Below are 115,343 nucleotides of genomic sequence, written 5' to 3' on the forward strand. Positions count from 1 at the left end.
GCAGGCCTCGAGCACCGCCACCGGCGTGCGTATCTCGTGGGCGAGGTCGCCGAACAGTTGACGGCGGGTGGTGTCGATGTCCTGGAGCTGGGCGGCCATTCGATTGAAGGCCCCCGACAGCGCGTCGAAGTCCTCGCCGAGGTTCTGCGGGGCCACTCGCACGTCGTATCGGCCCTCCGACACGGCGCTGGCCGCGGCGGCCACTTCGGTGACCGACCGCTGCAGCCGCCGGCTGACGTAGAGCGTCACCGCGAACGCGGTGAGCGCCGACACCGCCACCGCGCCGCCGACGGAGAACACCGTCGCGTACAGGTAGGCCTCTTCGGCGTGCAGCTGCTCGGCCGAACCCCCGGGCACGCCGGCGCGGTGCAGGTGCTCGCGGAACAGAGGCGGTCCGACGACGGCGGCGACCACCCAGGTGGTGATCGCCCCGGCCAACAGCACCGTCGTCTGGGCGATGAGCAGCCGCATGCCCAGGCCAGCGCGGCGGCGCCACCGAGCGGCGATCAACGGGGGTCGCCCATCCGGTACCCGACACCGCGCACGGTGATGATGAAGCGCGGGGCGGCGGGGTCGTCGCCGAGTTTGCGCCGGACGTGTCCGACGTGGACGTCGACGAGGTGCTCGTTTCCCACCCAGGGGCCGTCGCGCACGGTCTCGAGGAGTTGGCGGCGGCTCAGCACAGTGCCGGGTCGCGCCGACAGGGCGGCCAGCAGGTCGAATTCGGTGCGCGTCAACGGAATCGGTGCACCGTCGAGGAACACCTCGCGCGCGGCCAGGTCGATGCGCAGCGGTCCGAACGTCAGCGGCGCCGGCCTGTCGGAGGCCGCGGTGGCCGCGGCGGGCGCCGCGCGCGGTCGGCGCAGCATCGCCCGGATCCGGGCGACCAGCTCGCCGGAGCTGAACGGTTTGGTCACGTAGTCGTCGGCGCCGACGCTGAGTCCGACGATGGTGTCCAACTCGGTGTCGCGGGCGGTGAGCATCACGACGTAGGCGTCGGAGAAGGTGCGGAGTTGACGGCACACCTCCAGCCCGTCCATGCCGGGCAGACCCAGATCCAGGATCACGACGTCGGGGTCGTGGTTACGGGCCAGGGCGACGGCGGTGGCTCCGTCGTGGGCGACCCGCGTGTCGAAGTGTTCCCGGACGAGGTAGCTGGCCACGATCTCGGCCAGGGCGACTTCGTCGTCGACGACCAACGCGCGGAACCCCGGTGAGCGGTCGTCGGTGCGCGCTGAGGTGTCGGTCATGGGTTTCATGGTGCCGGGGTCCGCTCCCGCATGTGGCGTGCGGGGCGATCTTCAACGAATCTTCACACGACCAACACCGGATCGCTCCGGTGCGAGACGCACCGTGGTCTCCATGAGCGCGATGACGCCGGCGGCCGGGCAACTGGTGCACGCGATGATGGGTGTGGACTGGCACGGCTGGCTGTTCCTGTTGGGCGTGATCGCCGCGTGTTGGGTGCTGACCGTGGCGATCACCGGGGCACTGTTCGCGGGCGGCTCGGCGCGATCGTCGCAGCGCAGCCCGGCCCCGGTGGCGGCCGACAACGCCGGGGCGGCGAACCCGCCGGCGTCGCACACGCGGAACCGACGTCATGTCTGAAGGGCGCGCCTTGTCGCGGCGGGCGTTCCTGGTGGCGACGGCGGCGGCCGGGGCGACGCTGGCCGGATGCAGCTCCGGAGCGGGCGGCGGTGGCGTCGTCGACGAGATCGGAGAGGTCGAGGCGCGCCGCCCGCACAGCGGCCGGACGGTCTCGGCGACGGTGACCGCCGACCGGACGCGGGTGGACCTCGGCGGCAGCGTCGCCGAATCGCTGGCCTACAACGGCACGGTGCCCGGTCCGGTGCTGCGGGCGTCGGTCGGCGACGAGGTCGCGGTGACCGTGCGCAACCGGCTGCCGCGCACGACGTCGGTGCACTGGCACGGGATCGCGATGCGCAACGACATGGACGGCGCAGCGCCGGCGACACCGGACATCGCCGCCGGCGGCGACTTCACCTACCGGTTCTCGGTCCCGCATCCCGGCACCTACTGGGCCCACCCGCACACCGGCCTGGACGCCGACACCGGGTTGTACTTCCCCGTCATCGTCGACGACCCGCGGGATCCGGGAGACTACGACGCCGAGTGGATCGTCATGCTCGACGACTGGACCGACGGCGTCGGATCCAGTCCCGAGCAGATCTTCGACGGGTTGCGCGCCATGTCGGCACCGGGTCACGACATGGTCGGCGGCGACGGCATGCCGGGCATGCCGGGCATGGGCACCGTGGCCGGTGTCGGCGGAACCGGTAAGAGCACGCTCTTGGGCGGTGACGCCGGCGACGTCTCCTACCCCTACTACCTCGTCAACGGACGAATCCCCGCCGCTCCCAGCACCTTTCGCGCGCAGCCCGGCCAGCGGGTCAGGATCCGCATCATCAACGCGGCGTCGGACACCGCGTTCCGGGTCGCGGTGACCGGGCATCGACTCACGGTGACCCACACCGACGGATTCCCCGTGGTCCCGACCGAGGTGGACGCGGTGCTGATCGGGATGGGCGAACGGTACGACGTGCGCGTCACCGCCGGGGACGGGGCGTTCGCACTGGTCGCCCTCGCCGAGGGCAAGAACGCCACGGCACGCGCCCTGCTGATCACCGGAGCGGGCGACCCGCCGCCGGCCGACTTCACGCCGCCCCAACTCGGCGGCCGCGTCGGCACCGTCGCCGACTTCAACGCCACCACCGCCGCGGCGCTCGTCCCCGCGGTGCCCGACGCGAAGCTGCCGGTTACCCTGGCCGGCTCCATGGCACCCTACGAGTGGACGATCAACGGGGCGCCGTTCTCCCGAACCACACCGCTGCAGGTGCGGTCGGGCCAGCGAATCGAGATGACCTTCGACAACACCTCGACGATGTGGCATCCGATGCACCTGCACGGCCACACCTTCGAGATCCTCACCGCCGACGGGCGGCCCGGCGCGCGCAAGGACACCGCGATCGTGCTGCCCGCACAGCGCCTTCGAGTGGCGTTCATCGCCGACAACCCCGGCCAGTGGATGCTGCATTGCCACAACACCTATCACCAGGACGCCGGCATGATGACCCGGCTCGACTACACCGGCTGAACGCAGTGGCGACTGTCCCCGGCACGCGACGCCGCAGCTGGAACCTCAGGGGCGGCGGTGCACACCTCCGCGCGGGAACCACACCCCCGGGTGATAATCTACTAACCTACTTAGTAGATAAGTGGAGTCGCACCGTAACGGTCGCCACTCGAGACGCAAAGGGGTTTCATGTCACCGCACCGCCGAACGATCGCGGTGCTGGCCCTGGCCGGCACACTGCTGATGATCGGCGTCCTGGGGGGCGTGGTCGGCCTCGGGCTCGTGCGCTGCGCCGACTGCGGCCCTGCGGTGGACGCCGACGGGCCGGCGCAGAAGGCGCCGCCCTCGCCGGCGGTGCTCAGCATCTCGCCGGGACCCGGCAGCGCCGAGGTCGACCCGTTGGCGCCGATCAGCGTGTCGGCCACCGACGGAGAACTCGTGGACGTGGAGATGCGCAACGAACAGGGCACCCGCATCGAGGGCATCACCACACCCGACCGCACCGCGTGGAAACCGGGCGTCCCCCTCGGATACGGCCGCAACTACACGCTCAGCGCCACCGCTGTGGGCGCCGACGGGATCGCGCGCCGCGCCGATTCGCGATTCTCCACACTGACGCCGGGCAACCAGACCGCCGTCACGCTGACCACGACCGGCGGCGCACCGATCCGAGACGGCGGCACCTACGGCGTGGGCACCGTGGTGGTCGCCCGCTTCGACGAGCCCATCGCCGACAGGGCCGCCGCCGAACGCCGGATGACCGTCACCACCACACCGCCGGTGCCGGGATCGTGGTACTGGCTCGACGACCAGACTGCGCACTGGCGGCCCCCGCAGTACTTCACGCCGGGCACGACGGTCACCGTGGCCGCCGACGTCTACGGCGTCCCGCTCGGCGACGGACTCTACGGTCAGCAGGACACTCGGGTCGGCTTCACCATCGGCGACGCCCACGTCTCGATCGCCGACGACCTGACCAAGCAGGTCAGCGTGTACGACAACGGTGCACTGGTGCGCACCATGCCCACCTCGATGGGCATGGGCGGCAGCGAGACGGTCAACGGCCAGACCATCTCCTTCTGGACCCAACGCGGCACCTACACCGTGATGGACAAGGCCAACCCCGTGGTGATGGACTCCTCGACGTTCGGGCTGCCGGTCAACTCACGACTGGGGTACAAGGAGTCGATCAGCTTCGCGACGCGGATCAGCACCGACGGGGTGTACCTGCACCAGCTCGACAGCACCGTGTGGGCACAGGGCAACACCAACGTCTCGCACGGCTGCCTGAACCTCAACGCCGACAACGCCCAGTGGTTCTACGACTTCTCGCAGCCCGGCGACGTCGTGGAGGTCCGCAACACCGGCGGAGAGCCGCTGCAGGTGTGGCAGAACGGCGACTGGAGCCTGCCGTGGGATCAGTGGGTGCAGGGCAGTGCACTGCCCTGACCCTCCACGGGCACGTTTCCCGACAACTACCCGAGCCGACAGCGACGAGGAGCCGACATGACCGACAGTGCGCCGATGATCCCTCCTCCGGCCCGACGGTGGGCGTGGATCCGCCTGGCCGTCGGGTTCGCCGCGGCGGTGGGTGTCGCCGTGGCCATCGGCGTGCCGAGCGCGCTGCTGGACAACCCGTTCTTCGTGCGCATGACCCCGGTGCCGTGGTGGAGTTACGCGGCGTGGGCGGTGGCGTCGGTGCTCAGCGGCGTCCTGGCCGCCACCTACGTGCACGCACCCTCGTCGGCGCCGCGGGCACCGGGGCGGGCGGGAGTCGTGGCCAACATCGGCTCGGTGCTGGCGGTGGGGTGCCCGGTGTGCAACAAGCTCATCGTCGCGGCACTCGGCGTCAGCGGCGCGTTGGGAGTGTGGGCGCCGATGCAGCCGGTGCTGGCCGCGGCCTCGTTGGCCGTGCTCGGCTGGGCGCTGTGGCGTCGGCTGTCGACGCTGCGGTCCTGCCCCACCGGGATGTCGCGCGCCCCGATGACCGGGGCGCGTCCCGAACCGTTCGCCGGTCAGCGCTGATGGTGCCGGTGCGGTCGCTGGCCGTCCTCGCCGTTGCCGTTGCCGCAATCACGGCGTTGATCGTCGGTCTGTTCTGGGCGGCGGAGCCGGCGTCATCGCCGACATCGGGCGCGGCCGGTGTCGCCGCGCGAGCACACCCGACCCGCGACGAGGGCGGTGCGCCGCCGTGCCCGGCGGCCGCGATCACCGACCCGGTGCCCGCCCTGTCCGGCGTGAGCGCCCGGTGCCTGGGCGCGCCCGGTCCGGTCGACGTGGGTGCGGTCGTCGCCGGGCCGCCGACGCTGCTCAACCTCTGGGCGTCGTGGTGTGCGCCGTGTCGCGAGGAGATGCCGGTGCTCGACGCGTACGCCGCGACCCCCGACGCGGTGCGGGTGATCGGTGTGAACGTGACCGATCGGCCCGACGCGGCGGCGGCGTTGATGCGCGATCTCAAGATTCGTTACCCGTCGCTGACCGACGCCGACGACGTGCAACGCGCCCTGGGCACGCCACCGCTGCTGCCGTTGAGCTATCTGGTGACCGGTGACGGCGCGGTGCGACGACTGCAGGACGTTCTCGTCTTCGGTGACCCCGCGCAGGTCCGCACGTCGGTTGCTGCGGCGTTGCGCGACGGGGGTATTCGATGACCGCCGGTGCGGCGCACCCCGTCGGCTCGGCACCGTCGAGGCCGCGTCGGCCGCGGCAGGGGCTGGGGGAGTTGGAGTCCCGCATCATGGACCTGGTGTGGAGTAGCGAGGAGGGGGTGCGGGTCCGCGACGTCCTGGGCGGGTTGTCGTCGGCGCGGCAGCCCGCCTACACCACCGTCATGACGGTCATGGACAACCTGCACCGGAAGGGCTGGCTGATCAGAGAACGCGACGGACGGGCCTATCGGTATCGCGCCAAACGCAGCCGCCTGCAGGTGGCCACGGACGCGCTGCGAGAGCTGTTGGCCGACAGCGGCGATCCGGCGGCGGCCCTGTTGCACTTTGCGCGTGAGGCCACCGACGCGGAGACCCGCGCGTTGACGCGAGGCTTGAACGAACGGCGGGCCACCCGATGACCGGCATCGTGTGGTGGTCGGTGGTGGGCCTGGCGATGGCGGCGTTGTCGCCGTCGGCGCTGCGCTGGCTGACCCGCCGCGGCGCCGACGCCGGGATGCTGCTGATGGCGTGGGCGGTATTGGTGTGTCTCACGGTGTTCGCCGTCGCGCTGCCGGGGCTGGCCGAACTGATTCACCGGTGCTGGCTGGCGTTGCACACCGGCCCGCCAGGCGGCCTCGACACGGCCGTCGGGGTGATCAGCGGCGGGCTCATCGGCTTCGCCGCGGTGAGCGGCGGATGGCGACTGGCCAGCACGGGCCGCTACCGCCGACGCCTGCACGCCCGGCACGCCGAACTGGCGTGGGTACTGCACGGCGGCGCGCCCCGCGGCGACGGGGTGCTGTGGCTGCCCACCTCCGAGCAGCACGCCTACAGCCTGGCCGGTGACCCGCCGCTGGTGGTGCTGAGTACCGGTGTGCGCGAGTGCCTCGACGACGCCGCGGTGCGCGCGGTGGTGGCCCACGAACGGGCCCACCTGCAGCGGCGCCACCATCTACTGATCGCGGTGGCCCACGCCGTCTCCGCGGGACTGTGGTGGCTGCCGCTGACCCGGCAGTCCCCGTCGTTGGTGCGCACTCTGGTCGAACTGGACGCCGACGCCCACGCCGCACGGGTCCACGGGAACCGTCCGCTGCGCCGTGCCCTGCTGAGGTTGCAGGATGCGCAGGCGCCCGCGGCCGCGCTGGGCGTCTCCGGCGACTGCGTGCACCTGAGGTTGCAACGCCTGTCGGGCCGGCATCGCCCGCGCGCCACACGGTTCAGCGGGCCGGCCGCCGGGGGCACCGCGATGCTGCTGGCCACGACGGCGGTGATCGTGGTGGCGGTGCTGACCACCGCCCTGGCGTCGTGCACCGCGGTTTGATCGATGCCGATCCCGCTGCGCCGCAGGGTTACGTCTCACCGAGAACCGCGTCCGCAATCGCACGCGCCGCTGCGCCGTCGGTGAACCCGATCGGCTGATGGAGCACGGGATCGGTTGCATTGCAACCGGTGTCGGGATGCGGCACGGTTCCGGTTGCGGTGCCGCGTGGCGGCGTGAGGGGCGCAACGACCCGGTCTCGGTGTTCCCGACAGGTCGCCTCGGGCGTGTCGACGGAGCACCTGCGTACTGATCAGGTGCCGATGCCCACCGTGGCGAGGGTGGCGACGGGTGGCGCGCGCCCATCCCTGCGCGTCACCACCGGTCCCGGTCGCGGTGGCGGGGTAGGCTGCCCGGCAACGACGGTGAAGGGTGCGCGGTGAGGGTTCGAGGGTTCGGCGAGCTGGAGGCCGCGGTGATGGATCGGGTGTGGGATCACGATCCCTACACCGTCACCGTGCGCGAGATCTTCGAGGAGATGGCCGGGGAGCGGCGCATCGCCTACACCACGGTGATGTCGACGATGGACAACCTGCACACCAAGGGTTGGCTGGAGCGTGAGCGCGACGGCCGCGCCTACCGCTACTGGGCGGTGCTGACCCGCGAGGAGCACACCGCCCGATTGATGCGCGAGGCCCTCGACGGCGGCGGCCGCTCGGAACTGGTGCTCAACCACTTCATCGAACAGATCGGGCCCGAGGAGTCCGAGGGGTTGCGATCAGCCCTGCGCCGACTGTCGAGACGCTCCGCCAGGGCCAAACGCCAGTGAGTCTGGCCGCCTGCCTGCTGCTCTACAGCGCAGCGGTAGTCCTCTTGGGTCCGCCCGCGCTGCGGGCACTGACCAGAACGGGACGCGCACCCCGCCTGGGAGTGGCGACGTGGCTGACCGCGATGGTCAGCGTGCTCGCGACCTGGCTGGTCTCGGCGGTGCTGATCGTGGTTGACGAAGTCGCGCATTGGAGCCGGCAGCACTCCTTCATCGACTCGTGCATCGAACTGCTGTGCCGGGTCCTGGCGGGCCGGTCGGGAAGCGCACCGCGCGGGGTCCTGCTGCTCGGCGCGGGGGTCGTCGTCGCCGCCGTCGCGGTCCTCGCCGTACGGCTGACGCGCACCGTGGCGCGGCTGCGGGCGCAGGCTCACGGCCACGCCCACGGGATCCGCCTGGTGGGTCGACCGATCCTGGAACAGGGCACGTTCGTCGTCGACGCCGACATCCGCGCCGCCTACTGCGTGGCCGGCAAGCCGTCGACGATCGTGGTGACCAGTGCCGCGGTGTCGGCCCTCGACGACCACGAGATGCGGGCGGTGCTCGCCCACGAGTGGGCGCACGTCCGCGGACACCATCTCGAGGTGACCATTCTGGTGCGCGCGGTGGCCGCGGTGCTGCCGCGACTGGCGTTGATGCGCGACGGCGCACTGGAGGTCACCCGGCTGCTGGAGATGTGCGCCGATGACGCCGCGGCCCGACGTTTCGGACGGCACGCCGTTCTGGGCGGCTTGCTCACGCTGGCCGGGGCGGCGCCCGCCGGCGGGCTGGGCGCCGCCGACGTCGCCGTGGTCAGTCGCGCCGAGCGGTTGACGTCACCACCGGGTGCCGGCGCGTGCAGCCTCGACGCCGCACTCGCCGGTACCGCGGCGTTCATCGCTCTGGCACCGCTGGGCGTCCTGACCATGGCCGCGTCGGGGATGTTCGTCTGCAGCTGAGCACGCCGTCGCCCGTCAGGTGACGCCGGCATAGGAGTGCAGGCCCGCCGTGACGAGGTTGATGAAGAACAGATTGAACACCATCGCGACGAAACCCACCACGTTGACCCACGCCGCTCGGCGGTCGCGCCACCCGGCGGTCGACCGGGCGTGCAGATAGGCCGCATAGGCGATCCACGCGATGAAGGACACCGTCTCCTTGGGATCCCAGCCCCAGAAGCGGCCCCACGCCTCCTCCGCCCAGATCGCACCGAAGATGACGCCGAACCCGAACACCGGAAACGCGAAGATCGTGGTGCGGTAGGCGATCTCGTCGAGTGCCCGTGCCTCCGGTAGTCGAGCGAGTATGCGCGACAACACGTCGTCGTCCCCGTCGTGGAGACCGTCGCCGACCCGCGAGGTCTTGAGCAGGAACAGGATGCTCGCGACGCCGGCGACGAGGAACACCCCCGATCCGAGGCTGACCACAGAGACGTGGATCGGCAGCCAGTAGGACTGCAGCGCGGGCATCACCGGAGCGGCGTCGGCGTACAGCCAGCGCCCCGAGATCGTCAGCAGGATCAACACCGGCAGCAACACGAAGACCCACAAACCGCGGTTGTGCGGTTTGCGCAGCGCGACCGCCGCGGCCGTCAGACCCGCCAGACAGGTCACATTGATGAACTCGTACATGTTGCCCCAGGGCACCCGCGCGGTAGCCAGGCCACGCAGCACGAGGCACGTCAGCAGCAGTGCCGCGCCGAGGTAGACCAGCGCCAAACCCGCCCCGCCGAGGCGTTCGTCCCACGACCGCACGGGGCCTCGACGACCAGACCGGGGCGGCCGTCGCCGGCGACGACGGTGGCCGCCGGCGTACGGGGGTGCACGCGTCGGACGCGGACACGGGCGAGTTCGACCGCGAGGACCAGAAGCGCCACCACCAGCACCACCACCGCGGAGGTGAACGCCATATCGGAGTAGCGGGACAAGCCGAGGTCGATGCGCACCGAGTTCATGTCATCCCCTCGCGTTCAACTGGATACACCTACTGAGCAAGATAGTACTTCGATGCGGCGCGCCCCACCCTGGGTTGGCGTCGTGCGCCGCGACGTGTGCGCCGGGTCGCTTACATCCACCGTGCATGGCGTCGATGTTGCATCTACTGTTCAAGTCAGTACTATCCGATTAAGTAGAAATGTCATCAGCACTCGGAGGGACGGTCCGGTGAGTCCGATTCGTCGTGTCAGGCCCGGCGGTTTCCCGCCGCGTTCGCCGCAGCCGTCGCTGTACACCGCGGCGTACCGGCGCGTGCGTCGACGTCGGTTGGCGGGCTGGCTGCTGGTCGGCGTCGGCGCGATCATGGCGGTCGTGCACATGGTCACCCATCTGGGCCGGCTGCACCTTCTGGGATATCAGGACCTGCTCGTCGGTTACCCGATGGCCGGCGTCCTCGTCCTGGGCGGGTTCCTGCTCGTCGGCTCCACGGCGAAGGCGTGAAAACCGTTCCGAGGTGCGCGTGGATCCCGTCCGGGTGTGACGCGATGAGCATCGTGTGCGCACACGCGATCGCGACCGCGGTCGGTGCGCAGCGCGCCTCAACTCGATCGGACTGCGGGCGCGCGATCCACGATGAGAGGCGCACCGATGACCGACGGTCGTCGAAACACCGACACGATAACAACTGGTGGGTGAATACTCAGCAGGTCAAGCCCACCGGAAGCGCGGCAGTCGGCCTGCCGATGGCAGGTTCGGCCGCGCTCATCCTCGCGATTCAACATCCCGCGCAGTTCGGCTACGCAGCCGCGCTGTCGGGGTTCCTCAACCCGTCCGAGGGCTGGTGGCCCACTCTGGTCGGTCTGGCGATGGGCGACGCCGGCGGATGCAAGACCGTCGACATGGGGGCCGGCCAGCGACCCGGCGTGGAAGCGCAACGACCCCATGGTCAACATCGCGACCTTGATTGCCAACGACACCCGCGTCGTGAACTACAGCAGCGACGGCGACCCCGCCGACGTCGACGGTCAGCCGCCGGCGACAACGTGCCCGCCAAAGCCCTTGAGGGGCTGACCGTGCTCACCAACCGAACTTTCCAAGACATCTACCTGACACTGGGTGGCAGGAACGGCGTGTTCAATCTACTGCCGACCGGAACGCACAGTTGGAAGTACTGGGGCCGGCAGCTGCAGGCGATGAAACCCGACCTGCAACGCGCCCTCGGCGCCCAACCCCCCGCATGAATGACCGCCCGGTCGCCGTCACCGCCGTGCGACCGCCGGGCGAATCCACGCCCGCGCCAACGCCGTCGCCGAACCGGAAGGCTTTCGCCCGGTGACCGTGTCCGCCTACCTGCCGAGCCCGCCGCAGGGCGTGTGGCATCTGGGACCCTTTCCCGTGCGCGCCTACGCGTTGTGCATCATCGCCGGCATCGTCGTCGCCGTGTGGATCGGCCAGAGACGCTGGACCGCTCGAGGCGGCGTGCCCGGCACCGTCGCCGAGGTCGCCGTGTGGGCAGTGCCTTTCGGCGTCGTCGGCGGCAGGGCCTACCACGTCCTCACCGACTGGAGCACCTACTTCGGCGACGGCGGCAAGGGAGGACTGGCCGCGCTGCGCATCTGGGGCGGCGGCCTGGGCACATGGGGGGCGGTCGCGCTCGGCGGCGTGGGCGCCTGGCTGGGCTGTCGCCGGCGCGGCATCGCGCTACCGGCGTTTGCCGATGCGGTCGCGCCGGGTGTCGTCCTGGCTCAGGCGATCGGACGGGTCGGCAACTACTTTAATCAGGAACTCTACGGCGGACCCACGGACCTGCCCTGGGGCCTGGAAATCCTCTACCGGCGCGACCCCTCCGGCAGGGTCGGCATCAGCCTGCTCGACGGCACCTCCACCGGCCAGATCGCTCTGGTGGTGCACCCGACGTTCCTCTACGAGGCACTGTGGAGCCTGGTGGTCTTCGCTGCACTGCTCTACCTGGATCGTCGGTACGACCTCGGTCACGGACGGCTCTTCGCCGTCTACGTCGCCGCCTACTGTCTCGGGCGTTTCTGGGTGGAGTTGCTACGCAGTGACCCGGCGACGCATCTGGGCCCGCTGCGCATCAACACCATCACCGCGACCGTGGTGATGGTGGCGGCGCTGATCAATATCGCGAAGGCGCCACGGGGCCGCGAGCATCCCGCGGCGCTCGGATTGGCGTCGAAGTCGGCGCCGTGACCGACACGCTGACACACTTCCCGCCCGCCGGCCGGCCCCCGCCAAGGGTCCAGCCGCCGGCTATTGCCGATTACGGCCCCTCAGCCCGTGAAGCGCAGATGTCGCACGGGCGGCGCATCGACGCGCCACCGTCGCGACCGGTCGCTCACACCGCTCACCGCGCCGGCCTCGGCGCGATGAGCGAGAACGCGCCCTGCGACGGCGTCGATGCGCGGATCGTCCCCGCCGCCGTTTCGGGACGTGTGTTCGACCACGACTTCCGTGTCCTGCACTGCCGCGAGCTGGACGACGACGGCGACGACGACGACGACCAGCGTCCGCTCGTTCTTACACCACCGGCCGACGAGCTGTCTCCGGGCCACGGCTTACCGAACCGAAGCGCACGTCACCGGCGTCGGGGACGCCCCCGGTCGCCGGCGCGTCATCGCCGCTCAACGACGCGCCCGATCCCGGCCCGATCCTTGATGGCAGCTCTCGCCGCCGGTGCCGTTTCCGCCGCGGCGCACGCCGCGGTCACTGCGGGCAGCGCTACGGGCAACCCGATGGGCGCACCGGGAGCCGTCGCCGCCAGCGCTGATGAGGGCATGCAGATCGTCACCCTGGACGCCGCCCCGGCCGCGTCGGTGCTGGCCGAGGAGTTCGTCCACGCCGTCGCCTTCGCGCAGGAGCGTGCTGAGCGCGAGAGCCGCTTACAGCGACCGCTCTACGCGAGCCCGACGCGCGGCGTCTTGACCTCGGGTTTTGGGACACGGTGGGGAGTGATGCATGGCGGAATCGACATCGCCAACGCCATCGGCACGCCGATCAATGCCCCCGCCGACGGAGTGGTGATCGCTGCGGGCCCAGTCGCCGGCTTCGGCTTGTGGGTCAAGCTGCGCCACAACGATGGAACGGTCACCTTGTTCGGGCACATCGACCGTGCGACCGTGCAAACCGGCCAGCGCGTGATGGCCGGTGACCAGGTCGCGCTGATGGGCAACACCGGGAACTCCACCGGCCCCCACCTGCACTTCGAGGTCCACCTCGCCGGGGACCGACAAACGGACCCGTTGCCGTGGCTGGCCGAGCGCGGGGTCGCGCTCAGTGCGCTGACCGGTTAGCCCGCGTGTGTCACACGGCTCCGTCGTCTCGCCGTTGACCCGAGTTACCTTCGAAGCGCGACGTGTTCGTTGTTCGTTGGCCCGACGCGGGCGGCGTGCGGCTCACGGTCCGGCAGCGGCGGCGCGAACAGCGTAGGACCGGCCAGCGAGCCTAAGGTAGCGTCATGAACGCTGCTGGCCAGGGGGAAACGGGCGGACGGCTGCGGTCAGCGCATTGCTTGCCGCTTCATCGTTTCGACGAAGAAACCGAGAGGGTCGACCAAGCTAGTGGAATCGCTCGCTGAGGCAGGCCGTATAAACCTGCGTTTGACCAGCTATTCGGACAGCCTGCCTTGCGTGCCGTAGGGGCAGATCTCATGGAAGCGCTTCCGCTCCATTATTGCGGTTCGAGTTCGGGGTGGGCGCGTCGTTCGTTGAGCCGATTGCAGCAACGGGCATCTACCGTATTGTCACGATCCCACCGCAGCTGCGCGGCGGTGCGCACAAGTAGGCCGCTGAAGATAGCAGCAGAAGTAAAAGTCAGGATGGTGGTATGTCGTCTACTCATGCGCTTCGTAGTCCTCTGCTGGTCGGAGTTGGCCCTCCTGGCGAAGCCCATTATAGAACTGCTACTGAGCAAGTAAGTAGACCGTCTGATCGGCCGAAGGCGAAGTCAATGTTGAGATGACTGAGCGTCGATCAGCGACTGTGTGACCGGTGGGTTTATAGTGCCTTCCGGCGGCGAGGTGTTAGATGCGCTGTGACGGCTATGCTCTGCGGCAATGCGAGCTGTCGACTCGGTGGGCAGGCTAAACTTTGTAGCGATGAGGTTTGCGCTACCGGCGTGCCAACGAAGGCGTCGAGGCCGCCCGTTGACGGTGCGCCGTTTTTCGAAGCCTTCTGAAGATGCTGGGCTACGCGGCGGTGCGCATTGCGTCAACGCTGCCGGGAGTGACGGCCCATTCTTTGGTCGCGTCGCCCCGGTTCGAACCGCACGTAAGGGGACGAAGAGGCGCCGACTCCTAGGACGGGCAGCCCGGCCGGTTGGCGGTCGATGCGCTGTTGAGGCTCAGTCCGTTCTTTCCGGGACGGTGCGACGCCACGGGCTCTTTTAGGCGCTGGAGAGTTGAGTTCACCGAAGGCGGAAGTAACGGACCCGTTGCAGCGGTCGGCTGATCGGGGTCTGCAGCTTCGCCCGGCTAGCGGAGCGTTAACGATCTGCACACGGATGCGGCTCGGGTCCCGTCGTAAACCACCAGGCCGCCACCGTGTGGCAGTGACACGGTCTCCGCGGACGCCGGGGTCAAAGCAGTCGATGCCGCGCAGTCGGCGATGAGGCGCGGTTGGGGTAGTTGAGCCGACCAACCTCAGGCGGGGTAGGTGGCCCGCTCGTCTGGCCCTCGCACAGGGACCGTGGGGTTTCGGTGCGTCCAACAATCAGCAAGTGCGGCACGAAATCAGCGAGTGGGCCGAGCATCTGCTCGGCCAAGGCGTCGAATATGGGTGTTGCGGACGGCATCGGTCTCCTTACTCGGGGTACGTGTGGTCTCGTTATTCGGGGTACGTGTGGTCTCGGTTTCACGCTACGGCCGAGGCCCTCTCGTTGCGCAGCCGACGGACGCGGTGACACTGCGTTGCCGACTCATTGGGCGCGTCCCTCGGTCCAGTGCAGTTCGCTGACGTCGGTGAACGCCACCAGCGCAACGGACTCGTCGCGGCGCAGCAACACCGACCGGGTCATTTTGGCGTGAACCCTGTGCCCGTCGGCGTGTTCGAGCAGGACCACCTGCTCGGCTCGGTCGCCGACGAAACCCACCATCGACTGTCCGGGGACGGCGTCGCGGAACATCCGATCGCAGGTCATCTCGGCCAGCCGGGCCGCCGGGTTCCCGATGAGCGCGGCGAACGCGTCGTTGGCCGCGACGATGTGTCCGCTGTCGCTCACCGCGATGAGGGGAATCGACAGGCGCTCCATCAAGCTGCGCGCCGGCACGCTCTCCAGCACGGCGTGGGGATCGAGATCCTGCGCTCGTCGACGGTCGGGTGAATGACCGCATCCACTCGTCGCCGCAACGGCCCGTTCCGCATTCATACTTACTAAGCTAGTCAGTACGTCGTAAGAGCGCGGGCCGAACAACTCAATCCGGTGGCGCATCACGCAGCGGGGCCGACCGTGCGTGTCGTCGCGTCGCACGCATCGTCCGCAGAGGCCGCGATGGACGCCGGCGAGATCGGCGCCCGACGAGTGAGACCGCCGCGACGGTGACGGCGAGCACCGACAGCGCCCGCTGGATCCGTGGAGTCCATCGGGTGGCCGGTGCCGGTCCGCTGCGCAGGGCAATCCGCTCGACGAGATAGCCCGACGTGTTGAATGCGGTGGTAGACACGGCGCGCCCGTCGGGTGCGATGACCGCGCTGACACCGGTGGTGCTGGCCACCACGACGCTGCGGTCGTGCTCGATGGCGCGCAATCTTCCGAATGCCAGTTGCTGGCGGCTCATCTGCTCGGTGAAGGTGGCGCTGTTGGACGGCACCACCAGCATCTGGGCGCCGGCCAGGACGGCGTCGCGGGCGGCGCGGTCGAAGACGACCTCCCAGCAGGTGGCGACCCCGACGGGTACACCCGCGGCGTGCACGATTCCGTTTCCCGAGCCGGGGACGAAGAAGCCGGCCCGGTCGGCGTAGGACGAGAGGTGGCGGAACACGTTGCGCCACGGCAAATATTCGCCGAACGGCTGAATGATCTTCTTGTCGTGGCGTTCGGCGGGGCCGGTGCCCGGATTCCACACGATCATCGTGTTGGACGTGGCGGGGGTCTGCGGTGTCCACTCGGGGCGTCGCAGCACCGTCCCGATGAGGATCGGCGCGTCGATCGCCGCGGCCGCAGCGGTGATGCGGCGGCGCGCGTCGTCGTCGACGAGGGGGTTGACGTCGGAGGAGTTCTCGGGCCAGAACACGATCTGCGGGGCTGCGACGCGGCCCGCGGACACGTCCTCGGCGAGGCGCAGCGTCTCGGTGACGTGGTTGTCGAGAACGGCGCGGCGCTGGGCGTTGAAGTCCAGGCCGAGGCGGGGCACGTTGCCCTGGACGAGGGCGACGGTGATCGACGGCGCTGACGGTGCCGCGGATTGGCGTACCAGCGGCCAGATGGACAAAGCGCCGAGGCCGATGGCGATCAGACTCACCGCAGCGATGACCGCCTCACGTCGCGACTCGCGGCCCACGGTGCGCGCCCGCCCGATCATCGCCGCCGCGCTGAACCCGGCCCACGCGGTGGCGAACGACACCAGCGGCGCGCCGCCCAACCGTGCGAACGCGGCCAGCGGCCCGTCGGTCTGGCCGTAGGCGAGCACACCCCACGGGAAGCCGCCGAAGGGGACCAGGGTCTTGAGCCACTCGACGACGACCCAGCACGCCGCCCACCACAGCGGCCACCCCACCGACCCGCGAAGCGGACGCGTGACGGCCGCGAACGCCACCGGGAACACCGCGCACACCGTGGAGAGGGCCAGGTAGGGCGCCGGGCCTACGAACGCGCCCGTCCACGGCAGCAGCGGCAGGTAGAACGCCATGCCGAACACCAGTGCGCATCCGAGCGCGCCCGACGTGGTCGTGACCCGCCGGGTGAGCAGCCACCCCAGTACGCCCATCCCGATGATCGCGCTCCACCACCAGTCCAGCGGGGCGAAGCTCGCCGACACCAGCAGCCCCGCGGTCACAGCGACGGCCGCCGTCGTCGATCGCGACCACACTGTCGCCGCGATACCCGTCCTCCATGGGCGTGCGCGCGTCCAGGCGGCGGCGCTCACTGTAACGGCCTACCGCAACGTAGTACTGACACAGTTAGTACTATATCGAGTAGTAGCTTCTGCGGTCAGCGAGATGCGGTGAAGGGTCGCGGAGGATCATCCGCCGCCGGGGGCGATGGTCGTCGTGAGGGTCTGACAGAGCCGGCGAAGATCCCACAGCCCGAAGGCGTTGGCGGGCAACACCTCACACCCGACGAGGCGGGGTGCCCGAGGCGCTCCGGTGTGATCGACGCCGCGCGGTCCGCACACGGGCCAGGCGCCCAGGCCCTGGGTGCGCAATACGCGTTCGGCGATCCGGATCTGCTCGGAGCGCGAGGCGCGCGCCGGGTCACCGCGGCCGCCGTGCTCGGCCCAGGTCGCGGGACTGAACTGCAGGCCGCCGGAGTATCCGTTGCCCGTGCTGATCGTCCAGTCACCGCCGGACTCGCACTGCGCGACCGCATCCCAGTCGATCGCGTTCGCACGAGCCGGGGAGGTCCCCCACGTCAGCGCCGCCACGACGAGCGTGGCCCCCACGCCGACGATCATCGGCAACCTGCGTCGAGACTGCATCGGGGCACCTCTTCCCGTCGAGGTCGAGCCGCGGCGCACATCCGCTCCCGAGTCCTGTTGTCCGTGTGACGATCGTGCACTCCCGTGGCCGGTGTGAACAGCGTGCGGAAAGTGAGAAAATCCTGGCAACCTTCTTACGGAGTAACTACGTAGCCAATTCCGGTCGTTACCCGCCCCCGAATAACAACGCGCTCATACGATCCGATGTGTCGACACTGTGACGGGTGAACCAGCGCGGGACGCCCGCACGACGTGCGGGCGCCCCGACACCTGCTTCCTCGAGGTCAGGTGTTCAGCACGTGGCGTCCACGTGGACCGTCGCGTACTTGACCCGCTCGACCGTGCGGTTGCGACCCTGGGTGGTGGGAACCAATTCGTTCACCTGCCTTCCGGGCCGAACGGCGGTGACACCACAGTCGGTCAACGGCGCGGCGCCGATCTTGTTGAGGATGACTTCGAAACCTCGGTCTTCCAACGCCGCGATGACGTCCGCCGCGTTTCTCGGGCCGGTGGGCGCCGCTCCCGCCGGGGCCGGGGTGGTGAGCGTGAGCGCGCCGACCGCGGCCATTCCCGCTAGGATTGTGCTGGCAATTCTGTTCATGAGATGTCTCCGTTTCCTGATGGGATTGTTGGTGGGGCCCGGGTGCGATCCGGGTCCCACCGTCTTGTTCGGTCATCGTCGGCAACGACTTTCGGTGCGTGTGCTGTACGTCAGTCCATTCCTGCCCTCCCGGTGTCCGAGTCGACGGCGCGGCGGCTTCGTCGCTTGGGCGTGCTAGGAGTCGGTGGAGTGCGCAACTGCGGGTTGCGGCGCGTCGAGTAGACCGCGGCGGCCGAGTCGGTGCAGCGCCCAGGCCGAGAGAATGCCGATGAGGCTCAGTGCAACCCAGACGAGTTCAGGCGCGCCGGCGTTGCGTGCAGCTTGCATCAGCGTGCCGGTGAGCAGATTGCCGGCCAGGATGCCCACACCGACGATCGTGTTGTAGAAGCCGTAGTGGGTTCCGACGAGCTCGTCCCTGGCCAGCGACACGACGGTGTCCATCTCGAAGGGGAACACCGCGGCGGACCCGACCGCCAGGATCGCCGCCGCGACGAGCAGTGCGGCCACGGCGGCGCCCTGGCCGAGGCGGCTTTCGCCGGGGAGCACGGCAAGGGGCACGAACGACGTCGCGAGGATCGCCATGCCGACCACGAGCGAGCGGCCGCGACCCCAGCGCCGGGCGAACCACCGCGTGATGCGCATCTGGCCGGCCACGGCGACCAGCCCCGACACCGCGAACACCGCTGCGACGACTATGGTTTCGTGTGCGGGAGCGAGCTGTCTGGCGTGTAGCGGCAGCGCGAGGTACACCTGGAATGACAGGACGTACGAGCCGATCATCGCCGCGGCGAACAGCAGGAACGAACGGTTGCCGACTACGGTGCGCCAGTCGTCGAGGACCGAGGTGTGTTCTCGATCCGGCGGGGTGACGCGTTGCGGCAGGGCACACAGTTGAGCCACGGTCAACACACCGAACACCGCCGCTGCCGCGGCGGCCGTGACGCGAAAGTCGAGGAACATCAGGGTCAGGCCGACCAACGGGCCGGCCAGGATGCCGCCTTGGTAGAAGACGTTGAACAACGCGAACGCCTCGACGCGGCGATCTCCTGCGTCCGCGGCGAGGTAGGCACGCACCGCCGGGTTGAACAGCGCCCCGGCGAATCCCGTTGCCGCCGAGGCGATCACCATCGCCGTCAGCGAATCGGCGAATACGAGCAGACCGAAGCCGCCGGTACGGAGAAGACAACCCGCCACGATCAACGGTTTGTAACCGAGGCGGTCGGCGAGGGTGCCCCCGACGATGAACATGCCCTGCTGAGAGAAGTTCCGCACGCCCAGCACCAGTCCGATGGCCCAGGCGGCCAACCCCAGAGGCCCGGCTAGATACCCGGCCAGATAGGGCATCAACATGTAGAACCCCAGATTGATGCCGAACTGGTTGACCATCAGCAGTCGGCTCGGCCATCCGAAGCTGCGGAACTGTGTCACCATGCCCATCACAGCGCTGCCCTCGTCGGATCGACCACGGATGTGCACCGTGTCCACGACTCCACGACGCGTGCACCGGGGTGGTTGATCACCGCCGGCTCCCGAGGTGGTGTGACATCGAGCAGGCCGTGTTCACGGCAGTACTCGTCGTTGTAGACGGTGTCGAAGTAGCGTTGCGGCCCGTCGGGGAAGACCGCTGCGATGGTCGTGCCCGAAGTGTTGTTGCGGGCCGCCCAGCTCGCGGCCAGTGCGACCGCCCCGACACTCCATCCGCCGCTGGAGTAGTGGGTGGCCGCGAGGGTGCGGCACGCCCAGACGGCCTCGGCGGGACCCACCCAGTGCACCTCGTCGAAGGCGGCGTAGTCGACGTTGGCGGGGTAGATGCTCGAGCCGAGGCCGCGCATGAGGCGGTTGCCGGCGGGTTGACCGAAGATCGTCGATCCCACCGTGTCGACACCGATCACCTGCAGGTCGGGGTTGACCGAACGCAGCACCCGTGCCACCCCGGCGGAATGACCTCCGGTGCCCACCGAGCACACCAGAACGTCGACCGCCCCGAGTTGGTCGAGGAGTTCTTCGGCCAGACCGCGATACGCCTCGACGTTGTCGGGGTTGTTGTACTGGTTGGGGCACCAGGCGCCGGGGTCGGCGGCCGTCAACTGCGCGACGCGGTCCCTTCGCGCTTGTTGCCATCCACCGACCGGGTGCGGCTCGGTGACCAGATCGACATCGGCGCCGTAGGAGCGCAGCATGTTCTGCACGATGGGTTCCATGCCGGGGTCGGTGACCACGGTGACCGGGTGGCCGTACACCATTCCGGCGAGGGCCAACCCCAGGCCCAGTGATCCGCTCGTGGATTCGACGATACGGGCGCCCGGTCGAAGGGCGCCCCGCGCCCGTCCGCGTTCGACCATGTGCACCGCGGGTCGGTCCTTCATGCTGCCGCCCGGATTCGCTGCCTCCAGTTTCGCCCAGAAGCCGCGGTCATCGGTGGTGAACGGTGCGGCGATGTGCAGCACCGGGGTGTGGCCGACCATGGTGCCGGGCCGATCGAAGCGGGCGAGGCGGCGCTGCCTCGCGGTGGGGGACATGGAAAGGACGTGGTTCATGGAGAAGGGTCGTTTCTGCTACGAGCCACGACGGCGGTGCGGCGCGGCTGCTGATGAGGGCAGCGATCACCGACCGGGCGCGCGAGGGCGCACGGTCTGACGCTCGCCCGTCAGCGACGCGCGATGCAGAAGTGGGTCAGTACCGCCTGACCCGCCATGACGTTAGCCACGGCACGGGGAGGGCCACGTACGGCCGCCGCCGCGGTGGGCCGCCACAGGGCGGCCGCAAAGCCGATCGACGCCGCGAGTCCGAGCGCCGTCAACACGAGAGCAGTCGTCAGGCGCGGCAGCACGGCGTGGGGAATCACCTTTCCCACCAGGCAACCCTCGAACACATGGGGGTGCTCGGTGTCTGCGGCGGATCCGCCGTAGGGACTCGCCGCGGCCGAATGTGCACCGTGAGGAGGGGGCGCGCCGTCCTTGACGTGCGCCCACGACCCGCCCATGAAGGCGACGCAGATCACGATGGACAGCGCCAGTGCTGCGGTCCATCGTGATCTGCGAACGTCTCTGAGCCTCATTGTGTTACCGACTGTAGCAGGTGATTCCACGACGCCCGGCTGGGCGCGCGACGATTCGATGTCGTTACAACCCTGTGGCACAACGGTGTTGGATCCTCGTGTCACTGTGCCGGTACTGAGGTGCGGTGACGGCGTTCAACGGACTAGCTACGTAGTATGATGCCGGATCGACGTCGTGACTGTTGAATGCGCGCGTGGTTACCGTCCGATGTGAAGTCGCTGTGACGGGTGGACACGCTACCGGTGGCGATTTACGTTCGTGCTCAGTACGTGCGCGTGCGCCGCTGAACAGAGGGAGAGGACTCGACGATGCCGATGCGGCGCTCAGCAACGTCGTTGGTGTGGCAGTTGGGCGCGCTGGTTGCCGTCGTGGTGATCGTGGGGGGCTTGCTGGTGTGGGCTCAGCGTCGTGGCGCCGCCGCGGGTCCCGACGAGGTGGATTGCAGCCGCTACAAGTGCGTCGCGTTGACGTTCGACGACGGTCCGAGCCCGTTCACCGACCGACTGCTGCGCGTGCTCGCCGAGGGTGATGCCAAGGCGACGTTCTTCCTGATCGGCAACAAGGTGCAGGCCGACCCCGACGCGGCCCGGCGCATCGCCGAGGCCGGCATGGAGATCGGCACCCACACCTGGGAGCACCCCAACATGACCACCATCCCCGTCGCCGCCATCGCCGGTCAGCTCGCCAGGGGGAAGGAGGCGATCGCCGCGGCCACCGGACGGACGCCCACGCTGTTCCGCCCCGCGGGGGGCCTGTCCAACGACGCGGTGCGCGCCGAAGCCGGACGGCAGGGGCTGGCCGAGATCCTGTGGGACGTCATCCCCTTCGACTGGATCAACGACGCGAATCTGGCCGCCACGACGTACATGCTCAGGACTCAGATCAAGCCGGGTTCGGTGGTCCTGCTGCACGACACGTACTCCAGCACCGTCGATCTGGTGTATCAGTTCCTTCCGGTGCTGGCCGCCAACGGCTACCACGTGGTCACCGTCGGTCACCTGCTCGGCTCACGCGCGCCGGGGACCAGCTACGGCGGCCGGGAGAACGGCCCCCCGGCCAACGCGATCGCCGACGTCGACCCCGCGCTTGTTCCGCCCCTGCCCGCCACGCCGTCGCCGAAGCCGGCGCCGAACATCCCGATCACCGACATCCCCAACCAGGGGGCCGGCGGCCCCCCGGCCTGACCGACGACGGGGAACACGCCCCGTCGTCGAGCGCCCGGTGGGCGGGGTCATTCGATGATGCGCGTGACGTAGGGCGTCATCCCCGACATCCGCACCGGCGAGATCTTGATCGGAACCCCCGTCTGCTGGGCCTCCAGCATCTGGCCGTTGCCCAGGTAGAGCGCCTCGTGCTGGCTGCCTCCGGGACCCCAGAACAACAGGTCGCCCCGGCGGGCCTGCGACGGCGGAACCTTGCGCCCGGCGTTGTACTGGTCACCGGACCACCGCGGCAGCAGGATCCCGACGCCCGCGAAGGCGTAGCGGGTCAGCCCGGAGCAGTCGAATCCGACCGTGCCGGCGCCCTGGTCGATGCCGCGGCTGGGTCCGGTCAGGCTGCCGCCGCCCCACGAGTAGGGCACGCCCAGTTGGGTGCCCGCACGGCGGATCACGTACTCGATGGCCCGACTCCCCGACACCCGACCCGACGCCAGCGGAGCGGTCGTGGGTTCGGCGCCGCCAAACCCCAGAGTGCGCAGGAAGTTGCGGCCCAGATCCATCGTGGTCTGGGTGGCCATGGCGGTGGCGCGCAGCGAGGCGTTGGCGATGGCGAGCGGGTCACCCGGTGCGCCGGCGCTGACGACCTTGGGCAGGCTCGGATCCCAGGTTCCATCGCCGGGTTCGGCGGCCGCCGGCGCGCCGAGGGCCACGGCGAGCAGCGCCGCGGCCGAGCAGCTCAGCACCGCGCGACGGGGGAGTTTCGTGGACACGGTCCTCGCCTTCTCGGTCGTCGCCCGGCGTCGGGCACGGGCGGGATCCCGCGATGGTCGGCGATGCCGACGGATTCACCGCCGCGATACGTAGTAGGGCAGTACGTACGTAACTCGTTTCGTCCAAAACGGTAACACCGATCACGGGAGGTGACTCACGCCTCTCGTCTCGCTTCCGTAACAATCAGCGCACTCCGGGCGCGCCGCGCCCCGGCGACGCGGCCGTCGCGGAACGCCTGTGGCGGGATGCCGACGCGCAGCGTCCGACACGCCAACCCTTGAGCGTGTGCGTAGCTACGTAGTAGGGCAGTATCAAGGGATGCGCGACGGTTCGACGACGATGACACCGACTCCGGCGACCATGTTGATCGTCGGTGATCACCTCAGATGGATCGAGGCGGTCGCCGACCACTTCCGCACCGATGAGGTCTCCCTGGTGGTGGCCGAGGACGGCGGTGAGGCGGTCGGGGTCGCCGACCGCCTGCGGCCCGGATTCGTCGCCCTCGACGCGGATCGGCTGGGCCAATCGGTCATTCAGGTGTGCCGGGGGATCCGCGACGTGTGCGACGCCCACGTCACGGTGCACTCGAGTTCGGCCGACGAGAACGTCGTGGTCGCGGGCCTGCGGGCGGGCGCCGACGACGTCCTCACCGGAGAACGCAGCAGCCGTGAACTCGCGGCGCGGGTGCGGGCCGCGCTGCGGCGATGGACGGCCAACGAAGCACGCGCGGAGACCGGGGACATCGCGCCACAGCGCTACACGCAGGGTCGGTTGTCCATCGACGTCCGGCGGCGCGAAGTGCGGATCGACGAGGAGCCCATCGCGTTGACCCGCACCCAGTTCGACATCCTGGTCGAACTCGCCAAGCGGCGCGGGGCGGTGGTGAGCCGTCGCGATCTGCTGCAGGCCGTCTGGGGATCGACCCCCACCGGCAACGCCGAGCAGGTCAGCGTGCACATCGGTGCGCTGCGCCGCCGGCTCGGAGACGATCCCGACGACCCGGCGCTGGTGCTCAACGTGCGCGGCGTCGGTTACCGCCTCGCCGCCGCGCACCAGCCGGTGCGCACACCGCCGTGCGCGGCCGCGGCTGCAGCGGTGCCGGTGCCGGCCGTGGCGGCCGTGCAGGGACGGGGCTGAGCATGGCCTTACGCGGAGAACGGTTCATCGCGGCCGCCGTACGAGCGCTACGGCCACGCCGGCACGACGCCCGCATCGGCGAGCAGGCGGCGCGCTACTGGTCGGCCTCGGATGGTGACGGGTCGTGGGAGTCCAACTCGCACTGGCGGGACGGCATCGGCGACGAGGCCTTCGAGGAGGTCGGCCGCGAACACTGGGAGATGTACCAGCGGTTCGCCCGCGCGCTGGGGGTGCAGACGCCGGGAACGGTCATCGAGTGGGGCGCGGGAGGGGGAGCCAACGCCGCGGCCTTCGCACCGCGGGCGCAGCGGTTCATCGCCGCCGACATCTCGCCGGACAACCTCGCCGAATGTTCCCGGCAGGTGAAGGCGGTGTGCGACACCCCGCTGGACATCCGGCGCATCGACCTGGCCGACCCCGACGCGGCCGCCGACGGCCTGCGCCACGCGTGCGACACGTTCCTGTGTCTCTACGTCATCGAGGTGACCACCGGCGTCCACGCCGTGCGGACCATCCTCGGCATCGCCCAACGCGTACTGCGACCGGGCGGAATGGCCTTCGTCCAGATGAAGTACCACACCGGCGACGGTCGCACCCGCGGCAGGCCCGGCCTGGCCTACACCCGCAACCTGGCGTTGACCACGACCTTCACCATCGAGGAGTTCTGGCAGCTGGCCGACGAGTGCGGGCTGGCCCCGCAGCTGATCACCCTGGTCCCGCGCAACCGCCTCGACAGTCGGTACGCCTACTACGCCCTGATCAAGCCGGACACCACCAACGACCCGCGGTGACCGTCACGCCGGGACCGGTCGCGGGACCCGGTCGCCATCCGGAACCGGGGCACCGGTCAGCGCGCCGCGACGACGCCGCCGGTCGGCCCGGCGCCCGGTCCCCGGCGCACGACGCGTGCCCCGGCGACCAGCAGGGCCAGGCCGAGCAGATAGAGCATCGCTCCCGCGGCGATCTGCACGGGCCGATCGGCGCTGCCGGCGCGAGCCGGAACATACAGTTCGCGCACCTCGGCGACGTGGGCGCTGTGCCCGGCGGGCACCGCCACCCACGCCTCGAGGGTCTGCCCGTCGCGGAGCATCTCGACGTAGACGAACCAGCGACCCTCGGTGGGCACCGCGATCCGCCCCGAGAAGACGCATCCCGGCTCGGCGCGTAGCGCCGCGCTGACGGTGCCCCCCGCGCGCCGCGCCACCAGACGCGACGCCGCGAGCCCCCCGCACCCGTCGGCCACCGTCGCGCGCAGCGAGATCGTGCGCGCATCATCGGAGTCCGCCACCAGCTCGATGCGCCCGCGCGGCGCACCCTGGCCGGGGTCGTGAGCGTGCGCCGGCACCGGGGTGGACGTGACCGCCACGACGATCGCCGCCGCGACCGCACCGGCCACCGCGACGCCACGGCGGCCGAACCCGCCGGCGACGACGCCCACCATCACGGACACGATGATCGTGGGCAGCGCCACAATGGTGACGGCATCGGGGGATTGGCTGCTCAGACCCGCCGCTGCGGCCGCCCACGCCAGCGCCGATGCGCCGGCCGCTCCCGCCGCGTAGCGCTGCACCGCGCGGGGCAGCGGCAGATCCACCAAGGCGAAGCCGAGCACCGCCACCGGCAGATCCGGACCGCTGCGCCCCAGCACCGCCAGCGCCGCGGCGATCCCGAGGCGCACCACGGCGTAGCCGAGCACCATCGTCGTGACCGGTGCCCGCACCGGCACCGCGGCGCGCGCGACCCAGGCGACCGCCAGCCCCGTCGCCAGGAAGATCGGCAGGTACAGCGTCTCGGAGAACTGCGGCACGTCGGTCTCGTACTCGAAGACCACGGCGATCGCGTTGCCGAACAACAGGATCGACGCCGCGCAGCGCATCGCCCGCCGGTGGTGAGGCATCCCGGCGATCAGCCCGGCGATGAGGGCGCTGGAGGCGAACACCACCAGCATGTGCGGTGGGCTCCACAGCACGGCGTCACGTCCGAAACGCGCGTGCCACAGCTGATCGATCGGCGCCGCAACCAGGGTCGCCGCGCCACCCAGACCGGCCACCAGCACGGGCTGGTAGCGCAGTGCGGTGCGCAGCGACCGCGTCGTCCACCACGTGCGCACCCCCCACGCCGCGATCGCCGACCCGGCCACGGCCATCGCGCCGTACAGCAGCAGGTGAGGGGCGATCCACGCCGAATCCCGGCCGATGTCGGTGTGCCACGCCTCATCCCAGTACGTCGCGAACAACGCGACGGCACCGCCGGTGAGCACGGCCCAACCCAGCACCGGAGGAACGGCGAGACACTCATCGGTCATTAATGAGACTGTCATGTCTCAAGTATGCTGAGCGCATGTCGCAGGGTCAAGGGCGGGGTGCGGACCAGGCGTTGATCGACGCCACGGCCGCCGCGGTCGCACGTTGGGGCCTGGAGAACGTCACCCTGGACCGCATCGGCGCCGAAGCCGGGTTGTCGCGGGCCACCGTCTACCGGCGCGGAGTCACCCGCGAGGAGCTGGTCGCCGCGCTGACCGCGCAGGCCGCCGACACCTACCGCCGCGCGATCCTGCCGGCGCTGTCGGAACCCGGCACCGCCGCACAGCGCCTGCGGGCCGCACTCGATGCGCTGTGCGCCACCGCCGACGAACACCTTCACCTGCTGGCCGGCATGTTCCTCGCCCGCGGGGAGGTGTTCCACCAGCCCGGACCCGATGCCCTGGTCGTCGACGCCTTCGCCGAACCGTTCGAGCGTCTCCTGCGCGACGGCGCGATCGACGGATCGCTGCGCCCGATGCCGCCGACGGTCACCGCCACCGTGCTGTTCAACATGATCGGATGGGGTTACATCCACCTGCGCGCCGCCCACGACTGGGACGCTCCGCACGCCCGGCGCGCAACGATCGACCTGGTCCTGCACGGTCTGCTCAACGGCTCGGCGCCACACGACGGCGAGTCGTCCTGAGCCGCCACACCTCCGGTGAATGCCCTCCTGCGTACACCTGCGACGGTCCACGGGTCACACCGGCGGCGGGCACGGTGGCCGCCGACGGGCCGGCGCAGCCCCGTCGGGGGTGTGGGTCGGTTGTTCGTCGAGGAGGCGGCCGAACCCCGTGGTCCGCATGTCCGCCCGTAGGGCGGGGCCGGGACGGTTGTGCGCGAGCCAGCGACGCATCACCTCGGCCTGCGCCGCGGGGGTGGCATCGCCGGACAGACCGGCCCCGGCGAGCACGAAACGGCACAGGGTGTACTCGCTGTATCCCCCGATAGGCGTCAGGCGGTCGCTCGACGGCCGGACCTGCGAGGCCAACACGTGCACCTCCAACCACGCGGACAGCCACCGATCCGTCGGTCGCAACGGCGGCACGGCGGCCAGCCACGACCGGAACTCCTCGAACACGTTCGCCGGCAACCGGATCCGGGTGCGTGCCACCGCGCGCAGCGCCGCGCACATCGCCAGAATCGGTTCGCAGGTGTGAAACGCCGCGCACAGCGTGTCCCGGTCCTCGAGGGACAAACCCGGCTCGGCGACGTCCCAGATCACCTCCGCGAGTTCGAAATCGGCGAGCATCGTCCTCCTGCAGTCGGTGGGAGTTCGACGACTTAGGTGCGGACGTCGACGTCGTCGATCCGCGTCACGTCGCCGTCAGCGGGTCCATGGGCGCGTCCGACGTGTGCTTCGGCGCGCATCCGTTCGACCATGTGCGGGTAGTGCAGCTCGAAAGCGGGCCGCTCGGAACGGATTCGGGGCAGGTCGGTGAAGTTGTGCCGAGGCGGCGGGCAACTGGTCGCCCATTCCAGCGAGTTGCCGTAGCCCCACGGGTCGTCGACCACCACGGGTTCGCCGTAGCGCCAGCTCTTGAACACGTTCCACACGAACGGCAGCGTGGAGATGCCCAGGATGAAGGCGCCGATCGTCGAGATGATGTTCAGCGTCGTGAAACCGTCCGACGGCAGGTAGTCCGCGTAGCGGCGCGGCATGCCCTCGTCACCGACCCAGTGCTGGACCAGGAACGTGGTGTGGAAGCCGATGAACGTCAGCCAGAAGTGCAGCTTGCCGAGGCGCTCGTCGAGCAGGCGGCCGGTCATCTTCGGGAACCAGAAGTAGATGCCCGCGTAGGTGGCGAACACGATGGTGCCGAAGAGCACGTAGTGGAAGTGCGCGACCACGAAGTACGAGTCGGTGACGTGGAAGTCCAGCGGCGGGCTGGCCAACAGCACGCCGGACAGGCCACCGAGGAGGAACGTCACGAGGAAGCCGACCGAGAACAGCATCGGTGTCTCGAACGTCAACTGCCCCTTCCACATCGTGCCTATCCAGTTGAAGAACTTGATGCCCGTCGGCACCGCGATGAGGAACGTCATGAAGCTGAAGAACGGCAGCAACACGGCACCCGTGGCGTACATGTGGTGCGCCCACACGGCCACCGACAGCGCCGCGATGCCCAGCGTCGCGTAGATCAGTGTGGTGTAACCGAAGATCGGTTTGCGGCTGAACACCGGGAAGATCTCGGAGACGATGCCGAAGAACGGCAGCGCGATGATGTAGACCTCGGGGTGCCCGAAGAACCAGAACAGGTGCTGCCACAGCAACACCCCGCCATTCGCGGGGTCGTAGACGTGCGCGCCCAGGTGACGGTCGGCGGCCAGCCCGAACAGCGCCGCGGTCAGCAGCGGGAAGGCCAACAGCACCAGGATCGACGTCACCAGGATGTTCCAGGTGAAGATCGGCATCCGGAACATCGTCATGCCGGGGGCGCGCATGCACACCACCGTGGTGACCATGTTGACCGCGCCCAGGATGGTGCCCAGACCACCCACGATGAGTCCCATGATCCACAGATCCGCCCCCGCGCCCGGCGAGTGAATGGCGTCGGTGAGCGGCGAGTACGCCGTCCAGCCGAAGTCGGCGGCGCCGCCGGGGGTGATGAAGCCGGCGATGGCGATCGTCGCGCCGAAGAGGAAGAGCCAGAAGGAGAACGCGTTCAGACGCGGGAACGCCACGTCGGGCGCGCCGATCTGCAGCGGGAGCACCAGGTTGGCGAAGCCGAACACGATGGGCGTCGCGTAGAACAGCAGCATCACCGTGCCGTGCATCGTGAACAGCTGGTTGTACTGCTCGTTGGACAGGAACTGCAGTCCCGGCAGCGCCAGCTCGGCGCGCATGAGCAGCGCCATCAGACCGCCGATGAAGAAGAACGCGAAACACGCGACGACGTACATGATGCCGATCACCTTGTGATCGGTCGTCGTCACCAGCTTGTAGATCAGATTGCCCTTGGGGCCCAGCCGCGCCGGGAACGGGCGACGTACCTCCAGTTCTCCGAGTGCAGGCGCTTCGGCTACCAACGGGGACCTCCGAGTCGTGAACGAGACAGCGTCGCATAAGTGCCGACCGTCGCAGCGCCGGACTCGCATGCCGTCACGCGCGATGAACACCACCGGAATTTCTACTATATCGCTAAGTACTGATATGGATAGTAGTAAGTCGGCTGAGCGTGTGTGGAAGCCCGCAACGTCGCGCGGGTTGGTCGCCGAGTGCGTCCCCGCAACCGACGACGTTCGGCGGTTCGTGCCACCCGCGGCCGCGTCGTCGCATGCCGTGGGCCGCGGGGCTGAATCGATTCGCCCGGCACGCTGCGGGTGGATCCAGGTGTCGGCTGCATTGGGGTGATCCGTGAGGGAAGAGGCCGGACCGGCAGGGGGCAGACGGTCCGGCCTCTCGTCGCCGTCTGCAGGGCCTGGGTTGACCCGCAGCCTGCGGCACGCCGGCGACTGCTCCCAATCTACTGAGAAACCCAGTAGGTGTCTCGCAGGTGGGTGAACGAGTTCGATTCGTCGGAGTCGCCGTGACGTTCGATTCCACCACGATCGGAATGCCGGCTGCGCGGTCGATCGACACGTCCGTCCCGCAGGGCGCTCGACCTCTCTACCGTCTGCTGCGGGACACTCGGCGCAGGGCGCGGCGGATGGTCTCCGATTCGTCGTTACCCATCTGTTCCACGAAGTACTTGAGCACGAGGTCGGGCCGCCCGCCGCCGGCCAGTGCAGCCCTCATGAGGTGGGCGCTGTGTTGTTCCCGCGTCATCGTGGCGTGATAGCGGTAGGCCCTGCCGTGACGCTCCCGACCCAGCCAGCCCTTGGTGTGCAGGTTGTCCATCGTCGACATGACCGTCGTGTAGGCGATGTCCCGCTCGGCGCTGAGTTCGACGAGGACGTCGCGAACGGTCACCGCGGCCGACGGGTCCCGGCTCCACATCCGGTTCATGATGGTGGCCTCGAGTTGGCCGAAACCGTCGATGCGCAAGAGACGCTCCTCATCAGGACGCCGGCCGATCCGGCGTCTACCCGGTGTCGACGTCAATACTAACAAGCTACGTAGTGCGCGACGGTGTATCGACGACGCCTCGGGCCGGTGCTCGCCGTCGCGCTTCGGGTGGGCGTGAACGCCGCGGGGTGGTGGCGCGGTCAGACGGGGAGCACCGCGTTGGAGACGAACGCGTCACGCACCCATGCCACGAAATCGCCCCAGAGCCCGGTCAGGAGCGCCGCGCCCACGATGATCATCAGCGTCCCGCCGATCAGCTGAACGGTGCGGGCGTGTCGACGCAGCAGGCCCAGTCCCCGCATGGCGCGAGCGGAACCGAAGGCCAGAACGACGAAGGGCAAACCCAGGCCGAGGCAGTAAGCGGCCACCAGGAGCATTCCGCGGGTGACGCTGGAGCCGTCGGTCGCCGAAGCGACGGCGATGACACCGGTCAGGGTGGGGCCCAGGCACGGCGTCCAACCCAGTCCGAACACCGCCCCGAGCAGCGGTGCCCCGGCCAGGGTGGTGACCCGTCGTGGTGCGAAGCGGATGTCGCGCTGCAGTAACGGGAGGACTCCGACGAACACCAGTCCCATCACGATGGTCACCGCTCCGCCCAGGCGTTGCAGCAGCACCTGGTTGCCGAGCAGGGTGGTCGTCATTCCGAAGACCGCCAGAGTGCCCAGCATGAACACCGCACTGAATCCGGCGACGAACAAGGCCGCCGCCCCGGCGACTCGGAACCGGGGCGACGGTGTACCGCTCGCAGAACCCGAACCAGGACCGGACGAGCGCTGCTCGACACCGACCAGCGCCGCCAGGTAAGACAGGTAGCCCGGTACCAGCGGCACGACGCACGGCGAGGCGAACGAGACCGATCCCGCGACCATGCTCAACGCCATGGCCAGGATCAGCGGGCCCGTGACGGCGAACTGCCCGAGGCCGTTCACGATCCGGCCGGCGGCTCGTCGGCGAGGCGCTCGACGAGCGGTTGCAGGTCGTCGGCTAGCCTCGATTTTGCATCGAATTGATGCCGGGCCGTTCTGCCGCTGAATTGTGTTGCTGGATGGGGCTTTCTGCGTAGCGATGTGGAGGGGTATCCCGTGTCGCCGGGTGGGACGGGCTTTCCTGGGGCCTGGTCTTTCTGATTGGTGGGTCGGGTGGGCCTGGTGCTATCCGAAGGCGGTGCGGATGGCCTGCCAGGCGGTCGCGATCTGGGCGGCCCACCGCCAGGTGGCGTCGATGCGCAGCCGTTGTTGGCGGGCGCCGCGGGTGATGCGGGCCGCGACGTGCAGGACTCGGTAGCGGAAGGTGGTGATCTCGGCGCGGGCCAGCGGGGGTTGGTCACCGAAACCGATGAGGCGGGTCCAGGTGACCAGGTCGGCGGCGGCGAGCACGATTTCCAGCCATGCGGCGTTGGCCCAGAAGCTGTGGCATGGCAGGTTGCGTAGGCCGGTGGCTTTGAGTTCACGGATGCGGTCCTCGACGCGGGCGTGCTGGCGGTGGCGCAGTTCCAGACCGGCGACTTGGCCGGGTATGACACCGGGTGGTGTGTCGGTGATGAACGCGGTGACCCGCATGCCGTCGGCGTCGGTGAACCGCAGCTGCGCGCCGGGATGCGGTCTCTCTTTGCGCAGGATCAGCCGGGTGCCGGGCGGCCATGTCGAGAGGTTGACCAGGTCGGTGGCTTCGGCGACCCAGGCGCCGTCGCGGATGCCGCCGTCGGTGTCGATCGCCGGATACCAGCACTGGCCGATGTTGAGGGTGTCCACGGCGTCCTGCACCCGGGCATCGACGGGGTAGCCGAAGGAGAACCCCACCCCCTGCTCGCGGCAGGCATCGGCGAACCGGTGGGTGGCCCCGGCGGTGTCGCAGCGCACCAACACCTGTGGTCGGTCTGGATCATCGCCACGAGTGGGGTCGGGCCGCCACCGGGCGGGCAGGGATGCCAGTGCCTGCTCCAAGACGATGACGTGGTCACTGGCGGTGTTGGAGCCGGCGTTGCCGGTGCGCAGCATCCCGGCCAGGGCTTCCCCGCCGGCGATCTCCGGTCGGTCCAGGAACGCCAGCAGCGGATGGTGCCCGAACGTTTTCTTCCAGGTCGGTGTGGCGCCGGTCTTGTTGTCGGAGTGGTCGATCACCAGGGTGGCATCGATGTCGATATGCAGCCATCGTCTGACCGCGGGGGCAGCGCCTGCAGCCCACGCCGCCGTTCTGGCATGGGCGCGAGCCGCCCGCACCGCGGGTAGGTGCGCGGCGTCGATCCGCTCATCGATCAACCGCCACATCGTGGTCGTCGAGGCTTTCGCGCCGAACACGTGCTCACGGTCGCCGCACAACTGCCCGACACCGTCGATGCAATCGGCGCCGTCAGCAATCGCGGCCGCCAGATCAGCGAAAACCTCCCCGGGCGCGTACACCCACGGGCCGCGGTAGGTGTCGGCCAACGCGGCGGTGACCTGCGCCGATAACCCGGTCAGATCGGCAAGTTCACGTAGCAAGCCCATCCCGGCATGCGACACGACACCACGGCCGTCAGCCGACACTTTCACCCGCGATGCGGCCGCGATATTCTTCACCTGCGAAGTGCCTTCCCGTAGGAATACTTGAACCTTAGAGAAGTCCAATTATCCCTTGCAGGACAGGCACTTTCGCTTATCTACACACCACCACAAGCGAGAATCCGCGAAAAATCTGGGCTAGTAGTGCACGCAGGAATACCGCCGCGACGCGGTGGCGGCGATCCAGCACGATCGTCGACGGGACCACACTGGTCGGATATCTGCCGCCGAACGCGATGAGGGTGCGCATGGCGGGGTCGTAGATGGACGGGTAGGTGATGCGGCGATCGGTGACGAAGTCGACGGCGGTCTGTATGTCGTTGTCGCGCACGTCGATACCGACCACGGTGACACCCCGCGCGCGATTATCCTGGTAGATCTGCTGCAGCTCGGGAGCCTCGGTGCGGCACGGCGCGCACCACTGCCCCCACACGTTGATGATCACCACCTGCCCGGCGAAGTCGGTGTCGACGGTGAGGGTGCGGGCCGGAGCGGACAGGTCCGGCCCCGCGATCGCCCCCGGTCGGCCACGCTGGTCCGGCTGGTCGTAAAGGATGTCGGTTCGTCCGCCGGGGGAGACGAAGTCGAAGGAGCCGCCTTGAGTGACGGCACCGCTGCCGGTGGAGCACCCCGCCGCGGCCGCGATCGCCGCGACCAGCACGCTGCACACGACGACGCGACCACGTGCTCTCATTCCGGCTCCCAACGTCGCCCGACCATTGACTGCGCATCTAAACAGTACTACTTGGGATAGTAGGTGGCGGGAGTCGCAGGTCGGATCGGCACCGGGGAGCGGTCCTGTTCTCGACCAGTCGCCGCAGCGGTGCGTGTCGCCGTCATTCTCCGCCGATTGGTCGGGCCGTCTGGAACCGTCCACCCGACACCTAGGCACCAAGGCACCTAGGCACCAAAAGCCGAGAATGCCTATTGGTGAACCACATTGCAAATTCGCCGGATCTCGCAGCGAGTCCACCTCGCGTCGGCCACTTCGCATACGCATCTACTACGCAGAAACGTAATACACTGACGCCGGAACTAACCGCATCGGGCTCCGATCGCGAAAGGATGGCACCGGTGTTCGTCACGTCGAGCCACCATCGCAGCCGCGGCGGCGGCGGTGTCGCTTCCGATGCGGCCCTCCGGATGCGTCACCCCGATGCCCACGCTGGGGCGACGCCGCCAACTGCACAGATACCGGTGGGGGGTATAAGGGAGGGTATGAGCGACGCGATGACCGAGGACCGTTTCCATTACGCCGACGGCGCGGCCATCGCGTATCAGGTCAGCGGCACGGGCAGCCCACCCGTCGCCTACGCGCACGGGGTCCTGCTCAGTCGCGCCGCCGTGCGGGGGCTGGGGATCCTCGACGTGGAGGCGATCGCCGACGGCCGCCGGCTGCTGCTCTACGACCAGCGCGGTCACGGTCGCTCGACGGGACGGCCTCAACCCGAGTACTACACCTTCGAGCAGGCCGGCGTCGACCTGCTCGATCTGCTGACCGCAGCGGGCTTCGAGGAGCCGGTCGACTTCGCCGGATCGTCACTGGGCGCCGCCGCCGCGCTGTACGCGGCCCTGGTCGCGCCGCAGCGCTTCCGGCGACTGGTGTTGCTGATCCCGCCCGCGGCGTGGGAGGGCGGGAATCGCCCTGTCCGGCAGTGGTATCTCGACACCGCCGACGAGATCGACGACATCGGAGCGTCGGCGTGGCGCCAGCGATGGGCACAGGCGCCGCCGCTGCCCATCTTCGCCGACTATCCACCCGGACGTTTCTCACCGGACGTCGGCGACGAGGTCGCCGCGGCGGCACTGCGCGGGGTGGCGGGGTCGGATCTGCCCGCCCCGGCCGCGCTGGCGACGATCGATGCGCCCACGCTGATCCTCGCCTGGGCCGACGATCCGCAGCACCCGCTGGCCACGGCCCGAGAACTGGCGCGGCTGATGCCGCGTGCGACGTTGCGCGTCGCCCACACCGTCGACGAGGTCAAGACGTGGACCGACGTCGCCAAAGCCTTCCTCGCCCCGTGAGCGGAACGCAACCGGAGGAGTTCCCCCCGCACCCGTCACGGGTGCCTCCTACAAACTGAATGAGGTCTCGATGAACATGACGGTGAAGACCACGCTGCGTCGGATGATCGACAGCCCGACCGCCCGGTCGATCGCGAAATGCGTCGTCGTGTGCGCCCTCGGCGGAGCGCCGAGAGGGCACGCCGCGAAAGGGCGCACCCGGCAAACGCGCTGCTGCGGCTGACGTACGCCGCGACATCCGAAGCCGAACACCGCCGGGGCTATACACACGGCCAGGCGCCCACCGGGTGTGACGCGGGGCGCCGATCACGGACCTTGCCATATGCCCCAGGGGGGTATATGCTGGCGATTGAAATACCCCATGGGGGTATCGAGGGAAAGGATCGACGATGGACGTCAACACACGTGAGTACACCGTTTCGGGGATGACGTGCGGGCACTGCGAGCAGTCGGTGCGCGAGGAGGTCGGTGCCGTCGCCGGGGTCCAGGACGTCGAGGTCAGCGTCGCGACGGGGACGCTCACCGTGACCCTCGGCGCACCCGTCGAGGACGCCGCGATCCTCGCCGCCGTCGACGACGCCGGTTACTCGGCGGTGCGGGTCGCGTGAACGCCGGAGGCCGACTGGCCGCCTTCGCGACGGGGCAGGTGGTGGCGTTCACCGCGTCTTACACCACCGCCGAGGCCATCGCCCCCGACCGCGAGGCCACGCAACAACGCGGTCACCGACCCGAAGCGAACTCGGCGCTACCCGCCGCGGAACAGACCGGAACGGTGCCGGCGGGGTTGTCGCTCGCCCAGAACGGATACGCGCTCAGCGCGGTGCGCGCGCCCCGCACGCCGCGGGAACGCGGCGCCCTGAGCTTCACCATCGCCGACCCGGCGGGTGAGCCGCTGCTCGACTACGCCAGCGTGCACGACAAGCAGCTGCATCTCATCGTCGTCCGTTCGACGGAACGCGTTTCGCACACGTGCACCCGACCCTGGACCGGGACGGCGGCACGTGGTCGACACCGTGGACCTGGAACGCCGCCGGCACCTACCGCGTGTTCGCCGACTTCCAGCCGGCAGCGGCGGACAGTGCGAAGGTCACCCTCAGCCGCACCGTCGAGGTGGCCGGCGAGGTCATCCCGGCACCGCCGGTGACCACCCGCACCGTCGACGAGGTCGCGGGGTACACCGTGCGACTCGACGGCGCGCTCACCGCGGGCGTCTCGCGGACACTGACGGCCACGATCACGCGAAACGGTCAGCCGGTGACGACGTTGCAGCCCTACCTCGGGGCGTTCGGACACCTCGTCGCGCTGCGCGACGGAGACCTGGCGTACCTGCACGTGCACCCCGAAGACGCCGAACCCGCACCGGGTCGCACCGGCGGGCCCGCGGTGACGTTCGCCGCGACCGCGCCGACTGCCGGGCGCTACCTGCTCTACCTCGACTTCCAGATCGACGACACGGTGCACACCGCCGCGTTCGTCGTCGACGCCGCGCGCGGCGACACCACCCCGCCACCACCCGAACCCTCGCACGACGGTGGGCACTGACACCCTTCCGCCCCATCCGGAACTCTGAAAAGGATTGGCACCCATGACGACATCAACACCGGTGTCCGGCCCGACCGTCGAGCTGCGAATCAGCGGCATGACATGCGCCTCCTGCGCCAACCGCATCGAGCGCAGCCTCAACAAGCTCGACGGTGTGGCGGCCACCGTCAACTACGCGACCGAGAAGGCCTCCGTCACGGTGCCCGGCGGCTACGACCCGGCGCAGCTGATCGCCGAAGTCGAGAAGGCCGGGTACACCGCCGCGCTACCGACGCCCGAGCAGCCTGCGCCCGCCGAGGACACAGACGAGACCGATGACCCCGACATGCTCGCGCTGCGCCAGCGTCTCACCGGGTCGGTGCTGCTGTCGGTGCCGGTCGTCGCGCTGGCGATGATCCCGGCGCTGCAATTCACCTACTGGCAGTGGGCCTCATTGGCACTGGCCGCACCCGTCATCGTGTGGGCGGCCTGGCCGTTCCATCGCGCCGCCTTCGCCAACCTGCGGCACGGCACGGCGACGATGGACACGCTGATCTCCCTGGGCACCCTGTCGGCCTTCCTCTGGTCGCTCTACGCGCTGTTCCTGGGCACCGCCGGCGTCGCAGGGATGAAGCACCCCTTCGAACTCACCCTCGCGCCATCCGACGGCGCCGCGAACATCTACCTCGAAGTCGCCGCCGGCGTCACGACGTTCATCCTCGCCGGTCGTTACTTCGAGAAGCGGTCCAAACGACAGGCCGGTGCGGCGCTGCGGGCGTTACTGGACATGGGCGCCAAGGAGGTGTCCGTCTTGCGCGACGGGGTCGAATCGAAGATCGCCGTGGAGGAGCTGGCGGTGGGCGATGAGTTCGTCGTGCGTCCGGGGGAGAAGATCGCCACCGACGGCGCGGTGATCTCGGGGACCTCGGCGGTCGACGCGTCGATGCTGACCGGTGAATCCGTGCCCGTGGAGGTCGGTCCCGGTGACACCGTCGTCGGTGCGACGGTCAACGCCGGTGGGCGACTGGTCGTGCGCGCGGCGCGTGTCGGGGCGGACACCCAGCTGGCACAGATGGCCCTGCTGGTCGAGAACGCCCAAACCGGCAAGGCCCACGTCCAGCGCCTGGCCGATCGCATCTCCGGTGTCTTCGTGCCGATCGTGCTCGCCGTCGCGGTGATCACCCTCGGTGCGTGGCTGGGAGCGGGATACCCCGTGGCCGCCGCCTTCACCGCAGCGGTCGCGGTCCTGGTCATCGCCTGCCCGTGCGCCCTCGGGTTGGCGACCCCGACCGCGCTGCTGGTGGGCACCGGCCGAGGCGCGCAGATGGGCGTCCTGATCAAAGGACCCGAAATCCTGGAGTCGACCCGCAAAGTCGACACCGTCGTGCTGGACAAGACCGGAACCGTCACCACCGGCACGATGGCCCTGGTCGACGTCCTCGCCGCGGAGGGAACCGACCGGACCCAACTGCTGGTGCTCGCCGGAGCGCTGGAGAACGCCTCCGAGCACCCCATCGCCCAGGCCGTCGCCGCCGCGGCGACACGGGAACTCGGAACACTGCCCACACCGGAGGACTTCGCCAACGTCGAAGGCAAGGGCGTGCAGGGCATCGTCGACGGGCACGCCGTCGTCGTGGGACGACCGTCACTGCTCGCCGACTGGGCCCAACACCTCAGCCCGACTCTGACGCAGCGCAAAGCCGACGCCGAAGCCGACGGGAAGACCGTGGTCGCCGTCGGCTGGGACGGCGAGGCCCGCGGCATACTCGTCGTCGCCGACACCGTCAAACCGACCAGCGCGCAGGCGATCTCACAAATGCGCGCGATCGGCCTCACACCGGTACTGCTCACCGGCGACAACGAAACCGTCGCCCGACGCATCGCCGACGAAGTCGGCATCGACACCGTGATCGCCGAGGTCATGCCCCAAGACAAACTCGACGTCATCGCCCGCCTGCAAGCTGAAGGCAAGACCGTGGCGATGATCGGTGACGGCGTCAACGACGCCCCCGCGCTGGCACAGGCCGACCTCGGGCTGGCCATGGGCACCGGAACCGACGTCGCCATCGAGGCCTCCGATATCACCCTGGTGCGCGGCGACCTGCGCAGCGCGGTCGACGCGATCCGGTTGTCCCGCGCGACACTGTCGACGATCAAGACGAACCTCTTCTGGGCTTTCGCCTACAACGTCGCCGCGATACCGATCGCCGCCCTCGGCATGCTCAACCCCATGCTCGCCGGAGCGGCGATGGCGTTCTCCAGCGTCTTCGTCGTCGGCAACAGCCTGCGCCTGCGTGGCTTCACTTCCACGTCCACGAGCCCCACCCGCTAGATCCCCCACACCGAGGAGAACCCGTGTCCGACAACGAGACCGCCGCGTCCAGCTGCTGCGGCGGTAGATCCTCACGAATTCCACGGGCCGGGCATCAGCTCGTGGGGAGGAACCTTCTCGCCCCCGCGGGCGACGCGACGACGTGTCCGGTGATGCCCGGCACGCCGGTCGACACGACGGCGGCGGAAGCCGCCGGCCTGTTCCGGGACTACCGCGGTCGACGGTACTGGTTCTGCTGTCGGGGATGCGGGCCGCGATTCGACCGCGACCCCGACAAGTACGCCGGCGCGGCATGACACCATCACTGCGCCGCTGCGCCGAAGCGCCCGGAAACACAACGACCGCAGAGGATTCGACATGACTTCAGCCCAGGACGGCGAGAACGCCTCGACACCGGATCCGGTGCACCACCACGGCTACATCACCGAGAAGGACAAGTATCTCAAGCGGCTCAAACGGATTGAAGGCCAGGCTCGCGGCATCAGCCGGATGATCGAGGAGGAGCGGTACTGCATCGACATCCTCACCCAAACCGATGCGTTGACCAAAGCCCTGCAAGGAGTGGCGCTGGCGCTGCTCGACGACCATCTGCGGCACTGCGTGCGCGACGCCGCGGTCGTCGGGGGCTCAGCCGCCGACGCCAAACTCAGCGAGGCGTCCGCCGCGATCGCCCGGCTGGTGCGCTCCTGACCCATTCCGGCGGCACCGAATCGGCCACCCCGTATCGACGCCGACACCTTAAACGTCTGCAAGGAGAACGATCATGACAGACCACGATGACCACGCCGTGGCGACATCCCACGGCGTGGCGCACAGCCACCACGGCGACCCCGGTGCCCGACCGGCCGATGATCACCAGTCGGGGACCGGTCGCGCCGGACACGGGAGTCACGCCGGACACGGGGGTCACGCCGGGCACGGGGCCGATCACGTCGCTCAGTTCCGGAAACTGTTCTGGATCAACCTGATCATCGCCGTCCCGGTCGTGGCGCTCTCCACCATGTTCGCCATGCTGGTCGGCTACCAGGTCCCCGACGTCCCCGGTGCCCGCTGGATCGCGCCGTTGCTGGGCACGCTCATGTACGTCGTCGGCGGACGCCCGTTCCTCACCGGCGCGGTCAGCGAAATCCGTTCCCGCAAACCGGGAATGATGCTGCTGATCGGACTGGCGATCACCGTCGCCTTCGTCGCGTCCTGGGGTGCGAGCCTGGGCCTGCTCGACCACGAACTCGAATTCTGGTGGGAACTGGCGCTGCTCATCGTCATCATGCTGCTCGGGCACTGGGTGGAGATGCGCTCCCTGGCGCAGACGACCTCCGCGCTGGACTCTTTGGCGGCGCTGCTTCCCGACGAGGCCGAGAAGGTCGACGGCGACCGAACCGTCACCGTCTCACCGGCCGACCTGCACGTCGGCGACCTCGTGATCGTCCGACCCGGCGGCAGCGTCCCCGCCGACGGCAGAATCGTCGACGGACGAGCCGACATGGACGAGTCGATGGTCACCGGTGAATCCCGGCCGGTGGCCCGCGGCGTCGGTGACGCCGTGACCGCTGGCACCGTCGCCACCGACTCCGGGTTGCGGGTCGAGATCACCGCCACCGGCGACGACACCGCCCTGGCCGGAATCCAACGTCTGGTGACCGAAGCGCAGAACTCGTCCTCGCGTGCCCAGCGACTCGCCGACCGCGCCGCCGGGTGGCTGTTCTGGTTCGCCCTGGTGACCGCCGCCATCACGGCCGTCGCGTGGTCGATCATCGGAGACCCCGACGCCGCCGTCGTCCGCGCGATCACCGTCCTGGTCATCGCGTGCCCCCACGCTCTGGGGTTGGCGATACCCCTGGTCGTGTCCATCGCCACCGAGCGCGCCGCCCGTGGCGGTGTGCTGATCAAGGACCGCCTCGCGCTAGAGGCCATGCGCACCGTCGACGCCGTGCTATTCGACAAGACCGGCACGCTCACCAAGGGCGAACCCACCGTGACCGCGATCGACGCCACCGGTGACCTCGACGGCGACGCCGTGCTCGCGCTCGCCGCCGCCGCCGAGACCGACAGTGAACACCCCCTGGCACGGGCCATCGTGAGAGCCGCGCAGGACCGCGGACTCACCGTCCCCGCCGCCACGGGCTTCTCGTCCTCCCCGGCGGTCGGTGTCACCGCCACGGTCGAGGGTCGCGGCATCCGCGTGGGCGGCCCACGCCTGCTCGACGAGATCGACGCAGCGGAAGTCGGTGCCGCGGCCGCGTGGCGCGAGGAGGGCGCGATCATCCTGCACGTCGTCGGTGACGGCGTCGTGCTCGGCGGTCTCCGCCTCGCCGACGAGGTCCGCCCCGAATCCCGCCAAGCCGTCGACGCCCTACACAAGCTCGGCATCGAAGTCGTCATGATCACCGGTGACGCCGAGGCCGTCGCGAACGCCGTCGGCGCCGAACTCGGCATCGACCGCGTCTTCGCCGGCGTCCGACCGGAAGACAAGGCCTCCAAGGTTTCCGCCCTGCAGCAGGAGGGCAAGAAGGTCGCCATGGTCGGCGACGGCGTGAACGACGCGCCCGCGCTGGCGCAGGCCGACGTCGGCATCGCAATCGGCGCCGGCACCGACGTCGCGATCGCCTCCGCCGGTGTCATCCTCGCCAGCTCGGACCCGCGCTCGGTGCTCTCGGTCATCGAACTATCCCGCGCCACCTACCGCAAGATGAAGCAGAACCTCTGGTGGGGTGCCGGCTACAACCTCATTTCCGTGCCGCTGGCCGCTGGCGTGCTCGCACCGATCGGGTTCGTCCTGCCCATGTCTGTCGGCGCCATCCTGATGTCCTTGTCCACGATCGTGGTGGCACTGAACGCCCAGCTGCTCCGGCGCCTTGACCTGACCCCGGAGGCGAGTACACACGCTGTTCTCGATCGCTAAGACTGCCAGCGCGATAGTTGCACCAACCTCGGGACGGTCACCCATCGCCTGTTCGGCCGAAAGCTCGGCTGCACAGGCAGACTCACATGTCACTCGGCGTGATCGTGATCACCGTGGGAGTCCTCCGACGGCTCCGCCACCGGGACCGGGCCATCGAGCGGTGCACGCACCGGTACCGGAGCGGCCGGCACGCCGACCCGCTCTTCGATCGGATCGACCGACTCGGAGTGATGAGCGTCGGGGCCGTCCGCGTGCTGCGCGCTCGTTCCGTGGTGACCGCCGCCCTCTGCGACGCCGTGGCCGTGACGCACACCCGATGCGACACCCACCGTCGACGCCAGCGCCACCACACCGAATGCGCCCATGAGAATCACCGCACTGGCGAACCCCGGCACCGGCTCCCCGCGCAAGCCGCGATGCCAGACCCAACCGGCGCCCATCACGACGTAGATCTGCAGCAGCAGCGCGCAGAGGTCTGCGGCTTGAACCACTTCGGGTTGCCCCGCGTGCGGACCGAACGGAGCCCCAGCGGTTCTAGACACCGCCCACAGCGCGATCCCGCCGAGGTTCACCAGGACGCCGGCCGCGAGCACCGGCCACGTCGATCGGACGAGGACGACCCGCGCCCACACCAGCTGAAAGACTGCGATCGACACGAAGAACAACCCGGCCGGTGTCCACTCCTGCCAGTGGTTCGGCACCACGGCGAAGTGAATGGTGGAAGCGCCCAGCGATGCGAGTGCCGCGAGACGCGCCGCCAGCCTGCTGTCGGTCTTCGCCGCCGTCCTGGTTGCCACCCATCCGATGATGACAGCAGCGTCCCATCCAGCGACCGGGCGACATCACATCTCAACCCGAACGAGATTGCTCCGTCACCCGCCATCGCACCATCTCGACCTCGAGCGCCCATCAAGCCGGGGGGGTGGATGCAGCGCCGATTCCCCGTCGACCGTCTAGGTTGCCGATCAGCACCCAAAGTCGGAGTCCCTGAACGGCTCACGGATTTACTATCTAGCTACGTAAAACCACTATGCTTGCTTCGCGTACGGCTGCAGCGGTTCCGCATCGACCCCAACGGGTTGAAGTTCGATGTACGTAGCCCGGTCCGTCCGGCCGCACTCCTATCGGGCTGAAACCACTGGGAGGTCACCGACGATGACTGACGAATTTGCGACCAAATCGACTTCGCTGGGACCAACACGAACCGCTTCGCGAACGCCCAGAGTGTCAGCGACATCATCGACCAACTCGCCGCTGGCGCAGTCGTAGGCGATCGTGCCGGTATCGAGCAGAGGCAGCAGATCGCCGCCGAAGCGAGAGAGCGTCTCGTCGAACTCAGTATGGCGAGCTTCGGCTGAACCGTCCTCCGGGCGCCCGTCCCCGGCTCGCGGCCGTGGCCCGATTAGCCGTGGACACGTGCACGTGGTCGACCGAAGGCACATTGGTGCACGTGGGCGGACCACGCCTACTCGTCGCTCCGGGGGTTCGGCGAGTGGACGATCGTCGAGAGGCGCGAGGGCGTGTTACTCGCTAGCCAACCGTTCGCCCCGTTGCGCTATATCGTGCTGCGCGTGCCGGCTGAGAGATGTGGCCGAGGGGCACACCTCGAACCCAGTCGGAGCGCGAACCCCCGCGCGGCGTGGTGCTCCTCGGTCCGGGTGTCTGGATCTCCACGGTGATGCCTCATCTGGTTGGGATCGGCGGCTTGCTAGACCACGATTTCACGACGACGGGCCGCAGGGGCAGATTAACTCGCGGACAACTCGTCGCTCGCCGACAGGTCAAGAGGCCTGCTGTTGTTCGTGTTCAATCTCGTCGACCAGGCTCCGCAGAGTGCGTGTGCCCAGCTTGTGTACGTCGTCGCTGAGGTAGTGCTCGTTGACGCGGTCGCGCAGTCCGATGGCTTCGTTCAGACGGTCGATTTCCATTGCGCCACGCCAAGGGGCGGGGCGACGAAGCATCTCGGCGACCTCGCTGGCACGGGAATGCAGGTAGTGCGCTCGGCGATCATCAAGGGGTCCGGTCACACTGTTGCGGCACGATCCGATTCGGCATCCGACACGAGTGCGAATATCGGTATGGCTCAACAGCTGTCGGGCAGCCTTCGCCGGCACCGTGGCTCCGAGCCGAGGTAGGTAGATACCGCCAGCGGCACCGCCGCCTTGATCCTTGTCCGGGTCGGGAGCCCTGCGGTAACGGGCCATCGTCTGGGCGTGGTTGACCTTCTCGAGCATTCCTACGCCGACTGAGTAGGCGTCGGCGTGACCCATGGCCAGGGCGGCGCGGCCGATGTTGCCCGACAGTCCGAGCGTGACGTTGAGGTCGTGTTCGCGAAACTGGTCGAGCATCGCGAAGGCGGTTCGGATTTTCCGGATGCCTTCGTCGTCGCCGCCGAAGGGGGATAGGCGGATCTCGATGTGGCCGATCCCTGCGCTGGCGTACTCGGCGGCAAGGTCGATGCCGATACGGCCCAGTGCGGTGGTCGAGACCGTGACCACCGCTCGAGTGGGTTTGTCTTCGCCGACGGCTAGCCGGGTGCGTTCGGCAAGATCGACGTTGAGGCGTGCCGTGCGCTCGTCGGTCACGTAGAAGTGCGGGGCGGTGACGTGCGTGACAAGGGCGGGGTGCTTCTCGACAGTCAAGGCGACCAGCGCTGCCCGTGCCGCTTGGTCGGCGGACAGGTGGTCGATGTGGTAAGGCTGGCCGGTCCACAAAGGTAGCTTGTCGAGGCCGAAACCCGCCTCGGCCAGCCGCTCCGCTGCGGGCTCCCAGTACACCTGTAAGCCAGCTTCGATGGCAGCGGCAGCAGCAGCTCCCTGGTGGCGCGCCGCCTTGGTGTCGAGGGTGATGGCGTCAGTGCCGGTGTGTTCGCGGGACAAGAAGTCTTCCACCGGTTTGTGGTCATTTGGTCCGAGCCGAAACTGAATGCCCATCGTGGTGAAACGTCCTCTCGCCTCAGGCGTCGTTTCATGACAGAATACATGACATAGTGGCTGACAAAAGGAAGACAGGCAGACAATATGGGAACTAGTGCGCTCGCCTCGACCGTGTCGAGTGCGATCGAGCGCTTGGGATTGACCTACGAAGAGGTTGGCGGCATCGTCGATGCCTCGGCGCGGTCAGTGGCGCGCTGGACTTCAGGTCAAGTTGTCCCGCAACGCCTCAACAAGCAACGACTCATCGAACTGGCCTACGTCGCCGACGCCTTGGCCGAGGTCCTTCCCCGCGATCAGGCCAACGTCTGGATGTTCTCGCCAAACCGATTACTCGCGCACGGCAAGCCCGCTGACCTGGTGCGCGACGGTGAGTACCAGCGCGTCTTGGCGCTCATCGACGCCATGGCCGAAGGGATCTTCGTGTGAGCAATGGGCTCGACGAAGAGCTGGTGCAGCGCATCGATGCGCGTGGCACCGTGCAGTGGTCGGGCACCTGCTTCCGTTACACCGGCGCCCATCGTGAGCCGTTGTCGGGGGAGGGGGCGCGCAGATTCGGCGGGAGATGGAATCCGCCATTGCTGTTCTCGGCGATTTATCTGGCCGATTCCGCGCAAGCGTGCATGGTTGAAGTGGAACGCGCCGCCCAGGCCGCATCGACGACACCCGAGCAGATGCTCCAAGCCCGCTACCGGCTGCACACCATTCAAGCGACCGACATGGCGGTTCTGGATCTGACCACCGCCGAAGCGCGTGACGCGGTGGGGCTCGAAGACGACGACATCTACGGCGACGATTGGTCGGCCTGCCAAGCGGTGGGCCATGCCGCGTGGTTTCTTCACGTGCAAGGAGTACTTGTGCCGGCGGCCGGTGGAGTCGGCCTGGTCATCACCGCCTACGAACAGCGCACCCGCCCTGGCCAACTCCAAATCAGCCACAGCGAAGACCTGACACCAACCCTGTACCGACAACTACGTGACCCCTAATACCGAACCCACGGCGACCGAACAGCACCGCCAAGGACCGCCTGGCGGTGAGGCGGCAGCCGCCGAACCGCGCTGGGGCGGGGCGGCGCTGCTGCGACCGGGAGTCTTGGCCTTCACCGGATCGATCGGTTCCACTGATGCCCATGCGCACCACGCCGTTCAGATCGTCACCGCGACAACGGAGTTGACGGTGCTCGGCGAGCACGGTGCACGCTACGTCGGGACGAAGGTCGTCGTGCCCGCCGACGCCCCGCACCGGATCGAGGTCGGCGCCCGGGAGGGCACGGTGATCTTCCTGGAACCGGAATCCGCGCCGGGACGGGCCGCGCACTTCCGTGCCGTGCGCTGCGGGTGGACCGTCACCCCGGTGCTGACCTTCACCCGGCGACGAGTGCTGACCGTGGTGGTCGACGAGCTGATCGCGCATCTGGCGCCCGCCAGCGCCGACGATGACGCGACGTCACGGCATCCCGCCGTCGATGACGCGTTGCGACTGTTGCCCGACCTGGTGGCGGCGGGACCGATCAGCGGCACCGAACTTGCTTCCCTGGTTGGCCTTTCGGCGAGCCGGTTGACCCATCTGTTCACCGAGCACGTCGGCATTCCGCTCCGTCGCTACGTGTTGTGGTCGCGGTTGCGGGCCGCGATCGTCCGGGTGCAGGCCGGTGATGACCTGACCGGCGCGGCGCACGGCGCTGGGTTCGCCGACAGTGCCCATCTCACCCGGACTACCCGTGAGATGTTCGGCCTGCCGCCCTCGGCGCTGAGTCGGCACGTCTCCTGGGATCTCGACAACGGGTAGCCGAATCGTTCAAGCGCTACCACGGCGGCGGCAGCGACGATCACTGCATGAGTATGACTTCTTCTCCGACATCGACGACGAGAACCGCGGTCCAGGTGGTGGCCCGCTACGGTTACGTGCCGTTCATGCTGATCGGTCTCAACGGTGCGGGGATCGCCGTCGCCGCCGCCGGCGCACCCAAGTACTGGCTGCTGGCTATTCTGGCGGTGGCGATCGCGACGGCGTTCGTGGTGGAGCGGATCATCCCGTATGACCCGCGGTGGAACCACGACCGCGCCGACACCACCCGCGACCGCATCCACGTCGCGGTCAACGAAACCCTCATCCTGGCCAGCGTCGCCGCGATCCCGCTGCTTGCCGCGATCGTCCCCGCACCCCAGTGGTGGCCGCACAACTGGCCTTTCGTCGTACAGGTCCTCACCGCGATCCTGGTCGCCGACTTCGGGATCACCGTGGTGCATCTGGCCAGTCACAAGATCGGGGTGCTATGGCGCTTCCACGCGGTGCACCACAGCATCACCCGCTTCTACGGCCTCAACGGCCTGATGAAACACCCGCTGCACCAAACCGTGGAGATGGCCGCCGGCGTCGCACCGCTGATCCTGATCGGGCTGCCCGTCAACTTGGCCTCCGTCCTGGCGCTGGCCGTGGCGATCCAGCTGCTGCTGCAGCACTCCAACGCCGACTACTGCATCGGACCCGCGAACTACGTGCTGGCCCTCAACGAAGGCCACCGCTTCCACCACCTCAAATGGGCCGGTATTGGCGACGTCAACTTCGGGCTGTTCACCCTGGTGTGGGACCACCTGATGCGCACCTACTCCTATGACCCCGCCCGCCGCTTCGACTCCACCCAGCTGGGCATGGCCGCCAAACCCGACTACCCCAGCGGCTACCTGCGCCAGATGGTCTACCCGTTCACCCGCGGCGGGGGTTGCGCCCTGAAAGACACCACGGGGGCGACGTTGACCGGCGCCCCGCAGACCTCCGACCCCGCCTCGAAGTATCGTTGCTGACCGGCTATCATCGTCACATGGCGATGAATAATACGGATGGCTGCCTCACCGGCGCCACCTCGGAGAATTCGAACGCCGCGGTGGCGCTGTTTCACAGTCTTTCGGACTCGGCGCGGTTGGCGATCGTGCGCCGCCTGGCTGACGGGGAGGCCCGCGTGGTCGACCTGATCGGCGAGCTGGGGCTGGCCCAGTCCACCGTGTCGGCCCATGTGGCGTGTCTGCGGGACTGCGGCCTGGTGACCGGCCGCCCTGAGGGCCGGCAGGTGTTCTACTCGCTGACCCGCCCCGAGCTGCTCGATCTGCTCGCCGCAGCCGAAACCCTTTTGGCCGCCACCGGCAACAAGGTGGCGCTGTGCCCCAACTACGGCAACCGCTCCCGCACCGCCGAGACGACTGACGGGCAGGAGGTTCGGCGGTGAGCGATGCGTGCGGCTGCGGCAACGACGAGCCCCGCGGCGCCGACGAGCTGGAGGGTCAGCCCGAGCGGCTCTGGCAGATCACCGAACTGCAGTTCGCTGCACTGTCGGGGGTGTTCCTGCTGGCCGCGGTGATCGCCGGGTTCCTCGACGCGCCCGAGCCGGTCGTCTCGGCGCTGGAAGCGGTGGCGCTGCTGGCCGGCGCCTACACCTTCGTGCCGTCCACCCTGAAGCGGCTGGCGAAGGGCAAAATCGGCGTGGGCACGCTGATGACCATCGCCGCGGTGGGTGCGGTGATCCTCGGCGAGGTCGGTGAGGCCGCGATGCTGGCCTTCCTGTTCTCCATCAGCGAGGGACTGGAGGAGTACTCGCTGGCCCGCACCCGCCGCGGTCTGCGGGCGCTGTTGTCGCTGGTCCCCGACGAGGCCACCGTGCTGCGTGACGGTGGTGAAGAAGTGGTTGCGGCTGCGGCTTTGCGGGTTGGTGACCGGATGCTGGTCAAGCCCGGTGAGCGTGTAGCGACCGACGGCATCGTCGGTCACGGTCGCACCGCGCTGGATGTCTCGGCGATCACCGGCGAGTCGGTTCCGGTGGAGGTCGGGCACGGTGATGAGGTGTTCGCCGGGTCGATCAACGGCACCGGGGTCCTCGAGGTGGAGGTCAGCACCACCGCCGAGGACAACTCGCTGGCCCGCATCGTGCGCATCGTGGAGGCCGAGCAGTCCCGCAAGGGCGCCTCTCAACGCTTGGCTGACCGCATCGCCAAACCTCTGGTGCCCGGCATCATGATCGCCGCCGGGCTGATCGGGGGGATCGGCAGCCTGCTCGGCGACCCGGCGACCTGGATCGAACGGGCCCTGGTGGTGTTGGTCGCCGCCTCACCGTGCGCCCTGGCGATCTCGGTGCCGGTCACCGTGGTGGCCGCCATCGGCGCCGCCAGCAAGCTCGGCGCGCTGGTCAAGGGCGGTGCTGCACTGGAAGGGCTGGGCAGGATCCGCGGCGTCGCGCTGGACAAGACCGGCACGCTGACGGCGAACCGGCCCGCGGTCATCGACGTGGCCACCACCGGCGGCGCCACCCGCGCCCAGGTGCTGGATGTGGCGGCGGCTCTGGAAGCGCGCAGCCAGCACCCGCTGGCCGCGGCGATCCTCGCCGCCGTCGATGACGTCACCCCGGCCACCGATGTCGAAGCTGTGACCGGTGCCGGGCTCACCGGACGTCGCGACGGGCACACACTTCGTCTGGGTCGCCCCGGCTGGCTCGACCCCGGTGCGCTCGCCGGTGAGGTCGCGCGGATGCAGCAGGCCGGGGCCACCGCGGTCCTCCTCGAAGACGACGGCCAGGTGATCGGGGCGATCGCCGTGCGTGACGAGCTGCGGCCCGAGGCCGCCGAGGTGGTCGCCCAGCTGCGCCGCGACGGCTACCACGTCGCGATGCTCACCGGCGACAACCAGGCCACCGCGGCGGCTTTGGCCCGCGACGTTGGGATCGACGCGGTGCACGCCGAGCTTCGCCCCGAGGACAAAGCGCGGCTGATCGAGGAGCTCCGTGCCCAGCGGCCCACCGCGATGGTCGGTGATGGCGTTAACGACGCTCCCGCGCTGGCCACCGCCGACCTGGCGATCGCGATGGGCGCGATGGGCACCGACGTGGCCATCGAAACCGCCGACGTGGCGTTGATGGGCGAAGACCTGCGCCACCTGCCCCAAGCGTTCAGCCACGCCCGGCGGGCGCGGCGGATCATGCTGCAGAACGTCGGCCTGTCCCTGGGGCTGATCATGGCGTTGGTGCCGCTGGCGTTGTTCGGTGTGCTCGGGCTGGCCGCCGTGGTGCTCGTCCACGAACTCGCCGAGATCGTGGTCATCGCCAACGGGGTGCGCGCCGGACGCACCACACCGCTGGCCGAGGTCGGCCAGCTACAGGGTTTGCGCAGAGGCGTTGAGCTTGTGAACGGATTTGTGAACGAAACAGTGCGAGAAGCGTGAGACCGGGCGGAACGCTGACTCTCTTTCAAGACTTGCTGAGGCGGTTGAGCTGCGGCAGGGCAACAAGGTGCCCGCTCAGAGACTAGGACCGGCCGGCTCATAACCCAGAGGTCGCAGGTTCGAATCCTGTCCCCGCTACTAGGTAGAACGGCCCCCGGAGGACACTCCGGGGGCGGTTTGCGTTTTGTTTCGGGAACACCTCAAGGAACTAGTCGGGCGAACAACGCAGCACCGATCGACAGGCGGGTCAGACGGTCGGAGCTATCGTCGAGAGGCACGACGACGCTCCCCGCCATTGCTCACCAAATCGCGGCCACCGCGCTGCGCCGTCTACTTCCCGGTTACGCGGAGCAATCGGTCGACAGACGGAGTGTGGCTGTCCCTGAAGGCGCAACGCTCAATCTGGAATCGAGGTCGTCCCACTGACGCTTGTGTGGCTGAGCGAGCGCGCGATCAGCTGGGCTCGCGCACGCAAAGTCGGACGCGACATCGACCTCTAAGTGAGTCATTGCCAGTACCGAGGCCTACATCTACAAAACTGCCCCTTCGCTACTGGTCGAGAAGGCTCGCCCGAGGTATCGGTCCGAGCGCGAGAGTCAGGGCACGTTTAAGAACAAATTGGGCGCTCGATCTCGGCGGCATCAGTCGCGACGTCGGTAAAGCGCTACAAAGTGAGACCCAGTGATCCGAGAATCGATCGCCACTCAGCTCTTTTTTCGTCTGCCCACGCAGGTTGGATTGATCTTGCGAACGCCAGGGATCCTTCGACATGATTGATGAACGACAATAGAGATCGGAACTTCCGGTGATCGGAGTGCTCTGACAGTCCGAATTCCCGGACCCCGCGAATGTGTACCTCCACGCGCCTACGGAACTCCGGGGTTAGCCGCACCTCGCCGCCGTCCACAAGTAGCCCGAGGACAACATGCCTTGCACCCGGCGGGATCACCCGGGTTTTCTTCCGGTGGAGCCGAAATCGATGAGTCGCGACAAGGTGACTGACCTCTCGAATAATCGTCACCGCTTGCGCACGATTGAAGTCCTGGCATGTCGAGAGCACCATGTCATCCGAGTAACGCGTGTACACGAACCCTGCACCAGTGGCAAACTCATGCAAGGTGTAGTCAAGGGGTGTCGCAACCGCATTCGATAAGGCCCCACTGGTGGGTGCGCCTTGGGGCAGGCGTCCGGTCACGTCGACATCGTACGTCGTGATGGCGCTGTATCTTCCGCTGCGCGAATGGAAATCTGCTACGCGGGAACGGGTGCAGATGCGGGCAAGTTCGAAGGACACAAGAGCGGAATATCCACAGCTGTCGAAAACGCGGTACACGTCGCGTTCTTCGATCTGCCCAAAAAAATTATGAAGGTCGAACTTGATCATCCACTTAGCGCCAAGGTGTTGCTGCGCGCAGGCTTGAATCGTACGCCCTTCCCGGTATGCGTAGCAAAAAGGGTGGAGCGGAAGATTACGCAGCGCACGGCGGAGTATGAGGCGTTGCACATCCATCAACACTGGTTCGGGAGCGGATATCAACCGGATGCCCCCGGTTTTCTTCTGCCGAGAGATGTCGCCGTAAGGGTCCCGTGTTCGCTGCACGATTTGCCGCAGGTACAGATAAGGTGCGCCACTTAAATGAGCCAAATGACCCAAGCTTAATATTGGTTCGGCGCCGTGTGCCTGGGTAATCGCGTTGCGCGCCGCACTTGCCTGTAGAACCTGCTCGGGCACTCCCGATTCTTGACCCAGTCTGAAGTAGCGGTGAGGAGCCGGATGGTTCATCTACTTATACTTTGGTGTAATCCCGGAAGGGTAGGCGGACGTCGCCCCAGTCTCCGTCGGCAGGCGAGGTTCGCCTGACCATGCGTAGCGGGAGCTTGTCCGACGGTCACGGTCAGCCGCGACCTTCGAGCCAATTGGCTCGATCCGTCGGTGCGATGCACCGACTCCGCTAGGTTCGCCACCCGACTCCTCACCTCAGCGCTCGAGGATAGTAGGGCGCGGGGTTTCCCGAAAGGCGCGCGGTCGTTATTCGGTCCAGCCGGCGAGCGTGTCTCAACTCTGAGTATCCGCGATCGGTGACTGTCAGTTCTGCGGTGATGAAGCCGGCGCCCGTTAGAAAGGCCAGGATCTCGGCGATCTTTCCATCCGGCACTGCTAGACGGTGCGCGAGAGTTTCGGGAGTTTGTGGAGAGTTCCACATCAGGGCCAATGCCGCAACAAGCTTGTCGGCCGGCGCGCGGAGCCGACCTGAATCGATCGCGCCTGCAATCCGCTTCTGGTTTGCTGCCCGAGCGATGTTAGCCATGCCCCTGTCGGGTGCCTGATAGTGACCCAGTTCCTCGTTAAGATCTGGAGGCACAGTGCGGCCCTCGAAGAAAGGACTCCAGCCAGAGCCCGTACGTCTCAAAATGTACGGGAGATTATTCGGCACGGTGGTGTGCGTGAAAAACAGGCCCCCGCTGGCGCCGTAGCCTAGCGCCTGAGAGCGCCGCCTGTTGGGCGTATACTTCAAGCACAGGGCCACGACTTGGTCACGTTTCTCAACCGTCCACTTCGCGTCCGCGAATGAGGCTGCGGGTGAGTGTACGACCATTTTGTCAATGTTCGAGTCGGCGTCAATGGCGGATCGAGCGGTCGCGGAGGCCGAATAGGCGGCTACAACGATTCGGAGCCAGCCGAAGGAACGCCAGCTGCGGAGGCGCGCGTTGCGTGGAAATGTGGCGGCGAATTTCTTGACTTGCTCGCCGGAAGCGGTGTAATCGGTGATCAGCACAATAGATCGACACCGCCGTGCGTGCAGCGTGTCTATATTCGTGGCGGGGTGCAACCACTGACCAGGTTCGTCGCCAGGACGGCTGCCAGTCAGATCGCGAATCAAATTTCCAACCCACGCTTCGCTCCCCGGTGTTGCGGCGATGGGGGCACCCGGGTCAAACGAGTCGTACGCTACGAGTCGAGCCACTTTCATTCCATTCGCCGGTTGCGTATTGCCTTCCGTGTCACCAGTCATGCGGATGTCTTCGGTCGATAAAACGGGGATAAGCACGCCAACGCTGTCTTGTAGGAGTGGAGTGACTGTGTCAATGAGAGACTTAAGGCCGTGATGAATGCTTGCGGGGCTTGCAACTTGCAGGCTATCGAGCAGCAGCTCGGCCGCCGAGCGGTCGCGTTCTGCGAAATTCGTCAACCACGCGCGGCCTCGCCGTGTTTCGCTGAGGCGCTCCGACGACACAACATCAATCATGCCCCAACCGTCGCCGACGTACAGCACAACAACTCGGCGATGTTGATCCCGGCTGGCCGCGACGATTCGAGAAGCGGTCGGGCGATGTCATAACGCTCAAAGAGCATAAGTGGCATGTGCACTTGCAGCCGCCAACCTGCGGCTGATGGCAGGGGGCCAGTACCCCGTATGCGAACGAAGTGGCGAGCCGTCGAGCCGCCAGGTGTGCCAAACTAGACAACCTGCCTCTTTGGCTGCTGGGCGATCCGGACAACACCATGCGCCGGGACCACTGTCTCGACGAGGAGATGGAGCATCGAGAGCAGCGCCAACGGTACCTGGTGACCGGAGCAGGACGGGTTGGAGCGGGCTACCTTATGCCCGGTGTTTGCAGCACAAGCAGCCACCGAAGTCCCGCGCGATAACGCGCAGCCGCCGGCTCGGATGGCGTTGACCGCGCGCTGCCAAAGTGTCAGCAGCTATTGTCGCCAGATGGCCGCGACGACTAGCGATCCCTCAGAACAGCGATCGCAGCTCCGTGAGCAACGGTTAAAAGTCGATTTCGACACCTATGACGTTACTGTTGATGAACTCGTCCGGAGGGTAGGTCAGGGCCGAATAGAAATCGCGCCAGCCTACCAGCGCCAGTTCAGGTGGGACGGTCACCGTCAATCGCGCCTTTTGGAGTCACTTCTCCTCGGCATTCCCGTCCCTTCCTTATTTATGGCGACGAACATACAACCCGATGCGGGAACGACATGGGAGGTCGTCGATGGACTCCAACGCCTGCTCTCATTGGTCAATTTCCTCGCTGATGTAGAGACGCGTGAAACTGCACGTCTTAAGGGTGATCCGATACCGCTGACCGGTCTTGAAAAGCTTACTACTTTTGAAGGATGCAGAGCTTCTCAACTGCCAGCCGACATCATCACGAGTCTACTCGACCGCCCAATCAAAGTCATTGTTCTGAACGACAAGAGTGACCTTCGAGTACGCTTCGATTTATTCGAGCGATTAAACACAGGGGGGATCCGGCTCACGGACCAAGAAGTGCGAAGCAGCGTCTTCGTGGGAGAATTTGTCGATCTTCTTGATATGCTCGCGGAGAGCCCAAACTTTCAGAAAGTGGTGACGCTGCCGAGGGCTCAGCAGTCAGATGGAACCGCACAAGAATATGTACTCCGATTTTTTGCGTTCGCGGAAAAGTATCAATCCTTCGAGCATTCAGTGCGTGATTTTCTCAACGACTTCTGCGCTGACGCTACCAAGGACCCCCAGATTAGTTTGCGAACAGATTACTTTGACCGCGCTTTCCGCTATCTAGCTGAGTGCTTTCCCAATGGGCTAAGGTCTCGCAAAGGTACAACGCCCGTAAATCTGTACGAGGGAATATCGGTCGGCGCCCATCTCGCGCTTATGGAGAACCCCAATCTTGCATCGCCTTCAAGTCTTAAATGGGTTCTTGGTGATAACATGAAGGCGGTGACTACCGGCGCAACGAATTCAAGATCTAAAGTATTCGGCCGGATTGAAACCGCACGTGACTACTTCATTGCGGGCAAGTGATCGACATCGATCCTTTGCGGGATACCTTAGCGGAACGAATCACAATAGTTCGGAGTTTGATCGACGAGACCCATCCCGAACCACCGAACGTTGGCGCAATTTCGCGTGAGGCTCGCGGCCTCGCGATTGTGCTTCTTTTCGCTGCTTACGAGAACTTGTTAACCACGCTGAATCGCACATTACTTGAGTGTGTTATTCGGATGAGGGTAAGCAATCGTCGACTGCGACCCGGGTTTCGAACCTTCGCCGTTCATTCCGCAGCAGTATCGCTGCGAGATTCGTCGGGGCGCAAGCTATTCACTAAGACGCTGCCGGATATCGTCGCAATTGTCGATCGCGGTGGCAGGTCAACCTCTATCGATCCAAACGTGTTTCCGGATGATGGGTCTTTCATGAAACGCAGTCAAATAGTCGTCTGGTGTGAACTCTTTGATGTAGGCCATCCCGGGGCGCTTCTGTCACGAACTTGGAACAATATCGACGGTATTGTGGCCCAAAGAAACGGGATAGCGCATGGTCGGCTAACGCCTCAGGAGGTGGGACGGAACTATACCGAAAGTGAGATTCGTCAGCTGGTGGATGATTGGCTCGACGACTGGAATATGTTCCTCGACCACGTTGGTCAATTAGCTAGTTCGCGGGACTTCTTTCGCAAACCTCGATGAAATCAGAACAGGTAATCAGCTGTTGGCATTTCTTCCGATTTTGGAGTACAAGGAGCCCAGAAGCCGAGGCCGGGTGACGCGCCATGTGGGTTTTTGCTAAATAGCATTTCGACGTGGGTCGCCAAGAGTGCCGATTTCCGTCCAAAGCAAGCGCATCCCGATAAAGGTCGATGACACCGACCCAGGGCAACGAATAAAATGCATGGCCCCCTCCGTGCCGCCACTTCGGCTCTCTGAGCCTGTCAGCGTGGCCGGACTGGCCGTGTGGACTAAAATGAACGGTTCGCGAACTAAACCCTGAATGGTGTCGACTGCTTCGACACAGTATTACATCCAAGATACGAAGTGGCAGCCGATCTGCGCGGTAGCGGCGTAGGCAGGAACTGAGAACCTCGGCCGGCCGGCTCATGATCCAGAGGTCGCAGGTTCGATTCTGTCTCGCTACTAGGTAGAACGGCCCCCGGAGATCTCTCCGGGGGCCGTTTCTCATTCCGCCGCAATGCCATCGGGCTCAGTCCGTCGCCACCCCCGCGACGAACGCCCGCGCGAACAGCCCGCAGCTCTCCTGCAGGTCGGGCAGCGTCACGTGGGGGAAGTTGCTCAGCCCGGGCCGCATGACGGCGTGCACCAGCACGGGGCTGATGAACTGCTGGATGAGCACCGGACGCGGCAGCGGGCGGACGCGTCCGGCGGCGACCTCGTCGTCGAGCCACCGCCCGATCACGTCGAGCATGCGCAGCGCACCGTGCTCGATGAGGATGCCCGCGCCGGGGCCCGCCGGCCGTGCCAGCGCCTCGGTCAGCACTGCCGGCAGCACCCGGGGCTCCTGGAAGGACAGCTCGGCGAGGCCGCGGTAGACGTTGGTGACCGTCTCGGTGAGGTCGCCGCCGCGCGACGCGCCGACCAGGTCGGTGACATCGAGGATCGGCATGTAGCGGTCGTACACGGCGCGTAGGAGTTCATCCCGCCCACCGAACGTCGCGTACAGGCTGGGCAGCGAGCAATCAGCCGCTGCGGCAACGGCTTCAAGCGTTGCCGCGGCCACGCCGCCGGTGCCGATCAACGCGCCGGCCGCCTCGACGGCCCGCAACCGGACGGGCGGTCGTCCGCCGGGGTCGACGCCGACGTCGCGGACGGCCTCGTCCAGCGTCCGCCGCGATCCGCCGAGCTGCCGCAGCAAGGTGCTGCGTGAGACGCCGAGCGCGTGGGCGATCACCACGATGGGCACGTCGGCGACGTCGCGGCCGAGCCGTTCCGCCGATCGCAGCGCCGCCTGGACGACGTCGGACGGCACCGCGTCCACGCGACGGCTCCTGCGCCTTGCCATGGGTGCAGTCTCTCAGGTGAAACTCAGCTAGAAGGATTCCCTAATCGAGTTTCATCCGGTTACCGGCTGGTAATACCGTCCCTCGACCACGAGTGGCGCGGCTCACATCGCCGCGTGTGAGGAGGCGTGCGCAACATGGCCGAACGAGGCGCCACACCGCCCGTGCCCCGGGGACGTCGCATGCTGTTGCGGGCGGTCCGGCACCTCTTCAAGCCGCTCAAACCCGACGACTACCTCGAGATGATCAACCCGCTGTGGACGACGAAGGAACTCCGCGGCCAGGTCGAACGCGTCGAAGCGCGCGGCTCGGAGGCCGCGAGCGTGCTGATCCGGCCGAGCTACGAGTGGCCCGGACACCAGCCAGGGCAATACGTCCGGCTGGGGCTGGTGATCGACGGTCGCTATCACTGGCGCGCCTACTCGCTCACGTCCGACCCACGGCCCGAGGACGGCCTCATCAGCGTCACGCCGAAGAAGGTCGACACCGGCGTCGTGTCGCCCTACCTGGTCGAGAAGATCCAGCCCGGCGAGCTGGTGCGGCTGGGCGAGATCGAAGGGCAGTTCGTCCTCCCGGAGCCGCTGCCCGCCAAGCTGCTGTTCATCAGCGCCGGCAGCGGCATCACGCCGATCATCAGCATGCTGCGCAGCCTGGACCACCACGACCAGCTCGGCGACGTGGTGGTCTTTCACTCCGATCGCGTACGGGACCACGTGATGTTCCTCGACGACCTCGAGGACATGGCGCAGCGCCACGACGGGGTCCGGCTCGACATCCGGCTGACCTCCGAACGTGGACGGTTCGCGGCGAAGGAACTCGACGACCTGTGCCCGGACTGGCGCGAGCGGGAGGCGTTCTGCTCGGGCCCGGGGGAACTGCTCGACGACCTCATCGAGCACTGGGACCGTGACGGCGACCCGGACCGGCTGCACTACGAACGGTTCCAGCCGAAGATCGGCGGCAACGCCGAGGCGGGGGAGGGCGGCACCGTCACGTTCCTCGACAGCGACGCCACCGCCGAATGCGACGGCGGCACACCCATTCTCGAGGCCGGCGAGCAGGCCGGGCTCGAGCTGGCCTTCGGCTGCCGCATCGGCATCTGCCACACCTGCACCGGGACGGTGAAATCCGGAAAGGTCCGCGACCTGCGCTCCGGCGAGGTGTCCGAACCCACGGGCGGCGACGTCCGCATCTGCATTCACGCCGCCGAGGGCGACGTCGAGATCGAACTCTGAGAACCGAAGGGACGTCATGACCACTGCCATCGAGAGCCCGCTCGCCCGCCTGACCGAACAGGAGCTGGAGAAGCTCGCCAAGGAATTCGACGCCATCCACGACGAGGTGTTCGCCGAACTCGGGGACCGCGACCGGCACTACATCAAGGCGGTGATCTCGGCGCAGCGCCAGATCGTGGTGGCCGGACGCGTGCTGCTGCTCGCGTCGCGGTCACGCACCGCGCTGGTGCTCGGCACCGCCTGCCTCAGCATGGCCAAGATCCTCGAGAACATGGAACTCGGCCACAACATCCTGCACGGCCAGTGGGATTGGATGAACGACCCCGACGTGCACTCGTCGGTGTGGGACTGGGACACCGCCTCGAGCGCCAAGGCGTGGAAGCACTCGCACAACTACATCCACCACACGTATACGAACATCCTCGGTAAGGACAAGGATCTCGGCTACGAGATCATGCGCATCGACCCCAACCAGAAGTGGCGGCCGGGCAACCTGGGGCAGCCGTTCTACAACTTCCTGCTGACAGTCCTGTTCGAGTGGGGTGTCGCCGTGCACGACACCGACGTCGAGGCGTTGTTCCGCGGGCAGAAGTCCTTCGCCGACCTGAAGGACGACTTCAAGGAGATCGGCGGCAAGGCCCGCCAGCAGATCGTCAAGGACTACCTCGGCTGGCCGCTGGTCAGCGCGGGGGCGTTCGCCCTGGTGAAGCTGGCCCTCGGCAGCCGCGTCGAGCAGCCAAGGCACTCACGCCTCGGCAACCGGCTGCGCCGCATCACCGGCAACCGCCGCGTGGGCACCGTGGCGAGCACGCTGGACCGGTTCTCCGGCGTCGAGAGCACCTACCTGCGGACCCTCGCCGCCGACGCGGTGGCCAACCTCGTCCGCAACGTGTGGGCGCACGCCATCATCTTCTGCGGCCACTTCCCGGACCAGACCTACACCTTCACCGAGGAGGAGGTGGAGAACGAGACCCGCGGCGGCTGGTACGTCCGCCAACTGCTCGGCGCGGCGAACATCGAAGGCAGCCCGCTGTTCCACGTCGTGAGCGGCAACCTCGGCTACCAGGTGGAGCACCACCTGTACCCCGACATGCCGAGCAGCCGGTACGCCGAGATCGCCCCAAAGATCAAGGACATCTGCGAGCGCTACGAATTGCCGTACAACACCGGACCGTTCGGCAAGCAGTGGTTCACCGTGCACCGCACGATCTTCCGGCTGGCCTTCCCGGGCGGCACCCCGCGGCCGAAGCCCGGGCCGTACCGCAGCCCGGACCGCAGCGGCGGTTCGCCGAACGGCACCAGCGAGGGGTTGCGTCCACCAAGGTGGTGTACGAGTCGGACCTGATCAGCGGTACCGGCGTGTCGTAGCCGAATGATTGAAGGTCATCGCGTGATTCTTCGAGAGACCGACCAAAGTTTCTCGAGCAAAGGAACCGACGCGATGACCACTGCCCACAATATCGACCTGCCCACCGTGCTGGCCGAACGACTCACCACCGCCCATCCCGACGTGCTGCGCGAGCTGCTCGCCACATTCATCCACACCCTGATGGGCGCTGAGGCCGACGCCCTGTGCGGCGCCGGATACGGCGAACGCAGCACCGAGCGCACCAACTCCCGCAACGGCTACCGGCACCGCCAATTCGACACCCGCGCAGGCTCATTGGATCTCGCGATCCCGAAGCTGCGCCACGGCTCCTACTTCCCGGACTGGCTGCTGGAACGCCGCAAACGCGCCGAACGGGCTCTGACCACGGTAGTCGCGACCTGCTACCTGCTGGGGGTCTCGACGCGGCGGATGGACAAGCTGGTGGAGACCCTGGGGATCACGTCGCTGTCGAAGTCCCAGGTCAGCGTGATGGCTAAGGAACTCGACGCCGCCGTCGAAGCCTTCCGCACCCGGCCCTTGGACGCCGGCCCGTACACGTTCGTGGCCGCCGACGCCCTGGTGCTCAAGGTCCGCGAGGGCGGGCGGGTGGTCAACGTGCACGCCCTGATCGCGGTCGGGGTCAACGCCGAGGGCCATCGCGAAATCCTGGGTATTGACGTCAGTACCGCCGAGGACGGAGCGGGCTGGTTGACGTTCTGGCGGTCGCTGACCGCCCGCGGCCTGTCCGGGGTCAAATTGGTCACCAGCGACGCCCATGCCGGGCTGGTAGCGGCCATTGGGGCGACGCTGCCCGGGGCGGCCTGGCAGCGGTGCAGAACGCATTACACGACCAACCTGATGGCCGTCACTCCCAAGTCGTCGTGGCCGTGGGTCCGGACATTGTTGCATTCGGTGTTCGATCAACCAGACGCTGAATCGGTTGCTGCGCAATATGATCGGATCATCGAGGCCCTCGCGGACAAGCTCCCCAAGGTCGCCGACCACCTGGAAGAAGCCCGGGCGGACCTGCTGGCGTTCACTGCGTTTCCCAAGCAGATCTGGCGCCAGATCTGGAGCAACAACCCCCAGGAACGCCTCAACAAGGAGATCCGCCGACGCACCGACGTCGTCGGCATCTTCCCCGACCGAAACGCTCTGATCCGCCTCGTCGGCGCCGTCCTGGCCGAACAACACGACGAATGGGCAGAATCGCGGCGCTACCTCGGCCTCGACGTCCTCAGCAAATCACGCACCGTCAACGACACACCGACAGAACAGGAGGCCACCCCAGCGGCACTGACCGCCTGACCCAACTACCTCGAAGAATCACACGACGACGTCGTACACCACGTCCCTGGACTTGACCCAGCGAGGCGCAGCGGTTCCGCGACCGCGTTCCCGCCGAGCATCCCGCCGCCGGCCCGGAGCACGACTCCGGCGGCGTCGCCGTCGCCCCGCCGCCCCGCGGCAAGGACTGACGCCCGGGTCCCCACATCCGCCGAACGAGATCGCCACGTCGTTCAGCGCTCGCGCTGACGACGTGACGTTCTGGTTGGGCGCCTTGTTTTGGCCCGCGAGTCTGCCAGGACCATTGGCATCGACGCCGATTTGAGCAGCGCTCACACAATCCGGATCAAGCTAGCCTGGTGCTGCTCTCGGCCCAGCCGCTCAGAGTGGCGCAACCCTAGTTGCAAGCCGCGACTTCGCTTCTGCTTGCGCGTCTATTCCGGCATGCTGTTGACGTGCACTTCATCGGTCTCGACCTCGCTTGGGGAACGGCGAACCGGACCGGTGTAGCGGTCCTTGACGAAGCCGGACGTCTGGTGGCCTTGGACAGCGTCACTAGCGATGATGAGATCGAAGCCTCCATCGGTCCGTTCGTCGCAGGCGACTGTGTTGTGGCCATCGACGCACCACTCCTAGTAACGAATGATTCGCGCGCCCGGCCAGCGGAAGTCGCTTTAAATCGGGACTTCGCCACATTTCAGGCTGGCGCTCGGCCGACTTACCGACAACATGCGTCCGGACACTTCGCTCCGCCGCGTGGAGCGGTCCTGGTCGAACGACTTTCTCTAGAGCTAGATCCCGATGCTGACGCGCCGCGTCGGGCGATCGAGGTATATCCGCATCCTGCGACCGTCGTGCTGTTCGAATTAAGTTGCACTCTGAAATACAAGCGCGGTTTCGGCGACACGCAGGCTGAACGGCTTGATGCCCGCAGACGAGAGATGCAGGAGTTGATCGGACTTCTTGAAGGACTACAAGACGCCGCACCGCGCCTGATTCTTGAGGCGTCCATGGAATGGGCGGCGCTACGGCGAGATTTGCAACCGGCGTGCGGGCCGACGGTCTTGGACCTCGTCGAGGATCAGGTGGACGCAGTTTTATGTGCCTATCTCGCGCTGCTCTTCGCGCATGATCGCGGGAGCTTCACCATCTATGGCGACTATCCGCTGAACGGCTATATAGCTACGCCTTCTTTGCCGCCGACTGCGCGTGGGGACTTCAGTCGGCCTAAAGCACCGGTCAATGGTCGCACTGATTCGTCGCAACAGCTTGAGAGCGGCATGCAGCCCGAGTTCGATCGTCCTGGCGAATCGACGTCGGAGCGACGGAATGCTTGTCCCTGCGGCTGCGGTTCAGCCGTCCCTCATCCGGATCGGTTCGTGCCAGGCCATGATTCGAAGGCGTTGCATGCTCGGATAAAGAAACAATGGGGATCGACGTTAGCTTTCGTCAGGTGGTTCGACGAGACGTACAGAAGTTGACCGCAGTCCGTAAAAGGCAACGCGCTCGCACCTAAAGGAGGAGGGATCAACGCCTCACCTTAAGCATTCGACTGGGTGACGCCTAAGGCGGGGGGACGGCGCCGCCGCAACCGCCGGGTGGCGCGGGCGCCGGGATGGGCCCGCCTCCGATGACGCATTGCAGGCCCGGCGACAGGAAGCCTTAAGGCCGACCGATCATCGGTGCGCCGTACTGAATGGCGTGCCAGAACGTCCCGTCCGGGTACGGCACGCCGTCGCAATACGCCAGCGAGATCTGCGAGCCCATGCCGCCGCCGGGGCAGTAACCCGACTGCATGTCCGGCATGTGTGGATCGGGATCAGCCGCCGCCGGCGCAGCGAACGCCACGGCCAGTGCCGCGACGCCAGCCGCCACTACGAGATGTCGCACGTCGTCCCCCTCATCGCGTCGTCCCCACCCGACCCTTCGCTCTGTGCGCCGCAAACGCTTGGCCGTCCCCGTTTCCGCCGAACGAGATCGTCACGTCGTGCAGCGCTCGCGCTGACGACGTGACGCTCTCGTTGGGTGCCGCAGCGGGGTCAGCAAACGGGTGATCGGATGGGTCAGCGTGCGCCGCGACGTGGTATGACTACCGCGGGGCATCGAGCGCGAGGGGCGGATTCATGGCGGGTGTACACGCGACGGCTGGCCGGCGAAGCAAGGGCAAGGGTCGGCACCGCGCCGCACGTGAACCGCGCGTCGCCTACGGCTGGCTGGGTGCGGGCGCTGTGACGCTGGGTGTCGGCGCGGCGCTCGTCGGCGGCGCCGGGGTCGCGCACGCCGAGGACGCGGGTCCCGACAGCAAGGCATCGTCGGCGTCCAGCGGGCCGAGCAACGACACCAAGACCACAGACACGAAGGCCCCCGACGCCAAGACCCCCGACGCGAAGACGCCCGACACCAAGACCCCCGACGCGAAGACGCCCGACGCCAAGACACCCGACACCAAGGCTGACGACATCGCCACGGACCCGAAGGACGCCGAGGACCCGAAGGACGCCGAGGCTCCGAAGGGCGCAGCGACCACCGACATGAAGGTCGAGGTCCGGACGGTTCGCGGCCATTCGTCGAGCACGCCCGAGCCCGCCGGCGTCACGACCGGTGGCCCCGCGGGCACGACGCCTACGGCCACCGTCAAGACCGCCGCCGTGGTCGTGGACCGGGAGCCGACGCCCGCCACCGCGGCGCGGGCGGCCACGGCCCCAAACGCAATAGCACCGACCACCACGGCACCGAACGCGGCCGCCGCACCCAGCACGACGGCCGACGTCCAGCTCCCCGCTGCGGCGACCACCGCGGTCGTCGTCAGCCCGCCGCCGGCGGTGTTCCCGGACCTGCCACCGTTCCCGGGCAACGCGATCCGCGACTTCGTCGCCCAGGCGGCCTCGATCGTCAACACGCTGCTCCTGCCGAATCCGCAGGCGCTGCCGAACAATCCGCTGCACCTGCTGGCGATCGAGGTGGTCCGCCGCGTCGAGACGACGCTCGGCCTGCCCGTCATCGGCACCGTCCTCATCCCGACGCCGGACCCGATCACCGGCACGCTGCCGGTGTCGTCCGGCACCGGCATCCCGTCGCCGACGGACACCGTCACCACCCCGTACGGCGACATCGGCAAGTGGCTGCTGCAGCCCAACGGGCAGATCGCCACCTACGGCAACCAGCGCCTCGACGGCAGGACACTGCTGGAACCGGTGAACGTCGTGATCGTCGACCCGAACGCGACGAGCGCGGCCGACGCCACCCGACGCCTCAACGCCGCCCTGACCGCCGCCGGCTTCCCGGCGCTGCCGGTGCACACCGCCGGCTTCGGCGGCGTCATCGACGGCATCACCTACGGCCAGCAGCCGATCGGCACCATCGACGCGTTCTCGAACAACTTCTTCCTGCTGCCCGACGACCACGCCCGCGCATTCGGCCCCGACCCGGTCGAGACCGCCGCCGGTTACGTGTGGACCATCGCCGTCAGCCGTGAACAACTCGGCTTCAACGGCCTGCTGCTGACCCACGTCTACATGTCCTACAACGCGGCCCGTAACGAGCTGGCGCAGGGGCTCGTCGAGAGCGGTGCCACGCTCGTCGGGGCCGTCCCGCTGAGCAACGCCTACGACACCGCGACCTACACCACCGGCGACAACGACGGATATGCTCTGGTCCTCAAATTGAACTGAGGCCAGGAGGGTCCGATCAGCGCCAGCCCTACCGACCGCGTCGCGCTCGCCACCTGGCCCACGCCACTCGAGCCGATGCCCCGGCTGGCGGAGGCGATCGGTCTGCATGCCGGCGACCTGTGGGCCAAGCGCGACGACCTCACCGGACTCGCCGCCGGCGGCAACAAGATTCGCAAGTTGGAGTGGACGGTCGGCGCGGCGCTCGCCGACGGCGCCGACACGCTGATCACCACGGGCGCGCCGCAGTCCAACCACGCCCGGCTCACCGCGGCGGCCGCGGCCCGACTGGGACTGCACGCCGTCCTGGTGTTCGGCGGCCGGGCCGCCACACCCGCCGGCAACCTGATCCTCGACGACCTGCTCGGCGCCACGATCACGTGGACCGGCGACGAACCGCCTGCCGAGGCCGCCGAGACCATCGCCGAACGGCTACGCGCCGACGGCCGCCGGCCCGTGGTGATCCCGTTCGGCGGATCGAATGCCGTTGGCGCACATGGCTACCGGATCGCCGCCGGGGAGATCCTCGAGCAACGGCCCGACGTCGAGCACGTCGTCTGCGCGCTCGGGTCCGGCGGCACGATGGCGGGACTGGTCGCCGGGCTGGGCCCCGAGCGGGTGCTCGGCGTGCACACCGGCGCCGTCGACGACCCCGTGGGTCAGGTCGCGGGCCTGCTGCGCGACATGGGCGTCACCGCACCACCCGAGGCGCTGCGCATCCGGCGCGACCAGGTCGGTGACGGCTACGGCAGCTTGACCGCAGACGCCGCGACGGCGCTGCGAACCGCCGCACGCACCGAGGGTCTCGTCCTGGACCCGGTGTACACCGCCCGCGCGCTCGCCGGCCTGCACGCCGAGGTCCGCGACGGACGCATCGAAGCAGGGCAGCCGACGGTCTTCCTCGCCAGCGGCGGACTGCCCGGCCTCTTCGGCCACCCGGACGTCGCGCCCCTCACCGAAGAGTCCTAGCGTCCCGTCGCGCCGTCGATCCGTTCCCGCAGGATGTCCAGGTGGCCGGCGTGGCGCGCGGTCTCCTCGATCATGTGCGTCAGCGCCCACCGCATCGTCGGTGCCGCCCTGCCCCGCACGGGTGGGTGCGCCTCGGCGGTGAGGTCGTCGCACGCCGCGATGACGGCATTGGCCCGGGCCACGGCATCCCGGTATGCCGCCACCACGTGGTCGACGGTCTCGTCGTCCGGAGCGCGGAACGTCGCGGGCCAGTCGGTCACGTCGTCGCCGAGGAACAGCCACCGTTCGACGTGGGCGAGGTGTCGCACCAGCCCCAGCAGGTTCGTCCCGGACGGCACGCCCGGCGTCCGCACCGCCGGTTCGTCGACGCCGTCCACTTTCCCCACGACGCTCGTGCGCAGGTAGTCCAGGAAGCCGACCAGCACGTCCTTCTCGGAACCCCCGCCACGGGGCGGCGGGGTGTCGCGGCGAGCCATGGGTTCCTCCATAACGATTCGGCACCTCGTTGATTGCGATCGGCTCGGCGGGCCGGAACCCCTGCCGGCGCGAACCTAGTGTCTTGTGGTGCACCGCAGAACCGCCCTCAAGCTACCGCTTCTCCTGGCAGCGGGAGCCGCGTTGACGCGCGTGCCCGCGGCCACCGCGGCCGCCCCGGCGCGGTGGTCGGCCGAGCAGGCCAATGCCTGGTACCGCGCGCAACGCTGGCTCGTCGGCGTGAACTACGTGCCCGTGACCGCGGTCAACCAGATCGAGATGTTTCAGCCCGGCACCTACGACCCACGCCGCATCGACGGCGAACTGCAGGTGGCCCGCCGCATCGGCTTCAACACCGTGCGGGTCTTCCTGCACGACCAGCTGTGGGCCCAGGATTCGGCCGGATACGTCCGGCGCGTCGCACAGTTCGTCAACATCGCCGCCAACCGCGGCATCAAGCCGCTGTTCGTGTTCTTCGACTCCTGCTGGGATCCGCACCCGCATCTGGGGCCGCAGGGCGCCCCGCGACCCGGCGTGCACAACTCGCGCTGGGTGCAGAGCCCCGGCGCCGACCACATCGACGATCCCGCCTACCAGGCGGTGCTGCGCGACTACGTCACCGGCATGATCGGCGCGTTCCGCACCGACAGCCGGGTGCTCGGCTGGGACCTGTGGAACGAGCCCGACAACCCCGCCAAGGAGTACCGCAGCACCGAGCGCAGCGACAAGCAGCAGGTCGTGGCCAAGCTGCTGCCGCAGGTCTTCGAATGGGCCCGCTCGGCACAGCCGTCGCAGCCGCTGACCAGCGGCGTCTGGCAGGGCTCCTGGGGAGCGGGGCAGCGCAGCGACATCGCCGGCATCCAGCTCGACAACTCCGACGTGATCACCTTCCACAGCTACGCCACGCCGGCCCAATTCGAGTCGCGCATCGAAGAACTCGCGCCGCTCGGCAGGCCGATCATCTGCACTGAGTACCTCGCCCGCGAAGAGGGCAGCACCGTCGACGGCATCCTGCCCATCGCCCGCAAGCACAACGTCGGCGCCTACAGCTGGGGACTCATCGCCGGACGCTCGCAGACCTACTTCCCATGGGATTCCTGGGACACGCCCTACAGCGCGCCGCCCAAGGTGTGGTTCCACGACCTGCTCCAGCCCGACGGCCGCCCGTTCCGCGACGCCGAGATCCAGACCATCCAGAAGCTTTCCGGCGTCGTGGCCTGACCCGTGGGCAAGGTCGTCGTCATCACCGGAGCGGGCAGCGGACTGGGCCGCGCCACCGCCCGCGAACTGCTCGGCGCCGGTCACCGCGTGGTGCTCGCCGGGCGCCGCCCCCGGCCGCTGACCGAGACCGCCGACGGTCACCCGGCGGCGCTGACGGTGCCCACCGACGTCACCGACGCCGACTCGGTGCGGGCGCTGTTCGCCGCGACGGTCGCCGCCCACGGACGGGTCGACGTGCTGTTCAACAACGCCGGGACCTTCGGGCCGTCGGCGTCGGTCGTCGACCTCGACGACGACGGATGGCGGCAGACGTGGCGCACCAACGTCGACGGCTCGGTGTTCTGCGCGCGAGAAGCCGCCCGCCACATGCTCGCCCAGCAGCCACGCGGCGGCCGCATCATCAACAACGGCTCGCTGTCGGCGCACCGGCCACGACCCAACAGCCTGGCCTACACCGTCACCAAGCACGCGATCAGCGGCCTCACCGCGTCGCTGCTGCTCGACCTGCGCGAGGTCGACGTGTGCGTGACGCAGCTCGACATCGGCAACGCTGCCACCGCCATGACGTCTGGGTTCAGTGAGACGTTGCAGGCCAACGGAACCCTGGCTGCCGAACCGACGTTCGACGCCGTGCACGTCGCCCGCGCCGTCGCGCACCTGGTGGACCTGCCGCTGGACGTCGTGGTCCCCGAGATGACGATCATGGCCCGCGCCATGCCCTTCTACGGCCGTGGCTGACGCGCGCTACACCGTCAACTGCTCGATCCTGTTGACGGACCTGCCGCTGCGCCGGCGCCCGGCGGCAGCCCGTGCGGCCGGCTTCGACGCGGTCGAGTTCTGGTGGCCGTTCGACCGCGCGGTGCCCGGTGACGCCGAGGTCGACGCCTTCACCCGCGCGGTGGGCGACGCCGGTGTTCGGCTGAGCGGGCTGAACTTCGCCGCGGGTGACATGGCCGCCGGGCAGCGGGGTCTCCTGTCGGACCCTTTGCGTCGCAGCGAGTTCCGTGATGCCGTCGACGTCGCCGTGGGCATCGGTGCGCGTCTCGGCGTCGAGGTGTTCAACGCGCTGTACGGCAACCGCCGCGCCGGGCTGGACGTGGGCGCGCAGGACGACGAGGCCGTCGCCAACCTTGCTTACGCGGCGACGCGGGCGGCGAGCATCGAGGCGACGGTGGTACTCGAACCGCTCAGCGGCATCGCCGACTACCCGCTGCGCACCGCGGCCGACGCGCTCGCCGTCCTCGACCGGGTGCGCGACGAGACCGGTGCCCCGGCGCTCGGCCTGCTCGCCGACCTCTACCACCTGCACGTCAACGGCGACGACGTCGCCGCGGTGATCGACCGGCACACGGCCCGCATCTCCCACGTGCAGATCGCCGACGCCCCCGGTCGCGGGGCGCCCGGCACCGGCACCGTCGACCTGGTCGGCCACCTCGCGCGCCTCGCCGAGCGCGGCTACCGGGGCCTGGTCGGCCTCGAGTACCAGGCCGCGACGGACCCGTTCGACTGGCTGGGGCGCATCCCGCGGCGGTGAAGCGCGGTACACGTCACGCCGACGTCATGGCTGGCTGGGGCGGACCCTGGGTACCCTGCTCATCGTGAATCGCCCGGCAGACCGGTTCGGCGGGTCGACGTGAGCGCCGACAGACTCCTCGTCCCGGGGGAGACGTGCTGGCGCGTCACCGGCGCCGACCGGTACGCCTGCATCGTCGACGGCGCCGACTACCTCCGCCACGTCAAGGCGGCGATGCTGCGCGCGCGGCACCGGATCCTGCTGATCGGCTGGGACTTCGACGCCGCCACGAACTTCGAGCGTCGCGGCAAGACGCTGCCGGGCCCCAACCAGCTCGGCACCTTCCTGCACTGGCTGCTGTGGAAGCGTCCCGACCTCGAGATCCACCTGCTCAAGTCCAACCTGCGGCTGCTGCCGGCGTTCGACGGGCTCTGGTACGGCATCACGCCGGTCTCACTGGCCAACCGATTCACCGCCAAGCGTCTGCACCTCGCCGTCGACGGCGCCCACCCCACGGGCGCCGTGCACCACCAGAAGATCGTGGTGGTCGACGACGCGGTGGCGTTCTGCGGGGGCATCGACATCACGCTCGACCGCTGGGACGTCTCCGAACACCTCGACGTCGACGAGGGCCGGCGCACCGGCAACCGGCCCTACGGCCCGCGGCACGAGGTGGCGGCCGCCGTCGACGGCGCCGCGGCACGCGCCTTCGGGGAGTTGGCGCGCGACCGCTGGCGGGTGGCCACCGGCCGCTCGCTGCCCACCGACGTCGGCGAGCACGAGGTGTGGCCGCACGACCTGCCGGTGACCCTGACCCACGTCGACGTCGGCATCGCCCGGACCATGCCGACGTTGCGGCGCCGCCTCGAGGTGCGCGAGGTGGAGGCGCTGAACTTCGCCGCGATCGCGGCCGCGCGGGACGTCATCTACCTGGAGAACCAGTACCTCGCATCGCGCAGCCTCGCCGACCGGCTGGCCGCCCGGCTGCGCGAACCCGACGGCCCCGAGGTGGTCATCGTGTTGCCGCGCCGCTCGGAGAGCCGGCTCGAAGAAGTGTCGATGGACAGCGCCCGCGCACGCCTGCTCGAGGTGCTGTGGGCGGCCGACGAACACGGCAGGCTGGGCGTCTACTGGCCGGTGACCGACGGCGGCACGTCGATCTACGTGCACTCCAAGATCCTCGCGGTCGACGACCGGCTGCTGCGCATCGGCTCGTCCAACCTCAACAACCGCTCGCTGGGCTTCGACAGCGAATGCGACCTCGCCATCGAATCGCATGCCGACGGCCGCGAGGACGTCCGCGCGGCGATCGCCGCGTTCCGCAACCGGCTGGTGGCCGAGCAGCTCGGCGTCACGTCGGCGCACTTCGAGGAGGCCGTGGCCACGTCGGGCACGTTCCTCACCGCCGTGGAGACGCTGCGCGGTCAGGGCAAGACGCTGTTGCCCTTCACCGAGGACGACGTAGCCGGGGAGGTCAGCCTGTTCGCGGAGAACGACCTGATGGACCCCGACCGGACGCCGCCGTCACTGGCGCGCAGCGTGCAGCGCTTCCTCCTCGGGCTCGCCGGCCGGCCCTGACGCCGGGTGCTGCCGGGGCGGGAGATGCCGCGACCACCCGGATGCACACCGCACCGCGCAGGCCGCGGCCAGCACGCCCACCGCGGTGAGCATCACCGGATAGCCGAACCAGTGCGCCAGCGCCGCGAGCGCGGCCGGCAGCAGGAACCCGACGTAGGCCAGCGAGTAGTAGACCCCGGTCATGCCCGCCAACTCGTCGGGCTCGGCGATGCGCTGCACCTCGAGCAGTCCCGACACGACCGCGATGCCGTAGGCGCAGCCGAGCAGCATGGCCACCAGGACGGCGAGCACCGGCGACGCGGTGACGGCGGTGGCCACCGCGGCGAACACCCCGACCGTCATCAGCACCATCGACACGACCACCGCGCGGGCGCTCGACTGGTCGTCGAGGCGGCGGGCGATCGGCTGCACCAGCACGCCGCAGGTCAGCGTCAGCACCGTCAACCCGGCGGTGTAGAGCAGCGCCCACGAGCCCAGTTCGTCGGCGACCAGGGACGGCACGATGGCGTACGCGATGGCCGCGGACCCGAAGATCCACGGCGCCATCGGCACCACCACGTGCGTGAAGCGGCGGTGCCCGGCGGCGGGCACGGCGAGGCTGCGCAGGAAGCCGCGGGCGCCCGCCTCGGTGCGGGTCTCGGTCCTCGTCTCGGTGCCGAGCCGCAGCACCGCCCACAGCGCGGGCACGCACAGCGCGGCATGCACCAGGTAGGTCAGCACCAGCGGCAGCGGGGCGAAGGCAGCGAGCAGACCCGCGCACAACGGGCCGACGCCTAGCCCGAGCGTGAGGCAGATCGACGACCGCCGCGCACCGGCGCCGGGCGACGCGTCGCCGAACGGCGGCCGGGACAGCTCGGTGATCCACGCCGAACCGACGGCCATGGCGATGCCGACCGACAGCCCGCTGAACAGCCGGCCGCCGAACAGCGCCCAGAACCCCGCGACGTCCCCGGCGGCGATGACGAGGCTGCCGAGCGCAGCGCTCGCGACGCCCGCGGCCATGACCGCGCGCCGGCCGTGCCGGTCCGACAGTGCCGAGGCGACGAGCAGGCCGGGCACCAGACCCAGCACGTACGCGCCGAGCAGCACGTCGACGTCGACGCGGGTGTATCCGCCGTGCTGGGCGTAGGCGATGAGCAGGGGGGTGAACTGGTTGCCGCCCCAGCCGCAGCAGAACGCGGCGAAGGCGACGGCCAGCCAGGCCGGGACGCGGGCCCTCATCGCAGCACCACCCGGTAGGTCGCCTCGAGGTGCGCGAGCAGCGCCGCCTCGAACTCCTCGACGTCACACCGCTCGATCGCGGCCGCCAGCCGGCGATGCTCGTCGATCAGCAGCTCCAGGCGGTGCGCATCGGACTGTGCCGCCGAGGCGATCATCCGGCGCTGCCGGTCGCTCAGCGAGCCGTAGAAGCGGCGTGCCAGCCCGTTGCCCGCGACGTCGACGATGCGGCGGTGGAAGGCGTCGTCGGCGGCGGCGAACTGCTCGGCGTCCCCGGCGTCCACGCCGCGGCGCTGGGCGTCGAGCAGCGCGGTGAGGTCGCCGAACAGTCGGTCGACGTCGGCGGGGGTGCGGCAGAGCCGCCGCACGGCCGCGGTCTCCAGCGCGAGCCGCATCTCGAGCAGGTCGGTGGCGTCCTGTGCGGACATCGCGACCACCACGGCGCCGCGGCGCGGCAGCAGTTCGAGCAGGTCCTCGGCGGCCAGCCGGAGGAATGCCTCGTGGACCGGGGTGCGGCTCACGCCGAGTCGCGCGGCGACCTCGACCTCGCTGAGCAGCTGTCCGCCGCGCATGCCGCCGGACAGGATCTCGTCCTTGGTCGCCTGATAGGCGCGCTGACTGCTCGACTCCTGGATGGCTGTCACGTCCGCTCACGCTACGCCTTGCATGCAAGCTTGCATGCATGCTGTGGGAGGCATCACCACCCCCTAAGCTGAGCCGGTTAGGTCTCGTGGCGACAGGAACCCGGTGCGACTCCGGGGCGGTTCCGCCACTGTGAGGGTCCCGGCCACGCCCGGGCCCGAGCCAGACACTGGTCACGGGGCATCCGACCGCACGGGGCGCGAACCCCGAGGAGGACCCATGCACCCTGCCGCATTCGAGGCCGCATCCGACGCCGCAACCGAGACCACCCCGGAGCCGACCGACGGCCGCACCCGGCGCATCGCCCTGCTGTCGACGTCGGACACCGACCTGCTGTCCGCCCGGGCCAGCGGCGCCGCCTACGTGCTGGCCAACCCGGCGCGCCACGGGGTCGACGCCGGCCTCGGCGACGTGGACGTCGTGGTGCTACGGGTGCTCGGCTCCTCGGCCGAGGTCGCCGACGAACTCACCGCGCTGCGCGCCACCGGGCGGCCGCTGGTGGTGCTGGGCGGCGAACGCGCCCCCAGCCCTGAACTCATGGAGCAGTCCACGGTGCCCATCGGGCTGGCCGCTCAGGCGCACGCCTACCTGGCCGAGGGAGGACCGGCCAACCTCGGTCAGCTGCACGCCTTCCTGTGCGACACCGTGCTGCTCACCGGTGAGGGCTTCGACGAGCCCGTCACCATCCCGGAGTGGGGGCTGGCCGCCCGGCCGGCCGCGGCCGCGCCGGACGGGCGGGCCCGGGTCGGCGTGCTGTACTACCGCGCCCACGAGGTCAGCGGCAACGCGGCCTTCGCGCACGCGCTCGCCGACGCCATTGACGCGACCGGCGACGCCATCGGCGTGCCGATCTTCGCCTCGTCGCTGCGCAGCGCCCCGGACGCGCTGTTCGACGCACTCGGCACCCTCGACGCCATCGTCGTCAGCATGCTCGCCGCCGGCGGCTCGAAGTCCGCGATGGCGAGCGCCGGCGAGGACGACGCGTCCTGGGACATCGAACGCATCGCCGCGATGGACGTGCCCGTCCTGCAGGGACTGTGCCTGACGTCGTCGCGCGCGGAGTGGGAGGCCAACGACGACGGCGTCACCCCCCTAGACTCCGCGACCCAGATCGCCATCCCCGAGTTCGACGGCCGCATCATCACCGCGCCGTACTCCTTCAAGGAGGTCGACGACGATGGGCTGCCGCACTACGTCGCCGACGCCGAGCGCTGCGCCCGCGTGGCCGCCATCGCGGTCAACCACGCCCGGCTGCGCCGCCTGCCGAACGCCGAGAAGAAACTCGCCCTGGTCCTCTCGGCGTACCCCACCAAGCACTCCCGCGTCGGCAACGCCGTCGGCCTGGACACCCCGGCGTCGGCGGTGCGGCTGCTGCACCGCCTCGCGGCGGCCGGCTACGACGTCGGCGACGGCTTCGGGGTGCTGGACATCGACGACGAGACCGTCGCCGGCGACCGGCTGATCCACACCGTCATCGAGGCCGGCGGCCAGGACGAGGCGTGGCTGACCTCCGCGCAGCTGACCGACGCGCAGGTCCGCGTCACCGCCGAGCAGTACGCCGCCTGGACCGCCGACCTGCCCGCCGAGCTGCGCGACGAGATCGCCCGGGCGTGGGGACCGGCACCCGGCACGCTGTTCGTCAACGACGCCGGCGAGATCGTGCTCGCCGCACTGCGATCCGGCAACGTCGTGCTGATGGTCCAGCCGCCCCGCGGCTTCGGCGAGAACCCGGTGGCCATCTACCACGATCCCGACCTCGCGGTCAGTCACCACTACTTGGCGGCCTACCGGTGGCTCGAGCACGGCTTCGGCGCGCACGCGGTGGTGCACCTCGGCAAGCACGGCTCGATGGAGTGGCTGCCCGGCAAGAACGCCGCGCTGTCGGCGGCGTGCGCCACCGACGCGGTGCTCGGCAACCTGCCGCTCATCTATCCGTTCCTCGTCAACGACCCCGGTGAGGGCGCCCAGGCCAAGCGGCGCGCGCACGCGACGATCGTCGACCACCTGATCCCGCCGATGGCCCGCGCCGAGAGCTACGGCGACATCGCCCGGCTCGAGCAGCTGCTCGACGAGTACGGCAACATCGCCGCCATGGATCCGGCCAAGCTGCCGGCGATCCGCGGCGAGATCTGGAACCTCATGCGCGCGGCGGAGATGCACCGCGACCTCGGCCTCGACGACCGTCCCGACGACGAGGAGTTCGACGACTTCCTGCTGCACGTCGACGGCTGGCTGTGCGAGATCAAGGACGCCCAGATCCGCGACGGCCTGCACGTGCTCGGCGGCGCCCCGGTCGGCGAGGCGCGGGTCAACCTGGTGCTCGCGATCCTGCGCGCCGCGCAGGTGTGGGGTGGCAAGGACCACGCCGTCCCCGGCCTGCGTGCCGCACTGGGCCTCAAGGAGGGTGCCGAGACCACCGCCGTCGACGAGATCGAGACGCGGGCACGCGGTCTCGTCGAGGCCATGGAGGCGGCACACTGGGCGCCGCAAACCTCCGACACGCTGACCGTCGACCCCGACGTGCGGGCCGTGCTGCGGTTCGCCGCAGAGGAGGTGGTGCCCCGATTGGCCGGCACGGCAAGCGAACTCGACGCCGTGCTGCACGCGCTCGACGGCGGCTTCGTGCGCCCCGGCCCGTCCGGCTCGCCGCTGCGCGGCCTGGTCAACGTGCTGCCGACCGGGCGCAACTTCTACACCGTCGACCCGCGCGCGGTGCCGTCGCGGCTCGCGTGGCAGACCGGACAGGCCATGGCCGAATCGCTGTGCCGGCGCTACCTCGACGACACCGGCTCCTACCCGGAGTCGGTCGGGCTGTCGGTGTGGGGCACCAGCGCCATGCGCACGTCGGGCGACGACGTGGCCGAGGTGCTGGCGCTGCTGGGCGTCCGTCCGGAGTGGGACGAGGCGTCGCGACGGGTCAGCCGCCTGGAGGTGGTGCCGCTCGACGAGCTGGGCCGCCCGCGCATCGACGTGACGGTTCGCATCTCCGGCTTCTTCCGTGACGCCTTCCCGCACGTGGTGACGATGCTCGACGACGCGGTGCGGATGGTGGCGCTGCTCGACGAACCGGACGAGCAGAACTACGTCGCCGCGCACGCCCGCGCCGACCTCGCTGCCCACGGCGACGAGCGGCGCGCCACCACCCGCGTCTTCGGCTCCAAGCCGGGGTCCTACGGCGCCGGCATCCTGCAGGTCGTCGAGGCCGGCACCTGGCGTGACGACAAGGACCTCGCCGAGGTGTACACGGCCTGGGGCGGTTTCGCCTACGGCCGCGGCCTCGACGGTGCGGCCGCCGCCGACGACATGCGCACCAACTACGCGCGGATCAAGGTGGCGGCGAAGAACATCGACACCCGCGAGCACGACATCGCCGACAGCGACGACTACTTCCAGTACCACGGCGGCATGATCGCCACGGTGCGGGCGCTCACCGGCTCCGATCCCCGCGCCTACGTGGGGGATTCGACGTCGCCGGACGCCGTGCGCACCCGCACCCTCGGCGAGGAGACGGCGCGGGTGTTCCGTGCGCGGGTGGTCAACCCGCGGTGGATCTCCGCGATGCGCCGGCACGGCTACAAGGGCGCCTTCGAACTGGCCGCCACCGTCGACTACCTGTTCGGCTTCGACGCCACCGCCGGCGTGGTGCACGACTGGATGTACGAGAAGCTCGCGCAGTCCTACGTGCTGGACCCCGAGACCCGCGAGTTCCTGGACCGCTCGAATCCCTGGGCCCTGCACGGCATGGTGGAGCGCCTGCAGGAGGCGGCCGACCGCGGCCTGTGGGCCGACCCGTCACCGGAGACGCTCGCCGCGCTGCAGCAGGCCTACCTCGACGTCGAGGGCGACCTCGAGAGCCGCGCGGGTGGCTGACCCGGTCCGGGTCCGCATTCTCGGCGTCGGCATGGGGCCCCGGCACGTCACCCCGGAGGTCGCCGATGCGCTGCGCGGGTGCGACTACGTGCTCGCCGCCGACAAGGGCGAGAGCGGGGTCGGTGACGACGACGGTCTGCTCGCGCTGCGCCGCGCAATCGTCGACGCGCACGGCGGACCGGAGATCGTCGAGGTGCCCGACCCGCCGCGCGACCGGTCAACGGGCCTCGACGACCGCGGCTACGCCGCAGCGGTCGCCGACTGGCACGCCGCCCGCGCCGAGCGCTACGCCGCGGAACTGCGCGCGCGCGGCGGCACGGCGGCGTTCCTGGTGTGGGGCGACCCGGCGCTGTACGACTCGACCATCCGCGTCGTCGAACGCATCCAGAACCTCGGTGTCGCACTGGAATTCGACGTGCTGCCCGGCATCAGCGCGCCGCAGCTGCTGGCCGCTCGGCACCGCATCGTGCTGCACGAGGTGGGCCGCGCCGTGCACGTCACCACGGGCCGCACACTCGCCGCGGCCGTCGCCGCCGGCCAGGACAACGTCGTCACCATGCTCAACCCGCCGCCGGAGCGGCTCGACCTGGCCGGCCTAGACGACTGGACGGTGTGGTGGGGCGCCAACCTCGGCGCGGTGGGGGAGCGGCTGGTCACCGGCAGGCTCGCCGACGTCGTCGGACGCATCGCCGCCGAGCGCGCCGCCGCGAAGGCGGAGGCCGGCTGGGTGATGGACGTCTACCTGCTGAGGAGCGGCTGATGGCGGGCCTGCTCATCGCGGGCACCACCAGCGACGCCGGCAAGAGCGCGGTCACCACCGGGCTGTGCCGCGCGCTGGCCCGCCGTGGCGTCCGGGTGGCGCCGTACAAGGCGCAGAACATGAGCAACAACTCCATGGTGTGCCCCGGCGCCGACGGCGCCGGAGTGGAGATCGGCCGCGCGCAGTGGGTGCAGGCGCTCGCCGCCGAGGCGACCCCCGAGCCGGCGATGAACCCGGTGCTGCTAAAACCGGGCAGCGACCAGCGCAGCCACGTCGTCCTCATGGGCAGGCCCTGGGGCGAGGTGGCGTCCTCGGACTGGCTCGAGGGCCGGCGGCCGCTCGCCGAGGCCGCGCACCGCGCGTTCGACGACCTCGCCGACCGCTACGACGTCGTCCTCGCCGAGGGAGCGGGCAGCCCCGCCGAGATCAACCTGCGGGCAGGCGATTACGTCAACATGGGGCTGGCGCGGCACGCCGGGCTGCCGACGATCGTCGTCGGCGACATCGACCGCGGCGGCGTGTTCGCCGCCTTCCTCGGCACCGTCGCGCTGCTGTCGCCCGCCGACCAGGCGCTGGTGACGGGCTTCGTGGTCAACAAGTTCCGCGGTGCAACCGACCTGCTGGCGCCCGGACTGCGCGACCTCGAACGCCTCACCGGACGGACGGTGTACGGCACGCTGCCGTGGCGCGGCGACGTGTGGCTCGACTCCGAGGACGCCCTCGACCTGGCGGGCCGTCGCGCGGCGGGCACCGGCGCCCGCCGGGTGGTGGTGGTGCGGCTGCCGCGTATCAGCAACTTCACCGACGTCGACGCCCTCGGTCTGGAGCCGGGGCTCGACGTCGTGTTCGCCAGCGACGCACGCGAACTCGCCGACGCGGACCTGCTGGTACTGCCGGGCACGCGCGCGACGATCGCCGACCTCGCGTGGCTGCGGGCGCGCGGGTTGGACCGTGCGGTGCTCGCGCACGCCGCCGCGGGCAAGCCGCTGCTCGGCATCTGCGGCGGCTTCCAGATGTTGGGCCGCACGATCCGCGATCCGCACGGCGTCGAAGGCTCGCCGGCGACGGTCGACGGCCTCGGCCTGCTGGACGTCGAGACGACGTTCGGTGCGGAGAAGGTGCTGCGGCTGCCGAGCGGAACGGGCCTCGGCGCGCCCGCGTCGGGCTACGAGATCCACCACGGCCGCGTCACCCGCGGCGACGCCGCCGACGACTTCCTCGGCGGTGCCCGCGCCGGGTTGGTCTTCGGCACGATGTGGCACGGCTCGCTGGAGGGGGACGCGCTGCGGGCGGCGCTGCTGCGCGAGACGCTCGGCCTCCCAGCGTCGGGGGCGTCCTTCGCCGCGGCGCGCCGGCGCCGCCTCGACCTGCTCGGCGACCTCGTCGAGGAGCACCTCGACGTCGACGCGCTGCTCGAGCTAGCGACCCGCGGCGCGCCCGACGGGCTGCCGTTCCTGCCGCCGGGTGCGCCGTGACCGGCGCGCGGATCCTGCTGCTGGGCGGCACGGCCGAGGCCCGCACGCTGGCGCGGCGGCTGGTCGACGCCGGCGTGCCGGTGACCAGTTCGCTCGCGGGCCGGGTGGCCCGGCCTCGGCTGCCGGTCGGGTCGGTACGCATCGGCGGCTTCGGGGGCGTCGACGGATTGCGTTCGGCGCTCGCGCAATTCGATGCCGTCGTCGATGCCACCCACCCGTTCGCGGCGACCATCTCGGCCACCGCCGCGCTCGCCTGCGCCGCCGAGGCCCGCCCGCTGCTGCGGCTGCAGCGGCCCGGGTGGGCGGACCGTGCGCGACCGTCCTGGCACTGGGTGGACACGCACGCCGAGGCGGCCGCCGCGACCCACGCCCGGGGCACCCGGCCGGTGCTGACGGTGGGACGCCAGCAGCTGCACCAATTCGTCGGCCCCCTGGCCGACGCCGCGGTGCTGGCGCGCGTGGTGGACGACCCGGAGATCGCCCTGCCCCCGGGCTGGCGCGTGGTGCACGACCGCGGGCCCTACGCGGCCGACGGTGAGCGCGCACTGTTGCGCGAACACCGCGCCGACGTACTGGTGACCAAGGACTCCGGCGGCGAGTACACCTGGCCCAAACTCGTTGCCGCCGAGGAACTCCGCCTCCCGGTGGTGATCGTGCGCCGGCCTCCGATACCGGCCGGTGTGCGCGTCGTGCACGACGTCGAGGACGTGCTGGCCTGGGTCGCGGGGCTGCGCCGCCTCGACTAGCGGCCGCGCACCAGGCAGGCCGCGGCGGCGACGACGGCCGCGCCCCAGCCGACGGTGCGCGCGAGCCGGACCGCCGGCGCAATGTCGGCGGGCACCGGAGGTCGGCCCTGGCCCATCAGCGCGCGGTGTTCGCGCCGGTTGCCGTAGTAGGTGTTCACCCCGCCCAGCCGTATGCCCAACGCCCCGGCGAAACTCGCTTCGACGACGCCGGCGTTGGGGCTGGGGTGGCGCCGCGCGTCGCGCCGCCACGCCACCCAGGCGCCGCGCCGGTCCGGTCCGGCGGTGACGGTCAGCAACCCGCCCAGGCGGGCGCCCGGTAGGCCGAGGACGTCGTCGACGCGCGCTGCCGCCCAGCCGAACTGCTCGTAGCGGGCACTGTGGTGACCGATCATGGCGTCGAGGGTGTTGACGGCGCGGTGCGTCACCAGGCCAGGCACGCCCGCCACGGCACCCCACAGGTGCGACGCGACGACGGCGTCGCTGGTGTTCTCCGCGACGGATTCGACGACGGCGCGGGCGATCTCGTCGGGCGACAGGGCGGCGGTATCGCGTCCGACCAGGTTGCGCAGCCGCTGCCGGGCGCCGTCGAGGTCGCCGCCGTCGAGCAGTGCCGCCACCGCGGTGGCCTCGCGCTCCAGGGACCGCCCACCCAGCACCGCCCACGTCACTACGGCGGTCAGCAGCGTCGCGGCGAGCGGCGACCGCGCTCGGCGCTGGGCGTATTGCGCGGCGGCGGTGACGCCACCGACCAGCACCGCCTCGTGCAGGATGCCGCGGCGGCGGTCGTCGGCGTAGCTCACGCGTTCCAGCGCGGCCGCCGTGCGGCCGAACCCGGCGACGGGGTGGAAGCGGCGCGGGTCGCCGAGCACGCGGTCGGCGGCGTGGCCGAGCAGCAGGCCCGCCGCCCGCGCCGTCAGCGGTCGCACGGCCGGCCCGCCCCTAGGATGGCGGCGTGCGGATCCTGGTCACCGGCGGCGTGCGGTCCGGAAAGTCGCGGCACGCCGAGCAGCTGCTGCGGACCGCGACGGGCGTCACCTACGTCGCACCCGGCCGGCCCGCGGACGGCTCGGACCCGGACTGGGACGACCGCGTCGCGCGGCACCGCGCGACCCGCCCGGCGGACTGGACCACGGTGGAGACCACGGACGTCGCGGCGGCGCTGGGGGTGGCGGCCGGCCCGGTGCTCGTCGACTGCCTCGGCACGTGGGTCGTGGCGATCCTCGACGACGGCCTCTGGGACTGCCCGGCCCCGGAGGTGCATACCGCGGTCGACGAGCGCCTGGACGCGCTGTGCGGGGCGCTGCGCACCGTCGACGACGCCGTGGTGGTGAGCAACGAGGTGGGCCTCGGCGTGGTGCCGTCGCACCGCTCCGGAGTGCTGTTCCGCGACGTTCTGGGCACGGTCAACCAACGCGTGGCCACGGTGTGCGACGAGGTGCACCTGGTGATCGCCGGGCGCGTGCTGACGCTCTGAGGCGGCGGGAATCATCGCGCCGTCGCGTGCACGGCGTCGGCGAACCGCTGCGCCAACCGCGGATGGCCGGCCCAGTGGGTGTGCAGGTACGACGCGTGCAGCGTTGGGCCACCGAAGCCCTCGCCGATGCCGTGCATCACCCACGCCGAGCGGACGCCCTCGCACGGAGTCACCCGGGTGCGGTGGAATTCGTGTCCGGTGACCTCGTCGCCGGCGGCGGCCAGCAGCGTGTCGTGCGGTGACGTCGCGGCGCGGTAGCCCAGCACCAGCTTCGGGGTCATCGCCGCGGTCGCGGGCAGCGCACCGATCATCGCCGTGCCGTCGAGCGTGGCGCACAGGTAGGTGAGCCCGGCGCACTCGGCGACGGTCGGCACGCCGTCGGCGATCGCCGCCCGCAGCGTTGCGAGAAGCGCCGTGTTGCCGGCCAATTCGGCCGCGTGCACCTCGGGGAAGCCGCCGCCGAGGTAGATGCCCGCCGTGCCGGACGGCAGGTCGGCGTCGACGAGCGGATCGACGTCGACCACGTCGCAGCCCGCGGCGCGCAGCAGTTCCTCGGTCTCGGCGTAGCGGAACGTGAACGCCCGCCCGCCTGCCATCGCCACCACCGGCCGGTGCCGCGTCGCAGCGGTGACCTCCGCGGCGGGATCCCACGGCGGCACGTCCAGAGCCGGTGCCGTACGGGCGATGTCGAGGACGGCGCCGACGTCGACGTGCTCCTCGATGACGGCCGCCATCCGTGCCAGCGTGGCCGCCGACTCGGCGCGCTCCGCGGCGGGCACCAGCCCGAGGTGCCGCGACGGCGTCTCGACGCCCGCGTCGCGCGGCAGAATGCCGAGCACCGGAATGCCGGTGCGCTGCAACGCCCGGACGACCTCGTCGGCGTGGCGCTGGGTGCGGACCTTGTTCAGCACGACGCCCGCCACGCGCACCGCGGGATCGAACGCGGCGATGCCCGCCACCACGGCGGCGTGCGTGCGGGAGGCGTGCGACACGTCGACCACCAGCACCACCGGGGTGGCGGTCAGCGCCGCGACGTGCGCGGTGGACGCCTCGCCCTCGGTGCCGAGGCGCCCGTCGAAGAGCCCCATCACGCCCTCGACGACGGCGACGTCGGCGCCCGCCGCGCCGTGCCGCAGCAGGGGGACGACGCGGTGCTCGCCGCACAGGTACGGGTCGAGGTTGCGCCCGGGTCTGCCGGTGGCCAGCGCGTGGTAGCCGGGGTCGATGAAGTCCGGGCCCACCTTGTGGCCGGACACGGTGTGGCCCCGCGCGGCGATCGCCGCCATCAGGCCGGTGGCGACGGTGGTCTTGCCGTGCCCGGACGCCGGCGCGGCGATCACCACGCGGGCCAGTGCGGCGGTCACCACTCGATGCCTCGCTGGCCCTTCTGGCCGGCGTCCATGGGGTGCTTCACCTTGCCCATCTCGGTGACGAGCTCGGCGATCTCGACGAGCTTGGGGTCGGCGCGGCGGCCGGTGACGATGACGTGCTGGCGGCCGGGTCGCTGTGCGAGTGTCGCCACCACGTCGTCGACGTCGATCCATCCCCAGGCGATGGGGTAGGTGAACTCGTCGAGCACGTACAGGTCGTGGGTCTGCGCGGCGAGGCGGCGCTGGATCTCGCGCCAGCCCTCGACGGCCGCTGCGGCGTGGTCGGATTCGTCGCCGGCCTTGCGGCTCCACGACCAGCCCGAGCCCATCTTGTGCCATTGCACCGGCCCGCCCTCACCGGTCTCGGCGTGCAGCGCGCCGAGCCGTTCCAGCACGGTCTGCTCGCCGATGCGCCACTTGGCCGACTTGACGAACTGGAACACGCCGATGTCGAAGCCCTGGTTCCAGCCGCGTAGCGCGAGACCGAAGGCGGCGGTGGACTTTCCCTTGCCGTCGCCGGTGTGCACGATGAGCAGCGGCCGGTTGCGCCGCTGCCGGGTGGTGAGGTTGTCGTCGGGAACGGTGACCGGCTGTCCCTGCGGCATCAGGCGGCCCCCCGGGTGGCGTCGCGGACGATGTCGGTGAGCGCGCGGGCGTCGACGCGCGCCAGCGGGACGTGGTCGGCGCCGAGGTGGGTCGCCAGCCGTTGGGCCAGCCCCATGCGCATCCGCCCGCTCTCGCAGTCCACGACGACGCCCGAAACACCCTGTTGGCGCAAGTGATCCGCGGCCCGTCGGGAGCGTGCGACGGCGTCGGTGCCCGCGGTGGCGCGGCCGTCGGTGACCACCACCAGCAGCGGACGTCGCGACGGGTCGCGCAGCCGTTCCCGGCGCACCACCTCGGCGGCCTCGACGAGCCCCTCGGCGAGCGGTGTGCGGCCGCCGGCGGGCAGGTCGTCGAGGCGCCGCGCGGCGACGTCCACGCTGCGGGTGGCCGGCAGCGCGAGGTCGGCGCCCCGGTCGCGGAACGTCACCAGCGCCACCCGGTCCCGGCGACGGTAGGCATCCAGCAGCAGCGACAGGATGGCGGTCTTCACCTGCTGCATGCGCTCGCGGGCGGCCATCGAGCCCGAGGTGTCGACGACGAACAGCACCAGGTTGGCCTCGCGGCCCTCGCGCACCGCGCGCCGGACGTCGTCGGCGCGCAGGACGAGCCGCCCGGCGGTGCGGCCGCGCCCACGCTGGTGCGGGGCGGCGGCACGGACGGTCTCCAGCAGGTGAATGCCGGTGCCGCCGTGCGGGGTCGAGCCGGTGCGCAGACCGGAGCTGGTGCGGGCGCGGCTGCGCCGGCCGGCCTGGCCGTCGCCCACGCCGGTGACGGTGAACAGCCGGGTCGCGTACGGCGTGCCGCCGGGCACCGGCGCGGCCGGCGGAGGGGTGCCGCCGGCGCCGGCGTCGGGCGGCGCGGCCGACGGCTCGGTGGCCGACTCGCTGGGCGGCTCGCCACCGGGCGGGTCGGGATCGTCGTCGGGACCGTCACCCGGCCCACCGTCGCCGCCGCCGTCCGGGTCGTCGGGCGGCAGCATGTCGTCGAGTTCGGCGTCGTCGAGACCCGGTGTGTCGAACGGGTTGCGCCGACGACGGTGCGGCAGTGCGAGTTTCGCGGCGACCCGCAGGTCGGTGACGGTGATGTCGGTGCGGCCCTGCCATGCGGCGTGGGCGGCCGCGGTGCGTGCGGTGACGATGTCGGCGCGCATGCCGTCCACCCCGAACGCCGCGCACAGCTCGGCCACCTTCAGCAGTGCGGCCGCGGTGATCTCGACGGCGGGCAGCGCCTCCTGGGCGGCGGTGATCCGCGCGCGTAGCCGGTCCTCGGCGTCGGCCCACGCGGCGCGGAAGGCGACCGGGTCGGCATCGAACGCCAGCCGGCGGCGCACCACCTCGGCGCGCTGCGCTGGGTCGCGTGGCGCGGCCACCTCGACGGTGAGCCCGAAGCGGTCGAGCAGCTGCGGGCGCAGCTCGCCCTCCTCCGGGTTCATGGTGCCGACGAGCACGAAACGTGCTGCGTGCGTGACGGATACGTTGTCGCGCTCGACGGTGAGCCGGCCCATGGCGGCGGCGTCGAGCAGCAGGTCCACCAGGTGGTCGTGCAGCAGGTTGACCTCGTCGACGTACAGGATGCCGCGGTGCGCGCGGGCGAGCAGGCCGGGTTCGAAGGCCACGGCGCCGTCGCGCAGCGCGCGTTCCAGGTGGATGGATCCGGCCACCCGGTCCTCGGTGGCGCCGACGGGCAGCTCGACCAGGCGCACCGGCCGGGTCTCGACGGCGGCGTCGTCGGCGAACGGCCCGTCGGGCGACAGTGGCTGCGGATCGGCGGGGTCGGTGGAGAACCGGTCGCCGGCCACCACGTCGATGTGCGGCAGCACGTGGGCGAGCGCGCGCACCAGCGTCGACTTGGCGGTGCCCTTCTCGCCGCGCACCAGCACCCCGCCGATGGCCGGGTCGATGGCGCACAGCACCAGCGCCAGGGCCATGTCGTCGAGACCGCCGGGGGCGTCGGGATCCCCGCCGACGACGGCCGGGAAGGGGTACAGCTGCTGCATGGAGGCTCCGCTCTAGATCGCCGGCACGGGCTCGCGAGGCTGGCGGGGCACCTCGCGCTCCTACGCTAGCATCGCCGCCGTGAGCCTCGGTGACGTGCGTCTGACCGTCGTCGGAGTGGGTGCGGACGGCTGGTCGGGCCTGACGGAGGCCGTCCGCGACGTCATCGTCGCGGCCGAGGTGGTGCTCGGCGCGCCGCGTCAGCTGGACCTGCTGCCCGCCGTCGCGGGTCAGCGTCGGACGGCGTGGCCGTCGCCGCTGCGGGCCGGGCTGGAGGCCGTGCTGATCGAGTGTGCGGGTCACCGCACCGTGGCGCTGGCGTCCGGCGACCCGATGGTCAGCGGCATTGGCAGCACCCTCGTCGAGGTCCTCGGTCCCGATCGGGTGAGCGTCGTCCCGCACGTGTCGTCGGTGGCCCTGGCCCGCGCGCGGCTCGGATGGTCGGCGGAATCCGCCGTCGTCGTCAGCGCGGTGGGCCGCGACGTGCACGCAGTGCTGCGCGAGCTGGCCCCCGACCGGCGGGTGCTGGTGCTGTCCGCCGACGATCGCACGCCGGCCGACCTCGCGGCGCTGCTCACCGCGCACGGCTACGGCGCCAGCCGCATGGTGGTGCTCGGCGACCTCGGCGCGGCGCACGAATCGCGAACGGAGACAACGGCGGCGGCGTTCGACGGGCCGTCGCCACGGCTCAACGTGGTGGCCGTCGAGGCGGTCGGACCCCTCGTCGCGGGCTGGGCGTCCGGGCTGCCCGACGAGGCGTTCGAGCACGACGGCCAGCTGACCAAGCGCGACCTGCGGGCCGCCGCGCTCGCGCGCCTGCTTCCCGCACCGGGGCAGCTGCTGTGGGACGTCGGGGCGGGCGCCGGGTCGATCGGCATCGAGTGGCTGCGCGCGCACCCGGCGTGCCGCGCGGTGGCGGTGGAGGCCGACGCGGTCCGCGCCGAACGGATTGGCCGCAACGCTCGTGCCCTCGGGGTGCCCGCATTGCGCGTCGTGCACGGCAGCGCGCCCGGTGCGCTGGCCGACCTGCCCGCCCCGGACGCGATCTTCGTCGGCGGCGGCGCGACGCGGCCCGGGGTGCTGCCGGCGTGCGTGGCGGCGTTGCGGCCGGGCGGGCGGCTGGTGGTGCACGGCGTGACGCTGGAGACCGAGACGCTGCTGGCCGCGGCGTACGGCGAGCGTGGCGGGGAACTCACCCGCATCCACGTCGAGCACGCGGCGCCGGTCGGCACCTTCACGGGGTGGACGCCGTCGCGCGCCGTCACGCAGTGGGCGTGGCGCGCCTGAGGTCGTAGCGCTCGTCGTGCACGACGGCGTGCAGCGGGTCGCGGTGCCGCCAGCCGTAGCGCTCCAGGTCCGGCGTGTCCGGGAGGTCGGCCACGGGTCCGAGGCACAGCCACGCGACCGGCCGCACGTGGACGGGCAGGCCCACCAGCTCGGCGAGGAACTCCTCGCGGTAGAAGGACACCCACCCGACGCCCAGGCCCTCGGCGGTCGCGGCGAGCCAGAGGTTCTGGATCGCGCACACCACGGAGTACAGCCCGGCGTCGTCGATCGCGTGCCGGCCCAGCACGTGCGCGCCGCCGCGGGCGGCGTCGTAGCCGACCACCACGCCCAGGCCCGACTCCCGGATGCCCTCGATCTTGATGCGCGCGAACGTCTCGGCTCGCTCGCCGTCGAGGCGGGCGGCGAAGACGTCGCGTTCGGCGCGTACGTGGTCGGCGAAGGCGTCGAGCGTCGCGGGGGAGCGGACCAGGATGAAGTCCCACGGTTGCGACATGCCGACCGACGGCGCCGCGTGTGCCGCGGCCAGGACGCGCTGCAGCACGGCGGGCGCCACGGGCTGACCAGTGAACTCGCGTCGGGTGTCGCGGCGGCGGTGGATGACGTCGTAGAGGTCGGTCACCGGCGGCCACCGGTCGTCGAGCCGGAGCGGTCGCGCTGCGCGTCGTAGAGGTGGCTCTCGCCGGCGCAGGGATCGGGCCGCTCGCCGAGCGCGCGCCCGACGAGGATCACCGCCGCCTGCCGCAGGTCGGCGGCCTCCGTCGCCTCGGCGATGTCGGCCACGGTGCCGCGCACGACGATCTCCCCGGGTTGCGATGCGCGGTAGACCACCGCCACCGGGCAGTCCGCGCCCAGGATCGGTGCGACCTCCGCCATCAGCGCCCGGATGCGCGTGATTGCGAGGTGCAGCACCAGCGTGGCGCCGGTCGCGGCGAACGCCGTCAGCGACTCGGCGTCGGGCATGGCCGTCGAACGTTGCTGGGTCCGGGTCAGCACCACCGACTGCGTCACCAGCGGCACGGTCAGCTCGCGGCCCACCCGGGCGGCCGCCGCGGCGTAGGCCGGGACGCCCGGCGTCACCGTCCACGGCACGCCGGCGGCGTCGAGGCGCCGGGTCTGTTCGGACACCGCGCTGTAGATCGACGGGTCGCCCGACACCAACCGGACCACGCGCCGTCCCGCGCGGTGGGCGGTGACCATGGCGGCGACGATCGCGTCGAGGTCGAGGTGCGCGGTGTCGACGCGTTCGGCCGACGGCGAGCAGTGCGCCAGCACCCCGTCGTCGAGGTAGGTGCCGGGGAAGAGCACCACGTCGGCATCGGCGAGCAGGCGCGTGGCGCGGACCGTGAGCAGGTCGGCGGCACCGGGGCCGGCGCCGACGAAGTGCACGTGGCGTGCGGTGGAGTCATCGGACACCCGATCAGTGTCCACTGCCTACCCTGGGAGCGTGCTCACGGAGTTGGTCGACGTGCCCGGCGGCACGTTCGCGATGGGCGCGACCGGGTTCTATCCCGAGGAGACCCCGGTGCACGAGGTCGCGGTGGCGGCCTTCGCCGTCGAACGCCACCCCGTCACCAACGCCCAGTTCGCCGCGTTCGTGGCGGATACCGGTTACGTCACCGTGGCCGAGCGGGCACTGGACCCGGCGGCGTTCCCCGGCGTGCCGGCCGCCGACCTCGCGCCCGGCGCCCTGGTGTTCCGCCCGACCCCGGGACCGGTGGACCTACGGGACTGGCGGCAGTGGTGGCACTGGGTGCCCGGGGCGTGTTGGCGGCGCCCCGCCGGGCCGGGGTCGTCGATCGACGACCGGGCCGAGCACCCGGTGGTGCAGGTGGCCTACCCGGACGCGGTGGCGTATGCGTCGTGGGCCGGGCGCCGGTTGCCGACCGAGGCGCAGTGGGAGTTCGCCGCGCGGGCGGGCACGACGACGACCTATCCGTGGGGCGACGAGGCGGCGCCGGACGGGCGGCTGATGGCCAACACGTGGCAGGGACGCTTTCCGTACGACAACCGCGGCGCGCACGGCTGGTCGGGGACGTCACCGGTGGCGACGTTCCCGCCCAACGGCTTCGGGCTCGCCGACATGATCGGCAACGTGTGGGAGTGGACGACGACGCGCTACGACGCGCGGCACCGGCCCGGCAGGGAGACGACGTCGTGCTGCCCCGACCCGGCGGGCGACCCGGCCAGCCATCAGGTCATCAAGGGCGGCTCGCACCTGTGCGCGCCGGAGTACTGCCACCGCTACCGGCCTGCGGCGCGGTCGTCGCAGTCCCAGGACAGCGCGACCACGCACCTGGGTTTCCGCTGCGTCCTCAGCGATCCTCCAGCGCGTCGGTGACGTCGACCCCGAGCGCGCGCAGCAGTTCGGCGACCCTGCCGTCGAGCTGCGCGCCCACCTCGGCGACGGCATCGTGGCCCAGCCCGCCGAACACCGTCGACGGCTGGTCGATCGCGACCACGGCCGCGCCGTCCTCGTCGCTGAAGAGCAGGACGCGCAGCGGTGCGTACAGCATCGCGTGCGGGTCGTGGCGGAACATCGTCTCCGCGATCACCTGGTTGCCGAGGAGGTACTCCACCGCGTGAACGCGGTGTCCCGCCAGCGCGAACAGCGGGGACGCGTCGAGCTTGGCGTAGACGACCAGGCCGTGGGTGGCCTGCTGCGCCATCGCCGCACGCACGTCGTCCCAGTCGCCGCCGGTGGCGAGGATCTCCTGGAACGGCCCGGTGTCCAGCGTCGGTGCCTCGCGGTCGAAGGCCGCGACGAACGCGTCGAACGGGATGCCGGTGGGGATGTCGAGCCGCGTCATGACGTGCTCGGTGCGTGCGATGCTCACGTCGGGGACAACCCGACCGGACGCGGCGACTATTTCCGCCGGCGCCTGGGAACTGGCTGTGTCAGCTCAGGACTGCCTCGTGGGGCGCGACGGCGTAACGGATGCCGTCGTCGGTGTCGTGCGCCTCGACCGTGACGCCGCGCCCGCACTCGGGGCACTCCTGGGCCTTGTTCGGCTCGGGTTCGTGGGGCAGTTCGCGGTTGCTGCCCGGGCATTGCTCGTCCACTGGCCATCCCTTCGCGTGATGTGTGGCTTCATACCCCGTCAGCGCGTCGTCACACGCGATCGCCGCGCGCCAGCACCCAGTCGCGCACGCGGCTGGGCACGGCCAGTCCGACGGCCATGCCGATGACCGTCAGGCCGGCGGTGGCGCCGTTGCTCACCACGTCGAGCAGCACCTGCTGGTCCGGGCGCCCGGCGAGGTCGACCACGCCGGCCACGACGCGGAAGACGTACATGCCCGGCACCATCGCCACGACGGCAGCGAAACCGACTGCGGCGAAGGGCATGTGCTTGACGTAGGCGAGTGGGGTCAGGACGGTGCCCGCCAGCAGGCACGCCAGCAGCGCGGCCACCGGCAGGCTCGCATGCCAGCTCGTGATCGCCCACCAGTGCAGTGCGTGCGCCGCCATGCCCACCGCGATCGGCCACCCCAACAGGCGGTAGGGCATCGAGAAGAACACCGGATAGCAGGCCGCCGCGACGCCCGCGGCGAGGACGTCGACCAGGAACGGCACGTCGGCCGGCGGTGAGGTCAGCGGCAGCGGCTGACCGCCGGGCCACAGCCCGACCATCAGTCCGGCGGCGATCACGGCCAGCACCAGCAGCGCGTACCCAAGCCGGGCCAGGGCCAACGACATTCGGGCGGCCAGCAGGTCCATCGCACCGATCAGGATCTGCGGGCCGGGCACCAGCACCATCGCCGGGCACACCGCGACCAGTCCCACGGCGGCGTCCAGACCGATCGCGCCCGCGACGGTCCCGGCCGCCCCGGCGATCAGGGCGGCGACGAAGGTCTGCAGGAGCGCGTCGGCCGTCAGTCGGGCCAGCAGGCGCCGGAGCAGGCCGCCGAGCGCGGCGGCCACCGCGATCAGAGCGATCACCCGCACGTCGGTGGCGCCGAACACCAGGGACAGCGCCGCCGCGCCGGCACCGCACGCCGCGGTGAACGCCGGAGTCGACGAGGGCGGTAGCGTCTCGGCCGCGTCCAGGGCCCGCTCGACCTCCGCGCGGTCCAGCGGTCCGTGCTCGGCTTCGTCGACCGCGCGCATGACCGCCGCTACCCGCCGCATGTTGACCGCGTTGGGTTGGGCCGCGGCGACGAGGACCCCCGGCCACCCCCACGGGGGTCATGAACGGTGACCGACGCCCACCCCGGGACCACGACCGCGGGCTGCGCCAGCCCGCGCGAGAGCCGCTGCACCGCCGTCAGCGTCATGCTCGTCGACTGGCCGTGGCCGTGCAGGGCCACTGCGGCACGCAGAATCGTGCCGAGGGCCTCCCGATCACCCGTCACGACATGACGACCTCAGGCACCGGCGACCCCGTCGCCGATCATGTCGTGTGGGTCGACGACGGAGTCGAACTGCTCGGCGGTCACCTTGCCGGAGTCGAGCGCCGCCTGCCGCAGCGTGATGTCACGGGCGATGGCGTCCTCGGCGATGTGCGCGGCGTTCTGGTAGCCGATCACCGGACTGAGTGCGGTGACCAGCATGGCGCTGGTGTCGACGTAGTGGCCGATCCGGTCGGTGTTCAGTTCGGTTCCCCGAACGGAGAATTCGAGGAACTTCTCGCAGCCGTCGGCCAGGATGCGGATGGAGTGCAACACGTTGGCGATGATGACCGGGCGCATGGCGTTCAGCTCGAAGTTGCCCTGCGAGCCGGCCAGCGCCACCGCCGCGTCGTTGCCCATCACCTGAATGGCGATCATCACCAGTGCCTCGCACTGGGTCGGGTTGACCTTGCCGGGCATGATGGACGATCCGGGTTCATTGGCGGGCAGCACCAATTCGCCGAGACCGCACCGGGGTCCCGACGCGAGCCAGCGCATGTCGTTGGCGATCTTCATCAGGGCCACCGCCAGACCACGCACCGCGGCGTGCGCCCGCACCATGGGATCCAGCGAACCCAGCGCGGCGAACTTGTTCGGCGCGGTGACGTACGGCGTGCCGGTGAGGTCGGCCAGGGTGGCGGCGACGTCACGCCCGAAGCCCGGCGGCGCGTTGAGGCCGGTGCCGACCGCGGTGCCGCCGACGGCGAGGGCCAGCAGTCCGATGCGGACGTGCCCAATCTCGTCCAGGCACGCCTGCAGCTGCGCGGCCCACCCCGACCACTCCTGCCCGACGCTCAGCGGGACCGCGTCCTCGAGGTGGGTGCGGCCGATCTTCACGACGTCCATCCACTGCGCGCTCTTCGCGGCGATCTCGTCGTGCAGCGCACGCACTTTCGGGACGAGGTGCTCGTCGATGGCCGTCAGCGTCGCGATGTGCATGGCGGTGGGGAAGGTGTCGTTGCTGCTCTGCCCCATGTTGACGTGGTCGTTCGGGCCGACGGGCACCTGGCTGCCGAGTTCCCCGCCGAGCAGCTGGATGGCCCGGTTGCTCAGCACCTCGTTGACGTTCATGTTGCTCTGCGTGCCGGATCCGGTCTGCCACACGAAGAGCGGGAAGTGGTCGTCGAGGTCGCCCGCGATGGCCTCCTCGGCGGCCTGCACGATGACGCGCGCCCGCCACGGCTCGAGGCGGCCCGCCCGCTCGTTGACCATCGCGCACGCCTTCGTCACCAGACCGTAGGCGTGGTACACCTCGATCGGCATGTGGTCGGTCCCGATCGAGAAGTGCTGCAACGAACGTTGTGTCTGTGCGCCGCAATACCGGTCGGCGGGCACGTCGACGGTGCCGAGACTGTCGAACTCGCTGCGGGTGCCGGCGGCGTCGATGCCGATCCGGACATCGGTGTAGGCGGGCTGCTCGTGGGTGTTGCGTTCGGTCACGTGGGGTCCTAATCGCGAGGTGACGAGAAGTGCACGGTACCGGCGATCCGACGCCACCGTGCGGCGATGTCGACCCTTCCGGCACCATGCCGCAATGTCCAATAGCCGTGCGGCGAGGCGGCCATAGGCGGTGGGTATGGCCCACGCTGGTTATCGTGCAGCCGTGCACCTGGAGGAACTGCGCTGGTTCGTCGTGCTGGCCGAGACCGAGCACGTGACGGACGCCGCGGCCGAGCTGGGTGTCAGTCAGCCGACGCTCTCGCGGGCGCTGGCACGCATCGAGGCCGACGCCGGCACGCCGCTGTTCGATCGCTCCAACCGCCGGCTGCGGCTCAACGCCTACGGCCGCATCATGGCCGAACACGCCCGCCGGAGCATCGCCGAGATCGACGCGGCGGTGGCCCGCATCACCGCGCTGCGCGACCCGGACAGCGGCCGGGTGCGCCTGGCGTTCTTGCATTCACTGGCCACCTGGTACGTCCCCGAGCAGCTCCGGCGCTTCCGGCAGGAAGCGCCGGGCGTCGGCTTCGACCTGTTCCAGGGCCCGGCGCACGAGATCACCGCGCGGGTGCGCGCCGGTGACGCCGACATCGCGATCAGTTCGCCCCGCCCCGACCCCGCGGTGTTCGCGTGGCGTCGGCTGTACGTCGAGCGATTGTGTCTCGCCGTCCCCCGCGGCCACCGGTTGGCGGGGCGGTCCCGCATCCGGCTCAGCGCGGCATCCGGTGACCCCTTCGTGGCCCTCGAGCAGCCGTTCGGCCTGCGGCAGCTCACCGACGAGCTGTGGGCCGAGGACGGGATGGCCCCCGAGATCGTGTTCGAGGCCACCGAGATCCCCACCATGGAGGGTCTGGTGGCGGCCGGTTTCGGGGTCGCCGTGGTGCCGGTGCCGCGCGAGGGCGTCGAGACCGACGCCAAATTGGTCCACGTGCCGCTGTCCAACGCGGGGGCCAAGCGGGAGGTCGGACTGGTCTTCGACCGCGAGCGCGACCCCACGCCGCCCGCCGCGCGGTTCGCGGAATTCCTCGCCCGCTGACACCGTCATGCGTTACGCGCATGAACTGGCGATCGATGATGCATTGGACACATCATGCCGGGCGTTCCTACCGTGGACCGGGTGTCCATCGACCAGACCACCGAACGCGCCTGGGCCGGCCACGCCCGCGGGTCGGCTGCCTACGGGAGGCTGCTCGCCGCGCTGTTTTGCGCGGGCATCGCGACGTTCGCGCAGCTGTACTCGCCGCAGGCCGTCCTGCCGCTGATCTCGGCCGACCTCGGCGTCGGCGCGGCGCACGCCGCCCTGATGGTGTCGGTGTCGACCGTCGGTCTCGCCGTCGGCGTGATCCCGTGGTCGGTGCTCGCCGACCGGATCGGTCGCGTCAAGGCCATCTCCATCTCGGTGACGGTGGCCACCGCGGTCGGTCTGCTGGTCCCGTTCGCCCCGACGCTCGACCTGCTGCTCGTCGGCCGATTCGTCGAGGGCCTGATGGTCGGCGGCGTCCCGGCGATCGCCGTGGCCTACCTCACCGAGGAGGTCGACCCGGGACACGCCGCCCGCGCCGCGGGCACCTTCGTCGCCGGCACCACCGTCGGTGGGTTGCTCGGGCGGCTGATCGCCAGCCCGGTCGCCGACGCCACGTCGTGGCGCACGGGCATCTTCGCCGTCGCCGTGTTGTGCGGCGTCGCGGCACTGAGTTTCGTGCGCCTCGCGCCGGCGCCGCGCGGTTTCGTGCCGTCCCGCGAGCGCGGCGCCCACCCCGACGGTGGGGTGCTCCACCGTTTGGCCGCCAACCTGCGCACGCCGCGTCAGCTCGCGCTCTACGCGCAGGCGTTCCTGCTCATGGGTGGCTTCGTCGCGCTGTACAACTTCCTCGGCTTCCGGTTGATCGGCGCCCCGTTCCACCTCGCGCCGTCACTGGTGAGCCTGGTGTTCCTCGCCTACCTCGCCGGGACGTGGGCGTCGTCGCGCGCCGGCGCCGAGGCGACCCGCTTCGGACGCAAGCGCGTGCTCCTCGCGTCGGTCGCCCTGATGGCGACCGGCGTGGCGATCACGCTGAGTGACGAGCTGATCCTCGTGCTGGTGGGCCTGGTGATCGCGACGGCCGGGTTCTTCGGCGCGCACTCGATCGCCGCGGGGTGGACCGGGCAGTCCGCGCCGGTGGGCAAGGCGCAGGCCTCGTCGCTCTACAACCTCTTCTACTACGCCGGCTCCAGCGTCATCGGGTGGTGCGGCGGCGTCGCGTTCGACGCGCACGGCTGGACCGCGGTGGCCGTCACCATCCTCGTCCTGGCCGGCGTCGCCGCCGCGATCGCCGCCACCGTGCTGCGCGACTGACCGCGCTCGGCGTCGCCACGGCGCGCCGTGACTTGCGCACCGTGACTAGCGCACCGTGACGACGACCTTGCCCTTGGCCGACCGGTCCTCCAGCGAGGCGATGGCCTCGCCGGCCCGTTCCAGCGGGTAGACGATCGGCTCCGGCGGCGTCACCAGACCGGATGCCAGCAGGGGCTCCAGCTCCGCCCACTGCTCCTGCAGGTACCCGGGGTGCGTGGCGGTCCACGCACCCCAGCCGACGCCGACGACGTCGACGTTGTTGAGCAGCAGGCGGTTCACCTTAACGGTGGGGATCTCGCCGCCGGTGAAGCCGACGACCAGCAGCCGGCCGCCGGGCGCCAGCGACCGCAGCGAGTCGGTGAAGCGGTCCCCGCCGACCGGGTCCACGACGACGTCGACCCCGCGGCCGCCGGTCAGCTCCTTGACCGCGTCCTTGAAGCCGTCGGCCAGTACGACGTCGGTGGCGCCGGCCGCACGCGCGACGGCGGCCTTGTCCTCGGTGGACACCACCGCGATGGCCCGCGAGGCGCCCCAGGCCGCCGCGAGCCGCAGCGTCGACGTGCCGATGCCGCCCGCGGCGCCGTGCACCAGCACCGTCTCGCCCGGGGCCAGCCGGCCGCGGGTGCGCAGCGCGCAGTGCACGGTCAGGTCGTTGAACAGCAGGCCGGCGCCGGCCTCGAAGGACACCGACGGCGGCAGGGCGAATACCTGCTCGGCGGGCACGGCGACGACCTCGGCCATCGCGCCGGACAGCATGGTCAGCGCGGCCACCCGGTCACCGGTCGAGACGTGGGCGCCCGGCGGGGCGCTGCGGACCACGCCGGCGAGTTCGGCGCCGGGGACGTAGGGCAGCGGCGGCTTCATCTGATAGAGCCCGCGGGTCTGCAGCGCGTCCGGGAAGGCGACGCCCGCGGCGTGCACGTCGATCACGACCTCGCCGGTGGGCTCGTCGATCTCCACCAGCTCCGCCGCCTGCGGACCGTCCAACCTGGCTACCTGTATGGCACGCATCCGAACCATTTAACATCCCGGCGTGATCGATGCGCGTGCCGCGGTCCTGCTGGACGAGGGAGCCGCCCCCCGGGTGGTCGACGTCCAGGTCCGCCCTCCTTCCGACGACGAGCTGCTGGTGCGCATCGACGCGGTGGGCATCTGCCACACCGACGTCAGCGTCGCCGCGCGCTGGCCGGCGGCCAAGCTGCCCATGACGTTCGGGCACGAGGGCGTCGGCACCGTGCAGGCCGTCGGTGCCGGGGTGCGGGCCCGGCCGGGTGACCAGGTGGTGCTGACGTTCGCCAGTTGCGGCACCTGCGCGCACTGCACGGCCGGGGCGCCGGCGTACTGCGAGCACTCCACGACGCTCAACCTCCGCGGCGACCGCGCCGACGAGCGCAGCGCACTGCACCGCGACGGCCGGCCGGTGCGCGGCGGCTTCTTCGGCCAGTCGAGCTTCGCCACCCATGCGCTGGCCCGCTCGGCGAACGCGGTCGTGCTCGACCCGGCGATCCCGGCGGCCGTCGCCGCCCCGCTGGGCTGCAGCGTGCAGACCGGCGTCGGCACCGTCCTCAACGCGCTGGCGGCGCGCCCCGGCGACGCGCTGGTGGTCTTCGGCGCCGGTGGCGTCGGCTGCTCGGCGATACTGGGCGGCCGCATCGCGGGGTGTTCGACGATCGTCGCGGTCGATCCGGTGGCCGAGCGCCGCCGGCTGGCGCTGGACCTCGGCGCCACCGCCGTGGTGGACCCGGCCGACGGCGACGTCGCCGCGCGCGTCGTCGAGGCCACCGGCGGCGGGGCGCACCTCGCCGTCGACACCACAGCGCGTCCGGACGTCCTCACCGCGGCCGTCCTGTCGCTGCGGGCGCGGGGCACCCTGGCGTTGGTCGGTCTCGGCGCCCTCACCGCCGAGCTGCCGGTGGGCATCGTCATGGGCCGAGGGCTGCGCATCCGTGGCGTGGTGGAGGGCGACTCCGACCCGCAAGTGTTCATCCCGCGGCTCGCCGACTGGTGGCGCACCGGCGACCTGCCGGTCGAGAAGCTGGTCACCACCTACGCCTTCGACGCATTCGACGACGCCTGGACGGCGGCGGTGACCGGCGCCGCGGTCAAGCCAGTGGTGCTGCTGGGCGACACCGCGGATGACGGACGTCGCTAGACTTCTCGCGCCGCGGCACCGCCGCCGCGGCAGATCGGAGTGCCGATGAGCCCGCGCCTGCGCCCGTACGCGCCCGTCGACGACCTGCCGCCGGGCGAGGTCGTCGAGGTCCGCTCGGTGGACGGCACCCGCCTGCACGCCGAGGTGTTCGGACCCCGCGACGGTTACCCGGTGGTGTTGGCCCACGGCATCACCTGCGCGGTGCGGGTGTGGGCCCACCAGATCACCGACCTGGCGCGTGACCACCGCGTCATCGCCTACGACCACCGCGGTCACGGCCGCAGCGGCGTGCCGCGGCGCCGCGGCGCCTACAACCTCGACTTCCTCGCCGCCGACCTCGACGCGGTGCTCGACGCGACGCTCGCGCCGGGGGAGCGGGCGGTCATCGCGGGCCACTCGATGGGTGGCATCGCCATCCAGGCGGGGGCGCAGCGCTATCCCGCCCGGGTCCGGCAGTGCGCCGACGGCGTCGCCCTGATCAACACCACCTCCGGCGAGATCCTCCAGTACGTCGACTTCATGGCCGTGCCGCAGCGCCTCGCCACGAGCCGGGTGCGGGCCGCGGGGCTGCTCCTCAAGCGGCTGGGCGCGGCGCCGCTGCTGCCCGGATCCATCCAGCAGAGCCGCCGGCTGGTCTCGACGCTGGCGGTCGGCCGCGACGCCGACCCCGCGATCGCCGACGTCGTCTTCGCCCTGTTCGCGGCGACCCCGCCCCCCGGCCGCGGCGGCTGGGCCCGCGTGCTCGTCGACGCGATGGGCTCGCGGCACCTGGGGGCGGACAACCTCGTGGTGCCGACGCTCGTCATCGGCAGCCGGGGTGACCGGCTGCTGCCCGTCGCCGCGTCCCGGCGGATCGCCGCCGCGGTTCCCCATCTCGCGTCGTTCGTCGAACTCAGCGGCGGGCACTGCTCCATCCTCGAACGCCCCGACGAGGTGAACGGCCACCTGCGCGCGCTCATCGACGGGGTGCGCGCGACGCGGCTCAGCTCCTAGTGCGGTCACCGGCGAGGTAGCGGTGCACCTCGTCGGCTGCCCGCAGGCCGGAGCGCACGGCGCCGTCGAGGAATCCCGTCCAGACGTCCGCGGTCTCGGTGCCGGCCCAGAACACGTTGCCGACGGGGGCGCGCAGCCACCTCCCGTGTCGGGTCCACGCCTGCGGCGGCACCGCGGCGGTCGGTCCGCCGGGAGCGAATTCCTCGGCGCCCCAGCAGTGGTCGAGGTAGTCGACCGGATCGGCGGCTGCGTCGCCGAACAGGTCGACGAAGCACTGCAGTGCGGCGGCACGGCGCCGCTCGGGCGGCAGCGGGTCGAACGTCCGGGCGTCGGTGAACCCCAGCAGCACGCCGGGACCCTCGTCGCCGGGGCTGACGTCGAAGGTGATGAAGACCGGTCCCTCGTCGGACAGGGCCTGACCGGACTGCCCGGCGGTGCGCCAGAACGGGGTCGGATAGGCGGCGTACGCCTTGCTCAGCCGGCCCAGCGGCCACGCGGCGGCCAGTTGCGCGTAGCCCTCGGGCAGGGCCGGGGACAGCTCGATGGCCGCGCGGTGCTCCGGCGGCACGGCGATCACCACGGCGGCGGCGCGTACGGTCCCGGTGCCGGTGTGCACCGTGACGCCGTCGGCGTCACGCTCGATGCGCCGCACCGCCGCGCCGAGCCGGACCTCGCCGGCCAGCTGCCCGGCGACTGCGTCGGCGATCTGCTGCGTGCCGCCGGGGAAGTGGTCCTGCTGGGCGCCGCCCTGGACGTCGAGCATCGGGCCGATGCCGCCCGCCGCCTTCACGTACCGGACGGCGTGCAGCATCGAGACGTCGGCGGGTTCGCAGCCCCACGTCACGCGCGAGACGATGGCCATCAGGTCGCGCGTCGAGGCGCCCGCGTGCACCGACCGCAGCCACGCGTCGAGCGTCACCGCGTCGAGTCGCTCGGCGGCCGGTGACGTCCACGGCGCACTCACCGACAGGCCCCGGCCCAGCCGTTCGAACCGCCACTGGATCCGCGACACGTCGACCAGTTCGAGCAGCGACAGCTTCGGGATCGTGCTGCGGTAGGACCGCACCCGCCCGCGCCAGCGAATGAGGTTCTTGCCTCGGCCGTAGGTCGGCGCGGTGTCGCAGCCCACCTCGGCGGCCAGCGCGTGGACCGCGGTCTGGGTGGGACCGACGAACGTCGCACCGAGATCGACCGGCACCCCGGCCAGCGTGGCGGTGTGTGAGCGGCCGCCGACGCGGTCGCGGCCCTCGAGCACCACGACGTGGTGGCCGCTGCGCTCCAATTCCCGCGCTGCGGTCAGCCCGGCGAAACCGGCGCCGATCACGGCGACAACGGCCCCGGATGACGTGTCCACCCCACTAGGCTCTCACGCTGTGCGGGTGATGACGGCGCTGTTCGGACCGACGGATGCTCAGCAGCGGGCCGCGGCCCTGCGCGAGGCGGGCGCCAGCGGCGTCTTCACGTTCGAGGGCCCGCACGACGTGTTCACCCCGCTCACGCTGGCGTCCACCGTGGGCGGCCTGGACCTCATGACCAACGTGGCGATCGCGTTCCCGCGCAACCCCATTCACCTCGCACACCAGGCGATCGACCACCAGGTGCTCTCCGGCGGCCGGTTCACCCTCGGGCTCGGCACGCAGATCCGCACGCAGATCGAGAAGCGCTTCGGCGCCGCATTCGACCGCCCGGTGGCGCGGATGACCGAGCTGGTGGGCGCGCTGCGCGACATCTTCGCCACGTGGTCGACGGGGGAGCGGCTGGACTTCCGCGGCGAGTTCTACCGGCACACGCTGATGACGCCGAACTTCACCCCGCGCGTCATGCCCGAGACGCTGCCGCCGATCTACGTCGGTGCGCTCGGGCCGCGGCTCACCCGCGCCACCGCCGAGGTGGCCGACGGCCTGCTGGTCATGCCGTTCGGCTCCAAGCGCTTCCTGCACGAGGTGACCCTGCGCAACGTCACCGAGGGCCTCGCAGCGGCCGGGCGGGACCGCAGCGATCTCGCGATCGTGCCCGAGATCATCGTGTCGGTGACCTCGGACGCCAACCCCGACCACGCGTCCACGCGGCAACTGCTGGCCTTCTACGGGTCCACGCCGGCCTACCGGCCGGTGCTCGACACCCACGGCTGGGGTGACCTGCAACCCGAGCTGCACGCCCTGTCCAAGCAGGGCCGCTGGCGGGAGATGGGCGGGCTCATCGACGACGACGTGCTGCACACCATCGCCGCCTGCGGCACCCCGGCGCAGGTGGCCGCGCACATCGCCGACCGGGTGGCCGGCGTCGCGGACGACGTGTGCATCTACCAGCCCGGTCCGATCGACGTCGGCGCGCTCGCGCAGATCGTTGACGCGCTGCGGACGTGACCGCCTAGGGTGGGTGGTACGCAGCGGGACCAAGGAGGCTCTCATGGGCAGCGGTGACCCCCACCTCGACGCCGAGACCAGCACCGACACCGGCATTGAGGACGTCGACGTCCTGATCGTCGGCGCCGGTATTTCGGGCATCGGCGCGGCGTACCGGATCGCCGAACGCAACCCCGGCCTGCGCTACCTCGTCCTGGAACGGCGCGAGCGGATCGGCGGCACGTGGGACCTGTTCCGCTATCCCGGCATCCGCTCCGACAGCGACATCTTCACGCTGAGCTACCCGTTCGAGCCGTGGACCCGCCCGGAGAACGTCGCCGACGGCGCCGACATCCGCGAGTACCTGACCACCACCGCGCGCAAGCACGGCATCGCCCGCCACATCCGGTTCAACACCCACGTCACGTCGGCCGAGTGGGATTCCACCACCGACACCTGGACCTTGCGTACTCGCCCGGACGGCGCCGCCGGACCGGAGAAGGCGTACCGGGGCCGGTTCCTGTTCTGCGGTACCGGCTACTACAGCTACGACGACCCGCACCGCCCCGACTTCCCCGGCGTGGAGGACTTCACCGGACGGGTCGTGCACCCGCAGTTCTGGCCCGAGGACCTCGACACCACGGGCAAGGACGTCGTGGTGATCGGGAGCGGCGCCACCGCGATCAGCCTGGTGCCCGCCCTGTCCCGCACGGCCGCCCACGTCACCATGCTGCAACGCTCGCCGACCTACATGATGTCGATGCCGCGCATCGACCCGATGGTGCACGCGATCCGCAAGGTGCTGCCGCGCAAGGCCTCTCATGCGGTCGTCCGGCTGCGCAACGCGTGGTTCCACGTGCTGAGCTACTTCATGTTCCGCAAGCTGCCCAGGTTCGGCCGCTGGCTGGTCCGCAACCGGACCATCGCCGCCCTGCCGCCGGGCTACGAGGTGGACGTGCACTTCAAGCCGCGCTACGACCCGTGGGATCAGCGCATGTGCCTGGTGCTGGACCACGATCTCTTCGAGGACATCTCCGCGGGCCGCGCCTCGGTGGTCACCGACCGCATCGACCACTTCGACGCCGCCGGCATCGTGCTCGAGTCCGGGCAGCGGATCGACGCCGACGTCGTCGTCAGCGCCACCGGCCTCACGCTGCAGGCGCTCGGTGGCATCGCGCTGGTGGTCGACGGCCAACCGGTGAACCCCGCCGACCGGTTCGTCTACAAGGAGTACCTGCTCGAGGACGTGCCGAACATGGCGTGGTGCATCGGCTACACCAACGCGTCGTGGACGCTGCGCGCCGACATGACCGCCAAGGCCGTCGCGAAGCTGCTCGCCTACATGGGCGAGCGTGGCTACACCCACGCCTACCCGCACTTGGGGGACGCGGCCATCGAGGAGAAGCCCACGTTCGACCTCGAGGCCAACTACATCAAGCGGGCACCGCACGCCCTGCCGCGCTCGGGCACCCGGCGGCCGTGGCACGTCCGGCACAACTACGTGCTCGACCTGATCGACCACCGGTTCGACCACATCGAGGAGTCGATGGTGTTCGGCCGCGCGCCCGCACCCGCCGCCCACCCGGCGCAGGACCCGGCGGGCGCCGCGGTCGGCTGACGCTGTCGGTCAGTCCGTCAGTCGGTCAAGGCGATCCGCGCCGCCTCGGTGAGGCGACAGCCGCTGTCGGGCTGCTCGAACAGCACCTCGGCGCTGCGGCCCGACACGTGCAGGGCCGCAATGGTGTTGCCGAACAGCGGGCCGCTGAGGTTGCGCCACGTCAGTGGCAGCTGCGGCGAGCCGCTGCGCCGGGCCCACCAGCGGGTGACGCGGGCCGCCCGCGGTGACCACCCGAGACGGAACACCGGACGCACGAAGGCCGGCACGTAGTTGTGCACCGGCGAACACACCAGCTGGTGCACCCGGGTGCCGGGGGCACCGGGCAGTTCCGCCCGCGCGGCGTAGCTGTGGTGCACGTCGCCGGACAGCACGCTGATGCTCGCGGGTCCACGCTCGGGCTGCGACGCCGCCCGTGCGACCAGGTCGCTGAGCCGCAGGAACGACGCCAGGAACGCGGGCCAGTGCTCGAAGTCGGCGGCCTGGCGCACCTTCTCCGACAGCCGGCCGCGCAGACCGGGCCGGTTGGCGCCGGCCTCGTTGATGGTCTGCAGGTCGCCGATGGCGGGAGGCAGCAGCCACGGCAGGGAGGACCCGATGACGAGGTGGTCGAGGTCGGCGAGCCCGTCGTCGACCTGCTCCTCGAGCCACGCGAACTCGCGGTCGCCGAGCATCTTGCGCTCGCCGCTCTCGAGGATCCGCGCGTTGCGCGAGTCCACCATGATGAGGCGCGTGCGTCCCAGGTCCCAACGGTAGGAGAACCGCAGCCCCTTGTCGCCGTCGACCTCGCGGTCGGCGCGGTCGGCGAGGTCGGCGAGGTGTGTCCACGTGTCGCCCTCGGCGGCCAGCACCTTGCGGTAGTCGTCGTCGGCGTCCAGCTCGTCGGGGCTGAGGTTGCCGAGGTGCTGATAGACCCAGTAGCACGCCAGTCCCGCGCGAATCCTGTCCCGCCACCACGGTTTCCGGTTGACCTCGGCGCGCCAGGCGGCCGAGGTGTTCCAGTCGTCGCGGATGTCGTGGTCGTCGAAGATCATGGCCGTCGGCAGGGTCGACATGATCCAGCGGATCTCCGGGTCCCCCCAGGTGTGCCGGTAGAGGCCCTCGTACTCGCCGAACGTCACGACCTCGTCGGGCGGGCGTCGCCCCGACGTCCGGCGACCGGCCAGGTGCCGGCGCGCGTCCGGGGTCAGCTCGTCGGCGTACACCTGGTCGCCGAGCAGGATCAGCACGTCGGGTCGCTCGTCGACCGGCAGTTCGGTGAGCCGCGTGGCGTAGCAGTCCAGCGCGTCCTGACCGATCTTCGCGTCGAGCTTCTCGTCGCCGGTCTTGGGGTAGCGGCAGGATCCGAAGACGATTCGCAGATCGTCGCCGGGATCGGTGCTGCGGGTGCGGATCACGCTGGGCGGGAACTCCGAACCGGGTTCCGGCCAGACGGTCGTCCCGTCGACGCGGACCTCGTATTCCGTGGCGGTGCCCGGCGTCAGACCGGTGACCGGCACCAGCGCGTAGTGGAATCCCTGGACCTCGAAGGTGGGGGCCGCGCACCCGAGGATCTCGACGGTGGACGGCCGTTCGGTCTGCACCCACACCATGGCGGTGGTGTCGCCGACGTGGCGGAGGACGGGGCCGAGCAGCAGGGTCACCGACACAGCCTAGTGGCGGCGAGATCCTGCCACCCGCCGAACAATCACTGCCAGCGGAAATGCCGGGTCGACCAGCACGGTTGAAGGCTGCATGACGAAGTTCAGCATCACCACCGCCATCGCAGGCGGACTCGCCGCCGCCGTGCTCGCCCTGGCTCCCGCAGCAGGCGCCGGCATCGATCGCCAGCAGTGGCTCGACGACATCCAGCAGAAGGCCACGGTCGGCGCCGCGACGTCGGTCGTGGGGAACGGCCGCTAGTCGGCCACGCTCAGCCAGTCGGCGAAGCCCGACGGATCGTGGCGTCCCAGCGCGCCGTGCTCGAACAAGCCCCACCCCTCGGCCGGCGCGCGGTCGCCCTCGTGGCAGACGGCCCGCCCGACGTGATCGATGACGCCGAAACCGGCCCGGCCCACGATGGCCGGGTCGGTCATGTCGTAGGTCAGTCGCTCGGTGAACCTCTCGCCGCGCCACACGCCGTGGATCCAGTCCGCGTCGCCGCCGTAACCGCCGCCGACGTGGATGGGCACCGGCAGTTTCGACTCGACGTCGAAGCGGACCGCGCTGCCGTCGGCCGCGGTCGCATCGATCGTCGCGCCGGTCGGGATGCGGGTACCGGACCGGTAGTGGATCCTCACCCGCGGCCAGCCGAGTTGCTCGATGCGCCCGTCCTTCCAGATGCGCGTGCAGTCGTTGAGCGACCGGAAGCCACTCGGGTCCTCCTGGATGATGAGGACGATCGAGAAGTCGTCGAAGGCCATCGGTACGTAGAGCCACCACATGCCCTCGAACGGGGGATCGGCGGGCCGGCCGGCGGGTTCGGATTCACCGATGGGGCGGATGCCCCAGGACCGGTCCCGCGAGCCGAGCCACACGTCCGGATCGACGGCGATCTCCTCGCCGTCGATCGTCAGAGATCCGCTCCACGAACCCAATTGGGCGAAGCGCTGCGCGTCGAGGGTCACCCGGGTGCCGGTGCGTAGCACGTGGCGCTGCTCCTGGACGACGTCGAACAGGCCCGTCCAGGTCAGGTCGGCGGCGATGCCCTCGGTCTCCTCGAGCACGATGCGCAGTCGGTGCAGCGGCTCGGCAACCTCGACGCGGTAGTTCACCACGTGCTGGTGCAGTCGGTCGCCGTCGATGGCGTCCGAGAGGTGCACGGCGGTCTGCACGTCCCCTCGCCGGACGAGGAAGAAGGCGTCCTTCACCCCGAGGTTGGGGTAGTACCCCAGCCCGGTGATGACGAAGACGTCGCCGGTGCGGTCGTGGGCGTTGAAGTAGGAACGGTCGTAGAAGTTGCGGTCCGAGCTTCCCGGCCAGGCGATGGGTTGCGGGATCTGGTGTACCGGGAACTCGTCCATGGGTCCGAGCATCAGGTGTCCTCTCCTGAGATCAGCCGCTTCAGCAGCGAGGCGTGATAGAACGTCGACTCGACGTCCTCGGGGGCAGCCATCTCGCCGAAGTGCACGCGTCGCGCGGTGGTCCGCATGAACACGCAGCACCAGATGACCCCGGAGTAGACGTAGAACCACCGCAGGTCCGACAGCGTGACGCCGGTCAGCGCCTCGTACGTCGCGCGGACGTCCTCCTCACGCAGCACGTCCGGCAGGCCCTCCAGTCCGGCCAGCCCCGCGAGTTCCTGGAAGACCATGTGCGCGAACACGATCCACGCAACGTCGAGTTCACGCGGACCGACGCACGCCATCTCCCAGTCCAGCACCGCCACCGGCCGGAAGTCCTCGTAGAGGACGTTGCCGATGCGCGAGTCGCCCCACGCCAGCACCGGCGGGGCGGCGGCGACGTCGGTCGGGAAGCGCTCCTCGAGCCACGCCAGGGCGCGCTCGACCAGCGGCGACCGGCCGCTGTCGGGCACGGCGAACGCGTACCAGTCCTGCAGCCAGGTGAAGTGACGGCGCAACGGGGTGTCACCGGGCGGGTCGGCGTCGGTCAGGAAGCCGAAGCGCTGCGCCGCATCGGGAATCGCGTGCAGCTTCGCCAGCACCTCCACGGTGGCGTCCTGCAGGGCGCGGCGACGCTCGGGCGGGGCGTCGGCGAACCAGTTGTCGCCGAAGGTGTAGGGCATGACGTCGGGCGGCACGATGCCGTCGACGTGGTCCATGAGGAAGAACGGCGTGCCGAGCACGGTGCCGCGGTCGTCGAGCCAGCGCACGCGCGGCACCGGCACGTCGGTGAGTTCGCCGACCTGTCGGATGACCTCGAACTGGTGGTCCAGCCGGTAGGTGGGGAACACCGGCACGTCCTCGGCCGTGGGTGCCACCCGCGCCACCCAGCGCTGCTCGACCGGTCGGCCGTCGTCGAGCCACCGGCCGGTGAGGATGATCGTCTCCGAGGACATGCCGTTGGCGTCGACGCCGCTCTCGACGGTGACGTCGGGAGTGATGCCGCCGGGCATCACGGTGGACAGCCACGACGACATCACCGCGGGCAGCGTGGTGACGTCGCGGGAAGAGTGCTGCAGGCGGCTGACGTCTTCGACGGCCGGGTCGTTCGTCACTCGACCACCTCTCTGCGATTACGATACGGTGAGTAGCGTTATGAAAGCAGACCCACCCCCGGTTGTCGAGAGTCCCGCCGCTGGACGTCCGCGCGACCCTCGCATCGACGCTGCCATACTGGCGGCCACCGCGGAGCTGCTCGCCGAGATCGGCTACGCCAACCTGACGATGGCCGCCGTCGCCGACCGCGCGGGCACCACCAAGACTGCGCTGTACCGACGGTGGTCGAGCAAGGCCGAGCTGGTGCACGAGGCGGCATTCCCCTCGGCGCCGACCGCGCTGACCCAACCCGAGGGCGACGTGACCGCCGACGTGCGCGCCATGATCGAGGCGACGCGCGACGTCTTCGTCAGCCCGGTGGTGCGGGCGGCGCTCCCCGGGTTGATCGCCGACATGGCCGACGACGCCGATTTGAACGCCCGGGTGATGGCGCGGTTCGTCGGCCTGTTCGAGATGGTGCGCGTCCGGCTGGCGCATGCCATCGACCGCGGCGAGGTGCACCCGGACGTCCTTCCGGAACGGCTCATCGAAATCATCGGCGGCGCAACGCTCCTGCGGCTGCTCCTGGTGCCCGGCGGCGATCTCGACGACGCGTGGGTCGACCAGACCGCGGCGATCGTCACCCACGGCGTCACGGCGTGACAGTACCGTTGTGGCATGTACGTGCAGTTCACCCTGAACGACGAAGAAGGGGTGCCCGAGGTCTACTCGACCCCGCCCTTCACCGATGACGCCGACGGGCGTGCCGAGACCGCCCGGGTGGTCGTCGACCCCGTCGGCCGGCCCGAGGGTGACCGGGCCGGGGTGCTGCTGACGATGACGATCGGCGAAGCCCTGATCCTCGGTCGCAGGATCACCGAGGTCGCCGAGCAGGCGGCCGAAGGCCGCTTCAGCAGGCGCGGAACGCAGTGGCGCCGGGAAATCCAGGACCGCCGGCGGCGGGAGGCCTGGAACGTCCTGATGGCCGGGTCCGAGGACGAGCCGCCCGCGGACTCCCGGTGACGCGGCTCCCGATGACGCGGCGAGTTCAGGAGTGCAGGGCGCCCAGCAGTTGATTGAACGCCTCGGTCATCGAGGGGTGGGTGTAGATCTCGTCGCGCAGCGCCGAGGCCGTCACGCCGTGCCGCATGGCCAGCGCGACGGTGTTGATGACCTCGTGCGAGTCGTAGCTCAGGAGTGCGGCGCCGAGGATCTCGTCGGTCTCGGCGTCGACCACGGCCTTCATCATCCCCCCGGGCTGGTGCACGATGCGGGCGCGCGGCACGGTCGCCATCGCCGCCACCGGGAGCGCGGCCACCCTCACCGGGCGGCCGGTGGCACGGGCCTCCCGCTCGGTCAGCCCGACCCGCGACAGCGGTGGCGTCATGAACAGGCAGTAGGGGACCGCGCGGCGGTCGCGGACGCTGCGGCCGCCCGCACCGGTCAACTGGCTCAACACGATCCGGTAGTCGTCGAGGGAGACGTAGGTGAACTGCGGGCCGCCGTTGACGTCGCCGACGGCGAAGACGTGTTCCTGGCTGGTGCGCAGATGCTCGTCGACCTCGATGGACCCGTCGGCACGCGTGGTGATACCCGCGTTCTCGAGCGCCAGTCCCGCGGTGACGGGGTGCCGGCCCAGCGCCACCAGGATCACGTCGGCCTCCACCGACGCCGCGGTGCCACCGACCTCGTAGTGCACGGTGCCGTCGTCGACGCGCGTCACCTCCGCCGAGGTCACCAGCGCGACGCCCGCCCGGGTGAGCAGGTCGGCCGCACACGACGCGACGTCGTCGTCCTCGCGGCCGAGCACGGCGGCGTGCCGTTCCAGCACGGTCACCTCTGCGCCGTATCCGGCGAACATGGCGGCGAATTCGAGGCCGACGTAGCCACCGCCGAGGACCACCAGCCGCCGCGGCAGGACGGGCATGGCGAGCAGTTCGGTGCTGGTGACCGCCCGCGGGTCGTCCCGCAGACCCGGCAGGTCCGGCCAGGTGGGCTCCGAGCCGGTGCCGACGACGATGGTCCGTCCGGTCACGGTCACCGTGCCGTCCGCGGTGGCGACGGCCACGGTGTGCGGGTCGACGAACGACGCCGGGCCGGTGAGCACGTCGACGCCGTCGATCGTGTCGAGCATGGCGAAGTTCTCGCCTCGCAGACCCGAGGTGAGGTCGGCGGTGCTGCGCACGGCCGCGGCGTAGGCCTGCGGCTGCGGGCCGGTCCCCGAGACCTCCTCGGCGGCGAAGACCATCGACTTCGTCGGGACGCAGCCGACGTTGATGCAGGTGCCGCCGTACATCTCGGCCGAGCGTTCGATCATGGCGACCCGTCTGCCCTGTCGCCCGAGCGTGGCGGCGAGCGTCTTGCCGCCCTTGCCGAAGCCGATGACGACGAGGTCGTAGTCGGTGGTCACGCCCGGCACGCTAGCGCACGAACGCTCCGGCGGCATCGGCCAGGTCGAGCAGCGGTTGCGGCAGTGCGCCAAGGCCCAGGGTGACCGCGGCGCTGAGCGTGACGGTGGCCGTGCTGAGCGCGCTCGGTACGACTACGGTCGGCCCGTCGTCGGGTGGATCGGTGAAGAACATCAGCACGATCACCCGCACGTAGAAGTAGGCGGCGACGGCGCTCGCACACACCCCGACGACCACCAGCGGCGCCGCGCCGCCCTCGGCGACGGCCTTGAACACCGCGAACTTGCCGACGAAGCCGCTGGTGAGGGGAATGCCGGCGAATGCCAGCAGGAACAGCGAGAACACCGCACCGACCAGCGGATGGCGTCGGCCGAGGCCGGCCCACCGCGTCATGTCGGTCTCCTCGTCGCCGTCGACGGTGCGCACGACGCTGACGACGGCGAAGGCGCCCAGGGTGCTGATGCCGTAGGCGGCGAGGTAGAACAGCGTGGCGGACAGGCCGTTGCCGTTCAGGGCGATCACGCCGGTGAGGATGAAGCCGGCATGCGCCACCGAGGAGTAGGCGAGCATGCGCTTGACGTCGGTCTGCGACACCGCGGTGACGGTGCCGACCACCATCGTCAGGATCGCCACCGCCCACAGCAGCGGCCGCCAATCGGCCGCCATCCCGGGCAGGGCCACGTACACGATGCGTAGCGTCGCACCGAAGGCCGCGACCTTGGTGGCCGCCGCCATGAACGCCGTCACCGGGGTGGGCGCACCCTGGTAGACGTCGGGAATCCACGAATGAAACGGCACGGCACCGACTTTGAACAGGACGCCGACCGACAGCAGTCCCATGCCGACCAGCGCGAGGCCGGCGTTGCCGGTGTCTGCGTCGACGGCGGCGGCGATGCCCGCGAGGCTCAGGCCGCCCGAATAGCCGTACAGCAGGGCGATGCCGTAGAGGAAGAACGCCGAGGAAAAGGCGCCGAGCAGGAAGTACTTGAGCGCTGCCTCCTGGGACAGCAGGCGGCGCCGCCGCGCGAGACCGCACATCAGGTACAGCGGCAGCGAGAACACCTCGAGGGCGACGAACATCGTCAGCAGGTCCTCGGACCCGGTGAATAGCATCATGCCGCCCACGGCGAAGAGGGTCAGCGGGAACACCTCGGTCTGCACCAGACCCGCTGCGGTGGACTGCTTCTCGGCGAGGCTGCCCGGCACCGCGGACGCCTGCGGGGTGAAGGCGTCCAGACCGCGGGCACGCGCGGCGCCGGCCACCGCGTGCCGGACCGACTGCCGCTCGGCCATCAGCAGCGTGCTCAGCACGCCGATCACCAGGATCGTGCCCTGCAGGAACACCGCGGGCCGGTCGACGGCGACCGAGCCCATCACGGCGATGCGCCCGTCCGTGCCGCGCAGGTCGATCCAGACGCCGACGGTCGCGATGAGCGCGGCCAGCTGCGCGACGACCGTCACCGCCAGCTGAATGCGGTAGCGCACGCCGCGCGGGCAGAACGCCTCGACGAGGACGCCGACGACGGCGGCGCCGAACACCAGGAGCAGCGGTGCGAGGAGGCCGTATTCGACGGTGGGTGGCGCGAGGGTCACTGTCGGCCGCCTTCCGCGATCCGGGGCGCGGGGTCCCGTTCACCGATCGTGACGAGCGTGTGCCCGACCGCCGGGTCTATGACGTCCAGCGCGGGTTTGGGGTAGATGCCCAGGACCAGGAGCAGCACCAGCAGCGGCGCGACGACGGCCAGTTCGCGCGGGACGAGGTCGCGCAGCGACTCGTTGCCCTCGGTCACCGGTCCGGTCATCATCCGCTGATACGCCCACAGCACGTACACCGCGGAGAGCACCAGGGCCAATGCTGCGAACACCGCTAAGACCGGGTAGCGGGTGAACGTGCCGACCAGGACCAGGAATTCGCTGACGAACGGTGCGAGACCGGGCAGCGACAGCGTCGCCAGACCGGCGACGAGGAACGTCCCGGCCAGCACGGGGGCCACCCGCTGCACCCCGCCGAACGCGTCGATCGCCCGGGTCCCGCGCCGCGACACCAGGAAGCCGGCGATGAGGAACAGCGCCGCGGTGGAGATGCCGTGGTTGACCATGTACAGCGTGGAGCCCGTCTGTCCCTGGCTGGTCATCGCGAAGATGCCGAGGATGATGAAGCCGAAGTGCGAGATCGACGTGTAGGCGATGAGGCGCATGACGTCGGTCTGGCCGATCGCGACGACGGCGCCGTACACGATGCCGATCACCGCCAGCGTGATCACCAGCGGCCGGAACGTCAGCGACGCATCCGGGAACAACTGCAGGCAGTACCGGAGCATGCCGAACGTGCCGACCTTGTCGACGACCGCCATCATCAGCACCGCGGTGGCGGGCGTCGACTCCACCGCGGCGTCGGGCAGCCAGCGGTGCAGCGGCCACAGCGGCGCCTTGATCGCGAACGCGAACAGGAAGCCGCCGAACAGCAGGTTCATCACGGCGGGGTCGATGACGAAGGCGCCGCTCGACACCGCCGCCGCGATGGCCCGGACGTCGAACGTGCCGGCCGCGAAGGCGGTGCTGCCGGCCGTCGCGACGTAGAGACCGATGACCGCGGCGAGCATGATGAGGCCGCCGAAGAGGTTGTACAGCAGGAACTTCACGGCCGCCTTCGAGCGGGCCTGCGCCGGACCGCCGCCGAAGCCGCCGATCAGGAAGTACATCGGGATCAGCATCGCCTCGAAGAACACGTAGAACAGCAGCACGTCGAGCGCGGTCAGCGAGATGAGCACCATGCCCTCGACGGCCAGCGTCAGCGCCAGGTAGGTGTGCACCGAGCGCGCCCGTTCGCCGCCGTCGAGCCACCCCGCGACGATCAGCAACGGCACCAGCACGGCGGTCAGCACCACCAGGGCCAGGGCGATGCCGTCGACGCCCAGTACGTAACCGGTGCCGAAGGAGGGAATCCACGGGTGGTCCTCGACGAACTGGTACTGCGCACCGGCCGGGTCGAACCGCACGGCGAGCAGCACGGCGACCGCCAGGACGGCCAGCGCGACCGTCAGCGCGGCGTACTTCGCCAGATGCCGTGCGGCGGCGGGCAGCAGCAGCACCGCGACGGCGCCGAGCATCGGCACCGCCCACAGGATCGTCAACCAGGGCATCACCACACCCGCACCGCCAGGATCAGGGCCACCACCAGGGTGGCGCCACCCAACATGGAGAGCGCGTAGCTGCGCGCGAATCCCGTCTGCAGCAGGCCGAGTCGCCGCGACGCCGAGCCGACGGCGGCGCCCAGCCCACGGGACACCCCGTCGATGCCCTCGTCGTCGATCTCCATCAGACCGGCGGTGAGCAGCTGTCCCGGGCGCATCAGGAGTTCCTCGTTGACGGCATCGGCGTAGAGGTCGCGCCGGGCCGCGACCGTCAGCGCGGAGACGTCGGTGGGTGCGGTCACCGGCACCGGCCGCCGGGCGTACATCCGCACGGCGACGAGCACGCCGACGGCGACGACGCCGAGGGTCAGGGCGGTGCTGACCCACACCGGCATCGCGTGGTGGGCCTCGTGCGCGCCGACGACCGGTTCCAGCCAGTGCGCGAGCGTCCCGCCGACGGCCAGCAGCCCCCCGGCGCCGACCGAGCCGACCGCGAGCGCGATCATCGGCGCGGTCATGACGGCCGGCGCCTCTTGCGGGTGGGTGAAGGGCCGCCAGCGCGGCGCGCCGAAGAACGTCAGCACCATGACGCGGGTCATGTAGAACGCGGTGATGCCTGCTCCGAGCAACGTCGCGCCGCCCAGTAGCCAGCCCGTGACACCCCCTGCGGCGAAGGCGGTCTCGATGATCGGGTCCTTGGAGAAGAAGCCCGACAGCGGCGGCACGCCGATGATGGCGAGGTAGCCCAGCCCGAACGTCGCGAACGTGATGGGCAGATACCGGCGCAGACCGCCGTGGCGGCGCATGTCGGTCTCGTCGTCCATGGCGTGCATCACCGAGCCGGCGCCGAGGAACAGGCCCGCCTTGAAGAAGCCGTGCGTCAGCAGGTGCAGGATCGCGAGGGCATACCCGGCGGGCCCGAGCCCGGCGGCGAGCACCATGTAGCCGATCTGGCTCATCGTGGATGCGGCCAGGGCCTTCTTCACGTCGTCCTTCGCGCAGCCGATGACGGCGCCGAACAGCAGCGTGACCGCACCCACCACCACGACCGCGGTGCGGGCCGCCGGCGCGAGGTCGTAGACCGGGCCGGACCGCACGATCAGGTACACCCCGGCGGTCACCATGGTGGCCGCGTGGATCAGCGCCGACACCGGGGTGGGGCCCTCCATGGCGTCGCCGAGCCACGACTGCAGCGGCACCTGCGCCGACTTGCCGCACGCGGCGAGCAGCAGCAGCAGACCGATCGCAGTGACGGCCCCGCCCGACATCTCCCCGGCGGCGGCGAACACTCCGTCGTAGGAGACCGTGCCGGCCTCGGCGACCATCACCATCAGCGCCACGGCGAGTCCGATGTCGCCGACGCGGTTGACGACGAAGGCCTTCTTGGCCGCCGTCGCAGCCGACGGCTTGTGCGACCAGAACCCGATCAACAGGTAGGACGCCAACCCGACGCCCTCCCACCCGACGTAGAGGCCGAGGTAGTTGTCGGCGAGTACCAGCAGCAGCATCGCGGCGACGAACAGGTTGAGGTAGGCGAAGAAGCGGCGACGCCCTGGGTCGTGCGCCATGTACCCGATCGAGTAGACGTGGATGAGCGAGCCGACGCCGGTGATGAGCAGCACGAAGCACACCGACAGCTGATCCAGCCGAAGACCGAAGTCGACCTGCAGGGCGCCGACCGGCACCCAGGAGAACAGCGTCTCCGACACCGTCCGCTCCTCGGCGCCGCGGCCGAGCAGGTGCACCCACTGCGTCACGCCGACCGCGAACGCCGCGACGGCGGTCGCGGTGCCCAGCAGGTGGCCCCACGCGTCGGTGCGGCGGCCGCCGAGCAGCAGGACCACCGCCCCGGCCAGGGGGAGCGCGATGAGCAGCCACACCGGGAGCATCAGTGCCTCAGCAGGTTCGCCGCGTCGACCGACGCCGAGCGCCGGGTGCGGAAGATCGCCATGATGATCGCCAGGCCCACGACGACCTCGCAGGCGGCGACCACCATCGTGAAGAACGCCACCACCTGACCGTCGAGGTGGCCGTGCATCCGGGAGAACGTCACGAACGCGAGGTTTGCGGCGTTGAGCATCAGCTCGACGCACATGAACATGACGATGGCGTTGCGCCGCAACAGGACTCCGGCCGCACCGATGCTGAACAGCAGCACCGACAGGTAGAGGTAGGCGTCGGGCCTCACCGCTGCGTCCTCGGGGTCAGCATGGCACTCACCGACAGCTCGGAGTCCGACCCGTCGGGCAGTCGCGCGGCCATGTCCACGGCGTTGTGCCGGGCGTACACGCCGGGGTTCGGCATCGGCGTCGGGTGCGCGCCGGCGAACCGCTCGATGGCGAGTTCGCGCTGGGTCTTGCGGCGGCCGATGCGTTCGCGGTGCGCGAGCACCATGGCGCCGAGCGCCGCGGTGATCAGCAGGGCGCTGGTCAGTTCGAACGCCCACAGGTAGCGCACGAAGATGAGTTCCGCGAGCCCGGAGACGTTGTCGTTGGCCGACGGCGTGGGGCCGCTGACGCCCTGCGTGGCGACGCTGCCGATGCCGGCGATGAGCACGACGCCGAAGCCGACCCCCGCGACGATCGCCGCCCGGCGCTGCCCGCGGATGGTCTCGGTGAGAGAGTCGGCCGAGTCCACCCCGATCAGCATGAGCACGAACAGGAACAGCATCATCACCGCGCCGGTGTAGACGACGATCTGGACGACACCGAGGAACACGGCGCCCTGGGCGATGTAGAGCACCGCGAGGACGATCATGGTGCAGGCCAGGAACATCGCGGAGTACACGGCCTTGGGCGCCGCGACCATGGCGACGGCGGCGACGACGGCTAGCGTGGCGAGGACCCAGAACAGCACCGCCTCGCCGGTCACCGGACCGTCAACCCGTCCGCGCCGACGTGGCCGCGGTAGTAGTCCTCGTCGGTGCTGCCCTCGGCCATGGCGTGCGGCGGTGCCGTCATGTCGGACGTGAGCGGTGCGAGCAGCCGGTCCTTGCCGTAGATGAGGTCGGAGCGGTTGTCGTCGGCCAGCTCGTAGTCGTTGGTCATGGTCAGGGCGCGGGTGGGGCACGCTTCGATGCACAGCCCGCAACCGATGCAGCGCAGGTAGTTGATCTGGTAGACGCGGCCGTAGCGTTCCCCGGGCGAGAACCGCTCGGCGTCGGTGTTGTCGGCGCCCTCGACGAAGATGGCGTCGGCGGGGCAGGCCCACGCACACAGTTCGCAGCCGATGCACTTCTCCAGCCCGTCGGCGTACCGGTTGAGTTGATGCCTGCCGTGGTACCGCCGCGCGGTGGGGCCCGGTTTCTCCGGATACTCCTCGGTCACCGGCTTCTTGAACATCGTGCCGAACGTGACGCCGAAACCGGCGACCGCATCAACGAACCGCATGGCTGACCTCCTTGGCGGGGATCGGGGGGACCGGGAAGTCGCCGGAGTCCGGCGCCGGGCCGTCGGGGTGGCGAAGGCGCCTGCGGCGCAGGACCTTCCACAGCACGGCGACCACGGCGACGCCGACCGCCGCGGAGGCCACGACCAGGGTGGCGGCCCACCCGCCGTACCCCTGCGCGCGCAGGGTCCGGACCACCGCGACCGTCATGATCCAGACCAGGGACAGCGGGATCAGGGCCTTCCAGCCCAGCCCCATGAACTGGTCGTAGCGCAGCCGAGGCAGCGTGGCGCGCAGCCACATGAAGACGAACATGAATGCCCACACCTTGGCCACGAACCACAGCAGCGGCCACCATCCGGAGTTGGCGCCGTCGATGAGGCTGATCGGCCACGGCGCCTGCCAACCGCCGAGGAACAGCGTGGTGGCCAGGGCCGAGACCGTGGTCATGTTGACGTATTCGGCCAGCATGAACATCGCGAACTTCAGCGACGAGTACTCGGTGTGAAAGCCGCCGACGAGTTCACCCTCGGCCTCCGGCAGGTCGAAGGGCGCGCGGTTGGTCTCGCCGACCATCGCGGTGACGTAGACGAGGAACGACGGCAGCAGCAGGAACACGTACCAGAGCCCCTGCTGGGCGGCGACGATCTCCGAGGTCGACATGGTGCCCGCGTACAGGAAGACCGCGGCGAACGACAGCGCCATCGCGATCTCGTAACTGATCACCTGGGCGCTCGACCGTAGCCCTCCCAGCAGTGGGTAGACCGATCCCGACGCCCAGCCCGCCAGCACGATGCCGTAGACGCCGATCGACGTGACGGCCAGGACGTACAGCACGGCGACGGGCAGATCGGTCAGCTGCAGCGGGGTGCGGTGACCGAACACGCTGACCATGCCGCCGAGCGGGATGACCGCGAACGCCATGATCGCCGGGACCACCGCGATCACCGGTGCCAGCAGGTAGATCGGCTTGTCGACGCCCGCCGGGATCAGGCCCTCCTTGAGGGCGAGCTTGACGCCGTCGGCGAGGCTCTGCAGCAGGCCGAACGGGCCGACCCGGTTGGGACCGTACCGCATCTGCATGCGGCCCAGCACTTTTCGCTCGACGAGGATGGCGACGAGCACCGTCAGGACGCAGAACACGAAGACGCCCAGCGCCTTCGCGAGCACCAGCCACCACGGATCGTGACCGAAGGAGTCCAGCGTCGGGTAGTTCACGGCATCTCCGCCCGCGCGATCGCGACGAGCGACCCCATCTCGGCGGTCAGCGTGCCCAGCGGCACCCACACGACGCCGTCGGGCATCTCGGTGACCTCCAGCGGCAGCGGCACCGAGCCGCCCACCAGCACCCGGTCACCGTCGCCGGCGCCGATCGCGGCAGCCGTCGCGGCCGACAGCCGCACCACCGGGGGGCGGGCGGTGCCCGCCAGGTGCGGCTCGCCGTCCTGCAGCCGGCCGTGGTCGAGCAGCATCCGCCAGCCGGCGAGCACCGCGGTGCCGGGTTCTGGCGCCGGGGGTGGCGCGGCGGGCAGGTCCGGTGCCGGGGCTGGGGTGCCCTGCCAGGCGCCGAGGCCGATGAGTTCGG

Annotated in this window: 108 protein-coding genes, 2 pseudogenes and 1 riboswitch (2 of these 111 only partly in view); of the genes and pseudogenes, 59 read left to right on the forward strand and 51 right to left on the reverse strand. The window is 69.9% G+C overall.

The window, feature by feature from the left end:
• Together FZ046_RS13945 and FZ046_RS13950 are read right to left on the reverse strand one after the other, a co-directional pair.
• Positions 1–471, reverse strand: the beginning of a protein-coding gene (locus FZ046_RS13945) for a sensor histidine kinase (RefSeq protein ID WP_246182771.1). It extends 630 nt beyond the left edge of the window; the window shows 471 of its 1,101 coding nt (coding positions 1–471); its start codon is at positions 469–471; the stop codon falls past the left edge of the window.
• 35 nt (positions 472–506) lie between these two features.
• Positions 507–1,259, reverse strand: a complete 753-nt coding sequence (locus FZ046_RS13950; protein WP_070352280.1) for a response regulator — start codon at positions 1,257–1,259, stop codon at positions 507–509.
• Between the two features lie 103 nt (positions 1,260–1,362).
• Here FZ046_RS13950 and FZ046_RS13955 point away from each other — a divergent pair, with 103 nt between their 5' ends.
• The 9 genes from FZ046_RS13955 (at position 1,363) to FZ046_RS13995 (ending at position 8,764) form a co-directional block, all read left to right on the forward strand.
• Entirely contained in the window at positions 1,363–1,608 is a 246-nt protein-coding gene (locus FZ046_RS13955) for a hypothetical protein (protein ID WP_083298116.1), read from the forward strand.
• Positions 1,601–3,115, forward strand: coding sequence for a multicopper oxidase family protein (locus FZ046_RS13960; protein WP_070352278.1), 1,515 nt, complete (start codon positions 1,601–1,603; stop codon positions 3,113–3,115). Before FZ046_RS13955 ends, FZ046_RS13960 begins: the two co-directional genes overlap by 8 nt.
• Before the next feature lie 168 nt (positions 3,116–3,283).
• Positions 3,284–4,543, forward strand: coding sequence for a L,D-transpeptidase (locus FZ046_RS13965; protein WP_070352277.1), 1,260 nt, complete (start codon positions 3,284–3,286; stop codon positions 4,541–4,543).
• Positions 4,544–4,600: 57 nt separating this feature from the next.
• The gene (locus FZ046_RS13970) at positions 4,601–5,119 is read left to right on the forward strand and encodes a hypothetical protein (RefSeq protein ID WP_070352276.1); all 519 of its coding nucleotides are present in this window, start codon (positions 4,601–4,603) and stop codon (positions 5,117–5,119) included.
• On the forward strand, positions 5,119–5,745 hold the full coding sequence (locus tag FZ046_RS13975; protein ID WP_070352275.1) for a TlpA family protein disulfide reductase: 627 nt from the start codon (positions 5,119–5,121) through the stop codon (positions 5,743–5,745). Before FZ046_RS13970 ends, FZ046_RS13975 begins: the two co-directional genes overlap by 1 nt.
• Positions 5,742–6,161, forward strand: coding sequence for a BlaI/MecI/CopY family transcriptional regulator (locus FZ046_RS13980; RefSeq protein WP_070352274.1), 420 nt, complete (start codon positions 5,742–5,744; stop codon positions 6,159–6,161). Before FZ046_RS13975 ends, FZ046_RS13980 begins: the two co-directional genes overlap by 4 nt.
• Positions 6,158–7,063: a M56 family metallopeptidase gene (locus tag FZ046_RS13985; protein WP_246182772.1), complete on the forward strand. Its 906-nt coding sequence runs from the start codon at positions 6,158–6,160 to the stop codon at positions 7,061–7,063. The genes FZ046_RS13980 and FZ046_RS13985 overlap by 4 nt, the downstream gene beginning before the upstream one ends.
• Before the next feature lie 376 nt (positions 7,064–7,439).
• Positions 7,440–7,829 carry a BlaI/MecI/CopY family transcriptional regulator gene (locus tag FZ046_RS13990; protein WP_014805626.1) on the forward strand — a complete coding sequence of 130 codons (390 nt, stop codon included), beginning with the start codon at positions 7,440–7,442 and terminating at the stop codon, positions 7,827–7,829.
• Positions 7,826–8,764: a M56 family metallopeptidase gene (locus FZ046_RS13995; RefSeq protein WP_070352273.1), complete on the forward strand. Its 939-nt coding sequence runs from the start codon at positions 7,826–7,828 to the stop codon at positions 8,762–8,764. The genes FZ046_RS13990 and FZ046_RS13995 overlap by 4 nt, the downstream gene beginning before the upstream one ends.
• 15 nt (positions 8,765–8,779) lie before the next feature.
• Here FZ046_RS13995 and ccsB read toward each other — a convergent pair.
• A pseudogene (gene ccsB, locus FZ046_RS14000) lies at positions 8,780–9,759 on the reverse strand (c-type cytochrome biogenesis protein CcsB).
• Positions 9,760–9,967: 208 nt separating this feature from the next.
• On the opposite strand from ccsB, the gene FZ046_RS14005 reads away from it, so the two are divergent.
• The 4 genes from FZ046_RS14005 (at position 9,968) to FZ046_RS14020 (ending at position 13,050) form a co-directional block, all read left to right on the forward strand.
• Entirely contained in the window at positions 9,968–10,240 is a 273-nt protein-coding gene (locus FZ046_RS14005) for a hypothetical protein (protein WP_070352272.1), read from the forward strand.
• 44 nt (positions 10,241–10,284) lie between these two features.
• Positions 10,285–10,980: an alpha/beta hydrolase-fold protein gene (locus tag FZ046_RS14010; protein ID WP_083298110.1), complete on the forward strand. Its 696-nt coding sequence runs from the start codon at positions 10,285–10,287 to the stop codon at positions 10,978–10,980.
• 91 nt (positions 10,981–11,071) lie between these two features.
• On the forward strand, positions 11,072–11,950 hold the full coding sequence (gene lgt, locus FZ046_RS14015) for a prolipoprotein diacylglyceryl transferase (protein WP_070352271.1): 879 nt from the start codon (positions 11,072–11,074) through the stop codon (positions 11,948–11,950).
• On the forward strand, positions 11,947–13,050 hold the full coding sequence (locus FZ046_RS14020) for a M23 family metallopeptidase (protein WP_246182773.1): 1,104 nt from the start codon (positions 11,947–11,949) through the stop codon (positions 13,048–13,050). Before lgt ends, FZ046_RS14020 begins: the two co-directional genes overlap by 4 nt.
• 1,621 nt (positions 13,051–14,671) lie before the next feature.
• On the opposite strand, the gene FZ046_RS14030 is transcribed toward FZ046_RS14020, so the two are convergent.
• From FZ046_RS14030 to lpqS, 7 genes are all read right to left on the reverse strand, one after another.
• The gene (locus tag FZ046_RS14030) at positions 14,672–14,974 is read right to left on the reverse strand and encodes a nitrogen regulation protein NR(II) (RefSeq protein WP_149484261.1); all 303 of its coding nucleotides are present in this window, start codon (positions 14,972–14,974) and stop codon (positions 14,672–14,674) included.
• Between the two features lie 193 nt (positions 14,975–15,167).
• A complete protein-coding gene (gene lnt / locus FZ046_RS14035) occupies positions 15,168–16,748 on the reverse strand; it encodes an apolipoprotein N-acyltransferase (protein WP_070352269.1) in 1,581 nt (526 codons plus the stop codon).
• A gap of 186 nt (positions 16,749–16,934) precedes the next feature.
• Positions 16,935–17,390, reverse strand: coding sequence for a transglycosylase family protein (locus tag FZ046_RS14040; protein WP_083298107.1), 456 nt, complete (start codon positions 17,388–17,390; stop codon positions 16,935–16,937).
• Between the two features lie 292 nt (positions 17,391–17,682).
• On the reverse strand, positions 17,683–17,958 hold the full coding sequence (locus tag FZ046_RS14045; RefSeq protein WP_099045857.1) for a hypothetical protein: 276 nt from the start codon (positions 17,956–17,958) through the stop codon (positions 17,683–17,685).
• 207 nt (positions 17,959–18,165) lie between these two features.
• Positions 18,166–19,428 (reverse strand): MFS transporter, encoded by a 1,263-nt coding sequence (locus tag FZ046_RS14050; RefSeq protein ID WP_070352266.1) that lies wholly within the window; start codon positions 19,426–19,428, stop codon positions 18,166–18,168.
• Positions 19,428–20,528 (reverse strand): PLP-dependent cysteine synthase family protein, encoded by a 1,101-nt coding sequence (locus FZ046_RS14055; RefSeq protein ID WP_070352265.1) that lies wholly within the window; start codon positions 20,526–20,528, stop codon positions 19,428–19,430. Before FZ046_RS14055 ends, FZ046_RS14050 begins: the two co-directional genes overlap by 1 nt.
• 110 nt (positions 20,529–20,638) lie before the next feature.
• Positions 20,639–21,049, reverse strand: a complete 411-nt coding sequence (lpqS, locus tag FZ046_RS14060; protein ID WP_246182775.1) for a putative copper homeostasis (lipo)protein LpqS — start codon at positions 21,047–21,049, stop codon at positions 20,639–20,641.
• 309 nt (positions 21,050–21,358) lie between these two features.
• Between lpqS and FZ046_RS14065 the strand changes: the two genes are divergently transcribed.
• Positions 21,359–22,234, forward strand: coding sequence for a polysaccharide deacetylase family protein (locus tag FZ046_RS14065; RefSeq protein WP_099045856.1), 876 nt, complete (start codon positions 21,359–21,361; stop codon positions 22,232–22,234).
• Positions 22,235–22,281: 47 nt separating this feature from the next.
• On the opposite strand, the gene ripB is transcribed toward FZ046_RS14065, so the two are convergent.
• Entirely contained in the window at positions 22,282–22,953 is a 672-nt protein-coding gene (ripB, locus tag FZ046_RS14070; protein WP_246183040.1) for an NlpC/P60 family peptidoglycan endopeptidase RipB, read from the reverse strand.
• Between the two features lie 346 nt (positions 22,954–23,299).
• On the opposite strand from ripB, the gene FZ046_RS14075 reads away from it, so the two are divergent.
• Together FZ046_RS14075 and FZ046_RS14080 are read left to right on the forward strand one after the other, a co-directional pair.
• A complete protein-coding gene (locus FZ046_RS14075; RefSeq protein WP_070352262.1) occupies positions 23,300–24,118 on the forward strand; it encodes a winged helix-turn-helix transcriptional regulator in 819 nt (272 codons plus the stop codon).
• A gap of 2 nt (positions 24,119–24,120) precedes the next feature.
• Positions 24,121–24,909: a methyltransferase gene (locus tag FZ046_RS14080; protein ID WP_070352309.1), complete on the forward strand. Its 789-nt coding sequence runs from the start codon at positions 24,121–24,123 to the stop codon at positions 24,907–24,909.
• Between the two features lie 56 nt (positions 24,910–24,965).
• Here FZ046_RS14080 and FZ046_RS14085 read toward each other — a convergent pair whose 3' ends face one another.
• Positions 24,966–26,423, reverse strand: coding sequence for a hypothetical protein (locus FZ046_RS14085; RefSeq protein WP_070352261.1), 1,458 nt, complete (start codon positions 26,421–26,423; stop codon positions 24,966–24,968).
• A 35-nt stretch (positions 26,424–26,458) separates the two neighbouring features.
• Here FZ046_RS14085 and FZ046_RS14090 point away from each other — a divergent pair, with 35 nt between their 5' ends.
• Entirely contained in the window at positions 26,459–27,067 is a 609-nt protein-coding gene (locus FZ046_RS14090; RefSeq protein ID WP_070352260.1) for a TetR/AcrR family transcriptional regulator, read from the forward strand.
• Between the two features lie 54 nt (positions 27,068–27,121).
• Here the strand turns inward: FZ046_RS14090 and FZ046_RS14095 are convergent, their stop codons facing one another.
• The 6 genes from FZ046_RS14095 to FZ046_RS14120 all read right to left on the reverse strand — a co-directional run bounded on the left by FZ046_RS14095 (position 27,122) and on the right by FZ046_RS14120 (position 33,664).
• Positions 27,122–27,673 (reverse strand): hypothetical protein, encoded by a 552-nt coding sequence (locus FZ046_RS14095; protein ID WP_070352259.1) that lies wholly within the window; start codon positions 27,671–27,673, stop codon positions 27,122–27,124.
• A 32-nt stretch (positions 27,674–27,705) separates the two neighbouring features.
• Positions 27,706–29,451, reverse strand: a complete 1,746-nt coding sequence (gene ctaD / locus FZ046_RS14100; protein ID WP_070352258.1) for an aa3-type cytochrome oxidase subunit I — start codon at positions 29,449–29,451, stop codon at positions 27,706–27,708.
• Positions 29,452–30,031: 580 nt separating this feature from the next.
• On the reverse strand, positions 30,032–30,409 hold the full coding sequence (locus FZ046_RS14105; RefSeq protein ID WP_014805646.1) for a BlaI/MecI/CopY family transcriptional regulator: 378 nt from the start codon (positions 30,407–30,409) through the stop codon (positions 30,032–30,034).
• 161 nt (positions 30,410–30,570) lie between these two features.
• Positions 30,571–31,311, reverse strand: coding sequence for a cytochrome c biogenesis CcdA family protein (locus tag FZ046_RS14110; protein WP_099045859.1), 741 nt, complete (start codon positions 31,309–31,311; stop codon positions 30,571–30,573).
• Between the two features lie 270 nt (positions 31,312–31,581).
• On the reverse strand, positions 31,582–32,988 hold the full coding sequence (locus tag FZ046_RS14115; RefSeq protein ID WP_070356442.1) for an IS1380 family transposase: 1,407 nt from the start codon (positions 32,986–32,988) through the stop codon (positions 31,582–31,584).
• A gap of 76 nt (positions 32,989–33,064) precedes the next feature.
• Positions 33,065–33,664, reverse strand: coding sequence for a TlpA disulfide reductase family protein (locus tag FZ046_RS14120; RefSeq protein ID WP_149484363.1), 600 nt, complete (start codon positions 33,662–33,664; stop codon positions 33,065–33,067).
• A gap of 536 nt (positions 33,665–34,200) precedes the next feature.
• Here FZ046_RS14120 and FZ046_RS14125 point away from each other — a divergent pair.
• The 8 genes and pseudogenes from FZ046_RS14125 (at position 34,201) to FZ046_RS14155 (ending at position 41,750) form a co-directional block, all read left to right on the forward strand.
• On the forward strand, positions 34,201–34,995 hold the full coding sequence (locus FZ046_RS14125; protein WP_070352308.1) for an alpha/beta fold hydrolase: 795 nt from the start codon (positions 34,201–34,203) through the stop codon (positions 34,993–34,995).
• A 70-nt stretch (positions 34,996–35,065) separates the two neighbouring features.
• Positions 35,066–35,218, forward strand: coding sequence for a hypothetical protein (locus tag FZ046_RS27430; RefSeq protein ID WP_170292436.1), 153 nt, complete (start codon positions 35,066–35,068; stop codon positions 35,216–35,218).
• Between the two features lie 166 nt (positions 35,219–35,384).
• Positions 35,385–35,603 carry a heavy-metal-associated domain-containing protein gene (locus FZ046_RS14130; protein WP_070352255.1) on the forward strand — a complete coding sequence of 73 codons (219 nt, stop codon included), beginning with the start codon at positions 35,385–35,387 and terminating at the stop codon, positions 35,601–35,603.
• A pseudogene (locus FZ046_RS14135) lies at positions 35,600–36,537 on the forward strand (heavy-metal-associated domain-containing protein). Before FZ046_RS14130 ends, FZ046_RS14135 begins: the two are co-directional and overlap by 4 nt.
• A 43-nt stretch (positions 36,538–36,580) precedes the next feature.
• Positions 36,581–38,848 (forward strand): heavy metal translocating P-type ATPase, encoded by a 2,268-nt coding sequence (locus tag FZ046_RS14140; protein ID WP_070352254.1) that lies wholly within the window; start codon positions 36,581–36,583, stop codon positions 38,846–38,848.
• 101 nt (positions 38,849–38,949) lie between these two features.
• Positions 38,950–39,144, forward strand: a complete 195-nt coding sequence (locus FZ046_RS14145) for a YHS domain-containing protein (RefSeq protein ID WP_456093936.1) — start codon at positions 38,950–38,952, stop codon at positions 39,142–39,144.
• Between the two features lie 61 nt (positions 39,145–39,205).
• A complete protein-coding gene (locus tag FZ046_RS14150) occupies positions 39,206–39,538 on the forward strand; it encodes a metal-sensitive transcriptional regulator (RefSeq protein ID WP_070352252.1) in 333 nt (110 codons plus the stop codon).
• A gap of 73 nt (positions 39,539–39,611) precedes the next feature.
• On the forward strand, positions 39,612–41,750 hold the full coding sequence (locus FZ046_RS14155) for a heavy metal translocating P-type ATPase (protein WP_099045854.1): 2,139 nt from the start codon (positions 39,612–39,614) through the stop codon (positions 41,748–41,750).
• An 89-nt stretch (positions 41,751–41,839) separates the two neighbouring features.
• Here the strand turns inward: FZ046_RS14155 and FZ046_RS14160 are convergent, their stop codons facing one another.
• Both FZ046_RS14160 and FZ046_RS14170 read right to left on the reverse strand, forming a co-directional pair.
• Complete coding sequence (locus FZ046_RS14160; protein ID WP_176749520.1) at positions 41,840–42,547, reverse strand: hypothetical protein; 708 nt, start codon at positions 42,545–42,547, stop codon at positions 41,840–41,842.
• 984 nt (positions 42,548–43,531) lie between these two features.
• A complete protein-coding gene (locus tag FZ046_RS14170; RefSeq protein WP_070352250.1) occupies positions 43,532–44,683 on the reverse strand; it encodes a hypothetical protein in 1,152 nt (383 codons plus the stop codon).
• An 87-nt stretch (positions 44,684–44,770) separates the two neighbouring features.
• Between FZ046_RS14170 and FZ046_RS14180 the strand changes: the two genes are divergently transcribed.
• The 6 genes from FZ046_RS14180 to FZ046_RS14205 all read left to right on the forward strand — a co-directional run bounded on the left by FZ046_RS14180 (position 44,771) and on the right by FZ046_RS14205 (position 49,888).
• A complete protein-coding gene (locus FZ046_RS14180; RefSeq protein WP_070352249.1) occupies positions 44,771–45,112 on the forward strand; it encodes an antitoxin Xre/MbcA/ParS toxin-binding domain-containing protein in 342 nt (113 codons plus the stop codon).
• Positions 45,109–45,669, forward strand: coding sequence for an RES domain-containing protein (locus FZ046_RS14185; protein WP_070352248.1), 561 nt, complete (start codon positions 45,109–45,111; stop codon positions 45,667–45,669). Before FZ046_RS14180 ends, FZ046_RS14185 begins: the two co-directional genes overlap by 4 nt.
• An 88-nt stretch (positions 45,670–45,757) precedes the next feature.
• Entirely contained in the window at positions 45,758–46,471 is a 714-nt protein-coding gene (locus tag FZ046_RS14190) for a helix-turn-helix domain-containing protein (protein WP_246183041.1), read from the forward strand.
• A gap of 47 nt (positions 46,472–46,518) precedes the next feature.
• Positions 46,519–47,487: a sterol desaturase family protein gene (locus FZ046_RS14195; RefSeq protein ID WP_256277769.1), complete on the forward strand. Its 969-nt coding sequence runs from the start codon at positions 46,519–46,521 to the stop codon at positions 47,485–47,487.
• Between the two features lie 17 nt (positions 47,488–47,504).
• Positions 47,505–47,906, forward strand: coding sequence for an ArsR/SmtB family transcription factor (locus FZ046_RS14200; RefSeq protein WP_176749521.1), 402 nt, complete (start codon positions 47,505–47,507; stop codon positions 47,904–47,906).
• Positions 47,903–49,888, forward strand: a complete 1,986-nt coding sequence (locus FZ046_RS14205) for a heavy metal translocating P-type ATPase (RefSeq protein WP_246182776.1) — start codon at positions 47,903–47,905, stop codon at positions 49,886–49,888. Before FZ046_RS14200 ends, FZ046_RS14205 begins: the two co-directional genes overlap by 4 nt.
• 664 nt (positions 49,889–50,552) lie before the next feature.
• On the opposite strand, the gene FZ046_RS14210 is transcribed toward FZ046_RS14205, so the two are convergent.
• Both FZ046_RS14210 and FZ046_RS14215 read right to left on the reverse strand, forming a co-directional pair.
• A complete protein-coding gene (locus FZ046_RS14210) occupies positions 50,553–51,620 on the reverse strand; it encodes a reverse transcriptase family protein (protein WP_170292437.1) in 1,068 nt (355 codons plus the stop codon).
• Between the two features lie 241 nt (positions 51,621–51,861).
• A complete protein-coding gene (locus FZ046_RS14215; RefSeq protein ID WP_125939683.1) occupies positions 51,862–53,136 on the reverse strand; it encodes a phosphoribosyltransferase-like protein in 1,275 nt (424 codons plus the stop codon).
• Between the two features lie 363 nt (positions 53,137–53,499).
• On the opposite strand from FZ046_RS14215, the gene FZ046_RS14220 reads away from it, so the two are divergent.
• Together FZ046_RS14220 and FZ046_RS14225 are read left to right on the forward strand one after the other, a co-directional pair.
• Entirely contained in the window at positions 53,500–54,681 is a 1,182-nt protein-coding gene (locus FZ046_RS14220; RefSeq protein WP_125939682.1) for a DUF262 domain-containing protein, read from the forward strand.
• Positions 54,678–55,346 (forward strand): hypothetical protein, encoded by a 669-nt coding sequence (locus FZ046_RS14225; protein WP_125939681.1) that lies wholly within the window; start codon positions 54,678–54,680, stop codon positions 55,344–55,346. The genes FZ046_RS14220 and FZ046_RS14225 overlap by 4 nt, the downstream gene beginning before the upstream one ends.
• Before the next feature lie 511 nt (positions 55,347–55,857).
• Here FZ046_RS14225 and FZ046_RS14230 read toward each other — a convergent pair.
• Positions 55,858–56,640 carry a TetR/AcrR family transcriptional regulator gene (locus FZ046_RS14230; RefSeq protein WP_170292507.1) on the reverse strand — a complete coding sequence of 261 codons (783 nt, stop codon included), beginning with the start codon at positions 56,638–56,640 and terminating at the stop codon, positions 55,858–55,860.
• Positions 56,641–56,808: 168 nt separating this feature from the next.
• On the opposite strand from FZ046_RS14230, the gene FZ046_RS14235 reads away from it, so the two are divergent.
• From FZ046_RS14235 to FZ046_RS14250, 4 genes are all read left to right on the forward strand, one after another.
• Positions 56,809–57,906, forward strand: a complete 1,098-nt coding sequence (locus FZ046_RS14235; protein WP_070352303.1) for a ferredoxin reductase — start codon at positions 56,809–56,811, stop codon at positions 57,904–57,906.
• 16 nt (positions 57,907–57,922) lie between these two features.
• Positions 57,923–59,251 (forward strand): fatty acid desaturase family protein, encoded by a 1,329-nt coding sequence (locus FZ046_RS14240; protein ID WP_149484262.1) that lies wholly within the window; start codon positions 57,923–57,925, stop codon positions 59,249–59,251.
• A 96-nt stretch (positions 59,252–59,347) separates the two neighbouring features.
• Positions 59,348–60,583, forward strand: a complete 1,236-nt coding sequence (locus tag FZ046_RS14245; protein ID WP_070356446.1) for an IS256 family transposase — start codon at positions 59,348–59,350, stop codon at positions 60,581–60,583.
• 434 nt (positions 60,584–61,017) lie between these two features.
• Positions 61,018–62,043 carry a DUF429 domain-containing protein gene (locus FZ046_RS14250; RefSeq protein WP_083298100.1) on the forward strand — a complete coding sequence of 342 codons (1,026 nt, stop codon included), beginning with the start codon at positions 61,018–61,020 and terminating at the stop codon, positions 62,041–62,043.
• A gap of 181 nt (positions 62,044–62,224) precedes the next feature.
• On the opposite strand, the gene FZ046_RS14255 is transcribed toward FZ046_RS14250, so the two are convergent.
• Positions 62,225–62,452 carry a hypothetical protein gene (locus FZ046_RS14255; RefSeq protein ID WP_246182777.1) on the reverse strand — a complete coding sequence of 76 codons (228 nt, stop codon included), beginning with the start codon at positions 62,450–62,452 and terminating at the stop codon, positions 62,225–62,227.
• A gap of 233 nt (positions 62,453–62,685) precedes the next feature.
• On the opposite strand from FZ046_RS14255, the gene FZ046_RS14260 reads away from it, so the two are divergent.
• Together FZ046_RS14260 and FZ046_RS14265 are read left to right on the forward strand one after the other, a co-directional pair.
• The gene (locus FZ046_RS14260) at positions 62,686–64,233 is read left to right on the forward strand and encodes a flagellar motor protein MotB (protein ID WP_070352243.1); all 1,548 of its coding nucleotides are present in this window, start codon (positions 62,686–62,688) and stop codon (positions 64,231–64,233) included.
• Positions 64,234–64,308: 75 nt separating this feature from the next.
• Complete coding sequence (locus FZ046_RS14265) at positions 64,309–65,199, forward strand: pyridoxal-phosphate dependent enzyme (protein WP_070352242.1); 891 nt, start codon at positions 64,309–64,311, stop codon at positions 65,197–65,199.
• Here the strand turns inward: FZ046_RS14265 and FZ046_RS14270 are convergent.
• Positions 65,196–65,675: a DinB family protein gene (locus tag FZ046_RS14270; RefSeq protein ID WP_211372241.1), complete on the reverse strand. Its 480-nt coding sequence runs from the start codon at positions 65,673–65,675 to the stop codon at positions 65,196–65,198. The two genes, FZ046_RS14265 and FZ046_RS14270, sit on opposite strands and share 4 nt — an antisense overlap.
• 88 nt (positions 65,676–65,763) lie before the next feature.
• Here FZ046_RS14270 and FZ046_RS14275 point away from each other — a divergent pair, with 88 nt between their 5' ends.
• From FZ046_RS14275 to FZ046_RS14290, 4 genes are all read left to right on the forward strand, one after another.
• Positions 65,764–66,894, forward strand: a complete 1,131-nt coding sequence (locus FZ046_RS14275) for a cellulase family glycosylhydrolase (RefSeq protein ID WP_070352302.1) — start codon at positions 65,764–65,766, stop codon at positions 66,892–66,894.
• Between the two features lie 3 nt (positions 66,895–66,897).
• Positions 66,898–67,632, forward strand: coding sequence for an SDR family oxidoreductase (locus FZ046_RS14280; protein WP_070352240.1), 735 nt, complete (start codon positions 66,898–66,900; stop codon positions 67,630–67,632).
• Positions 67,625–68,428, forward strand: coding sequence for a hydroxypyruvate isomerase family protein (locus tag FZ046_RS14285; RefSeq protein ID WP_070352239.1), 804 nt, complete (start codon positions 67,625–67,627; stop codon positions 68,426–68,428). Before FZ046_RS14280 ends, FZ046_RS14285 begins: the two co-directional genes overlap by 8 nt.
• 99 nt (positions 68,429–68,527) lie before the next feature.
• Positions 68,528–69,985 carry a phospholipase D-like domain-containing protein gene (locus tag FZ046_RS14290; RefSeq protein ID WP_070352238.1) on the forward strand — a complete coding sequence of 486 codons (1,458 nt, stop codon included), beginning with the start codon at positions 68,528–68,530 and terminating at the stop codon, positions 69,983–69,985.
• Here FZ046_RS14290 and FZ046_RS14295 read toward each other — a convergent pair.
• Together FZ046_RS14295 and FZ046_RS14300 are read right to left on the reverse strand one after the other, a co-directional pair.
• Entirely contained in the window at positions 69,932–71,206 is a 1,275-nt protein-coding gene (locus FZ046_RS14295; RefSeq protein ID WP_070352237.1) for an MFS transporter, read from the reverse strand. The genes FZ046_RS14290 and FZ046_RS14295 overlap by 54 nt on opposite strands.
• Positions 71,203–71,847: a GntR family transcriptional regulator gene (locus tag FZ046_RS14300; RefSeq protein WP_246182778.1), complete on the reverse strand. Its 645-nt coding sequence runs from the start codon at positions 71,845–71,847 to the stop codon at positions 71,203–71,205. The genes FZ046_RS14295 and FZ046_RS14300 overlap by 4 nt, the downstream gene beginning before the upstream one ends.
• 70 nt (positions 71,848–71,917) lie before the next feature.
• A riboswitch (cobalamin riboswitch) is annotated at positions 71,918–72,037 on the forward strand.
• Between the two features lie 27 nt (positions 72,038–72,064).
• Between FZ046_RS14300 and cobN the strand changes: the two genes are divergently transcribed.
• Genes cobN through FZ046_RS14320 form a run of 4 tightly spaced genes read left to right on the forward strand, consistent with a single transcriptional unit; the run spans position 72,065 to position 78,696 of the window.
• A complete protein-coding gene (cobN, locus tag FZ046_RS14305) occupies positions 72,065–75,715 on the forward strand; it encodes a cobaltochelatase subunit CobN (RefSeq protein WP_083298098.1) in 3,651 nt (1,216 codons plus the stop codon).
• Entirely contained in the window at positions 75,708–76,475 is a 768-nt protein-coding gene (gene cobF, locus FZ046_RS14310) for a precorrin-6A synthase (deacetylating) (RefSeq protein ID WP_083298097.1), read from the forward strand. The genes cobN and cobF overlap by 8 nt, the downstream gene beginning before the upstream one ends.
• Positions 76,475–77,950 carry a cobyric acid synthase gene (locus tag FZ046_RS14315; RefSeq protein WP_070352236.1) on the forward strand — a complete coding sequence of 492 codons (1,476 nt, stop codon included), beginning with the start codon at positions 76,475–76,477 and terminating at the stop codon, positions 77,948–77,950. The genes cobF and FZ046_RS14315 overlap by 1 nt, the downstream gene beginning before the upstream one ends.
• Positions 77,947–78,696, forward strand: coding sequence for a cobalt-precorrin-6A reductase (locus FZ046_RS14320; RefSeq protein WP_070352235.1), 750 nt, complete (start codon positions 77,947–77,949; stop codon positions 78,694–78,696). Before FZ046_RS14315 ends, FZ046_RS14320 begins: the two co-directional genes overlap by 4 nt.
• Here the strand turns inward: FZ046_RS14320 and FZ046_RS14325 are convergent.
• The gene (locus FZ046_RS14325) at positions 78,693–79,622 is read right to left on the reverse strand and encodes a cobalamin biosynthesis protein (protein ID WP_149484263.1); all 930 of its coding nucleotides are present in this window, start codon (positions 79,620–79,622) and stop codon (positions 78,693–78,695) included. The genes FZ046_RS14320 and FZ046_RS14325 overlap by 4 nt on opposite strands.
• A gap of 26 nt (positions 79,623–79,648) precedes the next feature.
• Between FZ046_RS14325 and FZ046_RS14330 the strand changes: the two genes are divergently transcribed.
• The gene (locus tag FZ046_RS14330) at positions 79,649–80,170 is read left to right on the forward strand and encodes a bifunctional adenosylcobinamide kinase/adenosylcobinamide-phosphate guanylyltransferase (RefSeq protein ID WP_070355227.1); all 522 of its coding nucleotides are present in this window, start codon (positions 79,649–79,651) and stop codon (positions 80,168–80,170) included.
• An 11-nt stretch (positions 80,171–80,181) separates the two neighbouring features.
• Here the strand turns inward: FZ046_RS14330 and FZ046_RS14335 are convergent, their stop codons facing one another.
• From FZ046_RS14335 to FZ046_RS14340, 3 genes are read right to left on the reverse strand one after another with little or no spacing between them, the layout of a single operon-like run.
• Positions 80,182–81,534 (reverse strand): cobyrinic acid a,c-diamide synthase CobB, encoded by a 1,353-nt coding sequence (locus FZ046_RS14335; protein ID WP_246182779.1) that lies wholly within the window; start codon positions 81,532–81,534, stop codon positions 80,182–80,184.
• Positions 81,531–82,145: a cob(I)yrinic acid a,c-diamide adenosyltransferase gene (cobO, locus tag FZ046_RS27930; RefSeq protein WP_070355228.1), complete on the reverse strand. Its 615-nt coding sequence runs from the start codon at positions 82,143–82,145 to the stop codon at positions 81,531–81,533. The genes FZ046_RS14335 and cobO overlap by 4 nt, the downstream gene beginning before the upstream one ends.
• On the reverse strand, positions 82,145–84,142 hold the full coding sequence (locus tag FZ046_RS14340) for a VWA domain-containing protein (protein WP_149484264.1): 1,998 nt from the start codon (positions 84,140–84,142) through the stop codon (positions 82,145–82,147). Before FZ046_RS14340 ends, cobO begins: the two co-directional genes overlap by 1 nt.
• Positions 84,143–84,221: 79 nt before the next feature.
• Here FZ046_RS14340 and cbiE point away from each other — a divergent pair, with 79 nt between their 5' ends.
• Positions 84,222–85,427 (forward strand): precorrin-6y C5,15-methyltransferase (decarboxylating) subunit CbiE, encoded by a 1,206-nt coding sequence (cbiE, locus tag FZ046_RS14345; protein ID WP_070355230.1) that lies wholly within the window; start codon positions 84,222–84,224, stop codon positions 85,425–85,427.
• Here cbiE and bluB read toward each other — a convergent pair.
• Both bluB and cobM read right to left on the reverse strand, forming a co-directional pair.
• Entirely contained in the window at positions 85,402–86,046 is a 645-nt protein-coding gene (bluB, locus tag FZ046_RS14350) for a 5,6-dimethylbenzimidazole synthase (RefSeq protein ID WP_070355231.1), read from the reverse strand. The genes cbiE and bluB overlap by 26 nt on opposite strands.
• On the reverse strand, positions 86,043–86,840 hold the full coding sequence (gene cobM / locus FZ046_RS14355; protein ID WP_070355253.1) for a precorrin-4 C(11)-methyltransferase: 798 nt from the start codon (positions 86,838–86,840) through the stop codon (positions 86,043–86,045). Before cobM ends, bluB begins: the two co-directional genes overlap by 4 nt.
• A gap of 31 nt (positions 86,841–86,871) precedes the next feature.
• Between cobM and FZ046_RS14360 the strand changes: the two genes are divergently transcribed.
• Entirely contained in the window at positions 86,872–87,765 is an 894-nt protein-coding gene (locus tag FZ046_RS14360; RefSeq protein WP_070355232.1) for a formylglycine-generating enzyme family protein, read from the forward strand.
• Here FZ046_RS14360 and FZ046_RS14365 read toward each other — a convergent pair.
• The 4 genes from FZ046_RS14365 to fumC form a co-directional block, all read right to left on the reverse strand.
• The gene (locus FZ046_RS14365; protein WP_246182780.1) at positions 87,740–88,261 is read right to left on the reverse strand and encodes a DUF302 domain-containing protein; all 522 of its coding nucleotides are present in this window, start codon (positions 88,259–88,261) and stop codon (positions 87,740–87,742) included. The genes FZ046_RS14360 and FZ046_RS14365 overlap by 26 nt on opposite strands.
• A 61-nt stretch (positions 88,262–88,322) precedes the next feature.
• Positions 88,323–88,487 (reverse strand): hypothetical protein, encoded by a 165-nt coding sequence (locus tag FZ046_RS27435; protein WP_170292438.1) that lies wholly within the window; start codon positions 88,485–88,487, stop codon positions 88,323–88,325.
• Positions 88,488–88,536: 49 nt separating this feature from the next.
• A complete protein-coding gene (locus FZ046_RS14370; protein ID WP_070355233.1) occupies positions 88,537–89,553 on the reverse strand; it encodes a threonine/serine exporter family protein in 1,017 nt (338 codons plus the stop codon).
• A 236-nt stretch (positions 89,554–89,789) separates the two neighbouring features.
• Complete coding sequence (gene fumC / locus FZ046_RS14375) at positions 89,790–91,253, reverse strand: class II fumarate hydratase (RefSeq protein ID WP_070355234.1); 1,464 nt, start codon at positions 91,251–91,253, stop codon at positions 89,790–89,792.
• Between the two features lie 163 nt (positions 91,254–91,416).
• Here fumC and FZ046_RS14380 point away from each other — a divergent pair, with 163 nt between their 5' ends.
• Positions 91,417–92,289 carry a LysR family transcriptional regulator gene (locus tag FZ046_RS14380; RefSeq protein ID WP_070355235.1) on the forward strand — a complete coding sequence of 291 codons (873 nt, stop codon included), beginning with the start codon at positions 91,417–91,419 and terminating at the stop codon, positions 92,287–92,289.
• Between the two features lie 81 nt (positions 92,290–92,370).
• On the forward strand, positions 92,371–93,588 hold the full coding sequence (locus tag FZ046_RS14385) for an MFS transporter (RefSeq protein ID WP_246182781.1): 1,218 nt from the start codon (positions 92,371–92,373) through the stop codon (positions 93,586–93,588).
• Positions 93,589–93,633: 45 nt separating this feature from the next.
• Here FZ046_RS14385 and FZ046_RS14390 read toward each other — a convergent pair whose 3' ends face one another.
• A complete protein-coding gene (locus FZ046_RS14390) occupies positions 93,634–94,599 on the reverse strand; it encodes an NADPH:quinone oxidoreductase family protein (protein ID WP_070355237.1) in 966 nt (321 codons plus the stop codon).
• A 22-nt stretch (positions 94,600–94,621) separates the two neighbouring features.
• On the opposite strand from FZ046_RS14390, the gene FZ046_RS14395 reads away from it, so the two are divergent.
• Complete coding sequence (locus tag FZ046_RS14395; protein WP_070355238.1) at positions 94,622–95,740, forward strand: NAD(P)-dependent alcohol dehydrogenase; 1,119 nt, start codon at positions 94,622–94,624, stop codon at positions 95,738–95,740.
• Between the two features lie 45 nt (positions 95,741–95,785).
• Positions 95,786–96,733: an alpha/beta fold hydrolase gene (locus tag FZ046_RS14400; protein WP_070355239.1), complete on the forward strand. Its 948-nt coding sequence runs from the start codon at positions 95,786–95,788 to the stop codon at positions 96,731–96,733.
• On the opposite strand, the gene FZ046_RS14405 is transcribed toward FZ046_RS14400, so the two are convergent.
• Positions 96,723–98,087 (reverse strand): flavin monoamine oxidase family protein, encoded by a 1,365-nt coding sequence (locus tag FZ046_RS14405; RefSeq protein ID WP_070355240.1) that lies wholly within the window; start codon positions 98,085–98,087, stop codon positions 96,723–96,725. The two genes, FZ046_RS14400 and FZ046_RS14405, sit on opposite strands and share 11 nt — an antisense overlap.
• A 28-nt stretch (positions 98,088–98,115) precedes the next feature.
• On the opposite strand from FZ046_RS14405, the gene FZ046_RS14410 reads away from it, so the two are divergent.
• Complete coding sequence (locus FZ046_RS14410; RefSeq protein ID WP_070355255.1) at positions 98,116–99,099, forward strand: TIGR03617 family F420-dependent LLM class oxidoreductase; 984 nt, start codon at positions 98,116–98,118, stop codon at positions 99,097–99,099.
• 43 nt (positions 99,100–99,142) lie between these two features.
• Entirely contained in the window at positions 99,143–100,696 is a 1,554-nt protein-coding gene (locus FZ046_RS14415; RefSeq protein ID WP_083298476.1) for a flavin-containing monooxygenase, read from the forward strand.
• Between the two features lie 17 nt (positions 100,697–100,713).
• On the opposite strand, the gene FZ046_RS14420 is transcribed toward FZ046_RS14415, so the two are convergent.
• Complete coding sequence (locus FZ046_RS14420; protein ID WP_246182782.1) at positions 100,714–102,336, reverse strand: alkaline phosphatase D family protein; 1,623 nt, start codon at positions 102,334–102,336, stop codon at positions 100,714–100,716.
• Between the two features lie 91 nt (positions 102,337–102,427).
• Here FZ046_RS14420 and FZ046_RS27440 point away from each other — a divergent pair, with 91 nt between their 5' ends.
• Positions 102,428–102,595, forward strand: a complete 168-nt coding sequence (locus FZ046_RS27440) for a hypothetical protein (protein ID WP_099046032.1) — start codon at positions 102,428–102,430, stop codon at positions 102,593–102,595.
• Here the strand turns inward: FZ046_RS27440 and FZ046_RS14425 are convergent.
• Both FZ046_RS14425 and FZ046_RS14430 read right to left on the reverse strand, forming a co-directional pair.
• A complete protein-coding gene (locus FZ046_RS14425) occupies positions 102,592–103,707 on the reverse strand; it encodes an Rv3169 family protein (protein WP_070355242.1) in 1,116 nt (371 codons plus the stop codon). The two genes, FZ046_RS27440 and FZ046_RS14425, sit on opposite strands and share 4 nt — an antisense overlap.
• Positions 103,707–104,849 carry a phosphotransferase family protein gene (locus FZ046_RS14430; RefSeq protein WP_070355243.1) on the reverse strand — a complete coding sequence of 381 codons (1,143 nt, stop codon included), beginning with the start codon at positions 104,847–104,849 and terminating at the stop codon, positions 103,707–103,709. The genes FZ046_RS14425 and FZ046_RS14430 overlap by 1 nt, the downstream gene beginning before the upstream one ends.
• Positions 104,850–104,889: 40 nt before the next feature.
• Here FZ046_RS14430 and FZ046_RS14435 point away from each other — a divergent pair, with 40 nt between their 5' ends.
• Together FZ046_RS14435 and FZ046_RS14440 are read left to right on the forward strand one after the other, a co-directional pair.
• A complete protein-coding gene (locus tag FZ046_RS14435) occupies positions 104,890–105,492 on the forward strand; it encodes a TetR/AcrR family transcriptional regulator (RefSeq protein WP_070355244.1) in 603 nt (200 codons plus the stop codon).
• 15 nt (positions 105,493–105,507) lie between these two features.
• Positions 105,508–105,852 (forward strand): hypothetical protein, encoded by a 345-nt coding sequence (locus FZ046_RS14440; RefSeq protein ID WP_070355245.1) that lies wholly within the window; start codon positions 105,508–105,510, stop codon positions 105,850–105,852.
• 25 nt (positions 105,853–105,877) lie between these two features.
• Here FZ046_RS14440 and FZ046_RS14445 read toward each other — a convergent pair whose 3' ends face one another.
• The 9 genes in view from FZ046_RS14445 to FZ046_RS14485 are tightly spaced (at most 10 nt apart) and all read right to left on the reverse strand, a layout consistent with a single transcriptional unit that may run on beyond the window.
• Positions 105,878–107,239: an FAD-dependent oxidoreductase gene (locus tag FZ046_RS14445; RefSeq protein ID WP_246182783.1), complete on the reverse strand. Its 1,362-nt coding sequence runs from the start codon at positions 107,237–107,239 to the stop codon at positions 105,878–105,880.
• Between the two features lie 10 nt (positions 107,240–107,249).
• The gene (gene nuoN / locus FZ046_RS14450) at positions 107,250–108,830 is read right to left on the reverse strand and encodes an NADH-quinone oxidoreductase subunit NuoN (RefSeq protein ID WP_149484265.1); all 1,581 of its coding nucleotides are present in this window, start codon (positions 108,828–108,830) and stop codon (positions 107,250–107,252) included.
• The gene (locus FZ046_RS14455) at positions 108,827–110,380 is read right to left on the reverse strand and encodes an NADH-quinone oxidoreductase subunit M (protein ID WP_070355258.1); all 1,554 of its coding nucleotides are present in this window, start codon (positions 110,378–110,380) and stop codon (positions 108,827–108,829) included. The genes nuoN and FZ046_RS14455 overlap by 4 nt, the downstream gene beginning before the upstream one ends.
• Entirely contained in the window at positions 110,380–112,263 is a 1,884-nt protein-coding gene (nuoL, locus tag FZ046_RS14460) for an NADH-quinone oxidoreductase subunit L (RefSeq protein WP_070355257.1), read from the reverse strand. Before nuoL ends, FZ046_RS14455 begins: the two co-directional genes overlap by 1 nt.
• Positions 112,260–112,559: an NADH-quinone oxidoreductase subunit NuoK gene (nuoK, locus tag FZ046_RS14465; RefSeq protein ID WP_070355248.1), complete on the reverse strand. Its 300-nt coding sequence runs from the start codon at positions 112,557–112,559 to the stop codon at positions 112,260–112,262. Before nuoK ends, nuoL begins: the two co-directional genes overlap by 4 nt.
• Complete coding sequence (locus tag FZ046_RS14470; protein ID WP_070355249.1) at positions 112,556–113,242, reverse strand: NADH-quinone oxidoreductase subunit J; 687 nt, start codon at positions 113,240–113,242, stop codon at positions 112,556–112,558. Before FZ046_RS14470 ends, nuoK begins: the two co-directional genes overlap by 4 nt.
• Complete coding sequence (gene nuoI, locus FZ046_RS14475) at positions 113,239–113,760, reverse strand: NADH-quinone oxidoreductase subunit NuoI (RefSeq protein ID WP_070355250.1); 522 nt, start codon at positions 113,758–113,760, stop codon at positions 113,239–113,241. The genes FZ046_RS14470 and nuoI overlap by 4 nt, the downstream gene beginning before the upstream one ends.
• Complete coding sequence (nuoH, locus tag FZ046_RS14480; RefSeq protein ID WP_070355251.1) at positions 113,747–114,976, reverse strand: NADH-quinone oxidoreductase subunit NuoH; 1,230 nt, start codon at positions 114,974–114,976, stop codon at positions 113,747–113,749. The genes nuoI and nuoH overlap by 14 nt, the downstream gene beginning before the upstream one ends.
• On the reverse strand, positions 114,973–115,343 hold the 3' portion of the coding sequence (locus tag FZ046_RS14485; RefSeq protein WP_246183042.1) for an NADH-quinone oxidoreductase subunit G. The gene runs 1,939 nt beyond the window's last position; only the last 371 of its 2,310 coding nucleotides appear in the window; its start codon lies off the right edge, out of view — the gene reads right to left on this strand; its stop codon occupies positions 114,973–114,975. Before FZ046_RS14485 ends, nuoH begins: the two co-directional genes overlap by 4 nt.

The organism is Mycolicibacterium grossiae (assembly GCF_008329645.1).
Classification (GTDB): domain Bacteria; phylum Actinomycetota; class Actinomycetes; order Mycobacteriales; family Mycobacteriaceae; genus Mycobacterium; species Mycobacterium grossiae.

What these genes read in the sequence shown, in the direction of transcription:
- FZ046_RS13950 (WP_070352280.1), bottom strand. Translation starts at nt 1,259, where the DNA reads ATGAAACCCATGACCGACACCTCAGCGCGCACCGACGACCGCTCACCG.
- FZ046_RS13955 (WP_083298116.1), top strand. Translation starts at nt 1,363, where the DNA reads ATGAGCGCGATGACGCCGGCGGCCGGGCAACTGGTGCACGCGATGATG.
- FZ046_RS13960 (WP_070352278.1), top strand. Translation starts at nt 1,601, where the DNA reads ATGTCTGAAGGGCGCGCCTTGTCGCGGCGGGCGTTCCTGGTGGCGACG.
- FZ046_RS13965 (WP_070352277.1), top strand. Translation starts at nt 3,284, where the DNA reads ATGTCACCGCACCGCCGAACGATCGCGGTGCTGGCCCTGGCCGGCACA.
- FZ046_RS13970 (WP_070352276.1), top strand. Translation starts at nt 4,601, where the DNA reads ATGACCGACAGTGCGCCGATGATCCCTCCTCCGGCCCGACGGTGGGCG.
- FZ046_RS13975 (WP_070352275.1), top strand. Translation starts at nt 5,119, where the DNA reads ATGGTGCCGGTGCGGTCGCTGGCCGTCCTCGCCGTTGCCGTTGCCGCA.
- FZ046_RS13980 (WP_070352274.1), top strand. Translation starts at nt 5,742, where the DNA reads ATGACCGCCGGTGCGGCGCACCCCGTCGGCTCGGCACCGTCGAGGCCG.
- FZ046_RS13985 (WP_246182772.1), top strand. Translation starts at nt 6,158, where the DNA reads ATGACCGGCATCGTGTGGTGGTCGGTGGTGGGCCTGGCGATGGCGGCG.
- FZ046_RS14010 (WP_083298110.1), top strand. Translation starts at nt 10,285, where the DNA reads ATGAGCATCGTGTGCGCACACGCGATCGCGACCGCGGTCGGTGCGCAG.
- FZ046_RS14040 (WP_083298107.1), bottom strand. Translation starts at nt 17,390, where the DNA reads ATGCAGTCTCGACGCAGGTTGCCGATGATCGTCGGCGTGGGGGCCACG.
- FZ046_RS14045 (WP_099045857.1), bottom strand. Translation starts at nt 17,958, where the DNA reads ATGGCCGCGGTCGGCGCGCTCACGCTCACCACCCCGGCCCCGGCGGGA.
- FZ046_RS14050 (WP_070352266.1), bottom strand. Translation starts at nt 19,428, where the DNA reads ATGGGCATGGTGACACAGTTCCGCAGCTTCGGATGGCCGAGCCGACTG.
- FZ046_RS14055 (WP_070352265.1), bottom strand. Translation starts at nt 20,528, where the DNA reads ATGAACCACGTCCTTTCCATGTCCCCCACCGCGAGGCAGCGCCGCCTC.
- lpqS (WP_246182775.1), bottom strand. Translation starts at nt 21,049, where the DNA reads ATGAGGCTCAGAGACGTTCGCAGATCACGATGGACCGCAGCACTGGCG.
- FZ046_RS14065 (WP_099045856.1), top strand. Translation starts at nt 21,359, where the DNA reads ATGCCGATGCGGCGCTCAGCAACGTCGTTGGTGTGGCAGTTGGGCGCG.
- FZ046_RS14075 (WP_070352262.1), top strand. Translation starts at nt 23,300, where the DNA reads ATGCGCGACGGTTCGACGACGATGACACCGACTCCGGCGACCATGTTG.
- FZ046_RS14080 (WP_070352309.1), top strand. Translation starts at nt 24,121, where the DNA reads ATGGCCTTACGCGGAGAACGGTTCATCGCGGCCGCCGTACGAGCGCTA.
- FZ046_RS14085 (WP_070352261.1), bottom strand. Translation starts at nt 26,423, where the DNA reads ATGACCGATGAGTGTCTCGCCGTTCCTCCGGTGCTGGGTTGGGCCGTG.
- FZ046_RS14090 (WP_070352260.1), top strand. Translation starts at nt 26,459, where the DNA reads ATGTCGCAGGGTCAAGGGCGGGGTGCGGACCAGGCGTTGATCGACGCC.
- FZ046_RS14095 (WP_070352259.1), bottom strand. Translation starts at nt 27,673, where the DNA reads ATGCTCGCCGATTTCGAACTCGCGGAGGTGATCTGGGACGTCGCCGAG.
- FZ046_RS14110 (WP_099045859.1), bottom strand. Translation starts at nt 31,311, where the DNA reads ATGGCGTTGAGCATGGTCGCGGGATCGGTCTCGTTCGCCTCGCCGTGC.
- FZ046_RS14120 (WP_149484363.1), bottom strand. Translation starts at nt 33,664, where the DNA reads ATGAGAGCACGTGGTCGCGTCGTCGTGTGCAGCGTGCTGGTCGCGGCG.
- FZ046_RS14125 (WP_070352308.1), top strand. Translation starts at nt 34,201, where the DNA reads ATGACCGAGGACCGTTTCCATTACGCCGACGGCGCGGCCATCGCGTAT.
- FZ046_RS27430 (WP_170292436.1), top strand. Translation starts at nt 35,066, where the DNA reads ATGAACATGACGGTGAAGACCACGCTGCGTCGGATGATCGACAGCCCG.
- FZ046_RS14130 (WP_070352255.1), top strand. Translation starts at nt 35,385, where the DNA reads ATGGACGTCAACACACGTGAGTACACCGTTTCGGGGATGACGTGCGGG.
- FZ046_RS14140 (WP_070352254.1), top strand. Translation starts at nt 36,581, where the DNA reads ATGACGACATCAACACCGGTGTCCGGCCCGACCGTCGAGCTGCGAATC.
- FZ046_RS14150 (WP_070352252.1), top strand. Translation starts at nt 39,206, where the DNA reads ATGACTTCAGCCCAGGACGGCGAGAACGCCTCGACACCGGATCCGGTG.
- FZ046_RS14155 (WP_099045854.1), top strand. Translation starts at nt 39,612, where the DNA reads ATGACAGACCACGATGACCACGCCGTGGCGACATCCCACGGCGTGGCG.
- FZ046_RS14170 (WP_070352250.1), bottom strand. Translation starts at nt 44,683, where the DNA reads ATGGGCATTCAGTTTCGGCTCGGACCAAATGACCACAAACCGGTGGAA.
- FZ046_RS14180 (WP_070352249.1), top strand. Translation starts at nt 44,771, where the DNA reads ATGGGAACTAGTGCGCTCGCCTCGACCGTGTCGAGTGCGATCGAGCGC.
- FZ046_RS14195 (WP_256277769.1), top strand. Translation starts at nt 46,519, where the DNA reads ATGAGTATGACTTCTTCTCCGACATCGACGACGAGAACCGCGGTCCAG.
- FZ046_RS14200 (WP_176749521.1), top strand. Translation starts at nt 47,505, where the DNA reads ATGGCGATGAATAATACGGATGGCTGCCTCACCGGCGCCACCTCGGAG.
- FZ046_RS14215 (WP_125939683.1), bottom strand. Translation starts at nt 53,136, where the DNA reads ATGATTGATGTTGTGTCGTCGGAGCGCCTCAGCGAAACACGGCGAGGC.
- FZ046_RS14235 (WP_070352303.1), top strand. Translation starts at nt 56,809, where the DNA reads ATGGCCGAACGAGGCGCCACACCGCCCGTGCCCCGGGGACGTCGCATG.
- FZ046_RS14240 (WP_149484262.1), top strand. Translation starts at nt 57,923, where the DNA reads ATGACCACTGCCATCGAGAGCCCGCTCGCCCGCCTGACCGAACAGGAG.
- FZ046_RS14245 (WP_070356446.1), top strand. Translation starts at nt 59,348, where the DNA reads ATGACCACTGCCCACAATATCGACCTGCCCACCGTGCTGGCCGAACGA.
- FZ046_RS14260 (WP_070352243.1), top strand. Translation starts at nt 62,686, where the DNA reads ATGGCGGGTGTACACGCGACGGCTGGCCGGCGAAGCAAGGGCAAGGGT.
- FZ046_RS14265 (WP_070352242.1), top strand. Translation starts at nt 64,309, where the DNA reads ATGCCCCGGCTGGCGGAGGCGATCGGTCTGCATGCCGGCGACCTGTGG.
- FZ046_RS14270 (WP_211372241.1), bottom strand. Translation starts at nt 65,675, where the DNA reads ATGGCTCGCCGCGACACCCCGCCGCCCCGTGGCGGGGGTTCCGAGAAG.
- FZ046_RS14295 (WP_070352237.1), bottom strand. Translation starts at nt 71,206, where the DNA reads ATGAGGGCCCGCGTCCCGGCCTGGCTGGCCGTCGCCTTCGCCGCGTTC.
- cobN (WP_083298098.1), top strand. Translation starts at nt 72,065, where the DNA reads ATGCACCCTGCCGCATTCGAGGCCGCATCCGACGCCGCAACCGAGACC.
- FZ046_RS14315 (WP_070352236.1), top strand. Translation starts at nt 76,475, where the DNA reads ATGGCGGGCCTGCTCATCGCGGGCACCACCAGCGACGCCGGCAAGAGC.
- cobO (WP_070355228.1), bottom strand. Translation starts at nt 82,145, where the DNA reads ATGCCGCAGGGACAGCCGGTCACCGTTCCCGACGACAACCTCACCACC.
- FZ046_RS14340 (WP_149484264.1), bottom strand. Translation starts at nt 84,142, where the DNA reads ATGCAGCAGCTGTACCCCTTCCCGGCCGTCGTCGGCGGGGATCCCGAC.
- FZ046_RS14370 (WP_070355233.1), bottom strand. Translation starts at nt 89,553, where the DNA reads ATGCGGCGGGTAGCGGCGGTCATGCGCGCGGTCGACGAAGCCGAGCAC.
- FZ046_RS14390 (WP_070355237.1), bottom strand. Translation starts at nt 94,599, where the DNA reads ATGCGTGCCATACAGGTAGCCAGGTTGGACGGTCCGCAGGCGGCGGAG.
- FZ046_RS14400 (WP_070355239.1), top strand. Translation starts at nt 95,786, where the DNA reads ATGAGCCCGCGCCTGCGCCCGTACGCGCCCGTCGACGACCTGCCGCCG.
- FZ046_RS14410 (WP_070355255.1), top strand. Translation starts at nt 98,116, where the DNA reads ATGACGGCGCTGTTCGGACCGACGGATGCTCAGCAGCGGGCCGCGGCC.
- FZ046_RS14415 (WP_083298476.1), top strand. Translation starts at nt 99,143, where the DNA reads ATGGGCAGCGGTGACCCCCACCTCGACGCCGAGACCAGCACCGACACC.
- FZ046_RS27440 (WP_099046032.1), top strand. Translation starts at nt 102,428, where the DNA reads ATGACGAAGTTCAGCATCACCACCGCCATCGCAGGCGGACTCGCCGCC.
- FZ046_RS14425 (WP_070355242.1), bottom strand. Translation starts at nt 103,707, where the DNA reads ATGCTCGGACCCATGGACGAGTTCCCGGTACACCAGATCCCGCAACCC.
- FZ046_RS14435 (WP_070355244.1), top strand. Translation starts at nt 104,890, where the DNA reads ATGAAAGCAGACCCACCCCCGGTTGTCGAGAGTCCCGCCGCTGGACGT.
- FZ046_RS14440 (WP_070355245.1), top strand. Translation starts at nt 105,508, where the DNA reads ATGTACGTGCAGTTCACCCTGAACGACGAAGAAGGGGTGCCCGAGGTC.
- FZ046_RS14455 (WP_070355258.1), bottom strand. Translation starts at nt 110,380, where the DNA reads ATGCCCTGGTTGACGATCCTGTGGGCGGTGCCGATGCTCGGCGCCGTC.
- nuoI (WP_070355250.1), bottom strand. Translation starts at nt 113,760, where the DNA reads ATGCGGTTCGTTGATGCGGTCGCCGGTTTCGGCGTCACGTTCGGCACG.